A 112,275-nucleotide genomic window follows, 5' to 3' on the forward strand; every position below is an offset into this window, starting at 1 on the left:
CGCCGCCATGCCCGGCCACCCACGCAGGCCGCCGCCATGCCCGACCTCCCACGCAGGCCGCCGCCATGCCCGGCCACCCACGCAGGCCGCCGCCATGCCCGGCCACCCACGCAGGCCGCCGCCATGCCCGGCCACCCACGCAGGCCGCCGCCATGCCCGACCTCCCACGCAGGCCGCCGCCATGCCCGGCCACCCACGCAGGCCGCCGCCAGGTGCCCAGCCGCACCCGCCCCCCGGACTCCGACGCCGACCGCGCGCACCCCCTGACCGATGAGTTCCCGCCCCGTATGAGGTCAAAGGGGTAGACGTACAGACGTCCAACGTGTTCTGGACTGGACATCCGGGGATCCCGAGCGGAAGTGGTGCGTGCGATGAAGGTGACGGTGCAGGAGTTTCTGTCGCTGGACGGTGTCTCCCAGGGCCCCGGGTCCCCGGATGAGGACACCAGCGACGGGTTCACGCGGGGTGGCTGGTTCGTGCCGTACGTGGACGAGGAGTTCGAGCGGCTGGTCGGCAGCTGGCTCGGGGAGGCGGACGGGTTCCTGTTCGGGCGGCGTACGTACGAGAACTTCGCCAGGGACTGGCCGAAGATGACCGACCACCCGAACGCCGGGCCGCTGAACGGTCTCCCGAAGTACGTGGCCACCCACACCCTGACCAGGGCCGACTGGAACCCGACCACGATCCTGTCCGGCGACGTGCACGCCCAGGTGGCCGAGTTGAAGCAACGGCCGGGCCGGGAACTGCAGATCCACGGCAGCGCGCGGCTCGCCCAGTCACTGCTGGCCGCCGGGCTGATCGACACGCTGCGGCTCGCGATCGCCCCGGTCGTGGTCGGTCAGGGCCGACGCCTGTTCCCGGACGGCGGCGCCCCCGCAGGACTGCGGCTCGTCAGCCACCGAACGACATCCGGCGGACTCTCCGTGCACGTCTTCGAGGCGGCGGGACTTCCGCAGTACGGGACCTATGGGGCCGCCCCCCAGCCGTGACCCTCAGGCTCCCTACACTCGGCGGCGTGAAGGCTGACGGCACTGCGCGATGGGACGGGATCACCCGTCGGTCCTCCCTGAAGGACAAGTGGGCGGCCGAGCGGGACCGCCTCGCCGACGCCGCCCGGGACGGGGACTGGCGGACCGTCTTCCACGTCCTCGACGAGGAGCCCGAATGGGCCAACTCCGGGCGTCTGGAAGGCCGTAGCGGCTACGCACCCCTACATCAGGCCGCCTGGCACGGCGCCGACGCCGGCACGGTCGAGCGGCTCCTGGAGTACGGCGCCTTCCGCACGCTGCGGGCGAGCGACGCCACCCGCCCCTTGGACATCGCCGTTTCGCGCGGCCACGCGCACCTCGGCGCGCTCCTGCGTCCGCAGATCCGGCACCCCCTGCCCCAGGACGTCATCGCCGGGCTGCGATGGCACCTGCACCGGCTCATCCGGTACCGGTCGGGCGGCGACGGCGACGGCGACGGCGACGACGGCGGTGGCGGTAGCGGCGGCGGTGGCTCGGACCTGGCCACACAACACGCCATGCGCCTGCCCGAGGTCGAGGCGCTGACCGAACTCGAGGTTCCCGACTGCTGGTTCCCCGTGCCGGGGATGTACGGCGGGTTCCACATCAGGCTGCGGGGCGCCGAGCTGACCGTGGACAGCTGGTGCCGCGTCGTCGGCGGCTCGGAGCGGACGGATCGTGTGACGGTGGGCGGGGTGTACCTCCAGGAGGGCGAACGGCTGTGACCTGCCCGGACCAATGGAACGGGTAATCGTAAGTCCCTCGATAACACCGCGTCACACATCTTCATACTTCGTCTGAATTTCGCCACCGGGGTCGGTCATTGGATATTCCAGATAATCACCGTTGACGCATATTCCCCCGAATGCCAGATGTCCTGCCCTGCGCGGTGCTCGTTAGGTGGGCGTGACTTGGCATGAAAAACATGCAGCTGAGGCTCGTCCGCTCCGCTCGCTTCAGGCAGCTGATCAGACCACTGCGGAAGGCATCACGCACTGCTCGGATCTGCTTGAGGACTTTCTGAGAACCATCAGCCGGATGGAGAGCGAATATCTCCGGGCCACGATGGAAGGGGAAAAGTTCTAGCAATGAGGGCCGACTATGACGCGGTAGACGAACAGCCTCTTTACACTCAGCAGCTCGACATGCAGAACCTCTGGCACGTCCCCGATCCGGGGATCGCGTCGTCGGGCGGCTGGGATCTGGACGAAGAGCTGGCCCAGATGCTGAACACGACGCAGGGCCTGGATCTTTCCGCCGCTCCTGTTCCCACCCCTGCTCCGGCCCCGCCGCCGGTGAACCGTGACAGGCCTCAGCCTCGGCCGGTCCATCGAAAGCGGCCTCAGCCCAGCAATCACATCCTTGCCGGAAACCCAAAGATCTTCACCGTCGGGGTCCTGGTCACACTCATCACCCTGTGTGCGGTCACGATGCTCACCTGGTCCATTTCGTATTCGTACGATCAGCTGCGCTCCATCGCGCTGCTGGTGGTGTCGCCGAATCTGGCCCATTGGTGGCCGTTGACGGTCTATGGGCCGTGGCTGCTGGCGGGTCTGTCCATTCTGCGGGCCTCCGTGCAGCGTCGGACGGCCCGGCGTTCCTGGGCCGTCATGCTGATCTCCTCCGGCACCGCGGTCGCGCTGTGCATCGGCCAGTCGGCGCATTCCCTGCTCGCGATGGTGGTCGTCGGAATTCCGCCGATCACCGCCCTGGTCTGTTTTCGTGAACTGGTCGGACAGTTCTCGTCACGGCCCGGCCCCCGGCATGCCGCCGACGCGGTGAACGGACCCAAGCCGCCGAAGCCGTAGGCCGCTCAGGACTGGTACGGCTGCTGCGGCTGCCCGTACGGCTGCTGCGGCTGCCCGTACGGCTGCTGGCCTCCGTGGGCGCCGGGCTGTCCGCCGCCGGCGGCCTGCGCCTGCAGCTGCTGCGCCTGTTCGTCGGTCACCTTCTGCTCCGCGCCGCAGAAGGTGCACTGCGTCGCGTACTTGGTGGAGACGGGGAACAGCGGCACGAAGAACAGCGTGAACTTCGTGACGCGCTTGCGCAGCGTGTGTGCGGCGGGGTTGCCGCACTGGCCGCACACGAGCGTCAGTACGGCCAGCTGGTAGAGGTAGCCCTTGGTACCGAAGATGATCATGAGGTGGTCCTTCCGGAGCGGGTTGCGCCGCACGAGTGAGCCGCACGGTGACGCGTCGGTATGTGCTGCAGCTGCCGAGCGTACGGCGACGCCCCCAGGCCCTGTGGGGCGTGGGGGCGTCGGGCTGCCGTAACGGTCACTACTTGACCGGCTGGGGCTCCGGCTCGCTCTCGGCCTCGGCGCTGCCCGCCGGGGGCTCGTCGTCCGGGACCGGGGTCTTGACGGACTCCAGCAGCAGCTGGGCCACGTCGACGACCTGGATGGACTCCTTGGCCGTGCCGTCGTTCTTCTTGCCGTTCACGGAGTCCGTGAGCATGACGAGGCAGAACGGGCAGGCCGTGGACACGATGTCCGGGTTGACGGAGAGAGCCTCGTCGACGCGCTCGTTGTTGATGCGCTTGCCGATCCGCTCCTCCATCCACATCCGCGCACCACCGGCGCCACAGCAGAAGCCGCGCTCCTTGTGGCGGTGCATCTCCTCGTTGCGGATGCCCGGGACGCTGGCGATGATCTCGCGCGGGGGCGTGTAGATCTTGTTGTGCCGGCCCAGGTAGCAGGGGTCGTGGTAGGTGATGATGCCCTCGACCGGGGTCACCGGGACCAGCTTGCCCTCGTCCACCAGGTGCTGCAGCAGCTGGGTGTGGTGGATGACCTCGTAGTCGCCGCCGATCTGCGGGTACTCGTTGCCGATCGTGTTGAGGCAGTGCGGGCAGGTGGCGACGATCTTCTTGGCCGACTTGGGCTTGCGGGACTCCTCGGTCACCTTGCCGTCGTCGTCCATCTCCTCGCCGAACGCCATGTTCAGTGCCATGACGTTCTCCATGCCGAGCTCCTGGAACAGGGGCTCGTTGCCGAGGCGGCGGGCGGAGTCACCGGTGCACTTCTCGTCGCCGCCCATGATCGCGAACTTGACGCCCGCCATGTGCAGCAGCTCCGCGAAGGCCTTCGTGGTCTTCTTGGCGCGGTCCTCCAGGGCACCGGCGCAGCCGACCCAGTACAGGTACTCGACCTCGGTGAGATCCTCGATGTCCCTGCCGACGACCGGCACCTCGAAGTCGACTTCCTTCAGCCACTCCAGGCGCTGCTTCTTCGCCAGGCCCCAGGGGTTGCCCTTCTTCTCCAGGTTCTTGAGCATCGTGCCCGCCTCGGACGGGAACGCGCTCTCGATCATCACCTGGTAGCGGCGCATGTCGACGATGTGGTCGATGTGCTCGATGTCGACCGGGCACTGCTCGACGCAGGCGCCGCAGGTGGTGCAGGACCACAGGACGTCCGGGTCGATGACGCCGTTCTCCTCGGCGGTGCCGATCAGCGGACGCTCGGCCTCCGCGAGGGCGGCCGCGGGGACGTCCTTCAGCTGCTCCTCGGAGGCCTTCTCCTCGCCCTCCATCGTCTTGCCGCCACCGGCCAGCAGGTACGGCGCCTTGGCGTGCGCGTGGTCGCGCAGCGACATGATCAGCAGCTTGGGGGAGAGGGGCTTGCCCGTGTTCCAGGCGGGGCACTGCGACTGGCAGCGGCCGCACTCGGTGCAGGTGGAGAAGTCCAGCAGGCCCTTCCAGGAGAACTGCTCGACCTGGGAGACACCGAAGACGTCGTCCTCACCGGGGTCGGTGAAGTCGATCGGCTTGCCGCCGGAGGTCATCGGCAGCAGCGCGCCCAGGGAGGTCTCACCGGCGGCGTTGCGCTTGAACCAGATGTTCGGGAACGCGAGGAAGCGGTGCCAGGCCACACCCATGTCGGTCTTCAGGGCGACCGTGATCATCCAGATGAAGGAGGTCGCGATCTTCAGGCCGGCGAAGAAGTAGGTGAGGTTCTGGAGCGTGGAGATGTCCATGCCCTCGAACCACGACACCACCGGGTACGAGATGAAGAACGAGGCCTCGTAGCCGTCCACGTGGTGCTGGGCGCCCTCCAGCGCGTGCAGCGTGAAGATGCAGACGCCGACGATGAGGATGACGCTCTCGACGAAGTACGCCTGGCCGGTGTTGGACCCGGCGAAGCGGGACTTGCGGCCCGCCTTGCCCGGCCGGCTCAGCTGGCGGATCACGATCAGCGTGAGGATGCCGAGAACCGTCATGGTGCCGAGGAACTCGACGAAGACGTTGTACGGCGCCCAGTCGCCGATGACCGGCAGGATCCAGTCGGCCTTGAACAGCTGGCCGATGGCGTTGACGATCGTCAGCAGCAGCGAGAAGAAGCCCACCGCCACGAACCAGTGCGCGACACCCACGATGCCCCAGCGGTTCATCCGGGTGTGGCCGAGGAACTCCCTGGCCACGGTGACGGTGCGCTGCACCGGCTCGTCCGTGCGGGTGCCCGCGGGCACGTTCTGGCCGAGCCGCATGAAGTTGTAGATCTGAAGGATGGCGCGCGCGAACAGGGCCACGCCGACCACGATCAGAACCAGCGACACGATGATCGCGGCGAGTTGCATTTCGGGGCTCCTCGGGCCTGCGAGGGGTGGTTCGAGGGGGTCCTCGACATTACTAAGCGGTAACTTATGCAGTCCGTCTGAGACTACCCCCATCTTCAACCGCACTGTAGCCAGGCGCGGAGTGATGTGAGTCGCTGAGGGTTGCCTTAAGAACCGATCGTGTTATTCATCCCGAAATGGTATATACGGCACTAACCTATCCCCGTGCTTTACGGGATCGCCGCCGCCACCACAGCCCTGCTGCTCGCCGCCCTCCTCGCGGCGCTGCTCCGGCTGCCCGCCCTGCGCTTCGGCATCGTCGACCGCCGCCGCCAGCGACCGATGCCCCTGCTCGGCGGCGTCGCCGTCGCGCTCGTGACCTGCCTGGTGGCCGCCGCCGGGGAGTGGACGCGGTTCGCCCCGCTGGGCTCGGAGATTATGCGGCTGGTGGTCGCCGCGGGCGCCGTCGCCGCGCTCGGGCTGGTCGCCGACGTGCGGCGGGTGAAAGCGCGGTTCCTGATCGGCGGTACGGCGGTGGCGGCGGCCTGCGTGGTGCCGTACGGCGACACCGGGATCCTGCTGGGACTGGTGGCCGTCGGCTGGATCGTTCTCGTGGCCATCGGGTTCAAGGCGCTCGACCATGCGGACGCCCTGGCCGGCACCGTCGGGGTGCTCACCGCCTTCGGGGTCGGCATCTGCGCGGCGGCCGAGGTGATGGACGAGCTCGCGGTGCTGCTGAGCGTGCTGGCTGCCGCCCTGACCGGGTTCCTCATGCACAACTGGCATCCCGCTCGGATCGGGCTCGGGGCGTGCGGGTCGCTGTTCGTCGGGTTCGTGCTGGCGGCGTCCGCCGTCATCACCCGGGCCGGGCACGATCCCGTGTCGAGCGCGGCCGTGCTCTACTCGCTCACCTCTCTCGCCACCGCCGACGTACTGCTCGTGGCGCTGTCCCGCCGGCTGGCCGGACGGCCGCTGCTGCGGGGCGGGCCCGATCATCTCGCCCATCGTTTGCGCCGGGTCGGTCTCACGCCGCAGGGTGGGACCGTCCTGCTGGGAGTCGCGGGCCTGTCCGGGGTGCTCGTCGGCGTCCTCGTGCACATGGGATGGATGGCACGGTCCGGGGCGTTCTGGGTGGGAGTGGGTGCCCTCGTCACCGTGTTCGCGATGCTGCACATCAAGCCGTACGGGCCTCGGCGTCAACCCTATTTCCCCGTAGGGGGTGCTGTTCGCCCGCCCGCGCAGGCCACATCGTCGCAGGTCGGAGCCCAGTTGCGTGTAAGGAACGGATAAGAGTTGAGTGAGGTCGACTCAGCTCTGTTGACCGGTTGCGGGCCGTCGTGCACACTTGAGTCTGTTCCACTCAAGTCAGCTGGAGGAATCAACCATGGCACGTGCGGTCGGCATCGACCTGGGCACGACTAACTCCGTCGTCAGCGTTCTCGAAGGCGGCGAGCCCACCGTCATCACCAACGCCGAGGGTGCCAGGACCACGCCGTCCGTCGTCGCCTTCGCGAAGAACGGCGAGGTGCTCGTCGGCGAGGTGGCCAAGCGTCAGGCGGTCACGAACGTGGACCGGACCATCCGGTCCGTGAAGCGCCACATGGGCACCGACTGGAAGATGGAGCTCGACGGGAAGCCCTTCAACCCGCAGCAGATCTCCGCCTTCATCCTCCAGAAGCTCAAGCGCGACGCCGAGTCCTACCTGGGCGAGAAGGTGACCGACGCGGTCATCACCGTCCCGGCGTACTTCAACGACTCCGAGCGCCAGGCGACGAAGGAGGCCGGCGAGATCGCCGGTCTGAACGTCCTTCGCATCGTCAACGAGCCCACCGCGGCCGCGCTCGCCTACGGCCTCGACAAGGACGACCAGACGATCCTCGTCTTCGACCTCGGTGGCGGCACCTTCGACGTGTCCCTCCTGGAGATCGGCGACGGCGTCGTCGAGGTGAAGGCCACCAACGGTGACAACCACCTCGGTGGTGACGACTGGGACCAGCGCGTCGTCGACTACCTGGTGCAGCAGTTCAAGTCCGGTCACGGCGTGGACCTCGCCAAGGACAAGATGGCCCTGCAGCGTCTGCGTGAGGCTGCCGAGAAGGCCAAGATCGAGCTGTCCTCGTCCACCGAGACCTCGATCAACCTGCCCTACATCACCGCCTCCGCCGAGGGCCCGCTGCACCTGGACGAGAAGCTCACCCGGGCTCAGTTCCAGCAGCTGACCGCGGACCTCCTGGAGCGCTGCAAGACCCCGTTCTTCAACGTCATGAAGGACGCCGGCGTCTCCATCAACGAGATCGACCACGTCGTCCTCGTCGGTGGCTCCACCCGTATGCCCGCCGTCGCCGAGCAGGTGCGCGAGCTGACCGGCGGCAAGGACGCCAACAAGGGCGTCAACCCGGACGAGGTCGTCGCCATCGGCGCCGCCCTGCAGGCCGGTGTCCTCAAGGGTGAGGTCAAGGACGTCCTGCTCCTCGACGTGACCCCGCTGTCCCTCGGTATCGAGACCAAGGGCGGCATCATGACCAAGCTCATCGAGCGCAACACCACGATCCCGACCAAGCGGTCCGAGATCTTCACGACGGCCGAGGACAACCAGCCGTCCGTGCAGATCCAGGTCTACCAGGGCGAGCGCGAGATCGCGGCGTACAACAAGAAGCTCGGAATGTTCGAGCTGACCGGTCTGCCGCCGGCCCCGCGCGGTGTCCCGCAGATCGAGGTCGCCTTCGACATCGACGCCAACGGCATCATGCACGTGACCGCGAAGGACCTCGGCACGGGCAAGGAGCAGAAGATGACCGTCACCGGTGGCTCCTCGCTGCCGAAGGACGAGGTCAACCGGATGCGCGAAGAGGCCGAGAAGTACGCGGAGGAGGACCACGCCCGCCGCGAGGCCGCCGAGTCCCGCAACCAGGGCGAGCAGCTCGTCTACCAGACGGAGAAGTTCCTCAAGGACAACGAGGACAAGGTCCCCGGCGAGGTCAAGACCGAGGTCGAGGCCGCCGTGGAGGAGCTGAAGACCGCGCTCAAGGGCGAGGACACCGCCGAGATCCGCACCGCCACCGAGAAGGTCGCCGCGGTCTCGCAGAAGGTCGGTCAGGCCATGTACGCCGACGCCCAGGCCGCGCAGGGCGCCGCCGGTGGCCCGGAGGGCGCTGCCTCGGACGGCAAGGCCGCTGACGACGACGTCGTCGACGCCGAGATCGTGGACGACGAGCGCAAGGACGGTGCCGCGTAATGACGGAGGAGACCCCGGGCTTCGAGGAGAAGCCCGACGTCCCCTCCGGCGCGACCCCTGACGACGCCGAGTCGAAGGCCGCCCCTCAGGAGGGGGCGGCCCCGGCCGGGGACGGAGCAGCAGACCCGGGCCTGGTGGCCCAGCTGGACCAGGTGCGTACGGCGCTCGGTGAGCGCACCGCGGACCTCCAGCGGCTCCAGGCCGAGTACCAGAACTACCGCCGCCGCGTGGAGCGGGACCGGATCACGGTCAAGGAGATCGCCATCGCGAACCTCCTGACCGAGCTCCTGCCCGTCATCGACGACATCGGCCGCGCGCGTGAACACGGCGAACTCGTCGGCGGATTCAAGTCCGTCGCGGAGTCGCTGGAGACCGTCGCGGCGAAGATGGGACTGCAGGCGTTCGGCAAGGAGGGCGAGCCCTTCGACCCGACGATCCACGAGGCCCTGATGCACTCCTACGCGCCGGACGTCACCGAAACGACCTGCGTGGCGATCCTGCAGCCCGGGTACCGCATCGGCGAGCGCACCATCCGCCCCGCGCGGGTGGCCGTCGCCGAACCGCAGCCGGGCGCGCAGACCGTCAAGGCCGACGAGGCGACCGAGGCGGCCGACGACAAGGAGAGCGGTGGCCCGGACGAGGGCTGACGTTGAACTGACGAGGGACTACGGGAAGGGGGTACGTCGAGGATGAGCACCAAGGACTTCATCGAGAAGGACTACTACAAGGTCCTCGGCGTCCCCAAGGACGCCACCGAGGCCGAGATCAAGAAGGCGTACCGGAAGCTCGCCCGCGAGAACCACCCGGACGCCAACAAGGGCAACGCCAAGGCGGAGGACCGCTTCAAGGAGATCTCCGAGGCGAACGACGTCCTCGGCGACCCCAAGAAGCGCAAGGAGTACGACGAGGCCCGCGCCCTGTTCGGCAACGGCGGCTTCCGCCCGGGGCCGGGCGGCGCGGGCGGCGGCAACTTCAACTTCGACCTGGGCGACCTCTTCGGAGGCGGCGCCCAGGGCGGCGGCCAAGGAGGAGCCGGCGGCTTCGGCGGCGGACTCGGCGACGTCTTCGGGGGCCTGTTCAACCGCGGCGGCACGGGTACGACCCGTACCCAGCCCCGGCGCGGCCAGGACATCGACACCGAGGTCAACCTCAGCTTCACCGAGGCGATCGAGGGTGCGACGGTCCCGCTGCGGATGTCCTCGCAGTCACCGTGCAAGGCCTGCGCGGGCACCGGCGACAAGAACGGCACGCCGCGGGTGTGCCCGACCTGTGTCGGCACCGGCCAGGTGGCGCGGGGCTCGGGCGGTGGCTTCTCCCTCACCGACCCGTGCCCGGACTGCAAGGGGCGCGGCCTGATCGCCGAGCACCCCTGCATGGACTGCAAGGGCAGCGGCAGGGCGAAGTCGTCGCGCACCATGCAGGTCCGCATCCCGGCCGGGGTGTCGGACGGCCAGCGCATCCGGCTGCGCGGCAAGGGCGCACCCGGTGAGCGCGGCGGCCCGTCCGGCGACCTGTACGTCACCGTGCACGTCGAGGCGCACCCGGTGTTCGGCCGCAAGGAGGACAACCTCACCGTGACCGTCCCCGTGACCTTCACGGAGGCGGCCCTCGGCGGCGAGGTCAGGGTCCCCACCCTGGGCGGACCGCCGGTCACCCTGAAACTGCCGCCCGGCACACCCAACGGCCGCACCATGCGGGCGCGGGGCAAGGGCGCGGTCCGCAAGGACGGCACCCGCGGCGACCTTCTGGTCACCGTCGAGGTGAGTGTTCCGACGGACCTGACGGGGAAGGCTCGTGACGCACTCGAGGCGTATCGCGAGGCGACCGCGGGTGAGGATCCGCGGGCGGAGCTGTTCCAGGCCGCGAAGGGAGCATGAGTCAGATGGACGGTCGTCGACGCAACCCGTATGAACTGACCGAGGAGACCCCGGTCTACGTCATCTCGGTGGCGGCCCAGCTGTCCGGCCTGCACCCCCAGACCCTGCGCCAGTACGACCGCCTGGGCCTGGTGTCCCCGGACCGCACCGCGGGCCGGGGGCGCCGTTACTCGGCCCGTGACATCGAACTGCTGCGCACCGTCCAGCAGTTGTCGCAGGACGAGGGCATCAACCTCGCGGGCATCAAGCGCATCATCGAACTGGAGAACCAGGTCGCGGCGCTCCAGTCCCGGGTGGCCGAGCTCCAGGCCGCAGTCGAAGGGGCCGCGGCGGCGATGCAGCAGCGCGAGGCGGCGGTACACGCGTCGTACCGCCGCGATCTGGTGCCGTACCAGGAGGTGCAGCAGACCAGCGCGTTGGTGGTGTGGCGGCCGAAGAAGGCCAAGGACTAGGCGGCACAGCCGTACGCGAAAGGGGCCCGGAGACTTCTCCGGGCCCCTTTCCCATGCCGTCAGCGGCCGACGAAGTACTCCGGTGAAGTGCTCCGCGCGCTCTGGCGGCCGTAGGCGTTTGCGGCGTACACCTCGGCGATGCAGGGCCGGTCGCCGTGGCCGGCGTCAGGCGGTCGACGGCGCTCTGCGTGGAGGACAGGGAGTCGGAGTCCCGGGCGTCGACAGCGGCCACGTAGTAGTACGCCCTGCCGCGCGGGGCGGAGGTGGCGTCGTACGACGTGCCGGACGTGGACGTGGCGGACGTGGACGTGCCGGACGTGGCACCGAGGGGGCTCCAGGCCCCCGTGTCGGCCGTACGGCGGTGGGCCCGGTACCCGGTGACCCCGGCGTCGTCGGCCGCGGTCCAGGCCACCTTCGTGGCCGCGTCGGCGGGCGGGCCCGTGAGACCCGTAGGGGCGGTTACGGCCGACGCCGCGTCAGGGAATCAGGTCCCCGATCGCATCCACGACCAGCATCCACATCGGCTGAGCGCCCGTGCCGAATCCGGCCGCGAGGCCGTAGCCGAGGCTCGCGTCCATGGCCTCCGGGGCCGCGCCCTCGCGCCAGTCGGCCGAGACCTCGCCGTTGCCCTGGGAGGTGAACTCGCCGAGGCGTCGGCCGTCGCGCAGGAGGCGGCTGTCCGGCACGGAGTCGGGTAGCAGCCGCCAGATGTGGCCGGCGTGCCGGACGTCGACCGCGTACGAACGCCGGGTTAGCCGTCCCTTCGCCGGGCGCACCTCCGCCTCCTCGCCGTCCACGGTGAGCGTGAGCAGGTCGCCGGCCCGGGTGCCGACGGGGATGTGCTCCTCGGCCTCGGTTCCGGCGGACCGGCTCAGCACGATCCGCGGTACCACCGCGCCCTCGACGACGACTTCGCCGCGCTCGGTGTCCAGACGGACGGTCAGCGTGCCGAACCGGCTGTCCTCGACGAGGGTTTCGGTGATGACGGTCATGCGGGTGATCTTCGCAGTTTCGGCCGTGTCGGTCAGGTGGCGGGTGCGGTCACCGTCCAGGACGTGGTGCCGCGCCGCGTGCCCCGGGTGAGGGCCGGCGAGGTTCAGGCCACTGCGGCGGACGCGGCAGACGCGGCGGTCGTGCGCCTGGCTGAGTTCATTCGATCATCTGGTCGGTTGAGGGACGGCAGGTCGGAGTCGTCCTGAACCGGACTCATGGTGAATGAGGTTGGTTGTACGGATCTTGGCAGCGTGCTCGATCAAGGTTCGGTGGAGGGGGTGTAACGGGCGTTGCGATATGTTTCGCCATGTCTTTACATGATCAGCGGAGCGTGGTGTTGCGCACTCGTTAAGTGATTCCGCTTGACGCTGGGGGCGGTCGACGCGTTGGCTTTTCAGTCATCTGGGCGCAATGGCGCGCCCGTGTCCCGAAGCACCAGAAGTGAGCTCCTCTATGCGTCCCTTGCGCCCCCTGCGCCGCACCGCCACCGCCGTGGCCGCCGCGTCCACGATGACCCTCTCGCTGGCAGCGTGCGGGGCACTGGGCGTCACCGGGGACAGCAGTGAGGCGAGCCCGACCAAGGGCGACGACGTCACCGTGGGGCTGCTGCTCCCGGAGACGGCGAACACGCGCTACGACAAGTTCGACTACCCGATCATCAAGAACAAGGTCGCGGAGCTCACCGACAAGCAGGGCCAGGTCGACTACCGAAACGCGGACGCCGACGCGGAGAAGCAGGCCAGCCAGCTCCAGCAGATGATCGACGACCAGGTCGACGTGATCCTGCTGGACGCCGTGGACGCCCACGCGATAGCCGGCGGCGTGCAGAAGGCCAAGGACGCCGGCATCCCGGTCATCGCCTACGACCGCCTCGCCGAGGGGCCGATCGACGCGTACGTCTCCTTCGACAACGAACTCGTCGGTGAGGTGCAGGGCCGCTCCCTCATGGACGCCATGGGCCCGAACGTCGACTCGTCCGACAAGATCGTCATGATGAACGGGTCGCCCACCGACCCGAACGCAAAGCAGTTCAAGGCGGGCGCCCTCTCCGAGCTCAACGGCTCGGTGGACATCGCCAAGTCCTACGACACCAAGGACTGGAAGCCCGAGAACGCCCAGGCCAACATGACCGAGGCGATCAAGGCCATCGGCGCTAACAACATCAAGGGCGTGTACTCCGCCAACGACGGCATGGCCGGCGGCATCATCAAGGCGCTGCAGGCCCAGGGCGTGACCGACCTGCCGCCCGTCACCGGCCAGGACGCCGAACTGGACGCCATCCAGCGGATCCTGAGCGGCGAGCAGTACATGAGCGTCTACAAGTCGTACCCGCAGGAGGCGGAGAGCGCCGCGGAGATGGCCGTGGCCAAGGTCCAGGGCAAGGACATCCAGTTCGACTCCCTCACCCAGGATCAGGTCGACAGCCCTACCGCCAAGGGCATCCCGGCCCTGCTGGTGCCGGTGGTCGCCCTGACGAAGAAGAACATCGAGGAGACCGTCCTCGCTGACGGGATCTATGAGGTGTCGGAGATCTGCACGGGCGAGTACAAGGCCGCGTGCGCGGCGGCCGGGCTCACCAAGTAGGGCCCAGGTGCGGTTCAGCGGACAGGGTCCGTCGGTCTTCCGACGGGCCCTGTCCCGCTGTCCGGTGTGCTTTGCCGTGGCCGACGGCGAAGGGTCTGCTTTGCGAGTGCGGAGGCAGTACCGGATCAGGTCGCGGACTTGGGTGTGGAGGAGCTTGCGGTCGGCGATTCCGCTCCCGACGGCGTTCGCGAGTGTGACGTGGCCCGCCGTGGCCGCGCTGCGGATGTCCGGGCAGCCGATCGCCGAGCCGGGGCGGCAAGAGCTCGATGCCGTCCTCGAAGGCACACGGCGCGCTCCTGTCGGGCATCGCCCGGGCCGTCCGTCCGGCCGACGTGCTTTGCAGCGCACAGCGCAAAGGCCGGGATGACACCCCCAGCTTGTTGCAACCCGGCGGACGGAGGCCGGTCAAAACCGGTACGTACTGGTGGTTTACGGCGCCCGTCCCGGCGGGAGCCGTGTTGCGGAGCACGGCCGGTCCGCGCATAGTTGCGCTGCGGAAGCGCGAGCGAACCGTAGGCCCGAAGGGCCGAGCACGGTGGGCCTGTCGACCAGAGCCACGCCCGGCCCGGGTGTCCCGGCAGAGGTCGTCACCGCGCTCCGGAGGTGAGCGAGCCGGCGAAACGCAAGAACCGGGGGTGGATGGGGCGATGGCCGGGCACGGGACGGAGGAGCATCCCCACGGTGCCGACCGACTGTGCGACGCAGGGGATCGCGTGTACTCCCGGGCCGTACGGCGTGGCCGGGTGCCGCGCCGGGACGCGGACCCGGTGCCCTGCCTGCTGGAGCTGGCGCTGCTGCATCCCGACCCCGACGACATGGACTGGCTGGTCCCGACCTCCCCGCAGGAGGTCATGACGCGGCTGCTGCGCGGGGTGTACGACGAGGTCAGCGCGAGCCAGCGGCGGGTGGGCTCGGCGGTGGCGGCGTTCGAGTGGTACGCCGGGCTCGGCCCCCAGCCGCCGCAGGTGTCCGGTGTCGAGGGCACGGCCATCCGGGTCCTGGACGGTGACTCGCGCATCCAGGGCGCGCTGGACGAGGCGACGCAGGCGTGCACCAGCCAGGTGCTGACCGTGCAGCCCGGCGGCATCCGTCCCGAGCACGAGCTCACGGAGGGGCTGCACCGGGCGATGGAGCTGCGGGGGCGGGGCGTGCGGATGCGCGACCTCTACACGCACGTGGCGAGGCACGGCCAGGGTCTGCTGAACTACCTGGAACTGATGGGCGATTCGGTGGAGGCCCGCACGCTGGACGAGGTGATCGACCGGCTGATCCTCTTCGACCGTACGGTGGCCTTTGTCCCGGCGAACGCCGACCGCACGATGGCGCTGGAACTGCGGCATCCGGCGCTGGTGAACTACCTGGTCACGGTCTTCGAGCGGCTGTGGCGCCTTGCGATCCCGCTGACCGCGCCCCTGCCCGACACCGGCATCGAGGGCATCTCCCACCGAGAACAGTCCATCGCGGCGCTGCTCGCCGAGGGCCACCAGGACGCGGTGATCGCGGAGCGGCTGGGGATAAGCGTACGGACGTGCCGTGCGCACATCGCGCGCCTGTCGGAGACGCTGGGCGCGGCGAGCCGTACCCAACTCGGCGTCCGCATCGCCCAGGTGGGCCTGGACCGCCAGCGGGCGTCGTCGTCGGGGGCCGCGGTGATCAGCGCGGCCGGGGTTCCCCGGGTGCCCGGGCTACCCGGTCAGGAATCCCCGACCGGCCGGTGAGACAGCCGGGTTGAGCTCGAACCGGCCGAGCCCGAACCGGTCACGGCACTCGCGTCGCTCAGTTCTCGTTGTCGAGGATTCCGGACTGTGCGATGAGGAAGCCGAGTTGAGCCCGGCTCCCGCTGCCCAGGGCGGTGGCCAGCTTGGCGATGTGGGCCCGGCAGGTGCGCACGTTCATGCCCAGCCGGCGGGCGATCGCCTCGTCGACGTGGCCCTCCACGAGCAGCTTCGCGATGGAGTGCTGGATCTCCGTGATGCCGTCGGGCGCGGTCTCGTAGGGCGCGTGCTCGGTCAGCGGAACCGCGCGGCTCCACATGAACTCGAAGACCTTGATCAGGTAGCGGATGAGTCCGGGCTGGCGCAGCTCCAGGGCCACCTGCTGGTCGTCGCGGGTGGGGATGAAGGCGACCGACTCGTCGCAGATGATGAGGCGCTCGACCAGCTCGTCGATGGTGCGGTACTCCACCTTGCCGTCCGAGAGCTGGGCGACATAGGCCAGCTTGCCCGGGTTGTAGCGCACCGTGTGCTGATAGAGGGTCCTTATGCGCACCCCGCGTTCGATCAGCGGACGGTCCCGCTCCAGGCCCTGCAACAAGCTGCTCTCCGAGATGCGGTTGCTCGGCTGGACCGTGAGCATCTCGGTCTGGCACTGGGCCGTGGCCAGATTGAGGGCGGCGTTGATCCGCTCCCCGCCCTCCAGCACGGTGATGGAGTGCGTGCCCCCCGTCACCTGAGCGCTGAGGTCCATGAATGGCTGGAGTGCGTCGGCCAGCTCGACGGAGAGCCGCCTGCGATCGGAGATCTCCCGCTCGATGGGATTGAGCCGCTGAGCCAGAGCGACCGACGCCGGAACGGGACGCAGCCAGTTCGGGTCGTCCGCATCCGGGTAGAGCAGAGCGAACTCCATCAGGCAGGGGACGGACTCCACATCTGTGCGGGCGATACGCCCCGTGCGCAGCGCGTTCGCATAGAGTCGGCCACCTTCCGCGCACATCTCGGTCATCGCATGGGGATGTATCGCTTTAGTCTGATTCGTCACCAAATCTCCACCCCCCAGGGTCCTGAACATGCAGGAACATGATGCACCGATCGTGTGGCCATGAAGTGCCCGAATGAGCCATCGTCTTACTCGACGGGGGAAGAGGGGACCTTCAAGTGAGGACGAAGCCGACTATGCGGAACAGAATGCTTCGCTCGATTCTTGTCGCCGCCTTCTCCACCGTTGTGGCCTTCGGAGTCCTGGGGGGCCTCTCGGAATCGAAGAGCGACTCGCGAGCGGACAGTAGCTGGCCCACCCAGTCACAGACTGTCACGATTGCCGGGGACAGCTCCTGGCCGGCCAACGCCAAGGCGAGCAGCGGTGAGCGGGAGTCGGCATGACCACCCCACCCGACGACCGCTCCTTCCGCCGAGAGATGGCCACCGCCTACCGCTCCGGCTGGCACTTCATCGACCTGGTCACCGCGATCCCCCACTCCGGTGACTCGTTGATGGTGACCGTCTTCGGAGAGCCGGTGGTCGTGACGCGGGACGAGGACGAGGACGTGCGGGCATACCGGTGTCTGCGACGGCCTCGGGGGGCGCCGCAACCCGTCAGGTGCGCCATCCGGTACGGAATGATCTTCGTCAATCTCGATCAGCGCGACCACCGCCTGGTGGAACCGGAGGCCCCGGCCCCAAGGACTATCTCAGCCACCCCCCGCAGTGCCTGACGCGATTCCCCCGTCGTAACAGATCGCTCAGGTGCTTCCCCCCGCAGCGGCGTCACCGTGACCTGAACACGGTGACGCCGCTGCAGTTTCCGGGTGACATTTCCCCGTTTCCCCCCGTTCCGCCGGTGGCCGAAACCGGTCATCCGGTATCCAGCCACTGGAACCAGGCCCCCGGGAGTCCCGTCCCAGGGCTCACCCGCGTTCACCCCTGTCCCATCGCCCGCGTCAGTTCGATCTCGATCACGACCCGGTCGGGATTGGGCCGCGGCGTGCGCCCGTACCGCTGCGCGTACCGGCGCACCGCCTCCGCTACCCGCTCGGGGTCGTTCCGGACGCGTGCCAGGCCCTCCAGCGTCGCCCACCGCCGTCCGTCCACCTGGCAGACCGCGACCCGGGCGCCGTCCGGGCCGGCGGCCCGGACATGGCCCACCTTCGCGCTGGACTTGTTCGCGATCACCCGAGCAAGCCGCGCCTCAGGGTCGTATGTCACTCCGACGGGTACGACATGGGGGGTGAGGTCCGGGCGCAGGGTCGTCAGGGTGCACAGGTGTCTTTCCTGCCAGAAGGCGAGGTACGGCGCGTCCGGCGCGCCAGGATCCTGGGGGTATGCGGCCATGGCCCGGAACCCTAGGCCCTTCCTGACGACAGGGCCTGGCCGCCCCCAGTCTCCCCGGGGCGACCTTGAGTGGAATAGACTCAACTTTGTGTACGCTGACTCAGTCAGTACTGGGAGACGCTGACGGCAGGAGGAGAACGCCAACGTGGACGCCGAGCTGACCAACAGGAGCCGGGACGCGATCAACGCGGCCAGTAACCGGGCCTTGACCGAGGGGCATGCGGACCTCACGCCTGCCCACCTGCTCCTTGCTCTGCTCCAGGGCCAGGAGAACGAGAACATCATCGATCTGCTGGCGGCCGTCGACGCCGACCAGGCCTCCGTGCGGGCCGGCGCCGAGAAGGCGCTCGCCGCGCTGCCCAGCGTGACCGGGTCCACGGTCGCGCCCCCGCAGCCCAACCGCGAGCTGCTCGCCGTGATCGCGGACGCCCAGGCGCGTGCCAGGGAGCTCGGGGACGAGTACCTCTCCACCGAGCACCTGCTGATCGGCACCGCCGCCAAGGGCGGCCAGGCGGGTGAGGTGCTCGCCCAGCAGGGGGCCACGGCGAAGAAGCTGCTGGAGGCCTTCCAGAAGGCCCGCGGGGGGCGCCGCGTCACCACCGCCGACCCCGAGGGGCAGTACAAGGCGCTGGAGAAGTTCGGGACCGACTTCACGGCCGCCGCCCGGGAGGGCAAGCTCGACCCCGTCATCGGGCGGGACCAGGAGATCCGGCGGGTCGTGCAGGTCCTCTCGCGGCGCACCAAGAACAACCCCGTCCTCATCGGTGAGCCCGGCGTCGGCAAGACCGCCGTCGTGGAGGGGCTCGCCCAGCGGATCGTCAAGGGGGACGTGCCGGAGTCGCTGAAGAACAAGCGGCTCGTCGCGCTCGACCTGGGCGCCATGGTCGCCGGGGCGAAGTACCGCGGTGAGTTCGAGGAGCGGCTGAAGACCGTGCTCGCGGAGATCAAGGGCTCCGACGGCCAGATCATCACCTTCATCGACGAGCTGCACACGGTCGTGGGCGCCGGTGCCGGCGGCGACTCCGCCATGGACGCCGGGAACATGCTCAAGCCCATGCTCGCGCGCGGTGAGCTGCGCATGGTCGGCGCCACCACCCTCGACGAGTACCGCGAGCGGATCGAGAAGGACCCCGCCCTGGAGCGGCGCTTCCAGCAGGTGCTGGTCGCCGAACCGACCGTCGAGGACACCATCGCGATCCTGCGCGGGCTCAAGGGGCGCTACGAGGCCCACCACAAGGTGCAGATCGCGGACAGCGCGCTGGTCGCCGCGGCCACCCTCTCCGACCGGTACATCACCTCCCGGTTCCTGCCCGACAAGGCCATCGACCTCGTCGACGAGGCCGCCTCCCGGCTCCGGATGGAGATCGACTCGTCCCCCGTCGAGATCGACGAGCTCCAGCGGTCCGTGGACCGGCTGAAGATGGAGGAGCTGGCCCTCAGCAAGGAGACCGACGCGGCCTCTCTCGAACGCCTGGAGCGGCTGCGCCGCGATCTCGCCGACAAGGAGGAGGAGCTGCGGGGCCTGACCGCCCGCTGGGAGAAGGAGAAGCAGTCCCTCAACCGCGTCGGCGAGCTGAAGGAACGGCTCGACGAGGCGCGCGGACAGGCCGAACGCGCCCAGCGCGACGGTGACTTCGACTCCGCCAGCAAGCTGCTCTACGGCGAGATCCCCGCCCTGGAGCGGGACCTGGAGGAGGCCTCGCAGGCCGAGGAGGAGGCCGCCAAGAGCACGATGGTCAAGGAGGAGGTCGGCTCCGACGACATCGCCGACACCGTCGCCGCCTGGACCGGCATCCCGGCCGGCCGCCTCCTGGAGGGCGAGACGCAGAAACTCCTGCGGATGGAGGAGGAGTTGGGCAAGCGGCTCATCGGACAGGGGGAGGCCGTGCGTGCCGTGTCGGACGCGGTACGCCGCACCCGCGCCGGCATCGCCGACCCGGACCGCCCGACCGGCTCCTTCCTCTTCCTCGGCCCGACCGGCGTCGGCAAGACCGAACTCGCCAAGGCCCTCGCCGACTTCCTCTTCGACGACGAACGGGCGATGGTCCGCATCGACATGTCGGAGTACGGCGAGAAGCACAGCGTGGCCCGGCTGGTGGGCGCGCCTCCCGGGTACGTCGGCTACGAGGAGGGCGGCCAGCTGACGGAGGCGGTGCGCAGGCGGCCGTACAGCGTCGTGCTGCTCGACGAGGTCGAGAAGGCGCACCCCGAGGTCTTCGACATCCTCCTTCAGGTGCTGGACGACGGGCGGTTGACGGACGGACAGGGCCGTACGGTCGATTTCCGCAACGCGATCCTGGTGCTGACGTCCAACCTGGGCAGCCAGTTCCTGGTCGACCCGATCACCAGTGAGGCGGAGAAGAAGGAGCAGGTCCTGGAGGTGGTCCGGGTTTCCTTCAAGCCGGAGTTCCTCAACCGCCTGGACGACCTGGTGGTCTTCTCGGCCCTGTCCAAGGACGAGCTGAGCCGGATCGCCCGGCTCCAGATCGACCGGCTCGCCAAGCGGCTGGCCGAGCGGCGGCTCACCCTCGAGGTCAGCGACGAGGCCCTGGCCTGGCTCGCCGACGAGGGCAACGACCCGGCCTACGGTGCCCGGCCGCTGCGCCGTCTCGTCCAGACCGCCATCGGCGACCGCCTCGCCAAGGAGATCCTCTCCGGCGAGGTCAAGGACGGCGACACGGTCCGGGTGGACTCCTTCGGGGACGGCCTGATCGTGGGGCCGGCCACGGGGAAGACGCTGTAGCCGCACGAAACGGTGGGACGGCCCGCCCCGCATCCCGGGGCGGGCCGTCGTCATGGGGTCACTTCGTCACGTGGCCGCGCGGTCACATGGTGAACGCGGCGAAGCGCACGAGTGCGGTGTCGGCGTCCTCGTACTCCACCCTCACCTGCACCGCGTGGGCGCCCGCGTCGGGATGGCCGCCCGGGGCGTCCAGATCGAGACACAGATCGACGTCCACGCCGCCGCAGAACTGCGTCCCGGGCGCGGGGGCGTCCGGATAGGTCTGCCTGAGCCAGTCCGGGACGTCGGCGCGCGGCATGCGGAAGGTCGCGCTGTAATGGATGTCCTGGAACCCTTGCGTCTTGCACGACCCGACGACCTCGGCGCCGTCCGGCAGCTCGGCCCCGCCGAAGTGCAGGGCGTCCGGGCAGGCGACCGTGTCGGGACCGGAGCGGGGCGGGTCGTCCGCCACCACCCACATCACCACCAAGGCCATGAGGCCCGCCAGGACCAGCCCCGGCAGTGCCACGATCGCGGCGAACATCGGCCATCTGGTGCGGCCGCGGCGCTCCTGTGCGTCCACGTGTGTTCCGGACATGACGCCCGCCTTCCGCAGCGGTCCGTTGCGACAGGCCAGATCATGTCAGCCGACGGCAGACAGGCCCTGTCCGGGCTTGCCACCCCCCTCCCCGCATGGGGGAGGATGGCGGAATCCGTACGAAGGGAAAATCACGGTGAGCATCGACCCGTCCTCGATCCCGAACTTCGGGGGCCAGCAGCCGGAGCCCGGGCCACCGCCCGGACCCGTTGTCCCGGATCAGGACCTCGTGAAGCAGCTCCTCGACCAGATGGAGCTGAAGTACGTCGTCGACGACGAGGGTGACCTCGCGGCGCCGTGGGAGCAGTTCCGTACGTACTTCATGTTCCGCGGCGAGGGTGACCAGCAGGTCTTCTCGGTGCGGACGTTCTACGACCGGCCCCACAAGATCGACGAGAAGCCCCTGCTTCTCGAGTCGATCGACGACTGGAACCGCCGGACCCTGTGGCCCAAGGTCTACAGCCACACGCACGACGACGGCACCGTCCGCCTGATCGGCGAGGCACAGATGCTGATCGGCACCGGCGTGAGCCTGGAGCACTTCGTCTCGTCGACGGTCAGCTGGGTGCGGGCCGCCATCGAGTTCGACAAGTGGCTCGTCGAGCAGCTCGGCCTGGAGCAGGAGATCAACGAGGCGGACAAGCCCGAGGACGACGAGGAGTAGTCCTCGACACCCGGATTCGGCAGAGCCCGGCCAGGGCACCGGCCATCACGGTCGCGTGCCGGGCCGGGTTCGTGCTGTCCGCGCCCGTCCACAGGCTGTGGACGGGCGCGAGCGCTCAGCCCGCCAGGGACTTGAGCCGCTTCACCGCCTCCTGAAGGACCTCCGTCCGCTTGCAGAACGCGAACCGGACGAACGGCGCCCCCGCCTCCCGGTGGTCGTAGAAGACCGCGTTGGGGATGGCGACCACCCCGGCCCGCTCCGGCAGCGCACGGCAGAAGGCGAAACCGTCCGTCTCGCCGAGGGGGCGGATGTCGGTCGTGACGAAGTACGTGCCCGCGGGCCTGAAGACCTCGAAGCCCGCCTCCGCCAGCCCCCCTGCCAGCAGGTCCCGCTTGACCAGCATGTCGTCACGGAAGGCCGCGAAGTAGCTGTCGGGCAGGGCGAGCGCCTCGGCGACCGCGTACTGGAACGGCCCCGACGCGACGTACGTCAGGTACTGCTTCGCCGAGCGCACCGCCGTGACCAGGGCGGGTGTGGAGGTCAGCCAGCCGACCTTCCATCCGGTGAAGGAGAAGGTCTTGCCCGCCGACCCGATGGACACCGTCCGCTCCCGCATGCCCGGGAACGTGGCGAGCGGCAGGTGCTCGGCGTCGTCGAAGACCAGGTGCTCGTACACCTCGTCGGTCACCACCAGCAGGTCCCGCTCCACGGCCAGCTCGGCGATCGCGGCCAGCTCCTCGCGGGTGAGGACCGTGCCGGTGGGGTTGTGCGGGGTGTTGATCAGCAGCAGCCGGGTGCGGTCGGTGACGGCGGTGCGCAGCTCGTCGAGGTCCAGGCGGAAGCTTCCCTCGTGGGGCCGCAGGGTGACCGGCACGCGCGTGCCGCCCGCCATGGCGATACAGGCCGCGTAGGAGTCGTAGTACGGCTCGAAGGCGATGACCTCGTCGCCGGGTTCGACGAGCGCGAGCAGGGCGGCGGCGATGGCCTCGGTGGCGCCCGCGGTGACCAGGACCTCGGCGTCGGGGTCGTACGACAGCCCGTAGCGCCGCTGCTGGTGCGCGGCGATCGCGGTACGCAGCTCGGGGACTCCGGGGCCCGGCGGGTACTGGTTGCCGCGTCCGTCGCGCAGGGCCCGCACGGCCGCCTCACGGACCTCCTCGGGGCCGTCCGTGTCGGGAAAACCCTGACCCAGGTTGATGGACCCGGTGTGCAGGGCCAGCGCGGACATCTCGGCGAAGATCGTCGTCCCGAACTCGGCGAGCCGGCGGTTGAGCAGGGGGCGGGAGCTGGAGGTCATGCCGGCCATCCTGCGCCCAAGCTCTGGAGTTCCTCAACTCTGCTTTGGGCCGTGAGGCGGCCGGGCATCTCCCTGCCACGCACCGAGCGGGAGGCGCCCACGGGGGGACGCCACCATCCGCTTCGGGGGAACGGAAGGAGGCTGACGCCATGATCACAGGTTTCGTTCTGGCGCTGGTCGCAGTGGTCTTCGTGTTGATCTTCGTGTCCGCCGTGCGCGGCGGCTCACGGTCGGTCAACCGCTCGCACGGTCGCAGGAGCCGCTCGCACGACAGTGGCAGCAGCAGCAGCAGCTGGTGGGCCGGTGGGGGAGACAGCGGTGGTTCGTCCTGCGGGGGCGGCTCGTCATGCGGAGGCGGGTCGTCCTGCGGAGGAGGGGGCGGGGGCGGATGCGGTGGCGGAGGCAGCTGACACGGGGCAGCTGAGCTCCCCGAGCAGGGGGAACCGCATCCGACTGGGAGCGGGGCCGGTACCTGGGACCGGCCCCGCTTTCGTGTTCACGAACGCGCAACGGCGCACGCCCCGTCTCCACGGGCGCACGCCGGAGTTGAACAGTTGAGCTGATAAGCCCTCTGAGGGATGGAAACCCTACGAACTTGGGTAAAAACGCTGTGGCGGCGCCACACTTCATGATTCCCTGAAAATCACCAACGCAGCCCCTCGGACGTCCCGCGGACACCCCTTCTGACCGGCCGACTGGGCTGACCGGGTCGACTCCCGGTGTCGGCCGGGGTGCGCCGCCGGAGACCGAAACCTCCCCTTTTTCTTTGCGTGCTTGCGGAGCCGACCCATGCTCACGACCCTGAACACTGCTTATACCGACACGCGCGCGGCCGACCTCGCCTGGGCCCTGGGGCGGGAACCGCTGCCTGCGCTGGCCGCCCTCGACCTCGAACTGAACCGGGCGAAACTCCAGTTGAGGCTGCTCGGCGCGTCCCACCAGGTACTCCTGGAGGAGGAGCGGGGCATCTGCTCGGAGACGGTGGCCTGCATGCCCGGCAGCAGCACGCCCCTTCCGCTCGGTGTGGCCAAGCGGGCGGGTGACTGGGAGTACGAGTTCGCGGCCCGGGTGGAGATCCTGTCACCGGGCCAGTTCGCAGGCCGTGCACAGGAGTTGCTGGCCCTGGTGTCCGACCACCCGCACGGCCTCGCCGGCGTCTTCCCCGGCAGCCCGCACGCCTTCACCGCGATGCTGGCCCAGCACCACGAGGGGCAGGTGCACTGGCGGACGTGGCACGCGTATCCGCAGGACGGGCAGTTGGTGGCGACGCGCACGAGGGTGGGGGTGAGGGCGGTGGCGGTCACGCTCAGACCCCGGTCCAGGCAGTCCAGCCCTTCCGGTGCTTGACCCCCGGCGGCGGTGGCGACGCAAACGTCCCCCATCCCAACAACACACGTGTGGGTGACGAGGCGCGCCGCAGGCGTAACGTACCGTCGGCAACGTGATCGAGCCGCACGCCCCCGCCCCGCCCGGCACACCACCGCCCTGGGGTGGCCCCGCACGGCTTCCGGTCCGGCCGGGCACGGGGCGGTTCCTGGTCCTCGCGGGCGTCTTCGTCTGTGCTGCCTGCGGACTCGTGTACGAACTCGAACTCGTCGCTCTCGCCTCGTACTTGATCGGCGACTCGGTCACCCAGGCGTCCGTCGTGCTGTCCGTCATGGTCTTCGCGATGGGTATCGGCTCCCTCGCCGCGAAACGCCTGCGTCCGTACGCCGCGGCCGGTTTCGGCGCCATCGAGGCCTTACTCGCCCTCGTCGGCGGTTGCAGCGCGTTCGCGCTCTACGCCGTCTTCGCCTGGACCGGCGACTGGGGCGGCCTGTGGGCCAACGGCCCCCGTTGTCTCCTCGTCGCCTTCTCCCTCACCATCGGCCTGCTGATCGGCGCCGAAGTGCCGCTGCTGATGGAGCTGATCCAGCGCATCCGGCGCCAGGACGCGGGTGGCGCGGTGGCCGACCTGTTCGCCGCGGACTACGTCGGCGCGCTCGTCGGCGGCCTCGCGTTCCCCTTCCTTCTGCTGCCCCTGCTGGGCCAGTTGACCTCCGCGCTGATCACCGGCGCCGTCAACGCCGTCGTGGGCGGCGCGCTGGTCCTCGGCCTGTTCCGCGGGGACCTCAGCCGCCGCGCCCGCTGGCTGCTGGTGATCGCGAACGTCGCCGTGCTCGGCGTGCTCGCCTCGGCCGCCGTACTCGTCGACGACTTCGAACGGGCGGCACGGCACGCGGTGTACGGGCGGGACGTACGCGTGGCACTCCACACCGACCTCCAGGAGGTCGTCATCACAGGCGGCACGCACGGCCGCCCCCTCGACCTCTTCCTCGACGGCCGCCTGCGCGTCAGCGGCCAGGACGAACGCCGCTACCACGAGGCGCTGGTCCACCCCGTGATGAGCGGCGAGCGCTCGCGCGTGCTGATCCTCGGCGGCGGGGACGGGCTGGCGGCGCGCGAGGTGCTGCGCCATCCCGGGGTGGACCGGGTCGACGTCGTCGAAGCCGACGCCGGGGTGGTGAGCCTGGCGCGCCGGGATCCTCCGCTGTCCGAGCTCAACGACCACTCCTACGACGACAACCGCGTCCACGTCATGACGAGCGACGCCTTCCGCTGGCTGCGGGCGGCGCCGCCCGCGACGTACGACGTCGTCATCTCGGACCTGCCCGACCCCGGCATCACCGCCAGCACGAAGCTGTACTCGCAGGAGTTCTACGGCCTCGCCCGGCGCGCCCTGACCCCGCACGGCCGCCTGGCCGTCCACGCCGGCCCGGTCTCGTCCCGGCCCCGCGTCTTCTGGACGGTCGACACGACACTGCGCGCCGCGGGCCTGCGGACCGCCCCTTACTGCGTCCGGGGCCGCGGTTCCGGCTTTACGGCGGGCCCCGACCGCTCGGCGGGCCCGACGCGGACGCCTCACGACTGGGGGTTCATCCTGGCGGGCCGGGGCGAGCGTCCGGCCCTGCGGTTCGGGGCGGGGGACGGGGTGCCGCGGCCCGGGACGCTGACGCGGGAGGGGCTGGCGTCGGCTGTGCGGGCGGCTGAGGGGACGCGGGTCCGGGGACTGGGGGCGTCGACGTTGGTGCATCCGCGGTACTGAGGCGTGTGGTGGGGGCCGGGCTCCTGTGCGGGCGGGGAGGGTACGCCCGGCGGGAGGGCTTGCGATGAGAATCCTCGGATGTGTGGGTGCGGTTCACGCCATGCTGGGTAGGCTCGGTCCCCATGGAGCATGAGGTGTTCGTTCCGGTTGCGGCCGAGCGGCTCAGGGCGGTGCTGGCCGATCCTGTGCGGGTTGCCCGGGCGGTCCCCGGGCTCCAGCAGGACGCCGGGGCCGAGCCCGTTGCCGGGCGGCTGAAGGTGCGCGTCGGCGGTCACACGATTACGTATCGGGGCGCCGTGCGGGTCTCTGCCCAGCAGGACGGTGACGATGCGTATGTCTACACCGTCGAGGGCGATGCCACCGAGGTGCGTGGCAGCGGCGTCGTGAAACTCGCGCTCACTGTGCGGGTTCTCGAGGCCGAGGGTGGGGCCACCGTGAGGTTCGCGGGGACCGGTTCGGCGGACGGGCGCGTGGCCGAGTTCTCGGCGGAGGCGGTTGGGTCCGCCGTGGGTCGGTTGCTGAACCGTTTTGGGGAGCAGCTGGGAGTTGTGGCGGGGGAGGCCGTGCCGCCGGGTGCGGAGCAGGAAGCGGGTGCCGCCGAGGACCTGGAGGGCTTGGCCCCTGGGGAGTTCCAGACTCGGGTGACCAGTGACTTCGAGACGACGCCGGATGCGGACGATGCCGCGGCGCCCGGGCCGGCTTCGGCCCCGGCTCCGGGGTCGGATTCCGGTGACGGTGGTGAGGAGACATCCGTTTTCGACGCCGAGGTTCCGCCGCCGGCCCTCGAACCGGAGGCGGAGGCGGATACCGAGGCCGAGGCCGGGGACGGTGAGGCTCCTGTGGCCGAGGCCGCTCATGCCCGGCGGACGATGATCGGTCGCAGCGCGGAGGAAGTGGATCACGCGCCGCCGCGGGGGCGGTACGCGCCGGTGCCGGCGCCGCAGACCGTCGTGCCGAGTTCCACGTTGCGGTGGGCTGCTCCGGCGGCCGCGCTGGTGGTGGCGTCGGCGATTGTGGTGGGGCGGGCGTTGCGGCGGCGCCGTTGAGGGCCTTTCCTCGCCCCCGCCGCCCCTACCCTTCCCGTCCTCCAGGGGCTGCCGCCCCTTCGACCCCGCCTCTGGGGGCTGCCGCCCCCAGACCCCCGCTTCGGCCTGAACGGCATCGTCCTCAAACGCCGGACGGGCTGAATTGACTGGACCGGCGTTCGTCAGGGTGCGCCGGACGGGCTGAATCGACTGGACCGGCGTTCGTCCGTGTGTGCCGGACCGGCTTCAGGCCTCTTGATCGTCCCAGTAGGGTCGTCCCCGTGAGTAACGAACACATCACGCTGACCGCGGGTGACGCGGAGGTGGACGTGCTGCCGGCGAACGGCGGGCGGGTCGGGGGGCTTCGGGTCGCAGGGACGGAGTTGTTGCGGCAGGGGGAGCGGTTCGGGTGCTTTCCGATGGTTCCCTGGTGTGGACGGATCCGGGACGGGCGGTTCCTGGACGGTGCCGTCGTGCGGCAGATGCCGCTGACCGCCCCGCCGCACGCCATCCACGGCACGGCACGCGACGGCGCCTGGAAGGTGGCCCGGGTCGCCGGTGACGAGGCCGTCATCACGTACGACCTGGTCGAGCCCTGGCCCTACGTCGGCCGCGTCACCCACGTCATCGCGCTCACCCCGGACAGCCTCAGCCTCACCATGTCCGTCGAGACGTACGAGACGTCCTTCCCGGCCCAGATCGGCTGGCATCCCTGGTTCAACCGGAACCTCGGCCGGGAGGACGTACAGCTCGACTTCGCTCCCGCCTGGCAGGAAGAGCGAGGTGACGACCACCTCCCCACCGGCAACCGGATCGATCCCGGGCCGGGGCCCTGGGACGACTGCTTCGGCATGCCCGGCGGCGTCGACGTCACGCTCACCTGGCCGGGGCAGCTGGAGCTGAAGGTCGGCAGCCGTGAGGAGTGGGTCGTCGTGTACGACGAGCAGGAGGCCGCCGTGTGTGTCGAGCCGCAGACCGGGCCGCCCAACGGGCTGAACAGCATGCCCCGCCTGGTCACGCCCCTGGAACCGCTGGAGGCCGCGACCGTCTGGAGCTGGCGGCGCCTCTAAGCTGGGCGGCATGACTGAGGTACGCGGTGAGCTGCTGGAACAGATCAAGAACAAGGCCGTGGTACACGGCAAGGTGACCCTGTCGTCGGGTCTGGAAGCCGACTACTACGTCGACCTGCGGCGCATCACCCTCGACGGCGAGGCCGCGCCGCTGGTCGGGCAGGTCCTGCTCGACCTGACGGCGGAGCTGGACTTCGACGCGGTGGGCGGGCTCACCATGGGCGCCGACCCCGTCGCCGCCGCGATGCTGCACGCCGCCGCCGCGCGCGGGAAGAAGCTGGACGCCTTCGTCGTACGCAAGGCCGCCAAGGCGCACGGGCTGCAGCGGCGGGTCGAGGGACCGGACATCGCGGGGCGGCGCGTGCTCGTCGTCGAGGACACCTCCACCACCGGCGGGTCGCCGCTCACCGCCGTCGAGGCCGTGCGCGAGGCCGGCGCCGAGGTCGTCGCCGTCGCGACCATCGTCGACCGGGCCACCGGAGCCGCCGAGAAGATCCAGGAGGGTGCGGGCGTGCCGTACCTGTTCGCCTTCGCCAAGGACGAGTTGGGGCTCGACTGACCTCCGTCCCGGCGGACGTCCGTCTCGGCTGCTGACAGGCGCTCGGAGCATCCCGGTTCGTCATGGAAAGATGGCCCCGGCGAAGCCGACGATGACGTCGCAATCGAGGTCTAGGTCAGGGCCGTAAAGAAGAACGCTGTACGCAGTACGTCAACCCGCACACTCCAAGGAGCGGACAGATGCCCATCGCAACCCCCGAGGTCTACAACGAGATGCTCGACCGGGCGAAGGCAGGCAAGTTCGCCTACCCGGCCATCAACGTGACCTCCTCCCAGACCCTGCACGCGGCCCTGCGCGGCTTCGCGGAGGCGGAGAGCGACGGCATCATCCAGATCTCCACGGGTGGTGCGGAGTTCCTCGGCGGCCAGCACAGCAAGGACATGGTCACCGGCGCCGTCGCCCTGGCCGAGTTCGCGCACATCGTCGCCAAGAAGTACGACATCACCGTCGCCCTGCACACCGACCACTGCCCGAAGGACAAGCTCGACGGGTACGTACGGCCGCTGATCGCCGTGTCGGAGGAGCGCGTCGCGCGCGGCGAGAACCCGCTGTTCCAGTCGCACATGTGGGACGGCTCGGCCGAGACGCTCGCCGACAACCTCTCCATCGCGCAGGAGCTGCTGGAGCGCGCCCGCGCCGCGAAGATCATCCTCGAGGTCGAGATCACCCCGACCGGTGGCGAGGAGGACGGCGTCTCGCACGAGATCAACGACTCGCTCTACACGACGGTCGACGACGCGATTCGTACGGTCGAGGCCCTCGGTCTCGGTGAGAAGGGGCGCTACCTGCTGGCCGCCTCGTTCGGCAACGTCCACGGCGTGTACAAGCCGGGCAACGTCGTGCTCCGTCCCGAGCTGCTGAAGGAGCTCAACGAGGGCGTCGCCGCCAAGTACGGCAAGGCGTCCCCGTTCGACTTCGTCTTCCACGGCGGCTCCGGCTCCTCCGCCGAGGAGATCGCCACCGCTCTGGACAACGGCGTCGTCAAGATGAACATCGACACCGACACGCAGTACGCCTTCACGCGTCCGGTGGCGGCCCACATGTTCCAGAACTACGACGGTGTCCTGAAGGTCGACGGCGAGGTCGGCAACAAGAAGACCTACGACCCGCGCACCTGGGGCAAGCTCGCCGAGGCCAGCATGGCCGCGCGCGTGACGGAGGCCTGCTCCAACCTGCGCTCCACCGGCACGAAGATCAAGTAGCCGTACGCATACAGCGAGCCCGGTGCTACGGCACCGGGCTCGCTGTATACCTGGGGTCATGCCCGACGTCCGGATGGCCTCGCCGCAAGGCAAGTGGATCCTGCTCACCACCGTCCTCGGCTCCAGCATGGCGATGCTGGACTCGACCGTCGTCAACGTCGCCCTCCCCCGGATCGGCGAGGACCTGGACGCGAACCTGTCCGCCCTCCAGTGGACGGTCAACGCGTACACGCTCGCCCTCGCCGGTCTGATCCTCCTCGGCGGTTCCCTGGGCGACCGCTACGGCCGCCGCAAGATCTTCGTCATCGGCGTCGTCTGGTTCGCCGTGGCCTCGCTGCTGTGCGGGCTCGCCCCGAACGCCGGTTTCCTGATCGCCGCGCGGACCTTTCAGGGCATCGGCGGCGCGCTGCTCACACCCGGCTCCCTCGCGCTGATCCAGGCCTCCTTTCACCCCGACGACCGGGCCCGGGCGGTGGGCCTGTGGTCCGGTTTCGGCGGTATCGGTGCGGCCGTCGGCCCGTTCCTGGGCGGTTGGCTGGTCGACGGCCCCGGCTGGCGCTGGGTCTTCCTGCTCAACGTCCCGCTGGCGCTGCTGTGCGTCCCCATCGCCCTGCGCCACGTCCCCGAGTCCGGCGACGGGTCCAAGCACGGCCGCTTCGACGTGCTCGGCGCGGCCCTCGGAGCGCTGTCCCTCGCGCTGGTGACGTACGCGCTGATCGAGGCCCGCGACGGGTCCCTGGTCATCGCCCTCACCGCGGTCGCGGGCGTCGCCGCCGGGATCGCCTTCGTGTACGTCGAGAAACGGCGGCCCGACCCGATGATGCCGCTCGACATCTTCGCATCCCGTCAGTTCACCGCGGTCAACCTGGTCACCGTGTGCGTGTACGCGGCCCTCGGCGGCTTCTTCTTCCTGGCCGCGCTCCAGCTCCAGGTCGTCTCCGGCTACTCGGCCCTGCAAGCCGGTACGGCGCTGCTGCCGACGACCGTGCTGATGCTGCTGTTCTCCGCCAGGTCCGGCGCCCTGGCCGACAAGATCGGCCCGCGCATCCCGCTCACCGTCGGGCCACTGGTGAGTGCGGCCGGCCTGCTGCTGATGCTGCGCGTCGGCCCGGACGCCTCGTACGTCGCCGACGTACTGCCCGCCGTTTTCGTCTTCGGCCTCGGCCTGGTCACCCTGGTCGCTCCGCTGACCGCCACCGTCCTCGCCTCCGTGAACGTCGCCCGCGCGGGCCTGGCCAGCGGCATCAACAACGCGGCGGCCCGAGCGGCGGGCCTGATCGCGGTGGCCGCACTGCCGCTGCTCGCCGGCATGAGCGAGGAGGCCTACCGGTCGCCGGACGCCTTCGACAGCGCGTTCGGACGGGCGATGTTGTGGTGTGCCGGGACCCTGGTCGTCGGCTCGGCGATCGCCTTCGCGACGGTACGCGCCCTGCCCCCGGACTGCCGCAAACCGGAATGCCTCCACCACGGCTCGATCACTTCGCCGCCGCTGGAGGGGGTGCGGAGCAAGCCCCGGTTGACGGGGGAGGGGCAGGGCTAGGCCCTGTCGTTTGGATCAGCTCGGCTGTGAGGATCGGTTCCTCTCAGCGGACGCGACGCCGGGATGATCCAAACGGCAGGGCCTAGGCGCCGGCCAGGCATTTCAGCCCGTCCGGCGTTCGAGGAGGAGTCCCGTTCAGGGCCGGCAGCGGGGGTCCGGGGGCCGCAGGCACCCAGGGGCGGGGCCGAAGGGGCGGCAGTCCCTGGAGGACGGGACGGGGTAGGGGCGACGGGGCGAAGGACACGGCACCCACCGCCCCCGGCTATGGCCCACACTTGAACCCATGGCCATTCACGAAAACCTTCTCGGGGGCCCGCCCCCGACCCACCTCCCCGACGACCCCGAGCCGCGCGAGCTGCTCGCCGGTGGCACCGCCCCCGCGGACGTCGCAGCGAAGTACCCCACCTCCTGCCTGGCCTGGGCCCAGCTGGCCGACGAGGCCTTCGAGCGTGGCAGCGTCGTGGAGTCGTATGCCTACGCCCGTACGGGCTACCACCGCGGCCTGGACGCCCTGCGCCGCAACGGCTGGAAGGGCCACGGCCCGGTCCCCTGGGAGCACGAGCCGAACCGCGGCTTCCTGCGCGCCCTGCACGCCCTCGCCCGCGCCGCGGGAGCGATCGGCGAGCAGGAGGAGTACGAGCGCTGCTCACAGTTCCTGAAGGACTCCTCGCCGACGGCCGCCCAGACCCTGGGCTAGCCACCGCGCCTCCCCTGTCGTGGGGCCCGCCGGTGTGACGAGGGCGGGCCTTGCGATGCGGGGGGACATCCCTGAGGATGCCGGGTGGGGACCGGGGCCCCTTTGTCGATAACGGCAGGGCGGACCGCTACCCGAAGCTACACAGGAGACAGCAATGTCCCAGCAGGCTCACCGGTCCGCGGAGACCTCCCCGGAGACTCAAGAGCCCGAGACCCCGAATCTCGACTTCGCGGGCACGACGCCGTACGAGGACTACGTCAAGGCGGACGTGCTCACCCACCTCCAGCACACCCTCTCCGACGACCCCGGAGAGATGGTCTTCCTGGTCACGACCCAGGTCATGGAGCTGTGGTTCACCGTCATCGTCCACGAGTGGGAGACCGCGGCCCGCGCCCTGCGCGAGGACCGCCCGGCCGTGGCGATCGACGCCCTGAAGCGTTCGGTGCGGGAACTGGACGCCCTGAACGCCTCCTGGAAGCCGCTCGGCCAGCTCACGCCGGCCCAGTTCAACTCGTACCGCAGCGCCCTCGGCGAGGGCTCCGGCTTCCAGTCTGCGATGTACCGCCGGATGGAGTTCCTGCTCGCCGAGAAGTCCGCCTCCATGCTGGTCCCGCACCGCGGCGCCCCCCGCGTCCACGCGGAGCTGGAGAAGGCGCTGCACGAGCCGAGCCTCTACGACGAGGTGCTGCGCTTCCTCGCCCGGCACGGCAGCGCGATCCCGCAGGACGTGCTGAAGCGGGACGTGTCGCAGAAGTACGAGCCGTCGCCGGCGGTCGAGGCGGCCTGGACCGCGATCTACTCCGGCGACCAGAACTCCGAACTCGCCCGCCTGGGCGAGGCGCTGACCGACGTGGCCGAACTGGTGTGGCGCTGGCGCAACGACCACCTGGTCGCCACCCGGCGCGCGATGGGCGCCAAGGCGGGCACGGGCGGCTCGGCCGGCGTGGCCTGGCTGGAGAAGCGGGCGCAGAAGAACGTCTTCCCGGAGCTGTGGACGGCGAGGTCCCATGTCTGAGTTCGCCGAACTGGCCGCCAGGGCCGAGAAGCTCGACACGGCCGACGAACTCGCGGGCACGCGCGCGCAGTTCGTGCTCGACGAGGTCGTCTACCTCGACGGCAACTCGCTGGGCGCCCTGCCGGCGAACGTGCCCGGACGCGTCGAGGACGTCGTACTGCGGCAGTGGGGCCGGATGCGCATCCGCTCCTGGGACGAGAGCGGCTGGTGGACCGCGCCGGAGCGGATCGGTGACCGGATCGCCCCGCTGGTCGGCGCGGAGGCGGGCCAGATCGTGGTCGGTGACTCGACAAGTGTCAATGTTTTCAAGGCACTTGTGGCCGCAGTGCGGATGGCGGAGTCCACCGGTTCCGCCGGTTCCGGCCGGGACGAGATCCTCGTCGACGCGACGACCTTCCCCACGGACGGCTACATCGCCGAGTCGGCGGCCCGGATGACCGGTCGTACGCTACGGCCGGTGACGCCCGCCGAGGTGCCGGCGGCCCTGTCCGGCCGTACCGCCGCCGTCCTCCTCAACCACGTCGACTACCGCACGGGCCGGCTGCACGACCTGCCGGCCCTCACCGCCGCCGTGCACGCGGCGGGCGCGATCGCCGTGTGGGACCTGTGCCACAGCGCGGGCGCGCTGCCCGTCGGACTCGACGAGCACGGGGTCGACCTGGCGGTGGGCTGTACGTACAAGTACCTGAACGGCGGCCCGGGTTCCCCGGCGTACCTGTACGTACGCCGCGACCTCCAGGACCGTTTCGACTCCCCGCTCCCCGGCTGGAACTCGCACGCCGAGCCCTTCGGCATGCGGCCCGCCTACGAGCCGGCCGCCGGCGCCCTGCGCGGCCGTGTCGGCACGCCGGACATCCTCTCCATGCTCGCCCTGGAGGCGGCGCTGGAGGTCTGGGACGGTGTGTCGGTCGAGGCGGTGCGGGCCAAGTCGCTCGCGCTGACGGACTTCTTCCTGGAGTGCGTGGGGGCCTATGTGGGGGCGGGGCTCGTCGAGTCGCTGACCCCGGTGGCCCATGACGAGCGCGGCAGCCAGGTGGCGCTGCGGTGCGAGAACGCCGGGGACGTCATGCGGCGGCTCATCGACCGCGGGGTCGTCGGCGACTTCCGGCATCCCGATGTGCTGCGGTTCGGCTTCACGCCGCTGTACGTGGGGTTCGCAGAGGTGGAACGGGCGGCGCGGGTGCTGGGGGCGCTGCTGCCGGGGTAGCGGTTCGGCGAGGGGGCGGTGGTTTCGGCTATGTGGAGGACGCGGGGGTTTCGGAGGAGGGCGGCAGGGGGTCGACCACGAACGTCCCCAGCCCGACTTCGCCCCGCGTCCAGCCCTCTTCGCGCACATGTCGCATGGCCTTTGCCGCCGTAGCGTTCACCACGCCGAACTCCTGGGCGATCTCCAAAGTGGACGGCACGCGGCTGCCTGGCGGATAGGTGCCGTCCTTGATGCGCCGGATGATCTCCGCTGCGATCTGCCGCCAGAGCGGACGTGTGCGATCGAGGTCCATGTACTGAGCGTGGATGGCCATGGCTTTCTACGCGTTTCGGTTACGTGGAGGACGCGGGGGTATCGGGGGACGGCGGCAGGGGGTCGGTAACGAACCACCCCCGCTGCGGTACGGCGTACACCCAGCCCTCCTCCGCGAGCAGGCCAAGTCCTCGCCGGACGGTCGTCCGCGCGATCCCGTACCGCTGTACCAGCTGGGCTTCACTGGGCAGTCCCCGCCCGGGCTGCCAGTCGCCGCGCCGAATCTGGGCGCGCAGGATCTCGGCCAGTTGCCGGTACGGGGTGAGCGGTGCGCCGTGATCGATCTCAGCGTCAGGGTTCATGAAGACGACGCTAGGCAAGGGCAGTGCTACACGCTCTTCGGGATACGTATCGCTACGTAGCGATACAAGGCGATACCATGAGCCCAACAAAGCGCCCCGGCGGGAAGGGTGAGAGCTTCCGTGCCGGGGCTGAGCCGACTGAACAGGAGTCGACCTGTGCGGAGCCTACTGGCCGCCATCGTGAGCCTCTTCCTGCCCGCCCGCGGAGCCCACCGCGCCGTCACCCCGCCACCGCCCCTCCCTTCCTGCCCGCCCGCTCCCGTGCACAGCCCCGCACCTGCGCGCCCGCCCCGGCCGCCACACCAGGGCGTCATCAATGCCGACGGTCTGCCCCTGGTCCGGTCGTACGTCGTCGTATGGGAACGCGAGCGCAGCGACCTCGAGCGGCGACGCCTTCGGCGGGCGCGTAGCCGGACGGCGGCCCGGGCCGCCCTCGGCGCGGACTGCTTCCCGTGGGAGGCCGCCGTATGAGCACCTCGCGTCTCCGCAGCCTCGGCGTCGACCCGATCACCGGCAAGGAGGCCTTGGCGAGCACGCGGTCCGACGGTCTCCTCGAAGCGTTGGCCGACGCGCAGGCCCTCAAGGCCGCCACGGTCCTGCTGACGGTCGTGGGTGCCGTACTGGAGGCGGGTAAGGCGTCGGACACCGAACTCGCCGCTTTCGTACCTTCGTTGTGCGCCGCACTGGAGGAATGCGTCGGCATCATGGCGGCGGACTGAGGGCTGACGTAGCGGCCGGCGGTCGGCCCGCCCCCGGCGGCGTGGCCGCCGCGGCCGCTACCGGAAGCGCCGATCCCGGAGGGAGCCTGAGTCAGGAGTCCCCCTCTTCAGGGAGGAAAGGATGTCAACCTCCCCCGGCGTACACCCCCGCCACGGCAGCCGCATGCGCGGCCCGCGCCGCGCGTTCCGCGGCGGGGGCGTCGGGGATCGCCCCGGTCGTCAGCAACTCGTAGTAAAGGGGCGCCGACACCGCCCGTACGACCGCCTCCGCGTCCGTCCCCTCGGGCAACTCCCCCCTCGTGACACCCTGTTGCACGCACGGCGCCCACTCCGCCACCCGCACCTCGTAGAACCGGCGGAGCGCCTGCGCCGTACGCTCGTCGCAGGTCGCCGCTGCGATGACGGCACGGAACAGGGCGCCCTGCCGGGGATCCGCCAGGGTGCGCTGCACCAGGGCCGCGTTGGCGAGCAGGTCGCCCAGCGCGGTCCCGGTCTCCTCGCGCGGCAGCGACTGGTCGGCCATGTCGGCGAGCAGGTCGGCCACCAGCCCGGTCACCGAGCCCCAACGCCGGTACACGGTGGTCTTGCCGACCTCGGCCCGGCGGGCGACGTCGGCGAGGTCGAGGCCGTCGAAACCCTGCTCCGCCAGGACGTCCCCGGCCGCCCGCAGCACGGCCTCGCGGACACGTGCGGTGCGCCCTCCGGGACGTACGGTGCCGGGTTCGGCGGACATATCGGCCTCCTTGGTGCACGTACGATCTGCGACCCCAGCGTAACGGAACAGTGGAACCGTTTACCCCTCACCCTGCGTGACATCCCCGTGTTCACGCACGTCACCCGCCTGATACCGTCCCCGCCAACGGCCGAATTCCCACGTGGTCCGCCACTCCGCTTTCGTCCAAATCCGTTTCATCGCTGAGAGGTTGGAGCATGCCGGACGACGTCGCAGCAGCCCGGGCCGCCGCCGAAGAGGAGTCCGCCTTCTCGCACCCGCCCGTCGACCCCGACGCCATCGCCTCGTACGGCGATCACCCCGACCAGGTGATCGACTTCTACGCGCCGCGCGGCGAGGCCGTTCCGGGCGTCCTGGCTCCGCTGGTCGTCGTCCTGCACGGTGGCGCGTGGCGGGCGCCGTACGACCGGCGGCATGTCACGCCGTTCGCCGGCTTCCTGGCGCGGCGCGGGTTCGCCGTGGCCAACGTGGAGTACCGGCGGGGGGCGGCGGACTCCGGTACGGGTGCCCCGGTCGCCGGACGCTGGCCGGACACCTTCGACGACGTCACCGCCGCGCTGGACGCGCTGCCCGCTCTCGTACGGGAGACGCTTCCGCAGGCCGATCCGCGCCGCACCGTGGTCACCGGCCACTCGGCCGGCGGTCACCTCGCCCTGTGGGTGGCGGCCCGGCATGTCCTGCCCGCGGACGCCCCCTGGCGCACCGACCGCCCCGCGCCCCTGCGGGGGGTGGTCGCGCTGGCCCCGATCGCCGACTTCACGGTCGCCGACAAACTGGACGTCTGTGGCGGTGCGGCGCGGCAACTGCTGGGCGGGGAAGTGGAGTTCGCCGAGCGTCAGCCGTACGCCGACCCCGCGCTCCTCCTCCCGACGGGCATCGCGACGACGCTCGTCCAGGGCCGGACGGACGTCGTCGTCCCGCAGGCGGTCGCCGAGTCGTACGCGGACGCGGCGGCGAAGGCGGGGGAAGTGATCGGTCTGACCCTGCTGGAGGACGTCGGCCACTTCCCGCTGATCGATCCCGCGGCGGATGCGTGCGCGGTGGTGGCGGAGGAGATCGCGCAGCTGGCGTGGTGAGCTCGCAGGTGCCCCCTCACCTGCACGTATCCCGTCGCACGCGGCCGTCCTGTCACGTGGGCGCCGGGCCCGGAGCAGCCCGTAGATGGAGGGCCCCTTCATACCCGTAGTACCTGAGAGCTACATCGCAGGTGAGCTCCGTGGCATGACGCGGACGACAAGTCCGCATCCGTAACTTCCCTTCCAGGCAGGCCCGATGGCCGGGCGGACTGGAAGGGATGACGACCATGGGGCGTACGACGGGGGCTGCGGGGGCGAGTTCGCCGGGCAGGGTGAGTGAGCCGAGCGAGCCGAGTGAGCCGAGCGCACGGGCCGATCCGACTGAGCCGAGGAAGGCCCGCCGTACGCACAAACTGCGCCGAGCGCTGCTGGCCACCCTGATCACCGGTGCCGTGGTCGTCCCGCTGTCCGGTGCGGCACGGCCCGGGATACCCGCCCCGGAGCCGGCCGCCCTCGCGCCGGTCACGGCGGCGACGCTGGACGAGGCGTATGCGGCCAACCGCGCCAACGCGGCCGAGGCCGCCCGCATGGCCGCGGCCAACGGCAACCGCGAACGCGCCGCCGCGGACCGTGCGATGTCCGACCCGTCCCGCCACTTCCTCACCTTCGACGGCCGCGGCCCCGGCCTCGCGACGGAGGTCTTCGGCGACCTGGCGCACGCCGACCGCATCGCCGTCCTGGTCCCCGGCTCCGACACGTCCATCGACACCTACGGTCGTTTCCGCAATGCCGCCCACGCGCTGCACGAACGGCTCACCCGGGAGGCCCCGCAGGGCACGCGCACCGCGGTAGTGGCCTGGCTGGGCTACGAGACGCCGGGCACGGTCAGCGCCACGGTCGCCACAGCGGGGCGCGCCGAGGAGGCGGCTCCGAAACTGCGGGAGTTCGTACGGCAGCTGCGCGGCATCCCGGATCGCGGGCCCGGCGCGGCCGGCACGGCGAGCAGGAGCGGCACGTCGAAAGGGCCGGCCGAAGAGCAGCCGCACATCTCCCTCCTCTGCCACTCCTACGGCTCGGTGGTCTGCGGCCGTGCGGCCTCCGACCTCGACGTGGACGACATCGTCCTGATAGGCAGCCCCGGCACCGGCGTCGACACCGCCCGCGCCCTGCGCACCCCGGCCCGTGTCTGGGCGGCCCGTGGCGGTGACGACTGGGTGGCCGAGGTTCCGCACATCAGGTTCGACCTGCTCGGCACGACCGTCGGCTTCGGCACCGACCCGATGTCCCCGTCCTTCGGCGCCCGGGTCTTCGCGGCGGGCGACGGCGGCCACAGCGACTACTTCAAGCCCGGGTCGACGTCCCTGACGAACCTGACCCGCATCGTCCTGGGCGAGACCTCGGAGATGACCCATGGCTGAGTCCACGATCGCGGGGCGTCCGCGCGGTGCATGGCGAGGCATACCGGAGGGCATCCGGCGGGGCGCAGGCCGAGTCGACGCCGTCACCCCCGTCGAACGGGACCGGGCGGTCGACGTCCTGCGCGCCATCGCCATCCTCGGCGTCGTTCTGGGCCACTGGCTGGTGACGGCCCTGGTGGCGGACGGCGGGACCGGTCTGCGCACCGCGAGCCCGCTCCAGCACATGTCCTGGCTGGCACCGATCTCCTGGGCCTTCCAGACCCTCGCCGTGTTCTTCCTGGTCGGCGGACATGTGGCGACCCGCGGCTACACCTCGGCTCGGGCGCGCGGCACGACGTACGGACAGTGGCTGAGGTCCCGTCTGTCCCGCCTGTTCAAACCGGTGGCCGCCGTCCTCACCCTGTGGATGGTGGCGTCCGCTCTGCTGCTCCTGTCGGGCACGGACATCGACACCGTCCACACCCTGCTCAAACTGGCCCTGTCCCCCCTGTGGTTCCTCCTGGTCTTCGCGGCGCTGACCGCGGTGACGCCACTCCTCCTGCGCCTCAACCCCCTGTGGACCCTGGCCGTCGTCCTCCATGTGGACCTCCTGCGCTTCGGCCTGGGCGGCCCCGCGTGGCTCGGCTGGGTGAACGTGGCGGCCGGGTGGCTGGTGCCGTTCAGCTTGGGCGCGGCGTGGACCCGCGGTGAGCTGGAGCGCCGCCGCGCGGGCTGGATCCTGCTGACGGGCGGCGCGGCGGCGACTGCGGCGCTGGTCGCCTGGGCGGGCTACCCGGCGTCCATGGTCGGCGTCCCCGGCGCCGGCATCTCCAACCTCAACCCGCCGACCCTGGCCGCCGTCATCTTCGGCCTGGCCCAGTGCGGCCTGGCCCTGCTCCTGCGTGAGCCGCTGCGGCGTTCGATGCGCCGCCCCCTGGCCTGGGCTGCGGTGGCCCTGCTCAACCTCTCCGCGATGACGGTCTTCCTCTGGCACCAGACGGCCCTGATGGCCACCACGGCCACGGGCCTCCTGGCAGGCCACCTCCCCGGCCTGCACACACTTCCCGACGACCTCACATGGGTGGCGGCCCGTCTGGCATGGCTCCCGGTGTTCACCCTGGCCCTGGCGGCCTGCTGGGCGGCATTCCGCCTGTACGAACAGGGCCCCCGCCGCGCCAAGGGCCGTACCTCCAGGGTGATCCGCTCCAACTCCACGCCACAGAGCGAAAAAACGAAGGCCCGGCACCATGCCTAGTGTTGGCCCCGTGAATGGCGAGGAAAAGGGGCTGGCGGCCGCGGAGGGCGAGCGGGGCTCGCGGGGGCCGGCTGCGGGGGCTGAGCGCGAGGGCGGGGGTGGCTCGCATGTGTCACCCGCACCCGACGACGATGCCCGCACGAGCGGTGCGGGTGGTAAGACGCACACACCCGCACTCAAGAAGCGCACCCGCGCCACGAACCTGCGCAAACCCTTCGGGAGAACGTGGCTGCGCTGGCTGACCATCTTCCTCACCGGCTGGATCGCCCTCGGTGTCTCCCTGGCCGGCGGCAACGAAATCAGCGACGGCTACGACCTGAGCACGGCAAACGGCCTGATCGCCGGCTTCGCGCAGGGACTCGCCCTGTGCGTGGCCCTGTGGCGCCCCGGCCGGGCATGGGCCCTCAGTCTGGCGGCCACATTCATCACCGCCTTGATCGCCCGTCCCCATCTCGCGGAGCTCCCCCACCCCGCCCCCAACTGGCCCTGGATCGCCCCCGAAATCATCGCCCACGCCGGCGTCCTGCTGCTCCTGGCCCTGCATGTCCCCACCCGCAAGGCCGTCGGGGCCCTCGCGGTGTCAGGCCTGGCCACCTTCGCCCTCCAGGGCCAGTTCGGCGGCACGAAATACTCCGGCACCGGCGCTGCGGCGGTCGCCATCTTCGCCATCGCCGTCGTCGTCGGCACCGCCCTGCGCGGCCGCAAGGAGGCCCGCACCCAACTCGTCGTGCAGGAAACGCTCACTGCGGAGGAACGAGCCCAGCGCACCCTGCTGGAGGAGCGCAGCCGCATCGCCCGCGAGCTGCACGACGTGGTCGCCCACCACATGTCGGTCATCTCCATCCAGGCCCAGGTGGCCCCTCACCTCGTCGAGAACCCGTCCGACGAGCTGAAGGAGAACCTCGACGGCATCCGGCAGAACGCCCTGGAGGCCCTCACCGAACTCCGCCGCGTCCTCGGAGTCCTGCGCTCGGAACACCCCGACGCCCCGGACAACCCGGCAGCGGCCGGCACCGGCACGGGCACCGCCCCGCACGCTCCGCAACCCACTCTCGACCGGCTCGACGCGCTCGTGGACAACACCCGGGCCGCCGGACTGACCGTGACCCTGGCCGTCACCGGAGAGCGCCGCCCGCTGCAGCCCGGCCTGGAGCTGTCGGCGTACCGGATCGTGCAGGAGGCGCTGAGCAACGTCCTGCGCCACGCCCCCGGCGCGACCGCCCGCGTCGAGGTCGTGCACGAGCGCAGCGGCCTGACCGTGTGGGTCGCCAACTCGCGGCCGGAGCGTCCCGCGCCGCCGTCACCCGGCGCGGGGCACGGCCTGCTCGGTATGCGGGAGCGGGCCGCGATGCTCGGCGGCGCCCTGTCGGCGCACCCGTCGCCGGACGGCGGCTACCTGGTGAGCGCGTATCTTCCCGCATACCCGCGCCTCGAGGGCCTCGGCTACGTTCCCCAGGATCCCCATCACGCCCACGCCCCTGCCCCGGACAAGGACGGCACCGCATGACGAGCAGCCCCATCCGCGTACTCATCGCCGACGACCAGCAGATGGTCCGGCAGGGTTTCACCGTGCTGCTCAACACCAAGCCCGACATCGACGTGATCGGCCAGGCGGTCGACGGCCTGGACGCGGTCACGAAGGTCGCCGACCTGCTCCCCGACGTGGTGCTGATGGACATCCGCATGCCCGAACTCGGCGGCATCGAGGCCACCCGCCGCATCACCGCCGCGACACCGCAGATCAAGGTGCTGGTGCTGACCACCTTCGATCTCGACGAGTACGTGTACGAGGCGCTGCACGCGGGCGCCTCGGGCTTCCTCCTCAAGGACGCCTCCGCCGACCAGCTGGCCGAGGCGGTCCGGGTCGTGGCGGCCGGCGACGCCCTGCTCGCGCCCGGCATCACCCGGCGGCTGATCGTCGAGTTCTCCCGCCTGGTCAAGCGGCCCCGCGCCCCGCTCAAGGAACGCGTCGGCGACCTGACCGAACGGGAGACGGAGGTCCTCGCGCTGATCGCGCAGGGCCTGTCGAACGCGGAGATCGCCGAGCGCCTCGTCGTGGCCGAGCAGACCGTGAAGACCCACGTGGGCCGCATCCTGGTGAAGCTGGGCCTGCGGGACCGTACACAGGCGGCGGTGTTCGCGTACGAGTCGGGGCTGGTGCGGCCCTCCGGATACTGAGCGGCGCCGCCACCCACCGGCCACCCGCACCCGGCCTCGACCAGCAGCGATACCCGTAGTACCTGAGATGGACCTGCGGGAACCCCTCTCACTGGGGACGACCGCGACACGGCCCTGCGCCTACCGTTCTGTACGTGACCGAGACGACTCAGATGCCGACCCCGCCACCCGGGGACGGGGCCAAGACACGCAGCCCCGAATTCCGGCTGGCTGCGAACGCCCTGCAGGGGCTGCGCCAGGATCTGTTCCACGACGCCTTCGCCTACCGCCCGCTGGCCCGGATGAAGGTCGACGGCCCCGTGACCCGGCGGCTGCCCGGCCGCCTGCGCGAGCACGCGGCCTGGACACCGCACGCCGTGATCGCCGCGATCGGCCTGCTCACGCTCCTCATGTCCGCCGCCGACAATGACAAGGGGGCGCTGCTGCTCGGCCCGCTCGCCCTGATCCCGATCCTCCTGACCATGGTCCGGCCGGTCGGAGCGTTCTGGCTGTCGATGGCTGCCACCCCGGTCAGCCAGGTCTTCGGCAGCTCGTGGGACGGCTGGCCGTGGCTGCCCGCGACCTTCGTCTGCCATCTGACCGTGCTGACGGTCGTCGCCATACGCACCAGGCCCCGCACGGCCGCCTACATGTGGATCGTCACCGCGGCGTACGCCTTCGCGGCTGACGTGCTGTTCGGGTCGCCGGGCTACTACGGCACGAACTCCGGCCCCATGCTGATCCTCTCCGCACTGATGCTGCTCGTCGTCGCCGTCTGGCACACCCGCAAGGAGGCACGGCAGGAGGTCACCGCCCAGCAGACCGTGACCGCTCAGGAGCGCTCCAGGCGCACCCTGCTGGAGGAGCGCACGAACATCGCCCGGGAGCTGCACGACGTGGTGGCCCACCACATGTCGGTCGTCGCCATCCAGGCGGAGGCCGCCCCCTACCGGGTGGAGAACCCGCCGCCGGAGCTGGAGCGGGCCTTCGCCACCATCCGGGAGAACGCGGTGGCGGCCCTCACAGAACTGCGTCGCGTCCTAGGCGTCGTCCGCGCCGAGGACTACGAGGCCCCGGACGCCCCGCAGCCCACCCTCGCCGATCTGGACGCGCTGCTGGCGAATGTGCGGGACGCGGGCCTGAGCGTGGACAAGACGGTGATCGGCGCGGTCCGCGAGCTGCCGCCCGGCGTGGAGCTGTCGGCGTACCGGATCGTGCAGGAGGCGCTGAGCAACAGCCTGCGGCACGCGCCCGGCGCGAGTGCCCGGGTGGAGGTCGGGTACGTTCTCGGTGGTCTCGGCCTGCGCATAGTCAACGGGCCGCCGCCCGCGCCGGCCCTCGTGAAACCCTCGCCGGGTGCCGGGCACGGCATCACCGGGATGCGGGAGCGCGTCACCATGCTGAACGGTGAGATGACGGCGGACCGGACGGAGGACGGCGGCTACGAGGTGGCCGTGTTCCTGCCGGTCGCCATGACGGCAGAGGACGGCTCATGACCATCCGTGTGCTGATCGCGGACGACCAGATGATGGTGCGCGAGGGCTTCTCGGTCCTGCTGAACGCGATGCCGGACATCGAGGTCGTGGGCGAGGCGGTCAACGGGCGGGAAGCGGTGGACCGGGTCCGCGAACTCACCCCGGACGTCGTGCTGATGGACATCCGCATGCCGGAGCTGAACGGCATCGAGGCCACCCGGGAGATAGTCGCGGCCGACGGCGCGGCGAAGGTGCTGGTGCTGACCACCTTCGACCTCGACGAGTACGTGTACCAGGCGCTGCGCGCAGGAGCCTCGGGCTTCCTGCTGAAGGACGCCTCCGCACGCCAACTCGCCGACGGGGTACGGGTGGTGGCGGCCGGCGAGGCCCTGCTGGCCCCGTCCATCACCCGGCGGCTGATCACGGAGTTCTCCAAGCTGTCCGACTCCCCGCGCCTGATGACGTCCGCGCACGCCGCGTACGGGGATCTGACCGAGCGGGAGACGGAGGTGCTGGTGCTGATCGCGCAGGGCCTGTCGAACTCGGAGATAGCCGAGCGGCTGGTGGTCGCCGAGTCGACGATCAAGACCCATGTGAGCCGGATCCTGGTGAAGCTGGGCCTGCGGGACCGTACGCAGGCGGCGGTGTTCGCGTACGAGGCGCGGCTGGTCACGCCGGGCTGAGCGGACACCCCTGGTCAGGGAGGGGGAGGTGGGGCTAACGTCCGGGCATGGCAGCTCCTTCCGCCCTCGCGTTCGACCCGTGGGACCCGGCGTTCCTCGCCGACCCGTACCCCGCCTACGCAGAGCTGCGGGCCCGGGGCCGGGTGCACTGGTTCGAGCCCACGAACCAGTGGCTGGTCCCGCACCACGCGGACGTCTCGGCGTTGCTGCGGGACCGTCGCCTCGGCCGGACGTACCAGCACCGTTTCACGCACGAGGACTTCGGGCGGACGGCGCCACCGCCGGAGCACGAGCCGTTCCACGTCCTGAACGACCACGGGATGCTCGATCTGGAGCCGCCGGACCACACCCGGATCCGCCGGCTGGTGTCGAAGGCGTTCACACCGCGCACGGTGGAGCAGCTGAAGCCGTATGTGCAGGGGCTGGCGGGCGAGCTGGTGTCGGCGCTGGTCGAGGCGGGCGGCGGTGACCTGCTGACGGACGTCGCGGAGCCCCTGCCGGTCGCGGTGATCGCCGAGATGCTGGGGATTCCCGAGTCGGACCGGGCGCAGCTGCGGCCCTGGTCGGCGGACATCTGCGGGATGTACGAGCTGAACCCGTCCGAGGAGACGGCGACCAAGGCGGTCCGGGCGTCGGTCGAGTTCTCGGAGTACCTCCTGGAGCTGATCGCGGCCCGCCGAAAGGAGCCGGGCGACGACCTGATCTCGGGTCTGATCGCGGCGTACGACGAGGGCGACCGCCTCACCGAGCAGGAGATGATCTCGACGGCGGTCCTCCTGCTGAACGCCGGCCACGAGGCCACGGTGAACTCCACGGTCAACGGCTGGTGGGCGCTGTTCCGCAACCCCGACCAGCTGGCGGCCCTGCGCGCCGACCACTCCCTGATCCCCTCGGCGATCGAGGAGCTGATGCGCTACGACACCCCGCTGCAGCTCTTCGAGCGCTGGGTCCTGGACGAGATCGAGATCGACGGCACGACGATCCCGCGCGGCGCGGAGATCGCCATGCTGTTCGGATCCGCGAACCACGACGCGACGGTCTTCGAGCACCCGGCCGGGCTGGACCTCACCCGCAAGGAGAACCCGCACATCTCCTTCAGCGCCGGCATCCACTACTGCATCGGAGCCCCGCTGGCCCGCATCGAACTGGCGGCGTCGATGACGGCACTGCTGGAGCAGGCGCCGACCCTGCGTCTGGCGGCAGAGCCGGAGCGGAAGCCGAACTTTGTGATCCGGGGGCTGGAGGGGTTGCGCGTCGAGGTGGGGTGATCACTCGTTCGGCTGATCACTGAGCGAATCCCGATCGAGGGTCGCCGACGGCTCGTCAAGCTGGTGCCTGCCTACGAAGGGAGGCACCATGACGGTTATGGCAGAGCGTGCGTCGTCTCAGTTGTCGGTGGACATGTTCGAGCGGATCGCAGAATTCGCCGCTCGCGAGGACGAGACCGTCAGCTTCGAGTTCATCGGCGGACGGATCGGGGTCAGGAAAGTGACGAACGGCAGCCACGGCGAGATCGCGATGTGGTTGGTCTTCAAGTGCAAGCAAGCACGACCCGACCTCACCCTCTATACGACGAACCAGGGGCTGAAGGTCGAGGCGTACCGCAGGGGCCGGGCCCGGCCCGACGCTCTGCTCGCGCCGGTGGGTTACTTCAACGGCCAGGGCGACTGGGCCAGACCCGACGGCGTGTTGATGGCGGTCGAGATCACGTCGTACGACTCGGACACACACAACCGCGACCGTGTCGAGAAGCCCCGGGCATACGCAGAGGCAGGCATCCCCGTCTACCTGCTGATCGACCGGGACAATCTCTCAGTCCTCGTGCACACCGCGCCCGATCTGGAGGACGGTTACCGCGAGATCCACACGGTGCGGCTGGGAGGCAAGGTCACTCTCCCCGCCCCCGTGGGCATCGAACTCGACACCGAGGAACTCAAGCAGTACGTCGACTGATCCGACTCGTCACGTCGTCATGTCCCGCCGCCGCAACCCCGCCAGCCCCCCGGCCACCAGCACCACCGCGAGACCGGTGAGCGTCAGCACCGGCCCCCACTCCATCCCCCCGCCCGGCAGCTTCGGCAGATGCCCGAACGGGGACAGGTCGAGTACCGCCTGCGGGACGTCCAGCGCGGGGCCCACCCAGCCGATCAGCAGGATCGCGCCGGCCACTCCCCACGCCGCCATCGCCGCGCGCGGGAGCAGGCCGTACAGGAGGACCGCCAGGCCGCCGACGACCCAGACCGCGGGGAGTTGGACCAGGCAGGCGCCCAGGATCGGGCCGAGCTGTTTGCCGTAGCCGACCGCGAAGCCGAGGCCGGCCAGGAGCATGATCAGGGCCGATCCGGCGAAGGCGATCACGAGGTGGCCGGCAGCCCAGCGCAGGCGGCCCACCGCGTTCGCCAGGATCGGTTCCGCCCGCATCGACGTCTCCTCGCCGTGCAGCCGCAGGACGGACGCCACCACGTACAGGGCGGCGATCAGGCCGAGCATGCCGACCATCGAGGCGAGGAAGGCGTCGGTGATGCCGGACTGGCCTCCCATCCGCTGGAAGATCTCGCGGGCGTTGTCGTTGTCGCCGACCAGGTCGGCCACCCCGTCGGTGAGCCCGCCATAGATGACCCCGGCGAGGAAGAAGCCGATGCTCCAGCCGAGCACACTGCCGCGCTGGAGCCGCCAGGCGAGCGCGCCCGCCGTGCCGAGGCGGCCGTCGGCCGGTCCGGGCCGGGCGGGCAGGAAGCTCATGCCGACGTCCCGGCGCCCGGCGAGTTCGTACGCCACCACGCCCTGGACGACGGCCGCCCCCGCGAACAGCAGCAGGACCCACCAGCGCTCGTCCGCGAACGGCCGCAGGTTCTCCAGCCAGCCCAGCGGTGACACCCACGTCAGCGCCGACGAACCGTCGTCCGACGCCGAGTCGCCCGCCGCGCGCAGCACGAACGCGGCGCCCACCAGCCCCGCCGTCAGCCCCCGCGCCAGCCGGGCGCTCTCCGTGAACTGGGCGACGATCGCCGCGAGCGTGGCGAAGACCATGCCGACCCCGGCGAGACCGAGACCGAACGCCAGCGCGCCGGACGCCCCCTGGCCCGCGAGGCCGGCGGTCACCAGCACCGCCAGTACGGCATTCGCGACGGCCGCCGTGAGCAGCGCCGCCGTCAGGGAGGCCCGCCGGCCCACCATCCCGGACGCCACCAACTCCTGACGGCCGCTCTCCTCCTCGTCACGGGTGTGCCGTACGACGAGGAGCATGCTCAGCACGGCCGCGAGGGCGCCCGCGTACACGCCGACCCGCCAGGCCGTCAGGGCGCCGATCGAGTCGCCGAAGACCGGGCCGATCAGGGCGCGGAAGGAGGCGTTGGTGGCGGTGTCCTGCACCAGGTCGGCCCGGTCGGCCGGGGTGGCGTACAGGTTCTCCAGGGTGTTCGGCATGGAGAGGATCATCAGCGCGTTCACCGCCACCCAGACCGGGATCATCACCCGGTCGCGGCGCAGGGCGAAGCGCAACAGCGTGCCCGTACCGGCGAGTTGGCGGGTGCGGCCGCCGGTTCGTACGGCGAAGTCCGCGGTCGTCGTGGTCGCCGTCGTCATCGGGCCACCTCGCTCATGTCGGCCTGGTAGTGCCGCAGGAACAGCTCCTCGAGCGTCGGCGGCGTCGAGGTCAGCGACCGCACGCCGGACTCGCTGAGCGACCGCAGGACGGCGTCGAGTTTGTCGGTGTCGACCTGGAGGCGGACGCGGTGGCCCTGACCCCCCTCAATTGACTGCATGGCGAGGTCGTGGACTCCGGGCAGGTGCGCCAACCCGTTCGGCGGACCGGCCAGTTCGGCCGTGACGCTGGTCCGCGTCAGATGGCGCAGGTCGGCGAGGGAGCCGCTCTCGACCGTACGGCCCTTGCGGATGATGCTGACCCGGTCGCAGAGTTCCTCGACCTCGCTGAGGATGTGCGAGGAGAGCAGGATCGTACGGCCGCGCTCGCGCTCCTCCTCGACGCAGCGCTGGAAGACCTCCTCCATCAACGGGTCCAGACCGGACGTCGGCTCGTCGAGGATCAGCAGGTCGACGTCGGAGGCGAACGCGGCGACGAGGGCGACCTTCTGGCGGTTGCCCTTGGAGTACGTGCGGCCCTTCTTCGTCGGGTCCAGCTCGAACCGCTCGATCAGCTCGGCCCGGCGCTGCTTGTCGAGGCCGCCGCGCAGTCTGCCGTACAGGTCGATGACCTCACCACCGGACAGGTTCCGCCACAGCGTCACATCACCCGGCACGTACGCGATCCGGCGGTGCACCTCCACCGCGTCCGCCCAGGGGTCGCGGCCGAGCACCTGCGCACCGCCCGAATCGGCGCGCAGCAGGCCGAGCAGGACGCGGATGGTGGTGGACTTGCCGGCGCCGTTGGGGCCGAGGAAGCCGTGGACCTCGCCGGTCTCGACGTCCAGGTCGAGGCCGTCGAGCGCATGCGTCTTGCCGAACGACTTGTGCAGTCCGGAGACGGTGATTGCCTTCGTCATGCTTCAGAACGTACGCTTCTTTCAGAAATTTGTGAAGTTAAAGAAGCATGGAAACCGTCGATAGGATGGCTGCATGACGGAATCAGTCGGCGCAGGAGCAGGCCGGGACGCGGAGTCCGTGTCGAAGTTCGTGGAGTCCTTCGCGGCGCAGCTCGTCGAGGCGGGGATGCAGCGCATGGCCGCCCGCGTCTTCGCCGCGCTGCTCTCCTCCGACAAGGGCGTGCTGACCTCCGCCGAACTGAGCGAACAGCTCCGCATCAGCCCCGCGGCCGTCTCCGGGGCGGTGCGCTACCTGTCCCAGACGCACATGGTGACGCGCGAGCGGGAACCCGGCTCGCGCCGGGAGCGCTACCGGGTGCACGGCGACCAGTGGTACGAGGCCCTGACCAACCGCGAGGCCGTGCTCAAGCGGTGGGAGGTCGCCCTGCGCGAGGGCGTCACCAGCCTCGGCGCCGACACCCCGGCCGGCCGCCGGCTCGCCGAGACGCTCGCCTTCTTCGAGTTCGTGGAGACCGAGGTCGCGGCGATGATGGACCGCTGGCGAGCCCACCGCGAGAAGACCTTCGGCCAGGGCTGACCCACCGACTCGACGGCTGGGCGGCGTGAACGGGGCAGCTCTGCCCCGCCCCGGATTCAGCCCTGTGCCGCCCCGGATCCACGGCTCACCGCCCCGGCAGCATCAGCCGCAGCCCGCCCTCTCCCACGGTCCATGTGCGTCTGCGTACGGGTCCGGAGACCGCCGTGTCGGCCCGGTAGCGGAAGTGGGCGCCCGAGACGGTCACCGTGCGGCCCTCGGCCCGTAGCGGTGTGGCCTCCGCACCGACCGAAGCGGGGCGCACCTCCACCTCGGCCACTCCGGCGAGCCCCGGCGCCACCGACACCGCCTCGACCGGCTGGTCGAGGTCCACCAGCGTCGTCCCGTCGACCTCGACCCGCAGCCGTGACGGCCCGGACGCGGCAGGGGTGCTGCCGCGGGCCGGCACCAGGGTCCGTACCAGCGACTGACACGTCCGCAGCCAGGGCCGCCCCGCAATCGACCCCACCGCGGTGGCCCCGGCCGGCGCGGCGGGGTCCCGTATCGGCGGGATCCGCAGCGCGCCCAGCACCACCCCGTCGCTGTCGTCCACGAGCAGGTCCAGCCGCCGCTCCGCCCCGTCCAGCGCCGCCCGGGCCGCCGCCACCGCCCCTATGGGCACCCCGAGGGATCCGGCCAGGGTCAGCGTGCCGCCGACCGGCACCACCGACAGCACACATTCGGCCAGCTCCCGCTGCCGGTGCAGCACCGTCACCGCACGCATCAGCGCCCGGTCGTCGCCCACGACCACGGGCCGCCGCGAACCCCGTCGGGTCAGCGCCCTGGCGAATTCGTCGGGATCGTCCGGCAGGCAGACCTTCGTCGCCGCACCCGCGCTGAGCACGTCTTTCGCGATCCTGACGGACTCCCCGTCCGTCCTCCGAGCAACCGGATCGATCACCACCAGCAGCTGATCGGACGTCGCGAAAGTCGCCACCTCGGCCATGCCTCGCTTCCTCGGGTAGCATCTTTGTGCAAGAGCCCCTTGCGCTATTGCGCCAGGGGCTTCGTCTATTCCGGGGCTGTCCGGTCCGACGGTTCGCGGCCAACGACGGTCGCGTCCGGTCGAGGTGTACACGGTGGAAGACCTCCGCGTACACCCCTGACCTTGGACATGCCCCGCCCGGAAGGGGTGTACGCGCGTGCCCGCACTTGTGCTGCTCGGTGCTCAGTGGGGTGACGAAGGCAAGGGAAAGGCGACGGACCTGCTAGGCGGCTCCGTCGACTATGTGGTGCGCTACCAGGGCGGCAACAACGCCGGCCACACGGTAGTCGTGGGTGATCAGAAGTACGCCCTTCACCTGCTCCCTTCCGGAATCCTGTCCCCGGGGTGCACCCCGGTCATCGGAAACGGCGTCGTCGTCGACCCGTCGGTCCTGCTCTCCGAGCTGAGCGGTCTGAACGAGCGCGGCGTCGACACGTCGAAGCTCCTCATCAGCGGAAACGCGCACATCATCACGCCGTACAACGTGACGGTGGACAAGGTGACGGAACGCTTCCTCGGCAAGCGGAAGATCGGCACGACCGGGCGCGGTATCGGCCCGACCTACGCCGACAAGATCAACCGCGTCGGCATCCGCGTCCAGGACCTCTACGACGAGTCGATCCTCACCCAGAAGGTCGAGGCGGCCCTCGACGTCAAGAACCAGGTCCTCACCAAGCTCTACAACCGCCGCGCGATCGCCGTCGAGCAGGTCGTCGAGGAGCTGCTGGGCTACGCGGAGAAGATCAAGCCGTTCGTCGCCGACACGGTCCTGATCCTCAACCAGGCGCTGGAGGACGACAAGGTCGTCCTCTTCGAGGGCGGCCAGGGCACCCTCCTGGACATCGACCACGGCACGTACCCCTTCGTCACCTCCTCGAACCCGACGGCCGGCGGTGCCTGCACGGGCGCCGGCGTCGGCCCGACGAAGATCAGCCGCGTGATCGGCATCCTCAAGGCGTACACGACCCGCGTCGGCGCCGGCCCGTTCCCGACCGAGCTCTTCGACGAGGACGGCGAGGCACTGCGCCGCATCGGTGGCGAGCGGGGTGTGACGACCGGCCGTGACCGCCGCTGCGGCTGGTTCGACGCGGTGATCGCCCGGTACGCGACCCGCGTGAACGGTCTGACGGACTTCTTCCTCACCAAGCTGGACGTCCTGACCGGCTGGGAGCAGATCCCGGTCTGCGTGGCGTACGAGATCGACGGCAAGCGCGTCGAGGAACTCCCGTACTCCCAGACCGACTTCCACCACGCCAAGCCGGTCTACGAGATGCTGCCCGGCTGGTCCGAGGACATCTCGAAGGCCAAGTCGTTCTCCGACCTCCCGAAGAACGCCCAGGCCTACGTCAAGGCACTGGAGGAGATGTCCGGCGCCCCGATCTCCGCGATCGGCGTGGGTCCGGGCCGGGACGAGACGATCGAGATCAACTCGTTCCTGTAGGACCGAAGTGCGAGCGCCCGGCCGGATCTCCCGCCGGGCGCTCGCGCGTTCCCCCGCCGTACGAGGGGCGGTGGCGCGCCCGCTCACTCCGTGCGCAGCGCCCTGGCCGGGTCCGTCCTGGCCGCCCAGCCCGCCGGGAGCAGGGCACCCGCCACCGCGATCGTCAGGCCGCCCAGCAGGAGCAGGGCCAGGACCGGCGTGGCGTAGACGGCGATGTACGAGCCGGGCAGGTTCATATCCACCGCGTCTCCCATCAGCGGGGTCACATAGTGGTGCAGAGCGACTCCGAGCGGGATCCCGGCGACCGAGGCGAGCAGGCCGATGCCGGTGATCGACGTGAGCACCATGCCGACGGTCTGGCGGGGTGTCATGCCCAGGGACTTGTAGACGCCGAGCTCGTGGACGCGGTCGCGGGTGTCCAGGACGACCGTGTTGAGCACTCCCAGGCCCGCGACCGTGACGAGCAGCAGGGTGAGCATGCCGATCAGCGCGTCCATGGCCGCGATCACGCTGGAGGAGCCGTCACCGCCCGGGTGGGCGTACGCGCCCATGGCGTCCAGGGTCTTGTTCAGCGAGGTCAGGTAGGCCGCCTCGGAGGTTCCCGGGTCCGCCTGGACGTAGAAGCGGGTCGGTTCGGCGGCCAGGCCCAGGGCGGCGAGGGTGGTGGCCGGGGTCAGCACGGTCATGCCGTCGTTCTCGGTGAAGAACGCCTCGCCGACGATGCGGACGGTGGTACGACGGCCGTCCTCCGTCAGGGTCAGGGTGTCGCCGACCGCGATTCCGGCGGCGTGCAGAAGGCGCTCCGTGACCACCGCCTGGCCGGGGCCGGTCAACCAACTGCCCGAGACCAGTTCGGGCACCGCCCATGACGTGTCGCCCTCGTACCCGGTCACCGTGGTCCGGCCGGTGATGCCCGACGCGGCGACCTCGGCCTGGGCGGTGCCGTAGAAGCGGCGGGTCCCCTCCTGCGCGCGCAGAGCGGCGGCGACCTCGGCCGGGTCGGCCGTCTCCCGCTCCGGCTGACCGGGGGCGCGCACGACCTGGGCGCCGGGCGGCCCCTGCCCGCCACCGGTGCCCACGACGACCGGAGCGGCGGAGTCGAGCATCCGGTTCGACTGCACCGCACCGAGGGTCAGTGCCAGCCCGACCGCGAAGGTGACCGTGACGGCGGCGAAGGCCACCGCGGCGGCCGCCGTCAACGAACGGGCGGGGCGGGCGAAGAGATGCGCGAGACCGAGACCGACCGGGCGCGGCAAGGGCAGCCGCCCGGTCAGCCGCCGGGCCACGCGCCCCCGTGCGGTGCCCGCCCTGCGCCCGACGGCGATCGCCTCCACGCTGCGCAGCCGGCCGGCGCGCAGCGCCGGCACCAAGGCGGCCACGGCGACCAGCGCGAGAGCGACGGCGGGTGCCGCCACGTCGACCCACCAGGGCACCGAGGCGGGCGCGCCGCTGTAGACGTCGTCGACGTCACTGAGGACCGGGCCCGCCAGGACGTTGCCGAGGGCCACGCCCAGGCCGCAGCCGAGCGCGGCCGGGACCAGCGCCTGGACGACGTACGCCCGCACCACCTGGGCCGGAGTGAGGCCGAGGGACTTGAGGATGCCGATGCGCCGGGTGGCGGCGCCCACCGCGCCGCTGACGACGATGCCGATGATCAGCACCGACATGGCCAGACCGAGCACACCGAAGGCGGCCACGAAGGGCACGAATGCCAGCGCGTTGGCGAGCTGCTCCTGCTGGACGACGAGGTGGGACCGCGTCGCGGTCAGCGCGCCGCCGGGCATGGCGGCGGCGATCGAGGCGCGGGCGGCGGACAGCTGCGCGTCGGTGCCGGCCTGCCGGAAGCGGTAGAGCATCTCGTACGTGGGAGTGCCGGGCTTCTTGGTCAGCGCCTCGGCCTGGGCGGGAGTCACCCACGCGTCCGCGGTGCCGGTCACCGAGCGGGCCAGGCCTGCCACGGTCAGCGTCGGGCTGCCCGGCAGGTCGGGGAAGGACAGGCGGGCGCCCGGGCGCAGCGGTGAGTCGGCCTCCGCCAGCACGATCTGGCCGGGCCGGGTGGCCCAGGAGCCCGCGACGAGCCGCAGCCGGTCGACCGGCCCCTGATGGTCCGCGCGTCCGGCCACGGTCAGCGTGGGCAGCGTGACACCGGCCGGAATCCCGTCGGACGCCGAGACCGTGCGCGGGCGCAGTTCGAGGGTCCGGAAGGGGCCGGCCGCGGCCGTCACGCCCGACGCGCTTGCGCTGGCGGCGAGTTGTGTCCCCGTGACCTTGCCGCCGTCGAACTGCGCGGCCAGATGGGCCCCGCGCTGCTCGGCCATCGCGTGCTCGAAGGGTGCCCGGGACGCCGTGAGCACCCCGGCCGCCACGACGGACGCGGTGACCGCGACGAGCGTGGTCAGGATCATCACCAGGGTCTGCAGCCGTCGGCGCCCCACGCCCGCGCGCACCACGCTGCCCAGGGCGCTCACCCGGCCACCGCCGGTGTGCCCCGGACGTCCTGGGAGTCCCGGACGATCCGCCCGTCGACCAGCTCGACCGTGCGGGTCGCGCAGGACTCGGCGAGCCGAAGATCGTGGGTGACCAGCACGATCGTCTGCCCGTCCGCGTTGAGCGCGGCCAGCAGCTCCCGTACGTCCTCGCCGGAGGCGGTGTCCAGCGCGCCGGTGGGCTCGTCGGCCAGCAGCAGCGCCGGACGGTTCATCAGGGCGCGGGCGACCGCGACCCGTTGCCGTTCCCCGCCGGACAGCGTGCCGGGGTGGGCGTCCGCGTGCCGCTCGATGCGGAGGTGTGCCAGCAGACCGGCGGCGCGGCGGCGGGCCTCGGCGCGGGGTGCGCCGGCGAGCTGGGCGGGCAGCAGCACGTTGTCGGCGACCGTGAGGTCCTCCAGCAGGTTGAAGAACTGGAAGACCATGCCGATCCGCGACCTGCGGTACCTCGCCGACGCGGCCTCGCCGAGCCGGTCCACCCGCAGCCCGTCCACGGTGACACTCCCCCTGCTCGGCCGGTCCAGCCCCGCGATCAGGTTGAGCAGCGTCGACTTGCCGCTGCCCGAGGGCCCGAGTACGGCCACCGCCTCCCCGGCCCGCACGCTCAGGCTCACCCCGGCCAGCGCCGGCGGCCCTTCCCCGAACGTCCTGCTCACGTCTCGGATGTCGATCACAGGCGGCGCGCTCGTGGTCATGGGCCCCTCCCCGGCTGGTGGTTGACGGTTCGGCGCGACGCTAGGGGCGGGGCCGGGCCCGGGGCGTCGCCCGCGGTGGCGAGAGCGACTGCCGTGCAGGGGTGACGTGGCGGGAACGTCATCCCCGAGATGTACGAGGAAGATGTACGGCCGCTCGGTGGCGGTCCGCGGCGGGAGGGATGTGGCCGCGCGGGGCCCTTGCCAGACTGAGCCCATGAGCGGGGTGGCCGGGACACTCGGGGTGGATGGGCGGACAGGCGCGCGGCGGTGGAGGGCCGTTGTCGCGGCGTTGCCGCGGCCGTCGCGGTGGATGTGGACGGCCGACGCGATCCTCGCCCTCGTCCTGGCCGTGTGCACGGTGAGCGCCTCGCTGGACCGGGACGCGGTGATGAGGGTTCCGTCGTTCGGCGTGGGCGGGCCGGCCGTTCCGCCGCCGCCCGGGCCGCCGGCCGCAGTCGTGGGCCCCACGGCCGACCCCGGGGAGCTGGTCCTCGCCGCGTTGACCGCGTTGCCCCTGATCGTGCGCCGCCGCTATCCGCTGGCCGCGTTCTGGGCCGTGCTCGGTGTGACCCTGGTGTTCGGCCAGCGCTCCGGCGCGAGCGGCGCGACCGTGTACACGTTCCTGTCGTGCGTGGTCGCCGCCTACAGCGCCGCCGTGCACAGCCCGCGGCGCATCCAGGCGCTGGTCAGTGTGCTGGTCGGCGCGGTGCTGATGGCGGTGTTCCACGACGAGTACTTCCCGTACTTCACGCCGGGCTTCGTGCCGTTCCTGGTGCTGCTCGGAGTCGGACTCGGGGCGAACGCGATCCACACCTGGCAGCAGCGCGTCCGTGACCTCCAGAAACAGCAGGAGACCGCCACCCGCCTCGCGGTCGAACGTGAACGCGCCCGGATCGCCCGGGAGTTGCACGACGTCGTCACCCACAATGTGAGCGTGATGGTGATCCAGGCGGGCGCGGCCCGCAAGGTGATGGACGCCGCGCCCGACCGGGCCCGCGAGGCACTGCTGGCGGTCGAGGCGGGCGGGCGCACCGCGATGGCCGAACTGCGCCATGTGATGGGCCTGTTGACCATGGACGGGGACTCCGGCGCGGACCCGGCCGCCGACGCCGGTCTGGCCCCGCAGCCGGGCCTCTCCCAGGTGACCGCGCTCGTGGACCGGGTCCGCGCGACCGGCGTCCCCGTCGAGCTGACCGTCACGGGCGCCGCGGCACCGCTTGTCGCCGGCGCCGACCTGGCCGCGTACCGGGTGGTGCAGGAGGCGCTGACGAACGTCGTCAAGCACGCCGCCGGGGCGACGGTGCGGGTGACCGTCGGCCACACGCCCGACGCCGTGCACGTGGAGGTTTCCGACACAGGCGGCACGGCCGCGACCCCGGCCGGTCCCGAGGGCGGCCGGGGACTGCTCGGCCTGCGCGAACGGCTCGCCGTCTACGGCGGCACCCTGGATGCGGGCGTACGGCCCACGGGAGGTTTCCGGGTACGCGCGGTCATACCCGTGGAGAAGCCGGTGGACCAAGCGCCCGAGGGGGTCTCATGAGCGACGCGCCCCGCGTGGTGATCGCCGACGACCAGGCCCTGGTCCGCACCGGCTTCAGCATGATCCTGACCGCCGACGGCATCGACGTCGTCGCCGAGGCGGCGGACGGCGAGCAGGCGGTGGCGGCCGTCGAACGCACCCGCCCCGACCTCGTCCTCATGGACATCCGGATGCCGGGCCTCGACGGCCTTGAGGCCACCCGTCGCATCCTCTCCGGCGCGACCCCCGACCCGCCCCGGGTCCTGATCCTCACGACCTACGACCTCGACCGCTACGTCTACGCCGCCCTCACCGCGGGCGCCAGCGGCTTCCTCCTCAAGGACGTCACACCGGAACACCTCGTCGCCGCCGTCCGGCTGGCCCGCTCCGGCGACGCGCTGCTCGCCCCGGCCATCACCCGCCGCCTGGTCGAACGCTTCGTCACCCAGGACACGGCGACCGCCGCCCTGCACCGGGACCTGGCGGTGCTGACACCCCGCGAACGGCAGGTCCTCCAGTGCCTGGGCACCGGCCTCAGCAACGCCGAGCTCGCCTCCCGGTTCGCGCTGAGCGAGGCCACCGTGAAGACACACGTCGCCCGCATCCTGTCCAAGCTCCGCCTGCGGGACCGCGCGCAGGCGGTGGTGGTGGCCTACGAGACGGGACTGATCACGCCTGGGGGAGACGCGAGGTGAAGGCGGCCCAGGCCCCGCCGGAGACGGTGAGGTTGGGGCCGTCGGGGTTTTTGGAGTCGCGGATGTGGATGGTGGGGGTGTGGGGGCAGGGGGCGACTTCCAGGCATTCGCCACCGCTGGCGCTGCTGTAGCTGGACTTGTACCACTGCAGGGTGCTTGTCACTGGAGTTCTCCTGCCAACTGCTCGATGAGGCCCAGTGATTCCCGTGGACCCAGGGCCTGTGACCGGATCTTCGCATAGCGATGTGCGTATGTCGTCACTCTGGTCGAGGCGCTCACGAGGATGCTCTCGTCCTGTGCTTCCAGGTATACGAGGTGCTCGTGCTCCGGGCTCTGTACCAAGGTCATCTCGCCGTGGGCGCCGAAGTGCTCACCGCCCAGCCCGCAGTCCATGGGTAGCACCTGGACCGTCACATTGCGGCGCTTGGCGCACTGCGCGAGGTGCTGGAGCTGCCCATGCATGACCTCCCGGTTGCCGATCGTGCGCCGCAGCGCGGACTCCTCGACGACCAGCTCGATCAGTGCAGTCGGGTCCCGGTCGAGGAGCGCCCGTCGCGCCAACCGGGCCTCGACCAGCTCCTCCACGCGCTCGTCCTTGAGGGGTGGATAGCCGCCCCCGATCAGTGCGCGGGTGTACTGCTCCGTCTGGAAGAGGCCGTGCACCACGAAGGTGACGTACGTGGAGAGCGTCAGCGCCTGCTGCTCCAGCAGCACGTAGTTCTTGAACTGCGCCGGATACTTCTCCAGCAGCATCCATTTGCGCGCCTCCTCGAAGACGCCCAGCCCACCCCCGAGCTCCGCCTCCAACCCCACCAGCATCTGATCGCTCGCGGGCTGCGCGCACGTCTCCATCGCGCTGATCGCCGCGGCCGTGTACCCGAGCTTCTCGCCCAACTGTGGCTGAGTCAGCCCGTGTTGCTCCCGCAACGCCTTCGCCAGGGCGGCGACCAAATGGGCCGTACCGCCTGCCTCCGACTTGTTCTCCGCCCGCGCCATTGCGGTCACCTCCGAACTCAACCGAACTCAACCGGTCACAACTCACGAGCGCCGCTCATCAACCGTGTTCAACCAGCGACGCAGAGTCATGGATCAAGCTAGCTCCGCACCCGCAAACTGACCCCGTGAATACGCAAAGTGACCTGACCTGGGTCCCGCCGACCGGCGTTCAACTTCGCAAGGCAGGCGTCCAGTTCGACGCGATCAGAGTCGACGGCGAGGAGGGCCGGGAGGTCGCCGACCGGCTCGCCCGCATGACCGGCGGTGATCCGGGGCCGATCGTCGAGTCGGCGACGGGGCGGCGCGGGGTCTACTTCCTCGTGCCCGTCGGCAGTACGTCCCATCGCGCCTGGCCCGACGGAGTCACCCGTTTCACTGCCGGCCCGGACCATGTCGCGTACATCCCGGTGCCCGCCCTCAACGGCCTGACCTGGCCCTTGAGTTGGCGCTACCGCCCGACGACCCCCGACCGATTCGTGCACACGCGTCTGCTGTGCACCGCCCTTCACTCGCAGGAGTGAAGAACGCGAACTTCCGCCTGGGAAAAGGTGGTTTCGACTTGCAATCGTCGCTCTGCGTGGCCTTAGAGTCACGGCAGCAACGAAATGCCCCCGCGGTGCGCCAACACCCGGGGGCTCGACACCCAGGAGCAACACCTCCGGATGCGTTCTCATCGTACGACGCCTGCGCGCGTCTTTTCAGGCCTGTCTGCCGCTCTTCTCCGCGACCGGAGCATTTCCTGGTGCGCGGTGAGCGTACTGACGTACTTGCTGGCCCTCCCGAACCACACCCGCGTCACCCTTCGCGCGCTCGCCGTCCCGCGCTGCGAGGGGCGGGGGCGGATCGCTGCCGCCCTGCGTGAGCTGGAGGAACGGCGGTATCTGCGGCGGATGGTGCGAGAGGAGTTCGGGGGTGGCACATCGGCCCAACTCTCCGTCGTTTACGAGGTGTTCGACGCTCCGTACGAAGCCGCGCCACGAACGGGTGAAACCGAAAAAGTTCCGCGTCGCCGGGCTGCAGCCGCGCGCCTGCTCCTCTCGTTCGGGGACTACGACCGGCGCCTCACTCTGGACCGCGCCGAGGCCCTGCGGCTGGCGCCGCTGGTGGAGGAATGGTGGCGGAGGGGTGCCAGCAGTGACCAGGTGCGGGCGGCGGTGACCTGGAACGGGCCCCGGTTGGTGGGTTCGGCGTACGAGCACATCGGGGGTCGGCTGCGTCGGCCTGAGGCGCCAACGGCCCGGCATGTAACGGCCGTTGAGATTGATTTCCGCGGGCGGGGAAGGTCCGCCTGGCGATTCCTTCGAGAGAAATGGAGCGTGCTCGATGACCGCCGTATTGGAACGGCCTGACGTGGTATACCGGGGGTATACTGCGGTCATGGCTGACACCACCGTCAAGGTCGACCCCGCTGTCCGTGACCGCCTCATGGTTCTCGCCCGCGAGCGCGGGATGACCATGCGTGACCTGATCGCCGAGCTGGCGGGGGCCACGCCGACCAAGGAGGAACTGCAGAAGCGGTACGAGGCGACCAAGGCGTACTGCGAGACGCACTTCGGCGCGACGCTCACGGACGAGGACCACGACAGGGTGGAGAAGGTCTGGCAGGACCTTGAGGCCGGCCGGCCGGTGGACAGCCTGTGAGCGCGACGAGGGCCGGATCGACCGGCGTCGTCTTCGATGAGTCGGCCCTGCTGGCGCTCGGTTCGGGGAACTCGCTGGCTTCTCAGTTCGTCGCTAACACCGAGCACGGGCCCACTCGGCACGTGTACGTACCCGCACTGTGCCTGGCCGCCGCCGACGGCATGCGTAAGGGGCTCGCCGAGCACGTCGGAGCGCTGCCCGCTATGGAGATCGTCGAGTTGGACTTCTCCGGGGCGTCGACCGTGGGCGCGCTGTTGCGTGACGGGGTGGAGTGGCGGCTCGGTCACGCGATCCATCTGTCCCGGCCGACGCCGGACTGGCCGGACGGGCGTCAGGTGCTGACCGTCGAACCCGACCTGTACAAGGACATGCCCCTCGTACGGACCATCAGGTTGCCGCACCAGCGATGACTACAGGGGAGGGCGCCCGCCAGGTGCCCTCCCCTCCTCGTACTCCAATGGCGCAGCGAGCGGGCGAAGCGTGCATACCGCCCATAACGTGAGGCCGTACGACGCCGATCAGGAGAAGGTGAGTGTCATGCGCGTACTGCTTCAGGCCCACGTGGACACGGAGAAGGCGAACGAAGTCATCCGCAGCGGCAAGATGTCCCAGGTCATGCAGGAGATCATGGCGGCGTTCAAGCCGGAGGCAGCCTACTTCGGCCCCGACGGCGGGGTCCGCTCGATGTTCATCGTCTTCGACATGCAGGACAGCTCCCAGCTGCCGTCGCTCACCGAGCCGCTCTTCGAGAAGTTCGGCGCCAAGGTGGACTACACGCCTGTGATGAACCTCGATGACCTGCAGAAGGGGCTCTCCCAGCTGAAGTAGGCCGTCAGCGGTCAGCTGAAGACGATCATCGACCCCTGCGCCAGACTCCGCGTGGCCGCCGCGTGCAGTCCCAGCCACACGTGCCGTTCGCGGGCGAAGGGGCTCGGGTCGTAGGGGGCGGCGACCGCCGGCTCCTCCAAGGAGGTCGGGGAGAGCGGGGGTTGGGGTGCCGCCGGGGGGTTGGCGGGGTCGATGCCGATGACCTGGGCCACCAACTCCAGCTCGCGCAGGAGCGCCTGGGCGGAGCCCAGGGGGCCGCCGCCCGCCAGGAGCTCGTCGTTGGCGAGCGGGTTCGGGAAGTCCACGGGGACGTAGGCGCCCGCGTGGTCGTAGTGCCAGACCAGGTGCGACTGCTGGGCCGTCGTCTCGAACATCTCCAGGAGCTGTTCGTAGTCGCCGCCCAGGTCGTCGACCGGGGTCACCGGCAGGCCGCAGACCTGGAGCAGATACGCGCGGCGCAGGAAGTGCAGGGCGTCGTAGTCGAAGCCGGCGACCGGGGCGACGTCGCCGGACAGGCCCGGCATGTACTGGTACACCGGCACCGGCGGCAGCGCCGCCTCGGCCAGCACCTTGTTGTATTGCGCGAGTTCTTCGGCGAACGGGTTGTCGGGGGTGTGGCACAACACGTCGACGAGCGGTACCAGCCACAGGTCACAGGCCAAAAGAGGGCTCCTCACACAGCGGTCACACGGCGTGGCAAAGGCGTAGCACAGTGGGTAGCACGGTGGTCAGGGAAGGGTAATCGGTGCGGGTCCGGGGCGGACCCCCTCATGCCGGTCTTCGTGGGGCTCTTCAGCGGCTCTTCGTCGGCTCTTTCGGGGGTTCCTCATGCAAGTCCCCGCTCGTGCAGGTCCCATACCCACACTCCGTCCACCCACCTCCCCGGACCGCCCACCAGCTTCTCCACGGTCCCACGCAGCGCACCGTCGTTCGGCCGCGGGGCCGGCACCAGTACGCCCGCCCACCAGGTCATCCGGCCGCCAGTCGCTCGATCAGGGCGAGGGCGTTCGCGTCGTGGTCGGCGACGATCGAGCGTGCCGTGGGCAGGTCGCGGCGCATCAGGGCGTCGACCAGTTCGGTGTGCCGGGACCACAGGTGGCCGCGCAGGTCGTCGAGGCGGCGCAGATGCTGGACCGCGCAGACCCAGGACTGCAGGCGCAGCCGGTGCAGGAAGTCGGAGAGGTAGGGGTTCCCGAAGAGGGCGCCGAGTTCGCGCCAGAAGCGCAGGTCGTAGCCGATGAGCACGGTGAGGTCGCCGGCGGTGGCGGCGCGCTGCGCCTCCTCGGCGCGGCGGCGTACTCCGACGGCGGCGGCGATGACGCGCGGGTCGTCGGGGTCACGGTGGCCTGCCCGTTCGGTGGCCAGGACCTGGAACATGCCGTCGGTGACCAGGCCGCGGGCCTCGATGATGCCGCGGTAGTCCTCGACGGAGTACTCGTGCACGCGGAAGCCGCGGTGCTGGTCGGCCTCCAGGAGGCCCTGCGCCGAGAGGTCGACGAGTGCCTCACGGACCGGGGTCGCGGAGACGCCGTACTGTTCGGCGATCTCCTTGACGGTGAACTCCCGGCCTGCCTGCAGCCGCCCGGACAGTACCTCGTCGCGCAGCGCGTCCGCGATCTGCTGTCGCAGGGTGCTCCGCGTCACGGAGCCGTTGCCGCCGGTGCCGGTGCCGGGCATGGTGAGGGCGTCTCCCGTCGTCGCGATGAGGTGGCGTGCGCATGTATGTCTACGAGCACGCCACCTTACGCGTTCGGCTTCCGGGTGAGATTCCCGTGACGGCCGGACTTTTTCGCCCCCGCCGCCCTTGCCCGTCCCGTCCCTGGGGGCTGCCGCCCCCAGACCCCCGCTGTCGGCCCTGAACGGGCCTCGTCCTCAAACGCCGGACGGGCTGAAATGCCTGGACCGGCGCCGAAAGGTGAGGGTGGGGGACTGAGGGCGGAGCCCCCAGGGGTTTTTCGAGTCCAGCCTCCTGGCCGACCGAGACGGGTGGGCGGGTGGGCGAACCCCCTGGACGCCTACTCCACGTACCCGTCCGCCACAGCCAGCGCAGCGTCCAGCGCTGCGAGGCCCTCCTTCAGTTCCGCCTCGGTCACGTTGCACGGCGGCACAACGTGGGTGCGGTTCATGTTCACGAACGGCCAGATGCCCCCGGCCTTCGCGGCGGAGCCGAACGCTGCCATGGGGGCGTTGGCCTCGCCCGCCGCGTTGTAGGGCACGAGAGGCTCGCGGGTCTCCCGGTTCTTGACCAGTTCGAGCGCCCAGAACATGCCGACGCCGCGGACCTCGCCGACGGAAGGGTGACGTCCGGCCAGCTCACGCAGTGCGGGTCCGACGACTTCGGAGCCGAGCCGGGCGGCGTTCTCGACGACTCCCTCCTCGGCCATGACGTTGATCGTCGCGACGGCGGCCGCGCAGGCCAGCGGGTGCCCGGAGTACGTCAGACCGCCCGGGTAGGGCCGCTTCGCGAAGGTCTCCGCGATGGCCCCGGAGATGGCGACGCCGCCCAGCGGCACGTACCCGGAGTTCACGCCCTTGGCGAAGGTCATCAGGTCGGGGATGACGTCGAACAGGTCCGCCGCGAACCACTCACCGGTCCGCCCGAACCCCGCCATGACCTCGTCCAGGATGAAGACGATCCCGTACTTGTCGCAGATCTCGCGGACGCCCGCCAGGTAGCCGGCCGGCGGAATCATGATCCCCGCCGTACCGGGAACCGTCTCCAGGATGATCGCGGCGATGGTCGACGGGCCCTCGAAGGCGATCGTCGCCTCCAGGTGCTCCAGCGCCCGCGCGCACTCCTGCTCCTCGGTCTCGGCGTAGAAGCGGGAGCGGTAGAGGAAGGGCGCCCAGAAGCGCACGACCCCGGCCGTGGCGCTGTCGGAGGCCCAGCGGCGCGGGTCGCCGGTGATGTTCACGGCCTGCTGCGTACCGCCGTGGTACGACCGGTACGCCGACATCACCTTCGGCCGCCCGGTGTGCAGCCGGGCCATCCGCACGGCGTGCTCCACGGCGTCCGCGCCGCCGTTGGTGAAGAAGATCTTGTCCAGGTCGCCCGGCGTCCGCTCGGCGATCAGCCGCGCCGCCTCGGACCGGGACTCGACGGCGAAGGCGGGCGCGAAGGTGGTCAGGTGTGCGGCCTGCTCCTGTATCGCGGCGACGACCTTCGGGTGCTGGTAGCCGATGTTCGTGTAGACGAGCCCGCTGGTGAAGTCGAGGTAGCGCTTGCCGTCGTAGTCCCAGAAGTACGACCCCTCCGCACCGGCGACGGCGAGCGGGTCGATGAGTTCCTGAGCGGACCAGGAGTGAAAGACATGCGCACGGTCCGCGGCCTTCACGGCGGCGCCGACCTCGGGATTTGGCTGAGGGGTCATGCGGCCGAGCGTACGGGTGGGCCCTTCGGGCGCGGTATCGGCGTCCTGTCTGCGGTCGGTGGGTTTCCGCGACAGGTTGTCGACGCCCACGCCGCCGAGCATCACCCCGCGTGGGCAGAGAGCATGACAGCCAGCATTGACAGTAAGCTGTCTAAATGACAGGATGTTGTCAACTTCGAGGTCTCCAGGAGGAGCCATGAGCAAGCCCGTGTACCTCGCCGTCTACAACACCCTGGCCGACTGGGAGCCGGGCCACGCCACCGCGCAGCTCGCCCGCGCCGGCTACGAGATCCGTACGGTCGGCCCGACCCGCGAGCCCGTCACGACGGTCGGCGGCCTGCGCATCCAGCCCGACCTGGCCCTGGCCGACGTACGGCCGTCCGGCGCGGCCCTGCTGATCCTGCCGGGCGCCGACCTCTGGGACACGGGCGACGAGCTCGCCCCGTTCGCCCGCAGGGCCCGGGAGTTCCTTGACGCCGGTGTGCCCGTCGCGGCGATCTGCGGCGCGACGGCCGGCATGGCGCGTGAGGGGCTGCTCGACGACCGGGACCACACCAGCGCGATCTCCTTCTACCTGGCCGCGACCGGCTACGGCGGCGGCGAGCGGTACGTCGAGGCCGACGCCGTCACCGACGGCGGGCTCGTCACCGCCGGCCCGACCGAGCCCGTCGCCTTCGCCCGGGAGATCCTGCGGCTGCTGAAGGTGTACGACGACGAGGCCGTCGACGCCTGGTACCGCCTGTTCCACGACTCCGACGCGGAGGCGTACGCCGTACTCGAGAAGGCCGGAGTTCTGTGAGCCGGGAACGCCAGGATCTGCTGAGCCGCAGCGCGCTCGGTGTCTTCAAGCTCAACGGCCAGTTCCTCGCGGTCGCCGAGGAACTGGCCCGGCCGGCCGGGCTGACGGCGGCCTGGTGGCAGGTGCTGGGCGCGGTGCTCGGCGAACCCCTGCCCGTCGCCGGCGTCGCCCGCGCCATGGGCATCACCCGGCAGAGCGTGCAGCGCATCGCCGATCTGCTGGTGGACAAGGGGCTCGCCGAGTACCGGCCGAACCCCGCGCACCGCCGGGCGAAGCTCCTCGCGCCGACCGACGAGGGGCGCGCGGCGATCTCCGGGATCAACCCCGGGCACGCGGCCCTCGCGGACCGGCTGGCCGACGCCTTCGGGGACGCGGAGCTCGCCGAGGCCGTACGGGTTCTGGAACGGTTGTCGAAGGTCCTCGACGGGATCGAGGCTGCTGTTACCGAACCGTAGACGCCGCCCCGCTCACCTCCCGGTATGCCGCACTATCGTGGGGCCGTCGCGTAGGCGGGGGCTTGCGTGGGTGGGGTTGGGGGCGAGCGATGGAGAAGCTGGGGTCGGGTGATCCGCAGCGGATCGGGGCTTATCGGCTGCTGGCGCGGCTGGGGGCGGGCGGCATGGGGGACGTGTATCTGGCCCGCTCCGACCGCGGCCGTACCGTCGCCGTGAAACTCGTCCGGCGGGAGCTGGCCGCCCAGGAGGAGTTCCGGGCCCGGTTCCGCCAGGAGGTGCAGGCCGCGCGGCAGGTCGGCGGGTTCTGGACCGCGCCGGTGCTGGACGCGGACACCGAGGCCGAGGTGCCCTGGGTCGCCACCGGGTATGTCGCCGGGCCCAGCCTGCAGCGCGTCGTCGGGCGCGACCACGGGGCCCTGCCCGAGCGTTCGGTGCGGATCCTGACGGCCGGGCTGGCGCATGCGCTCAAGGACATCCACGCCGCGGGGATAGTGCACCGGGATCTGAAACCGTCCAATGTGCTGGTCACCATCGACGGGCCCCGCGTCATCGACTTCGGCATCGCGCGGGCACTGGAGACGGTGGGCGGCGAGAGCGGGCTCACCCGCACCGGCGCGCTCGTCGGGTCGCCGGGGTTCATGGCGCCCGAGCAGGTGCGCGGGGACCGGATCACGCCGGCGTGCGACGTGTTCTGCCTGGGCTCGGTGCTCTCGTACGCCGCGACCGGCAGGCTGCCCTTCGGCTCCGTCGACAGCGGCGCGCACGCCCTGATGTTCCGCATCGCCCAGGAGGAACCCGACCTGGAGGGGGTGCCCGAGGGGATCGCCGAGCTGGTGCGGGACTGCCTGCGCAAGGACCCCGGCGCCCGGCCGACGCTGGACCGGATCCTGGAGCGCACGGGGGCCGAGGACACCGTCTCCGGGGGGCGGTCCCGGGACCCGTGGCTGCCGAGTGCGCTGGTGGCGCAGCTGGGGCGGCATGCGGTGCGGCTGCTGGACACGGAGGATCCGGTGGGGCCGGGGCCGGGGGCGGTGGAGGGAGCTGCGCGGCCCGAAGACCCGGAAGGCCCTGCGCGTCCGGGTCCGGCGGGGGTGGGCTCCGGGGAGCCGACCCCCGCGGCCTCGCCCGAGCACGCCCCTGCCACCGGCGCGACGCCGCCGGACCAGCTCCCGACCGCGGCCGCGACCCGGGTCGGCCCGCCGCCGGAGCCGGGCGCCCCGCCCGGCTCCGCCTTCGGAGACGCCGCCGCCCCTGGCGGTACCCCTGCCCACCCGGCCTACGGCTCTCCGCAGCAACACCCGCAGCAGCCGGCGTACGGCTACCCGGAGCCCGGCCCGCACTCGCCCTACGGCTCGGCCCCCTCGTACGGCGCCACACCCTCGTACGGCCCGAACCCGCCGCACGGTCACGGCCCGTCGTACGGGCCCACCCCGCCGTACGACGTTCCCCTGCCGTACATCCCCGGCGCTCCACCCGAGGAGCCCCGCCGCAGCGGTCGTTCCACAGTGGCCCTCGTCCTCATCGCCCTGGTCGTCGCGCTCGCCGCCGGCGGTTCGGTGTACGGCCTGATGAGCGGCGGCGGGGACGGGGCCGGCGGTGATCCGACCGTTTCCCCGACCGTCACGACCGACACGACCGGCTCCGGGGGCGGCGACCCGACCGACGCCCCCACCCCGTCCCCGAGCCCGACCACCTCGGCGCCGGGTGACGGCGTGATCCCGGCCGGGTACCTGGGCACCTGGACGGCCTCGATCGACAACGCGGGCGGCGCGAACACCCGCCGGCTGACCATCCGGCAGGGCGAGGTGGGCGACACGGTTCTCTCCCTCGTCGCCGACGGCCCCGCCGGAACCGGCACCTACCACTGCGAGTTCGAGGCTGACCTGACGCAAGCGCCGGTCGGGAACGGCCCGTTGGCGATGGGCCCGTCCACCGTGACGGCCGGCGAGCCCGCCACCTCCTGTTCGCCGGGCGGCGCCACCCGGATCACGCTGCTGCCGGACGGCGGACTGGAGCGGGTGAACACGAGCAGCGGGGAGAAACTGACGTACCGGAAGCAGTAGCGGGAGCAGCGGCGCGAGGAGTGCCGGGATTCCGGTGAACGCCCTTTTCCTGTGGGGTGGTTGAACAAACCGCGAACTTCCTCAGGAGTCGGTCGTACGTTCCCCTGTGCGCGCGTACGGTGACCCCACCATCCGGCTCCGGGGAGTAGCGGGGGCACCCACATGGAGTGGCTGAACGCCGAGAACGTCGTGGCCATCGGGACGGCGGCCATCGGCGTCGTCGCGTCCGGTGTCATGGTCTGGTACGAGCGCCGGGTGCCGGGCCGCAAGCGGATCGGCTATCGCGTCCAGATGGACAACGCGATCGGCGACGACGTGCGCTCGGGCCGGGAGAACCGGCGTCTGGGCCTGTTCGACGAGGCGCCGGGCATGGTCGACGCCACGCTGGTCCTGCTGCGCATCGAGAACGACGGCTCGCAGAGCATCGACCGCGACGACTACACGAGCCCCGAACGGCACGGGCTGACCGCGGTGTTCACCGACCGCACCATTCGCGGTGTCTCGGTCACACAGCCGACCGACATCGACCACATCATGGACCACTTCAGCGCCGACCGCGGCTTCGGGTACGAGGGGAACCGGCTGCGCATCCCGCGGGTGCCGCTCAACCGCGGCGACTACTTCAAGCTGCTGGTGCTGCTCTCCGGCGGCGACGTGGGGCGCGAGATACGGCTGTACGGCGGGATCCGGGAAGGCGAGGTGCACCCCAACCGCAGTGCCACCCCGGACGAGAAGGAGAACGTCTTCAGCCTTCCGGCGCGGGTGTTCACCGCCCTGCTCACGGTGTCGGTGCTGGTGCTCGCCGGCATCGTCGTCTTCCGGGACGGCAATCCGATCGAGTGCGAGCGGGGTGGGCTGACGGTGACGGGCTCCACCGCGTTCGCGCCGGTGATCGAGACGCTCGCGAAGGACTACGAGGGTAAGTGCCAGGGCGCCGACATCACGGTCGAGGCGCGCGGCAGCGAGCTCGGTGTCGTCGAACTCGACGCGCTGGCGGGTCGGTCGAAGGACAGCGCGCGTTCGGTGATCGCCTTCTCGGACGGGCCGTCGGGGGAGCGGCTGGGGCTGCGGGGGAAGAAGATCGCGCTGTCGGCCTACACGCTGGTCGCCAACCAAGGGAACGCGTTCGCGGCGGCGGGGTTGTCGGTGCGGCAGGTGCGGGAACTGTACGCGGGGACGTACACACGCTGGGGACAGCTGATGTCCGAGGCGGAGCGGGAGACGAAGTACCGCGCCCTCGCCGACCTGCCCATCGTCCTCGTCAGCCGGGGGGACAACTCCGGGACCCGGCAGATCTTCCAGGAGCGGGTGCTGGACGGGCAGTGGGAGAGTGCGCCGAGTACCTCTCTGGACTGCCGGGAGAACGCGTCTGTCGTCGTGCGCTGTGAACTCGCCTCCACCGGCGATGTGCTGAAGAAGGTGGCGGCAGCACGCGGCGCCATCGGCTACAGCGAGCTCACCCTCGCCAAGTCCGCCGAGAAGGACGGCGTGGCCAGGGTGCCGCTGGACGGCGAGCAGGCCGACATCGACGAGATCGAGACCAACGGCAGCACCTATCCGTATCGCGACGTGGAGTACGCCTACACCTACGGCACCCCACGCAACGGAACCCTCGCCGCCAGCTTCCTCGCCTACCTCGACGAGGAGACGAGCCGGCAGGCGATCCGGGACAAGGGGCATGTGCCGTGCCGGCAGGCGATGAGCCTTTGCGAGTGACCTCCGGCGGACGGGCGGATTGCCTGCGGCGCCGCGGTGCTGCTCGGCGCGGGAACCGTCACCGGATCTCCGGGGGGCGTTGGCGGGGCATGTTGGGGCGGGTGCCGTTCGCCGGGGAGGCGGGGAAGCGGCCCAGGGCCGTGCCCGGGTCGTGGCGCGTGCCCCCGCCCAGCGCGGACTGGATGCCCAGGGGCGCGGATCCCGTGCGGAACTCCACCATCCAGTCGGCCGTCTCCGCACGGACCAGCTCCGTCAGGTCCTCGCAGAACCGCCGCAGCACCCCCAGGCACCGCTCGGCGGCCTCACTCGCCGTCCCCTCGGCCGGCCCCAGAACCTCCCGCACACTCTCCGTCGCCCAGTCGAACTGCAGGGCCTGAAGCCGCCGCTGCACCGCCTGGGCCGTGGCGACGTCCCTTATCCACCCGGACGTCAACCCGAAGAACCGGTCGGCCGCGAGGCACGCCACCGCCAGCAGCAGCGCCAGATACCCCCAGGGAGCCGTCCCGCTCGCCGCCCCCGTCAGATCCAGCAACGGCAACGCGGCCCCCACGACCGCCCCGAACGCCGCCCCGCCCCGCAACGCACGAGCCCCCCGCCGCTTCCACACCCGATCCGCGAGATACCACGCGGCCGTGTTCAGCGCCCCCCGCTCCACCCACCGGTACAGCTCGTCCAGCCGTACCGCCGGCTCTCCCCAGTCCCCGAGCGGAAAGGCCCGACCCGTCAGATCGCCCGGCCGCAGTCCGGCCGCCCCTTCGCCGCCCCGCCCGTCCTGTGGCGACCTGTCGGGCTGCATCTCCGGCTGAACCACCCGGCACTCCCTACTGATCACGGTGCGTGACCTCACGTACGACCCGGGACGACCACCGCGGCGCACGGAACGTCACAACACCTGAGGCTGACGCGCCGGACCCTTCCTACCGCCCAATGGGTGGCGAAGAGATGCCTTTCGCCTCTTTTCCGCCTGGAAGGGGGTCTTGATCAGGTATAGGACTCCAGTTCCTCTCACTCGAAAGAGTGCCGGGGCGACGGCTGCCCGGAGCACGTAGGCTCGTGCTGAACGGGAAAGCCGCACGGGAGCCCGTACACGCGAACCCGTACGGACGCCCGCGCAGACACGCGTACGGACGCAAGGAGCTGATCGTGATCCCCGGTGGTGGCCAGCCCAACATGCAGCAGCTGCTCCAGCAGGCCCAGAAGATGCAGCAGGACCTGGCGAGGGCGCAGGAGGAACTGGCTCAGACGGAGGTCGAGGGCCAGGCGGGCGGCGGCCTGGTGAAGGCCACCGTGACGGGCTCCGGCGAACTCAGGGCGCTCCGGATCGACCCGAAGGCGGTGGACCCGGAGGACACCGAGACCCTCGCCGACCTGGTCATCGCGGCCGTACAGGCGGCCAACGAGAACGCGCAGGCGCTCCAGCAGCAGAAGCTGGGCCCGCTGGCCCAGGGCCTGGGCGGCGGCAGCGGCATCCCCGGCCTGCCCTTCTGACGCCGCGGGTGTTCCCGGGCTTGTCTTTCTAAGACGGCCCGGGGCCAACTACCGTACGTATCGTAAGGAACCGCAGGACCCAGGAAGGGACGGCAGTCCGTTGTACGAAGGCGTGGTCCAGGACCTCATCGACGAGCTGGGGCGATTGCCCGGCGTCGGTCCCAAGAGCGCGCAGCGGATCGCCTTCCACATCCTGCAGGCGGAACCGACGGACGTACGGCGCCTCGCGCAGGCCCTTATGGAGGTCAAGGCGAAGGTCCGCTTCTGTGCGACGTGCGGGAACATCGCGCAGGAAGAACTGTGCAACATCTGCCGGGACACGCGCCGCGACCCGGCGGTGATCTGCGTGGTCGAGGAGCCGAAGGACGTCGTGGCGATCGAGCGGACCCGCGAGTTCCGCGGCCGCTACCACGTCCTCGGCGGCGCGATCAGTCCGATCGAGGGTGTCGGCCCGGACGACCTGCGTATACGAGAACTTCTCGCGAGGTTGGCCGACGGGACGGTCACGGAGCTGATCCTGGCCACGGACCCCAATCTGGAAGGCGAGGCCACGGCCACGTACCTCGCCCGCATGATCAAGCCCATGGGCCTGAAGGTCACCCGCCTGGCCAGCGGCCTCCCGGTGGGTGGCGACCTGGAATACGCGGACGAGGTCACCCTCGGCCGCGCCTTCGAGGGGAGACGACTCCTAGATGTCTGACGCCACGCTGCACGCGACCGAGCAGAACCCGGACGACTTCGCGGTCCAGATCTCGGACCAGATCGAGAGCTTCCTGGTCGCCGTCACGGAGGTCGCGAAGGGCGACGAGCCGGGCTCGACCGTGCCCTTCCTCCTCCTGGAGGTCTCCCAACTCCTCCTGGCCGGCGGCCGTCTGGGCGCCCACGAGGACATCCTCCCCGAGGAGCGCTACGAGCCCGACCTGGGACCGGAGCCGGACGTCGACGAACTCCGCGAGAACCTGGCCCGCCTGCTGGATCCGGTGGACGTCTACTCGGAGGTCTTCGACCCCTACGAGCCCCGCAGTGCCCCGGTTCCGGCCCGGATCTCCGACGACCTGGCCGACGTCATCACCGACCTGCGGCACGGCATGGCCCACTACCGCGCCGGCCGCACCACCGAGGCCCTGTGGTGGTGGCAGTTCTCCTACTTCTCCAACTGGGGCTCGACGGCGTCGGCGACCCTGCGCGCCCTGCACTCGGTCCTCGCCCACGTCCGCCTGGACCAGCCGCTGGCGGAGCTGGACGGCCTGGACACCGACCAGGGCATGGGCGACGAGACCCTGGAGTTCGAGGCCGGCAAGGTGATGGAGCAGGAGATCGTGGAGCCGCTGGGGCTGCGCCCGGCGAAGTAGGCGCCAGGCGAGCGTGACGCTCTTCGGGGCGTGAGCGGGTTCAAGGACGAGTGTAGCCCGCTACACCTTCCCTTCGGGAGCGCACTGCCTCGTGGCTGACCTCGGGGTCGCCGCGGCCGCCCCCTTCGTCGTGGACGGCACGCAGGGCTTCCTGACCGCCGTCGGCATGGGCGTCGTATCGCTCGGCGCCGGGGCCGAGTTGGCCCGCGGGCGCGGTCGTAGGAAGGCTGCCGCTGTGTGATCGGGCAAGCGCGCGGCGTGAATTGGAGACGTGTTGTCCCGGGCCTGTACGTCCGCTGCACGGGCCCTAACCGGCGCCAGGTGAATGTGGAGTCACTTCCACCAGATCCTGGAGATGCGATGACTCGTCGTTCCCTCAGCAAGCGCGTAGCCATTGTCACCACCACCGCGGTTCTCGCCGTCGGCACCGTAGCCGCCGGTGCCGCGGTCGCCGGACCCGGATGGGGTGCAGGCAAGCCCAGCAAGAATCAGGTGGCCGGCCTGTTCGACCAGTGGAACAGGACGCTGCAGACCGGCGACCCGGAGAAGGTCGCGGACCTGTATGCAAGCGACGCGGTCCTGCTGCCCACCGTGTCCAACCAGGTCCGCGCCGACCATGCCGCGATAGTCGACTACTTCGAGCACTTCCTCGCCAACAAGCCCGTAGGCAAGAAGATCGAGACGCACATCAACGTCCTCGACAACAACTCCGTGATCGACGCCGGCACCTACCAGTTCACGCTCACCGACCCCGAGACCGGCGAGAAGAGCGTCGTCAAGGCCCGCTACACATACGCGTACGAGAAGCGCGGCGGTGAGTGGCTCATCGTCAACCACCACTCCTCGAAGATGCCCGAAGGCTGATCCGCACGGACAGCCCGCCTCCGGGAGCGTCGTCCAGGGCCACCGTCCCGCCGTCGTCGGTCACCAGCTGCTTGACGACGGCGAGGCCGAGCCCCGAGCCGGCGCGCCCGGTCAGGCCCTTGCCGCGCCAGAAGCGGTCGGAGGCGCGGGACTTGTCGGTGTCCGACATGCCGGGGCCCTCGTCGTCCACCGACAGCACCACCTCGTCGCCCCGCGGCTCCAGGCGGACCGTGATCGTGCCGCCGTCCGGTGACACCTCCAAGGCGTTCGAGAGCACGTTGTCCAGCACCTGTTCCATGTGGCCGGGGCTGGTCAGCACGAGCAGCCGGCCGTCGGCACTCCCCCTGAGCGCGATGGTGACTCCGCGCTCGTCGGCGGCCGGCCTCCACACCGCCAGCCTCTCCCGCACGATGTCCCGCAGGGCAAGCGGCTCCGCCGCGGTGACCTTCGCCTCCGCCCGCGCCAGGACCAGCAGGCCGTTCACCAGGCGGCTCATCCGGACGACCTCCGCGGTCGCCTGCTCCACGTCCTCCTTGACGAACTCGTCGTCCACACCGTCCGCGATGTTGTCCAGCGACAGCCGCAACGCCGTGAGAGGGGTCCTGAGTTGATGCGAGGCGTCCGCGACGAAGATGCGCTGCGAGGCGATCAGGGTGTCGAGGCGTTCCGCGCCCTGGTTGAGGGTGCGGGCCAGCGTCTGTGTCTCCTGCGGGCCGGTGACGGGCGAGCGGGCCGTGAGATCGCCGTCGCTGAACTTGCTTGCCATGTCGTTGAGTTGGCGCAGGGGGCGGGTGAGGCGGCGGGCCACCACGACGCCGATCACGGCGGCCACGCCCAGCACGAGCACGGCGAGGATCGCGCGAAAGCCCCAGATCTGCCACAGGCGGCTGGTCATCTCGCCGGTCGAGTACTGAATGCGTACGGCGCCGACGACCGGGCCCTTGTCGTTGCCGCCGGCCGTGGCGCCCTCGTGCGCGGGGACGGTGACGACCAGGTGGTCACCCCAGATGAAGTCGGAGCCCCAGTCGACCGAGGACTCGCCCGATCGCAGAGCTTTCGTCAGCGCCTCGTCCGCCGCGGGCCGCGGCAGGTCGGCAGCGCAGCTGGGCGTGGCGGTCGCCTGGATCTCGTCCTCGTAGGCGTTGGCCATCTCCTCCAGCGCCTCGCATGCGGCGCTCTCGTCGTTGCCCAGCAGCAGGGCCATCGCGTTGGCCTCGCGCAGGACGGACGCCCTGGTGTCGTCGCGGAGCTGGTCGGTGAGCGTGAACGCCACCGGCACGGTGAACAGCGCGATGGCGACCGCGACGAGCAGGACGTAACTGCGGACGAGCTGACGGATCATGACGTGCCGTCGCCCCCGCCGCTCCCGGCCCCGTCACCCTTGACGATCTCCAGCCGGAACCCGACCCCCCGTACCGCCTCGATCGTGATCGCCCCCGTCAGCTTCCGCCGCAGCGCCGCCACATGCACGTCCAGCGTCTTCGTCGGGCCGAACCAGTTCGCGTCCCAGACCGCCTCCATGATCTGCTCGCGCGACATCAGCGCCCCGGGCTCCTCGGTGAGGAAGGCCAGCAGGTCGTACTCCTTGGGCGCCAGGGCCACCTCCGAGCCGTCCAGGCGGACCCGGCCGGCCTTGCGGTCGACGGTCAGGCGGGGCCCGTAGTGGTCGGGACCGGCCTCGGCGGCGGTACGGGGCTGCGCGCGGCGCATCACCGCCCTTATCCGCGCGATGACCTCACGGACCCCGAACGGCTTGGACACGTAGTCGTCCGCGCCGAGCTCCAGCCCGACCACCCGGTCCGTCTCGTCGCTGCGCGCGCTGATCACGATGATCGGGACGTCGCCGCGCTCACGCAGGGCCTTGCAGACGTCGAGTCCGTCGGTGTCGGGCAGGCCGAGATCGAGGAGTACGACGTCGTAGGGGGAGTCGTGCCTCAGGGCCGCGCTGCCCGTGGTGACCCAGGCCACCTCGAAGCCGTACCGCAAAAGTCCTCGCCGGAGCGACTCGGCGACCGGCTCGTCGTCTTCCACCAGAAGTACGCGCACAGGGCGAACCATAGTGGTTGAACTTTAAAGACGTCCGGCCGCCGGGCCCCTGAACAGGCGATATGCGGGCAAAACCGCTGCTACCACATGATCGGCAGCCGCTCCGGAATCCGCTTCATGAAGCCGGTCCGCCACACCAGCTGCTCGACGGGCACCGCGAGGCGCAGGTCCGGCATCCGCTCCAGCAGGGTCTCCAGGGCGATCTCGGCGTGCCTGCGGCCGAGTGCCGTGGCGGGGCAGTAGTGGCGGCCGCCGCCGAACGAGAGGTGGGCGGTGCTGTTCTCGCGGGTGAGGTCGACGGTGTACGGGTCGGGGAACGCGGCCGGGTCGAAGTTCGCGCCCTCGACGAGGACGAGGACCAGCTCGCCCGCCTTCACCTCCACATCTCCCAGCTGTACGTCCTCGGTCGCGAGCCTCGGCAGACCGTCACCGATGGACAGGTTGATGCGCAGGAGCTCGTCCACGGCCGCGGGGATCCTGTCGGGGTGCGCGATCAGCTCGGCCTGGAGGTCAGGGTGCTGGATCAGCGACACCAGCGCCATGGTCAGGAAGCCCGCCGTGGAGATGACGCCGGCGCCGAACATCGTCACTCCGACCGTCGCGAGCATCTCGTCGGTGAGGTGGCCGTACTCGGGGTCCGCGCGCAGGGCGGCGAGCTCGGCCATCAGACCCGTCGTGGCCGGGTCGTCGAGCCGCTCGGTCATGTACGCGATGTCCCGGTCCCAGTTGAGCCGGGCACCCGCGACCGGGCAGGCCGAGTTCATGAACGCGATGTCCAGACTGCGCATCAGGCGGGGCGCGTCCTGCTGCGGGATGCCGAGGATGCGGCAGTGCATGCCCGCGGAGTACGGGTCGGCGAAGCCGCCGCGCAGGTCCGCCGGGGCGCCCTCGCGCACCAGCCCGTCGACGAGCTCGGCGGCGTAGGACCGCAACCACTCGGCGAGGCCGGGGCTCTTCGGGTTGAGCGCCTTCAGTACGGCCTTGCGCAGCCCGGCCCCGGTGATGTTCCCCATGTTGTTGACGACGTCGGGCGGGATCGTCAGCGCGTACTGGCGGGGCACGCCGGGCGCGGAGGTGTCCTTCAGGCTGAACCGCGGGTCCTCGAGGACCTGCCTGCACAGGTCGTACGACGACACGAGCCAGGCCTCGTCGCCGGCGATGGTGCGGACCCGCCGCACGGGCGTGCCGGTGCGCAACTCCTCTACCTCGGCGGGGAGTTGGTCGCCTCGCCAGGAGAACGGGAAGTCGATCGCGGTGAGTGTTTCAGCGGACATCGGTGCCGGTCTCCTCCGGGTCGGTTCCCTCGGCGGGCGTCACGATGGCGTGCCCCTGGTTGCGGGAGGCGCGCAGGCCGGCGCCGCGGGAGTAGAGCAGCTCGGCCATCGGCAGGAGCTGGTGGTAGCAGTTGAGGGAGGAGGGGACGCCGAGGATGGCCGGGGTGTCCAGGAAGAGGGGGGCCTCGGCGCAGACGTAGGCCAGGCAGACCTCGCGCTGTGCGTCGCTCGCGCGTCCCGCCTTGCCGGCCAGGAAGGTGTCGATGAGCTTCTCGCAGGTCGTGCGGAACTCGTCGTCGGTGGCGAGGCGGGCCTGGAGCCGGTCGTGGATCTCCCGGTACGCCGCGTTGCCGCGGAAGTCGGACATGGCGTGGGCATACAGGCGGGTGCCGCCGGGGTCGACGGCCTGGACGGCGCCCAGGACCTTGGCCCGCACCCCGCGCAGGTTCTTCACGGCCTTGCGGCGGGCGTCCTCGGGTGGATAGCCGGACGCGACGTACATCTCGGCCACGTACAGGTCGGTGTAGACGAAGTCCACCCGCTCGAAGAGCGCGAGGCCCCAGCGGGCCAGGTCGTGGACGCGGGCGGCGGAGAAGTAGCTGTTGCCGGGCGAGACGCCGATGACGGCGTGGTCACCGGCGGTGCGGATGACTTCGCAGTGGGGTGTGAAGGGTTCGATCTTGAAAAGGCCGGTCGGGGAATCCGTGTCCGGGTGGTCCGGTGCGGGCGCCGATGCGGCTCGAGTGACGTGCTGGATCTCTGAAGCGGTCGCAGTCGTCAAAGGAGGAGGGTCCTTCGCGTCGCAAGTCCCGATGGAGCCGTGTGCTCCTGGTGTGGCGACGACGACGCGAAGTTAGCGTTTGACTACTCAGAGCGTCAATGCCCTCTTGACGCCGGTACCCCCGCCGGTAGTGACCTGCCCCACTTTCCGGAGTGCCCTGCCCGCGGCCGGGCAGACACCATCCCGGAGCGTCCGAATCTCACCATCTGGGAACCCCAAGGTCGTTTTCGGACGCTCGGTAAACTGAGCCGACACACACGGACTGAGCGAGGAGCGCACGTGGGCCTTGTCGTGCAGAAGTACGGAGGCTCCTCCGTAGCCGATGCCGAGGGCATCAAGCGCGTCGCCAAGCGGATCGTGGAAGCCAAGAAGAACGGCCACCAGGTGGTCGCCGTGGTTTCCGCGATGGGCGACACGACGGACGAGCTGATCGATCTCGCCGAGCAGGTATCCCCGATCCCTGCCGGGCGCGAGCTCGACATGCTGCTGACCGCGGGAGAGCGGATCTCCATGGCCCTGCTGGCCATGGCGATCAAAAACCTGGGCCACTCGGCCCAGTCGTTCACCGGCAGCCAGGCAGGTGTCATCACCGACTCGGTCCACAACAAAGCCCGGATCATCGATGTGACGCCGGGCCGGATCCGCACCTCGGTGGACGAGGGCAACATCGCCATCGTCGCCGGTTTCCAGGGCGTGAGCCAGGACAAGAAGGACATCACCACGCTGGGGCGTGGCGGGTCGGACACGACCGCGGTCGCGCTGGCCGCCGCGCTCGACGCCGAGGTGTGTGAGATCTACACCGACGTCGACGGCGTGTTCACCGCCGACCCGCGCGTGGTCAAGAAGGCGAAGAAGATCGACTGGATCTCCTTCGAGGACATGCTGGAGCTGGCTGCGTCCGGCTCGAAGGTGCTGCTCCACCGTTGCGTGGAGTACGCCCGCCGGTACAACATCCCGATCCACGTCCGGTCCAGCTTCAGTGGACTTCAGGGCACATGGGTCAGCAGCGAGCCGATCGAGCAAGGGGACAAGCAGGTGGAGCAGGCCATCATCTCCGGTGTCGCGCACGACACCTCCGAGGCCAAGGTCACGGTCGTCGGTGTGCCGGACAAGCCGGGCGAGGCCGCCGCGATCTTCCGGACGATCTCCGACGCCGAGATCAACATCGACATGATCGTGCAGAACGTGTCCGCCGCGTCCACGGGACTGACGGACATCTCCTTCACGCTCCCCAAGGCCGAGGGCCGCAAGGCCATCGACGCCCTGGAGAAGAACAAGCACGGCATCGGCTTCGACTCGCTGCGCTACGACGACCAGATCGGCAAGATCTCCCTCGTCGGCGCCGGTATGAAGACCAACCCCGGTGTCACGGCCGACTTCTTCAAGGCGCTGTCCGACGCCGGTGTGAACATCGAGCTGATCTCCACCTCCGAGATCCGCATCTCGGTGGTCACCCGCGCCGACGACGTCAACGAGGCCGTGCGCGCCGTGCACTCCGCCTTCGGGCTCGACTCCGACAGCGACGAGGCTGTCGTGTACGGAGGCACCGGGCGATGACCCGACGACCGACGCTCGCGGTCGTGGGAGCGACCGGGGCCGTGGGCTCGGTCATGCTCCAGATCCTGTCCCAGCGTGCGGACATCTGGGGTGAGATCCGTCTGATCGCCTCGCCGCGCTCGGCCGGCCGCAAGCTGGCCGTGCGCGGCGAGGAGGTCGAGGTGGTGGCGCTCACCGAGGAGGCCTTCGCCGGGGTCGACGTCGCGATGTTCGACGTCCCCGACGAGGTGGCCGCCCGATGGGCGCCGGTCGCCGCCGCCAAGGGCGCGGTGGTGGTGGACAACTCGGGCGCCTTCCGCATGGACCGGGAGGTGCCCCTCGTCGTCCCCGAGGTCAATCCGCACGCGGTCCGGATGCGGCCGCGCGGGATCGTCGCCAACCCCAACTGCACGACCCTCTCCATGATCGTGGCGCTGGGCGCGCTGCATGCCGAGTTCGGGCTGCGCTCCTTGGTGGTGTCCTCGTACCAGGCGGTGAGCGGGGCCGGGCGCGCCGGTGTGGAGACGCTCCGGCAGCAGCTGTCCCTGGTCGCGGGTACGGAGCTGGGGACCGCCCCGGGCGACGTACGGCGGGCGGTCGGCGACAACACCGGGCCGTTCCCGGAGCCGGTCGCGCTGAACGTCGTGCCATGGGCCGGGTCGCTGCGCGAGGGCGGCTGGTCGTCGGAGGAGATGAAGGTGCGGGACGAGTCCCGCAAGATCCTCGGGCTGCCGCAGCTGCCGGTCGCGGTGACCTGTGTGCGGGTGCCGGTGCTGACCGGGCACTCGCTGACCCTGCACGCCCGCTTCGAGGGCGAGGTCACGGTCGCCAAGGCGCGCGAGATCCTGGCGACGGCACCGGGGGTCGTGCTGTACGACGACCCGGACGCCGGCGAGTTCCCGACGCCCGCCGATGTGGTCGGCACGGATCCGACCTGGGTCGGCCGGGTGCGGCGCGCGCTCGACGATCCGACGGCGCTCGAACTCTTCGTGTGCGGAGACAATCTGCGCAAGGGCGCGGCCCTCAACACCGCGCAGATCGCGGAGCTCGTGGCGGCGGAGTTTTCGTGAGGTGCCGGGTGCCACCGGAAAACTCCTGGGCCTGGGCCGATTCGTTTGTAGGATCTGTGTGAAAAGTGTGAGCTGATCGATGGTCCGGACCACTTGAACCGGGCCCCGGCGGCAGCTGAAGATTTTCCTCCCCGCTCTTGCAACCGCTTGCAGGGCGGGGAGCGTCTTTGCGGTCGCCCTTATGGGGCGTGGAGGCGCGTTTTTTCTGGCGTGGGGACGCCAAATGAGCAGGCGTGGGGACGCCCGCTCAAATATAGACATAAGGGAAGAGCGGGTAGGCATGTGGGCGTTTGACGCACGGTCAGTTGTGCTGCCTGGCACGAGACGGTCGGCTGCGGTGTCCGGAGGCTCGGCTGCCGTGGGCGGAGGGCCCCGCGAGGGGACTGACGCAAAAGTGACGTCCGGCACGTACAACCCTCGCGGGGGGACGCGTGTCCAACTGGCGTGGCAGAGGTTCTCGATTTCAGCACGGCGACCCGCGGTACGGCCCTACGGCCGCCCCGCCGTCCCGTCCGACCCCGCATGCCCGGCACGCCCGGCGGCATGCCGGTGATCGCGCCCATGCCCGCAGCGCGGCCCACCCGCATCCCCAGTCAGCGCGACGGCGCCGATCTCGCCGAGAACAGCGCGGCGGCCGGTACGACCGTCGACCACCTCACCGAGACCTACCGGGCGCACTACCGCTCGCTGCTGGGGCTCGCGGCGCTCCTCCTCGACGACACCGCCTCCTGCGAGGACGTCGTCCAGGAGGCGTTCATCCGCGTCCACTCCGCGCGCAAGCGGGTGCGGGACCCGGAGAAGACGCTGGCGTATCTGCGCCAGACCGTCGTGAACCTCTCACGCTCCGCCCTGCGCCGCCGCATACTCGGCCTGAAGCTGCTGTCCAAGCCGATGCCCGACATGGCGAGCGCGGAGGAGGGGGCGTACGACCAGCTCGAACGCGACTCCCTCATCAAGGCGATGAAGGGTCTGCAGCGCCGCCAGCGCGAGGTGCTGGTCCTGCGCTACTTCGCGGACATGACCGAGGCCCAGGTCGCCGAGACACTCGGCATCTCGCTGGGCTCGGTGAAGGCGTACGGCTCGCGCGGCATCGCGGCGCTGCGGGTCGCGATGGAGGCGCCGGCATGAGCGAGGACCATGACGGCCGGCTCGACCCGGCAGGGTGGCCGGACAAGCAACAGCCGAAGCAATCGCACGCTGGGAACGGAACTGTGAACCACGGCCCCGACGATCAGAGCCACGAGGGGCTCGACTCGGACGAGCTGGCACTGCGCCGCATGCTGCACACCGCGGTCGACGAGATCGAGCCGCGCGACGGCACGCTGGACCATCTGCGGCGGGCGGTGCCCGCACGGCGGGCGCGCAAGCGGCAGGCGCTCGTCGGCGCGGCGGCCGCGGTGCTCTTCATCGGCACCGCCGTCCCGGCCCTGGTGCACGTCTCCAACTCCACCGGCTCCGACGTCAACCCGTCCGTCGCCGGCCACGGTGAGCAGGCGCAGGGCGGAGCCGGGGAGGGCAAGCAGACGGAGGGCGGCGCCGGCACCTCCGGCGGCACCTCGGGCCGCACCGAGGACACGGGCAAGGGCAGCGACAAGGAAGAGGACAAGGACACCGGCACCGGTCCCGGCACGGGCTCCGGACGGCCCGACGACCCGCTGGCGACCAGCACGGCCGGCATAGCCGTGTGCACCTCGGACCAGCTCGGCCTGTCCGGTGCGTCCGCCGATCTGCCCGACTCGTCCGGCACGGTGTACGGCACCTTCCGCTTCAGCAACGTCTCCACCACCGAGTGCACGGTGAGCGGCCCCGGCACGGTCGGTGTGGTCCCGCAGGGAGCCGCGGACCCGACGAAGGTCGGCTCGGCCCGGCATGTCGCCGGTGACCCCGCGGTCGGCCTGCCCGACCCGTCGACGGAGTACGCCTCCCTCGTCCTCAAGCCGGGCACCTCCTACGAGGTCAAGTTCGCCTGGCTCCCCTCGGCGACCTGCCCCACGACGGGTGACAACAACGGCGGCGGCACGGGCGGCCCCGACCCCTCACCGGACCCGACCCCCACCGAGGGCACCCCGGGCACGAGCGAGGGCACGTCCACGGGCGGCGACACCGGCACCTCCACCCAGCTGCTGACGGAGGACACCACGGCCGACGGCAGCGTCACGGTCACCAACACCCCGGAGGCCGGAGCCCCGAGTGCCACGGTCACGGTGTCCAACGCCTGCGCGGGCACGGTGTACTGGACAGGCCTGCTGCCGGGCGCGTAGGGCACGGGCGGCAGCGGCGCTGTCGCGGCCCGACCGGGTGTTGTCGCGGCCCGACCGGGCGTTGTCGCCCGGCGTGCCCCTAGGCGTTCGCCTTCTCCTGGGTCGGGCCCTCGCCGGTGCCCCCGGCAGCGGCGCGGTTCCCTTCGTCGCTGCCGGTCTCCCCGTCCGGGAGCAGACCCAGTTCCGCGTCCCGCGCGAACTCCGCCTCGCGGCGCAGCAGGCGGAACCACATGAAGACCACGAAGCCCGCGAAGACGAACCACTCGCCGGTGTAGCCGAGGTTCTGGAACGCCTTCAGGTCGAGGCCGGTGTCGTTGGGGGCGGCGACCGGGACCGGCTTCATCCCGGAGTCGGCCTTGTTGAGGGTGACCCAGGCGTCGTAGACGTCGTCCGGCACCAGGTTCACCAGCGACGCCGCGCTGATCGCCCCCGTCTGGCCGGACGGCAGGCCACCCTGCGCGGGCACGCCGTTCTCGCCGGGCACCTCGGACGCCTGGAGCGCCCCGGTGACCGTGACCTCGCCGGACGGTGCGGCAGGGATCGCGGCGCGGTCGGCGTCGCCCGGCCGCCAGCCCCGGACCACCGGCAGGGTCTTGCCGTCGTCGGTGTGCAGCAGCGTCATGACGTAGTAGCCCTGCTTGCCGTCCAGCTCGCGGTAGGGCACGAGCAGCTGCTTGCCGTACCGGCCGCTCGCGGTGACCTGCTTGCCCACCGTCGCCTTGTCCACGGGCAGCAGCTCGGCGAGCGGACGGGCCGCCTCCTGCTTGTTCTCCGCGGCCTGCTCACCGGCGCTGCGGTGGTCCTCCACCCGCGCCTCGAACCGGCTCAGCTGCCACGACCCCATGAACACGCAGAAGGGGATGGCGAGCAGCACGAAGACGTTGATCCCCCACCAACGGGGTGTCAGCAGAAACCGGTACACGCCCTCAAAGGTACGGGGCTCCGGCTCGGGGCCGGGCCGCGGGGTCAGTACCGCTCGACGAGATGCTCGCGGCCCGCCGGCGGCTCGTACGGCTCCGGCCAGAAGTCCGTGACCGTGGATATGCGGCCGGTCCCGTCCCCCGTGAAGAACGAGATGCCGTACATCTCCTCCAGCCCCACCGTGCAGTGGATCCAGGTCACGACCTGTGCCGGGTTGGCGACGACGCGCTCGACGCGCAGCCGCCAGTCCCCGGGATACTCCCGGTTGAACTGCACATACCGCTCCCGCCCGCTGATGCGCTCCCGCGTCTGCGGCAGCGTGTACACGACGTCCTCGGCGAGCGTCTCGGCGAACGCGTCCCACTCCCGGGCCGCGGCGGTGGCCCAGAACCTCTCGACTGTCCTGCGCAGATCGGTCATGGAAAGGAGTCTGCACCCCGCCGCTGACAATCGCCCTGACCTGCGCGAACGCTCGTGATCAAGCGGGGTCCGTCGGTCGGGCATTCGGTCGGTCAGGCCGTCGCCTCAGTCCTTGCGGGCCCGCAGCGAGTACATCAGCGGAACCCGCGGCCGCCCCGTGGGGAACCGGAAGCAGCCGTCGCGCTCCTCGAAGGACTCGAACCGGCGGAACAGCGAGATGTCGTGCTCGTGCAGGAACTCGATGCGCAGCCCGGCCGCCACGAGCGCGGTCACGACCTCGCCGAGGGGGTGCTGCCACTCGACGCTGCGGTTGTTGACGGTGTCGGTGCTGTCCGAGCCGTAGGTGCCGGGGATGTCGTACACCTGGGCGTCGCGGTCGAAGTAGTCGCGGACGACCCGGGAGCCCGTCTCGTCGTCGAGGGCCTCGGTGATGGGGTGGAACTCGGCGAGGTAGAGGAACCCGCCCGGCGCCACGAGGGAGGCCGCCGTCTCGGCCCAGCGGCGGATGTCGGGCAGCCAGCACAGGGCGCCCACGCCGGTGTAGACGATGTCGTACGAGGGGTCCGGCACCGCCTGCGCCGCGTCGTACACGTCGGCCGCGACGAAGGCGGCCCGGTCGGGCCCGAGACCCAGGTCGGCGGCGAGCGAGCGGGCCGTCTCCACCGCCGGTTCGGAGAAGTCCAGGCCCACGACGCGGGCGGCGCCGTGGCGCGCCCAGGACAGGGTGTCCAGGCCCATGTGGCACTGCAGATGCAGCAGCGTGCGGCCCGTCACGTCCCCGACCTCCGCCCGCTCGAAGTCGCGCAGGGTGTCGGCTCCGGCGCGGAAGCCGGCGAGGTCGTAGAACTCCCCGGCGGCGTGCAGCGGGACGCGTTCGTCCCACATGGCACGGTTGGCCTCGTTCCAGTCCGGAGGGATTGTGGAGTGCATGGTGGCGAAGTTATCCACAGGCTGGGGGCCTCGCCAGCGAATTGTCGGCCGGGCCAGGCACTATGGGGCCATGACTGAGAGCCACGGGTCCGATTCGCGGGATCACCACATGCAGGACAAGGACGTGCCGGGCAAGGGCATGCCGGACTGGGAGAAGCGCTTCCGGGCGCCCCGGGTGTCGCTCCCCGACTGGGCGGAGGACGCCCCGGACCGCTCCTTGTTCGTGTCGAACGCCACAGGGACGTACGAGCTGTACGCCTGGGACCGCGCGACGGGCGAGCAGCGCCAGGTGACCGACCGGCCGAACGGCACGACGGACGGCGTGCTCACCCCGGACGGCGCGTGGATCTGGTGGTTCGACGACAAGGACGGTGACGAGTTCGGCGTCTGGCGCCGCCAGCCGTTCACCGGCGGCGAGGACGAGCTCGCGGCGCCCGGCCTGGACCCGTCCTACCCGGCCGGCCTCGCTCTCGGCCGGGACGGCCGTACGGCGATCGTGGGCCGCTCGACGGACGAGGACGGCACGACCGTCTATCTCGCCCGCACCGGCGAGCCCCCGGCGGAGATCTACCGCCACCGTGAGTCCGCCGGCGTCGGCGACCTCTCGCACGACGGCACGCTGATCGCCGTCGAGCACACCGAGCACGGCGACGCGATGCACTCCGCGCTGCGTGTCCTGCGCCCCGACGGCTCGGCGGTCGCCGAGCTCGACGACACCAAGGGCGGCACGCAGGAGCTCGGCCTGGAGGTCCTCGGCTTCGCCCCGGTGGACGGCGACGCCCGCCTGCTCATCGGTCACCAGAGGCGCGGCCGCTGGGAGCCGCTGGTGTGGGACGTGGCGACGGGGGAGGAGACGGACCTCGCGCTGGAGCTGCCCGGTGACGTCAGCGCGGAGTGGTACCCCGACGGGACCGGTCTGCTGATCGCGCACAGCTTCGAGGCCCGCAGCGAGCTGTTCCGGTACGACCTGGCCAGCCGTGAGCTGGAGCGCATCCCGACGCCGTCAGGCTCGGTGTCCGGGGCGACGGCCCGTCCGGACGGCAGCGTGGAGTACCTGTGGTCGTCGGCGGCGGAGCCGTCGGCGGTGCGGTCGACGACGGGACGGGTGGTGCTGGATCCGCCCGGTATGAAGTCCCCCGGCTCGGTCCCGGTGGAGGACGTGTGGGTGGAAGGGCCGGGCGGCCGTATCCACGCACTGGTCCAGCGGCCCGTGGACGCCGAGGGTCCCCTTCCCACGGTCTTCGACATCCACGGCGGCCCGACCTGGCACGACAGCGACGCGTTCGCGGCGGGCCCGGCGGCCTGGGTGGACCACGGGTACGCGGTGGTGCGGGTCAACTACCGCGGCTCCACGGGCTACGGGCGTGCCTGGACGGACGCGCTCAAGCACCGGGTGGGCCTCATCGAGCTGGAGGACATCGCGGCGGTCCGCGAATGGGCGGTGACCTCCGGCCTGGCCGACCCCACCCGCCTCATCCTGACCGGCGGCTCCTGGGGCGGCTACCTTACCCTCCTCGGCCTCGGCACCCAGCCGGACGCATGGACGCTGGGCATCGCGGCCGTCCCGGTCGCCGACTACGTCACGGCGTACCACGACGAGATGGAAGCCCTGAAGGCCATGGACCGCACCCTCCTGGGCGGCACCCCGGAGGAGGTCCCGGAGCGCTTCGAGGCCTCGTCACCCCTGACCTACGTCGACCAGGTGAAGACCCCGGTCTACATCTCGGCCGGCGTGAACGACCCCCGCTGCCCGATCCGGCAGATCGACAACTACGTCAAGCGCCTGGATGCCCGGGGGGCGGTACACGAGGTGTACCGCTACGACGCGGGCCACGGTTCCCTGGTGGTGGAGGAGCGGATCAAGCAGGTACGCCTGGAACTGGACTTCGCGGAGAGGCATTTGAAGGGGAGGGCTTCAGCTGCCTGAGGCCGGCACTTCTCAACGCCGGTCCAGGCATCCCAGCCCGTCCGGCGTTGAGGACGAGGCCGTTCAGGCCGAAGCGGGGGTCTGGGGCGGCAGCCCCCGGGACGGGGTCGAAGGGGCGGCAACCCTTGGAAGACGGGAAGGGCAGGGGCGGCGGGGCGAAAAAGCCAACCGCTACGCCCCCGCCCGCTCCCGCGACCGCCTCCCCAACAGCTCCGCCAACCCCCGCCGAGTGGCGGCCAGCACCACCCGGTCGTCCTTCTGCAGGACATACGCGTCGGGCAGATCCCACACCCACCCCGAAACGCCACCCACCCCGCCGCCGTCCTCGTAGGCCTCCTCCACCGCGGGCTCCTCCCGACGCTCGTCGCGTCGCTCGTCCCGCGGCGTCCGATCCAGCGCCAACACCCGCCACGCGCCGGCGCGAAAGGCATCGCCAACAGTCTTGTCCTCAAGCTGTGGATGACCACCCACATCCACCGCAGCGAACAGCAGCACCCGCCGCTCGACAGGAATCGCCCCCAGGATCTGCCGGCCCATCATCGCCCCGGCGAACGCGGGCGCGGCCAGATGCGTCACACTGCGGCTGCGTGTGGACGCATGGGGATGCGCGGCCCGCAGGGTCCGGTACACGGCGGTGGCGAAGTCGTCGTCGTACAGGCGCAGGACCACACGGAGGTCCGGCCGCACGGAGCGGGCGTACAGCGCGGCCTCGAGATTCGTCGTGTCCGCGCTGGTCACCGCCAGCAGCGCATGCGCCCGATGGATCTTCGCGGCCTCCAGGACGCCTTCCTGCGTGACGTCTCCGAGCACCACGGGCACCCGCAGCCGCCGTGCCGTCGCCATCCCGCGCGCGTCGGGGTCGGCCTCCACGCACACCACGGGGATCTGCAGTTCCCGCAGCCGGGTCAGCACCCGGGTGCCGATCTTGCCCAGGCCGAGCAGCACCACATGCCCGCTCAGCCCGCGCGGTGGTTTGCGCAGGGCGGACGCGGAGCGGAAGGTGCCGAGAGCCTCCAGCACGGCCGCCAGCAGCACCGGAAGCAGCAGCAGACCCATCAGCCCGGACAGCAGTTGGAGGATCTGCCGGGCCAGGGACTGGTGGAGGGCGGGTTCGTTGATGGCGAAGAGGTCGAGGAGGGTCATGTACGTGGCGTGCAGCGGGTGTTCCCCGGTCACCACCGTCAGCGCGACGGCCAACGCGGCCACACAGCCCACCAGTACGGCCAGCGACCACCTGAGCCGCCGTGAGAACAGCGAGGCGAACGACGGCACGACGCCTCGCCCCGAGGGCAGGGACGGACCCGCGTACGACACCTGCTCGAGGACGACCGTCCCGCGACCCCTGGCCTCCTGCACGGCCGCCGCGTCCGGCAGCAGCAGAGGTCCCTGTTCGTCGCCGTTCTCCGAACCGTCCGTGCCGGCCGGGTCGTTGTTGGTCGTGGACAGCAGCGCCAGCGTGGCCAGCCCGGACGGGGCCGCCTGCCCCGGGCGCAGGGGCGCTCGCTCCACCGCGCGCAGCAGCAGGCCGTCGGTCTGCACGACCTTGGTGGTGCCGGCGACGGCCGTGGCGGCCAGCGCGGGGGCGGCGGTGTCGGCGTCGGACAGGACGGTCGTGGAGGCGTCGAGACCGGCGTCCCCGTCGCCCGTCGCCAACGCGGCCGCCTGGTCGAGGAGTTCCTCGATGTGCTGGCCCAACCGGCGGTTGTACAGCCGCAGGACGAGCCGGAGGCGGGGGTTCAGACGGCGGGCGGTGAGGGCGGCGCGGATGTTGGTCTCGTCGTCGTCATAGACGAGGGCGAGCGCGTCGGCCCGTTCCGCACCCGCGTCTGCGAGTGCGGCCTCCGTGGCCTCGGGGGCCTCCACCACCCGGATGCTGCCGGCCGGTTCACTGCCGCCGGCCGCCCCACCGCCCGCACGGTTGACGGCCGCGGTGACCGCCCCGAGCAACGCCGCCGAAGCGGCCCGGGCACGGCCCACGACCGGTGGTCGTACCGTGCGCTCGGAGGGTGGCACGAGGAGCGTCACCTGCTCGCCGTACACCCCACGCAACTCGGCGGCCAGCCGGTGCGCGAGACCGTCGTCGCCGCACACCACCATGTGTGCGGCCGTGTCACTCCCTGAGCCCTGATTCGGAACGCTCGCCACGAGGGGAAAGACTGCCTCAATGTGACGGGTGGTTCCAGGAGCGGCCTCCGCGCATCTGAACGCCCGCTACCGCGCGGCCGTACTGGAGGGGAGGGAAGTCAGCGCCCTACCGCACCACCGGAGGTACCTCGCCCGTGGCGATCACCAGAGCGGTCCCGCAGCAGACGGACGGCGGGACCGACGACCGCGATGGCCGCCGCACACCGAGGCAGCGGGCCGGGGCGGCAGAGGGCCGGCACCTCAACTCCTCGCTCCTGCTCACCATGCTCATGGTCGGGTTGGTGCTCCTCCAGAGCCCGATCCGCCGCGCGCTGGCCGCACCGGTCATGCAGAGCTGGACGACGGTGTTCGTCGCGGTCATGGTCCAGGCACTGCCCTTCCTTGTGCTCGGCGTGCTGCTGTCGGCGGCGATCGCGGTGTTCGTGCCGCCGTCCTTCTTCGCCCGTGCCCTGCCCCGCCGTCCCGCCCTCGCCGTCCCGGTCGCCTCAGCGGCGGGCGCGGTGCTGCCGGGCTGCGAGTGCGCGTCCGTGCCGGTGGCCGGGGCACTGGTCCGGCGCGGCGTCACCCCGGCCGCGGCGCTGGCGTTCCTGCTGTCCGCGCCCGCGGTCAACCCGATCGTGCTGACGGCGACGGCGGTCGCGTTCCCCGGCAACCCGGAGATGGTCCTCGCCCGCCTGGTCGCGAGCCTGCTGGTGGCCTGCGCGATGGGCTGGCTGTGGCTGCGCCTCGGCCGCACGGACTGGTTGAAACCGCCGTCCCGCCAGGCCTACGACGGCCAGAGCAAGGGCGAGGCCTTCTGGGGCTCCGTCCGCCACGACGTCATGCACGCCGGCGGCTTCCTGGTGGTCGGCGCGATGGCGGCGGCGACCCTCAAGGCGGTGGTCCCGGAGACGTGGCTGAGCACGGCGGCCGACAACCCGGTGCTGTCGGTCCTGGCCCTGGCGGTCCTCGCCGTGGTGCTGTCGATCTGCTCGGAGGCGGACGCGTTCGTGGCGGCGTCGCTGTCGCAGTTCTCGCTCACGGCCCGGCTCACCTTCCTCGTCGTCGGCCCGATGATCGACCTGAAGCTGTTCGCGATGCAGGCGGGCACCTTCGGGCGCGCTTTCGCCCTGCGTTTCGCACCGGCCACCTTCGTGCTGGCCGTGGTCGTGTCCGTGCTGGTCGGGGCGGTGATCCTGTGAACCGTCAGGCCCAGTCAGCCGTCCTGTTCCTGCTCGGCGCGTCCCTGCTGCACGCGGCCACCACCGACCTCTATCTGCGGTACGTCAAGCAGGGGCTGCGCCCGCTGGTGCTGGTGGCCGGCGCGGTACTGATCGCGACGGCGGTGGCGACGGTCTGGTACGAACGGCAGCGGGCGCGACGGCAGAAGCAGCACGCTGCGGACCAGGGGGACGGCCCCGAGAGCTCCGAGAACCAGGACAGTCACGGCAGCCCCGAGAGTCCCGAGAACCAGGACAGTCACGAGAGCCCTGGGAGCACAGAGAACCAGGACGGTCACGGCAGCCCCGAGGCCAACGGGAACCACGAAAGCCACGAGCCCCACGAGGGCCACAGTCACCGCGAACCCCGTATCTCCTGGCTCCTCGTCCTCCCCCTCCTCGCCCTGATCCTGGTGGCCCCGCCCGCCCTCGGCTCCTACAGCGCGACCCGCACCGGTACGGCCCTCCAGGAGCCCCTGGCCTACCCCGCCCTCCCCGCCGCCGACCCCCTGAGCCTCAGCCTCGTCGACTACGCGGGCCGCGCCGTCTACGACCACGGCCGCACCCTGCGCCACCGCCAGGTCCAGCTCACCGGCTTCCTGGCCCTGGACCGCGACGGCACCCCCTACCTCGTGCGCATGGCCCTCAACTGCTGCGCCGCCGACGCCCAGCCGGTCAAGGTCGCCCTGACCGGCGAGGTCCCACCGGTCCTCCAGCCGGACACCTGGCTCCGGGTCACCGGCACCTACGTCCCGCGCCGCGCCGAGGACCCGGTCAACGGCGGCCCGATCCCGTTCATCGAGGTCACGGCGGCGAAGCCGGTGGCGGCGCCGACGGACCCGTACGACGAGAGCTGGAACGGCTGACGGGTGCGCTCTCTTGCCGGTCCCCAGGACGCCCCCTACGCTGAATCTGATGGGTCGTCAGATTCGGGAGGCAAGGCGTGGCCAGTACCGAGAGCGGCACCAAAGACCTGCCCAAAGTCATCAGCGTGGACGATCACGTGATCGAGCCCGCGCACCTCTTCGAGACCTGGCTCCCGGCGAAGTACCGGGACCGGGGTCCGAAGCCCCTCACCGCCGGGATCGGTGAACTCCAGTACATCGGCGGGAAGTACCGGTTCACGACGGACCCGGAGGGACAGATCACCGACTGGTGGGAGTACGAGGGCGGACTGTTCCCGTACAAGCGCATCATCGCGGCCGTCGGCTTCTCCCGGGACGAGATGACGCTCGACGGGATCACGCGTGAGCAGATGCGGCGCGGCTGCTGGGACCCGAAGGCCCGGCTCGCGGACATGGACATCAACCATGTCGAGGCCTCGCTCTGCTTCCCCACCTTCCCGCGCTTCTGTGGCCAGACCTTCGCCGAGGCCAAGGACAAGGAGGTCGGGCTGGCCTGCGTGCGCGCCTACAACGACTGGATGGTCGAGGAGTGGTGCGGCGACAGCGGCGGCCGGCTGATCCCGCTGTGCCTGATCCCGCTGTGGGACATCGACCTCGCGGTCGCGGAGATCCATCGCAACGCGGCGCGTGGGGTGCGCGCGGTGACGTTCAGCGAGATCCCGACGTATCTCGGGCTGCCGTCCATCCACTCCGGCTACTGGGACCCGTTCTTCGCGGCGTGCGAGGAGACCGGCACGGTGGTCAACATGCACATCGGGTCCTCGTCGCAGATGCCGGCCGCGTCCCCCGACGCCCCGCCCGCCGTCCAGGCCTCGCTGAGCTTCAACAACGCCATGGCGTCGATGATGGACTTCCTCTTCTCCGGGGTCCTGGTGAAGTTCCCGCGGCTGAAACTCGCCTACAGCGAGGGCCAGATGGGCTGGATCCCGTACGCCCTGGAGCGTGCGGACGACGTCTGGGAGGAGCACCGGGCCTGGGGCGGCGTGAAGGATCTGATCCCGGAGCCGCCGTCGACGTACTACTACCGCCAGATGTTCTGCTGCTTCTTCCGTGACAAGCACGGCATCGAGGCGATCGAGACGGTGGGCGTCGACAATGCGACCTTCGAGACGGACTACCCGCACGTCGACTCGACCTGGCCGGAGACGAAGCGGGTGGCCGCGGAGCACGTCGGCGGGCTCTCCGACGAGGTGGCGTACAAGCTGCTGCGCGGAAACGCGATCCGGATGCTCGAGCTCCCCTTTGATCAGTGAGGGATCAAGTGAGGGATCAGGGGACGGTCAGGGCTGGATCGGAGCTGGATCAGGGCTCGGTCAGGGCTGGATCAGGGCTCGGTCAGGGCTCGGTCAGGGCTCGGTCAGTGATTAAAGGGGCGTGGCTGCTGGGCAGTTCAGTCGTGTAGGCGACGACGGTCCGCGACGGGAGCACGGATGAAGGTCTCGATCGACACCAACCTCTGTTACGGCTCCGCCGAGTGCGTGCACAGGGCTCCGTCGGTCTTCGAGTTCGTGGACGAGTACGGCGTGGTGAGACCGGGGCGGGAGGACAGCGGCGACGACCCGCAGGTGCGGGAGGCCGCCGAGAAGTGCCCGTCCCAGGCCATCTCCCTCACCGGGTGACGGCGCTCACCGACCCGTCGGGTACTGCCACCCGAACGAACCCAGCGCCCGTGCCCTGGCCTCCACCACCGCCATCCGGGCCTGCCGCTCGGCCGGGTCGACGTGGGCCGGCTGACCGGTCACTTGGCCCTCCCACTTCCGGTAGAGCAGCCCCGCCTGCGCCGAGAACCAGCCCCGGCTCACGGAGTTGAGCGCGAGCAGCAGGCCTGTGTCCTCGGAGGCCGGGAGGGCCATCCAGCCGCCGAGGGCGAGCAGGAGGTCCCGGCGTACGCACAGGGTCGCGGGGTGGACCTGGGCGCGGAAGTCGTTCGTACGCCAGAAGTCGAGCACGGCGCCCTGCTCGATCGGCCCGTCGTCGGGGTCGCCGGGGAAACCGGCCGTCGAGCCGTCCGGCAGCAGGTCCAGGACCCGTGAGGTCGTCCAGCCGACGGCAGGGTCGGCCTCGAGTACGGCCAGGTCGCGGGCGAGCGTCCCCGGGGTGAGCTGGTCGTCGGCGTCCAGGATCTTGGCGTACTCGCCCTCGGTGTGCGCGAGCGCGACCGTGCGGGCCACACCGGGGCCTCCGGGGCGGCCCTGACGGAAGGTCACCCGTGGGTCGTCGGGGACGTACGGGCGGACCTCGTCCGTCCGGCCGTCCTCCTGGATCACCCAGTGCCACTCCCAGCCGGGCGGCAACTCCTGTGCGCACAGCGACCGGTGGGCCTGCGGCAGGAACGCCGCCGACGGGCCGTGGACTGCGGTGACGACGATGACGCGCCGGTTCACGGCGGCCCTCACCACCTTTCGGACATGCGAAGGCCCGATCGCTGGCGACGGGGGATGCACCAGCGATCGGGCTGGGGCCAACAGTAACAAGGCTGCCTGCCTCGTGGGAGTCGCCTCCTCCGCTGTGATGACGCGTTGTGATCGGGATCACGGAAACCGCTGTCCGCCGCACCCCCGTCATGACGCTTGCGTTCCCGCACCGTCACTGAGCGCATGCAGCGAGGCGGAGCAGGGGGCCGCGGGCCGGGTGCCCGCACGGGCGGGCCTAGTTCGCGCACGGCGGCTCGTACGACAGCCGAGGCAGGTACTCGTGCCACTTCTCCCGCGTCAGCACGCCCTGCGTGGTCGCGCAGACGCGGCTGATCGCCTGGTCGACGTCCAGGTTCCAGAGCCGGACGGTGTCGGTGCCGCTGGATACGCCGAGCATGTGGCTGGTGGGGCTGAACGACAGGAAGTTGCCCGTCGTGGCGTTCGGGCTCATCGCCTGACCGATGGCCGAGGCGTCGGACGGGCTCGCGACGTTCCACAGCCGGACCGTGTTGTCGTTGCCGCCGCTGGCCAGATAGCGCCCGCCCTTGCTGAACGTCAGGGAGACCACGGCTTCGGCGTGGCCGGTCAGGGGGTCCCCGTGCGGGGTCGCCCGGCGCGGGTCGGTGACGTCCCAGAGCCGGACCGTGTCGTCGTCGCCGCCGCTGGCCAGCGTTTGGCCGTCCGGACTGTAGGCGAGCGCGTTGACGGGCCCGGTGTGCCCGGTGAGAGGCGCGCCGCGCAGGGTGGGCCGGCGCGGGTCGGTCACGTTCCACAGCCGGATCGTGCTGTCCGCGCTGCCGCTGGCGAGCGTACGACCGTCAGCGCTGAAGACGAGGGAGTTGATGTAGCCGTTGTGGCCCTTGATCGGGGCGCCGAGCGGAACGACGTGCTCGGGGTCGGTGACGTTCCACAGCCGGATGGTGCGGTCGTCGTACGCGGTGGCCAGCGTGCGCCCGTCCGGGCTGTACGCCAGCGCGTCGGGGCCCATGAACCGGGTTCGCAGGGTGAGGGGCGCCCCGAGCGAGACCGGCCGGGCCGGGTCGCTCACGTCCCACAGATGCACCGCGCGGTTCCCGGTCAGCACCGCGAGGGTGTGGCCGTTGGGGGAGAACAGCAGGGAGCGCTGGCCACCGTCGCCCGGCATGAAGGGGTCGTTCAGCAGTACGGGCCGGGCCGGTTTCGCCACGCTCCACAGCCGGACACTGCCGTCGCGTGCGGCCGTGGCCAGCACCCGCCCGTCCGGCCGGAACGCCCCGCCGCGGCCGATCATGTCCGACGTCGGAATCGACCACAACCGGACCTTGCTGTCGCCGCTTCCGGTGGCGAGCGTACGGCCGTCGGGGCTGAACCCGAGCGCGTACATCTCCCCGCTGGCGCCCGCGAGAGGCTCGCCGACCTGCGAGGGATACGCCCGGTCGCTGACGTTCCACAGGGTCGCGGTGCTGTCCGCGCTGGCGGCGGCGAGCATGTCGCCCTCGGGGTTGAAGGCCACCGACCAGATGGGGCCGGTGTGCCCGGTGAGCGGTGAGCCGAGCTGCCGGCCATGGCGGCGGTCGGTGACGTCCCACAGCCGGATCGTGTCGTCCGCGCTGCCGCTGGCGAGGGTGCGGCCGTCCGGGCTGAAGGCGACGGAGTGCACCAGGTCGGTGTGTCCGGTCAGTGTGGAGAGCGCCTTCGGCCGGTCCGGTCCGGCCACGTCCCACAGCCGGATGGTGTCGTCGTCGCCCCCGGCTGCCAGCGTCCTGCCGTCCGGGCTGAACGCCACCGACCGCACGGCGGCGCCGGCCCCGGTCAGCGGCTCGCCCAGCGGCTCGGCCCGCTCCGGATCGGTGACGTCCCACAGCCGTACCGTCCGGTCCTCGCTGACGGAGGCGAGCGTACGGCCGTCAGGGCTGAAGGCGACCAGGTAGATCGTGCCCTCGTGCCCGGTCAGGGGTGCACCGAGTGGACGCGGCCGGTTCGGCTGCCGCACGTCCCACAGCCGGACCGTGCCGTCGTCCGAGGCACTGGCGAGGGTGCTGCCGTCCGGGCTGAAGACGGCGCTGCTCACCCAACTGGTGTGCCCGGCCAGGGGTTCACCCAGGGGCTTGGGCCGCTCCTGGTCGGAGACGTCCCAGAGCCGTACGGTCCGGTCGTAGCTGGCGGTGGCCAGGAGCCGTCCGTTCGGACTGAAGGTGGTCAGGTAGACGGCGCCGGTGTGGCCGCGCAGGGGCGTGGCCAGCGGGGCGTTCACGATCGATATCAGCCGGCTCTTGGTGTCCTCGTCGTCCGGGCGCAGCCGGTGGGCCACCAGGTCGAGCTGGGCGGACAGCGACGGGTCGGTGAACTGGAAGCGGTCGGCCTCGGCGAGCACCTGCGCGTACACGGCGTCGTCGCGTTGCTGCCAGGCGACCACCGCCGCACCGACGGCCACCATCACCAGCGCGACCAGCGCCGCGACCGCGCTGCGCATGATCCAGACCGTACGCCTGCGCAGCCTGACGGAGGCGGCCAGGAACTCCACGGCGCCCCGGGTCAGGAACGTGTCCCCGGCGGACCGCGCCCACCTGTGGGCCTGCTCCAGCCGGGAGCCCCGGTACAGCAGCGACGAGTCCCGGGCGGACTCCTCCCAGGCCCGGCCGTCCTCCTCCAGCCGCTGGCGCAGCAGATTGCCCTGCCGGTCCTCGTCGATCCAGTCCCGCAGCCGCGGCCAGGCGTGGAGCAGTGCCTCGTGCGTGATCTCCACGGTCTCCGCGTCCAGCGTGACCAACCGGGCCCGCACCAGCGCCTCGAGCGACTCCTCCGTCTTGTTCGGGTCCGTCGACTCCTTCGCCAGCTGCCGCCGCGTTCCCCGCCTCCGGGTCGTCTGCGTGTCCTCGCCGAGCCGGACCAGCCTGAGCAGCAGCAGCCGCGCGGCGGTACGCGCCGCCGGATCGAGGCCGGACCAGGCCCGCTCGGCGGTGGCCGCCACGGCACCCTGAATCCCGCCGGCCGCCCGATACCCGGCCAGCGTCAGCCGCCCGGCCTTGCGCCGCTGCCAGGTGGCGAGCAGCGCGTGCGACAGCAGCGGCAACGCCCCCGCGTCATGCGTCCCCCGCGGGCCGTCCGCACTCACCTCCCGCACGATCAACTCCGCCAGCCCCGGCTCCAGCTCCAGCCCCACAGCCTTGGCCGGCCCGGTCACGGCCTCCCGCAACTCCGAGGCCGTGAGCGGCCCGAGCACCATGTGCCGGTGCTGCAACGCGTCGGCCAGCTCCGGGTGCCCGAGGCACTGCTCGTAGAAGTCGGCGCGGATACCGAGGACCACGAGGACGGGCGGCGGGTCGCCGGGTTCGGCCGGGGTGCAGGCGGCGTGGAGGAGTCGAACGAAGGTACGGCGGTCTTCGTCGTCGGGGCAGAGGGTGAAGGTCTCCTCGAACTGGTCGACGATGAGGACGGGTGGGGTGGAGGGGGCAACTGGGCTGAGAGAACGGGTGGCAGTGGTGCCGGCAGCGCGTTCGGCGTCGGCGCCGGCGTCGGCTCCTGTGCCGGCTCCGGAGGCCTCGCGCCGGGCCCAGGCGAGGACGGCGGCGCGTGTGCGGCTCCCGAAGTCGGCACGGAGCTCGTCGGTGCGGTTCTCGTCCGGGTCCTGCGCCCGGTACCCCGAGCCCGCCACCTTTGCCGACCGGACGACATCCGCGAGCTCCGGTATACGGCGGGTCAGTTCGGCCAGCGGATCGGCGCCCGGCACAAGCTGCACCACAGCGCCCGCCGGACCGCTGCTACCCGCCCCGCCCAGCGCCCCGTCGCGCAGGGCCGTCACCAGACCGGCGTTCAGCAGGGAGGACTTCCCGGCCCCCGAGGCACCGACGAGCATGACGAGACCGCCGGTCTTCTCCACGGCGCGGAGCTGAGCGACCAGCGCGTCGGTACTCCGCTCCCGCCCGAAGAACCAACGGGCGTCCTGCTGCCGGTACGAGGCCAGCCCCCGATAGGGACAGACCCCACCGGACACCGCGGGCGCCTCGACGGGAGTCTGGGAATCCTCCTCTTCCCCGGAGGTCGCCCGCTCCCACAGCCGCTGCCACTGACCCAGGTCGTACAGCCCGGCGGACACGGGCGTGGGCCGCGCGCGGCGCGCCTGGGGAACCAGGACATGCAGTACGGCTGACAGCGCGGCGAACTGGGCGGGCACGTTCTTGGCCCGACGCCAGTCACTGATCCGCTGAGCGGACACCCGCACGGGACGGCCCCGCTCATCCACCCGCTGAAGCCGTACGACAGCGTCGGCCACACTCTTGAGCGGCGGGTTGCCGGCCTCCTTGTAGAGCAGCGCGAGCCGTTCCGCGAACGCTGTGCGCGCCGCCGAGTCGGAACTCAAGGCGTCCACTCCCTCACTCCGCCGCTGCTCGGCCCCACCTGGTCTTCCGGACCGGAAAACTCACTTTATATGGCTGACCTGCGGCGAAGACGGCGTCCGGAGACCGGACGCTCCTCTCCGGCACCCTCGACTGGCAGGATCACGACGCACTTGCGCATCCCTCGAGCGACGCCCAGGCAGGCCACCAGCCCAGAGCCCGGAGAGACCACTCATGGCGCCGCATGTTCTCGGACACCTTCGACACGATTCGCTTTCGCAGGAACTACGAGCCCCCGACGCCGCCCCAGTCCAGCTCGACCCGAACCGACCCGCCGACACGGCGCGTCCCTCACGGGTCGACACCTCCTCGCCGTTCGGCACCGGTCCCCACGAGGGGAGGGACCGGTGCCGGACGACGCGGCTGCGTGGCCGGCCGAGGTTCGGCCGGCCCTGTCGGTGAGATCGGTGCCGCCGACCGTCCTGCGACGGCAAAGAGATGATCCACGCTTCCCCCTCGTCTGCCCGGCAGCCCCCCGCCGGGCGTCCAGGGCCTAGGGGCACGGCGTCCTGCCGGACAGCCCGTCGCGCGGGGCAGGCTTCTCGGTGGCGAATGGTCCATCGACGGTGCGCTGCCTTCAACGCCATGTGCCCGATGACCACAGACATGGCTGAAGTCTTTCGATGGGGATGAACTTGGTCAGTCGTGCGCCCTGCCCTGTCCATTGCTGATCGTCTTACGATCACTACTCTGCGTACGAGGGAGCGTGGCATGGCGGCAGGTGGATCGGCATCGCGGCGGGCGCAGGAGGCGCGGCGACAGGAGCGGCTGCTCAGGGAGCAGTGGCAGGCGGCACGGCAGCAAGCACGCCGTTGGGAAGCGGCCAGCGAGGGCGAACTCAGGGTCGCCGCCCAGCTGTTGGTCCTGACGGCGCGCGGGTGGCGGTTACTGGTTGACCGCAGGTGGCCGGGCACCCGGGCTGCCAACGTGGACATGCTGCTGGTCGGTCCCGGCGGTGTGTTCGTCGTCGACGTCAAGAACTGGCGCTCCGCGCCAGAGGCTTCAGACGGAAAGCTCCGCGTCGGCGGAGAGCCGCGCGATGAGCACGCGGCCAAGCTTCTGGCCGTCACGAAGGCGGCCGAGTCGGCGGTGGCCTCCTTGGGAATGTCCCCGGTCGCGGTCCAACCCCTCATGGTTTTCGCGGGGCACCGCGTCGACGCCGAGCTGGGCAGGATCCGGTTACTGGGGGAGCAAGAGGTCGGGCCGGCTCTGCTGTCGGAGCGCAGTCGACTTCGCGCCGAATCCGTACGTGCCATCGCCGACCACCTGGAGCGGATCTTCCCCGAGCACGAGGGATCGTCCGTGACGCAGCCGGCACCGTCCCCGCCTCAGGCGCAGCCGCAAGAAGAGCTGTCCGACGGCTTGTTCGACCTCGACGGACTGCGCGAAGCGGCTCTGGAACAAGCGCTGCAGGCACCGATCGAACAGTGGATGACCTTCCTCCACCCCGATCAGGTTGCTCTGGTACGCCGCAACTGGGCCGGCCCCGCACGGATCAGCGGCCCCGCAGGTACTGGCAAAACCGTCGTCGGCCTGCATCGCGCGGCACACCTCGCCCAGCGCACCACCGGTCGCCTCCTGTATGTCACCTTCGCCAACAACCTCCCGCGGGTGCAGGCGACTTTCCTCAAGACCATGTCCCCCGCCGTGGCCGACCGGGTCGACTTCCGAAGCCTGCACTCCTGGGCCCAGGAGTTCCTGCACGACAGCGGTGTCCCCGTCCGATTACACGGAGGCAAGGCCCAGACCGCTTTCAGCCTCGCCTGGAAGCACGTCGGTCGCGACAGCTGCCTGACCGAGATCGACCCGGGCCCGGTCTACTGGAAGGAGGAGATCGACCACGTCATCAAGGGGCGCGGCATCACGTCCTTCGAGGAGTACGCCACTGTGCCCCGCCGACGGCGTCGCGCGAGTTTGCGGCGTCCGCATCGGCAGGCCGTCTGGGCTCTGTACGAGGCGTACGAAGCGCTCCGCTCCGAGCGAGGCGTGCACGACTTCAACGACGTCCTCTCCCTCGCACTGGCAGAAGCGCGGCGCAACAAAGCACAACACCGCTACGCGGCAGTGATCGTCGATGAGGTTCAGGACCTGACCTTGATCGGAGTACGGCTCCTACACGCTCTCGTCGGCGATATGCCGAATGGACTGCTGCTGGTCGGCGACGGCCAACAGGCCGTCTACCCCGGTGGTTTCCGCCTGTCCGACGCCGGCATCGACATCCGCGGCGACCGCGGGCAAGTGCTGCGCACCAACTACCGCAACAGCAAGCAGATCCTCGATACCGCGCTCGCGGTCGTCGCCGAGGACTCCTTCGAGGACATCGACGGGCTCCGAACGCCAGGCCGCCGCGACGTCGATCTCACGTATCACGACGGCAACGTGATCCGCGTTTCGAAGCCGACACCGGCCGACCACGACGAAGCTCTCCTGGAGGCCCTGCGAGACCTGCCGCCCGGAGCCCGGCCGGACACCGCGGTGCTGTGCCCGTCCATGCGCGCGATCGGCCACTACCAACGGCTCCTCGAACGGGCGGGCATCTCCGTATGCCTGCTGGAGCACTACGACGGCCGCCCCGTCGACGCCGTCAAACTCGGCAGCTACCGCCGAGCCAAGGGCTTGGAGTTCAAGCGCGTCTACCTCCCGGAGCACGACGCGACCTTGGCGAACGGCACCCACACACCAGCCGACGCGAATGCCTCGGAAACCGAACGCGAGCGCAACGAGCTGGCCCGCAGCCAACTCTTCGTGGCCATGACCCGAGCGCGTGACGTCCTGTGGCTGGGGAGTGTGAACCGGCCCTCAGAGGGGCGATGACGGACAGGGCTTGGGGGCCAGTTCGCCAAGGACTCATGTCGCCGATCGGACATACACGGAGCTGTGGATGCCGCAGGGCCTCCGCTATGAGCCGATACGCAGCGCCTCCGGGAGGGTTCGGGGTGCATCGCGCCAGTGCCGCCATCAACCAGGGAGTATCAGGTCTCCAGGATGAACGTCCTGGACAAGCGGTTCGGATATCGCCGTGTTCCGGCCCTCTCATCCCCGTACGGGACTCACGGAGGGGTGTCCCCCCGGTGCCCGCGACTGTGACGCCCCGGAGAACCTGTCACCAACAGGCGGCGGTGCTTCTGTCCGGCAACGACACAGACGCGGTCGTCGAGACGAGCGATTATCCGAGGAAGCGTGGGATGTCCTCGCATGGTGGTTACGGGTGACCCTAGGGCCCGGCGTCTCCGGCGGAGACGGAACAGACCCGCACGCTTTCCAACTGTGGTCCCGGGGTCTCGGACCGGGGCCGTTCACCTGCGTTCATGGGCGGCCGGTCGTCTGAGCGGCTGCCGCCTTCGGTCCTCTGAACGGCCGTGAACGGCGCCGAACGAGACGGATGGGCACGCAGGGCTTGAGAGCCGGACGCTGATCTACAGCAGTCCTCTCTACTCGTCCTCGCCGAAGCCGTAACGGATGTTCTCCTGCCTGCAGGACGGGCAGACGATGTAGGCCTATGAGTTGCTGCCATCTTCATAGGGCAGGTAGCTCGTTCCACCCGAGAGCGTGGACTGACACCACTGACAGGTGCCACTGCCACGGTTCTTGGCGCGGGTCGGCGGGTCACGCCACGCGCTTCGCAGCGGTTGATCAGGCGCCGCATCCACCGAGGATCGGTGGTCTCGGCGATGAAGGGCGCGGAGAGTACGGTACTGATCGCGCAGTCGATGTTCGCGTACGCGGTCTCCAGCAGGCACTGGTACTCCAGCGGGCGGACCTTCTCCCGGTAGAGGTCCGTGTGCCGGTCGTAGGGTTCGCTGCCCATTTCAACAAGGAGGCGCTCGACGAGCGGGCGCGTGATCGGGTCCTTGTCGAGGACGGGCCATCCGGTGAGCTGCGATACGAAGCGGGCGAACTCCGACTTCCCGCTGCCCGCGTAGCCGCCGACCATCATCAGCGTCGGCCGGTTCGGATCACCGCCGGTGTCGCAGCGGTTGGTTCCTGACGGCCTGTGGGAACTGGCTGCCCCGTTGCTGCCGTCGTTCAATTCCCGTCCGCAGGGTGGCGGGACCGCTCCCTGTGATGAGTGGGCTGTGCTCACAGCGGTGGTGTATGTGCTGACCGGCGGTGGTCGCGCCTGGCGGCATCTACCCGAGACGTTTGGCTTCTCTCCCGCGACCAACCCGGAGCGCAGTCGCCCCCCTGCGGAAGATTCACTTCTGGGCTAAGGAGAAGGGCCATGAGTGCCCTGATTGGGGCCGGATGCCGGAGAGCGTGTTTGTTGCGTACCGCATTGCCATCCCTGGCGTTGGCTCCATTCGCAGAGCCTGGTCGATTAGTAGAACCGGATAGTTGGCCTCGCTGCCAGGAGGCGAGGATGCCCAGAAGGAGTGTTCGTACCTATCGAGGGCAATCGAGAATCTGGCTCATCGCGCCGGGCTGTCGGCTGGCAGATGCTGCGTTACAAAGCCTCAAAGGTTGAAGGCTTCAGTAAAAGAAAATTTGCTATACCCAAGTGGCGTGCCACTGCGTCGGAGGTGACGATAAGAACGAGTGCTAGGCAGTCCGAAAGGGGATGAGGGAGATGGCAGTTCTTGATGTGGCCTGGGTCACCATAGCCCCCAACGGTTCTCACAGCTGGTTCCATCACGGCTTCACAGCCAAGCAATCGGTCCACTTCAGCATTGTAGTCTTTGGAGTCGGGGGTTTCCCTACTCCATTGGGGAAGGCAACGCTCACACAGGGCGAGGCGTACGAGCATGTCGACGGCACAAAAGCCTACAAGGTGTACATACAGAACAATTCACCCTTCAATCCGGTTAATGTCCACATCCTCGCTCAGGTTGAGTCTCTCTGAGGGCTCACAACTGAAAGGTTCGAAGCGACATGGCAACCATGAGAGTTTCAATCGTTCACGATGAAGTAGGGAACGTCGTGTCGGTTACGCGCCCCGCAGAGGGCGCGAACATAGTTCCGCTAGGTGGGGACGGGCAATCTGTGCTCGAAACAGAGATCGACGAAAATGCCATCGAGGACCTGGCGTCCGGGAAGCAGCGGGTGGATACCGTGAACAAGAAGATCGTCGATAATAATCCGTGACGCAGAAATTCCCCCGGGTCGCATCATTTTGATGGCCCGGGGTACCCTCTAAGTCTCGCGCACAGATAATCCATCTCTGCCGGTGATGCACCGTACGAAGGTGTGCTTCCCACCTTCGGAAGCCGATGCGGGACTGGGTCCTGAGCCAATTCAGCCCTGACTACGACGACGTTGCGGACAGGATCTGCCTGCGTATGCGGTACGAGGTGCCGGCCAACATGTACGCGCATAACTTCCTCGCCTCGATGAATGAGTGGGACCTCCTCGATGTCATAGACACGATGCCTCTGATGGCTCTGACGTCGGTTCTGCGGCGGACCACCTGGCGAACGCATGGCAAGCAGCGTATGGGCTGCACCCAAATCCGGTGCGGGCGTACAGCGAGGCCATCAAGGCGGCTGAGGCTGCCGCGCACTCTGTGATCGAGCCGAGTAACTCGAAGGCCACCCTCGGAAGCATGATCCGCGTGATCCGCAACTCGCCGTCACGGTTCACAACAAGTCTGTTCACGCCCCCAGGGAAGGAGCCCGTTGCCGCGGTGGAAGGGATGATGCGAGCCCTATGGGAGGGGCAGACGTCTCGACACGGAGCCCGGACCGTCACCGTCCCGGAGACGCTGGAGGCAGCGCGTGCCGCAGTCCACCTTGCTGCAACGCTCGTGCAGTGGTTCACCGTAGGAGCGGTGGCGCGAATGCCGTGAGAGCTCCGCGTGCGACAGGCCCTCGCAGGCGCGCTTAGTCACTCAGTTAGTCACGCAGCACGCGTCAGGGGCCCCTCCTTAAGTAAGGAGGGGCCCCTGACCTGGTACTTCACTGTCGGGGTGGCGGGATTTGAACCCACGACCTCTTCGTCCCGAACGAAGCGCGCTGCCAAGCTGCGCTACACCCCGATGTCGCTGCTGTCGCGGCGACGTCGTTTACTTTAGCCCACCGGTGGCTGGAGACGAAATCCGGTTTTCGTGCGGTGATGGGCGCGGTGGCGGATGGGGTTGGGGCGGACGTGGTCGAGGGCCACAAGGGCTATGGCCAGGGCGTAGATGGCGAGGCCGATGAGGAGGGCGTTGCCGAGGACGCTCTTGTAACCGTGCCGGGCCACGTCGAGGAAGGGGTAGAGGTAGCGGGCCGGCGTGCCGGGGACGAGTAGTTCGCCTCGGGTGAGGGCGATCGCCAGGTAGGCGAGGGGGTAGAGCAGCCAGGTCGCCGCCGGGCGCAGGTGCAGCTGGCGCGGGGCCGTCAGGAGCAGCCAGTCCAGCAGAGCCGCGATGGGCGTCGCCGTGTGCAGGACCTGGGTGGTGATCGCGTGCCAGCCCGTGGGGTCCGTGGCCTCGCCCGTGAGGACGCCGGGGAGCGCGTAGGGGCTCGACTCGTTGGCCAGCAGCAGGTGGTAGACGAGGCCCGTGACCAGGGCGTAGAGCAGCGTGGCGCCTGTCAGTTTGGAGGGCAGGGGGCGACGGGCGGTCCAGGCGCGGCGGGCCGAGAGGATGAACACAAGGGCCAGCAGGATGTTGGCCTGGATCGCGAAGTGGCTCAGGGTGCGCAGGGGACTGCCGAGGGTGAGTTCGACGGCGACGGCCGCGGCCGCGACCAGGGCGACCAGCAGGCGGTACACGGCTGCCAGGGGGCGGCGGGAGGGGGCCACCACCGCCGTGGCGGGGACGTGGGACGGCAGCAGCGCGGGGATGCCCGGTATCGCGGGGAGGTCCGGGATGTCCCTGGGTATCGGGGCTGTCATGCCCTCACGCTAAGCAGGGTGGGCAAAACGGGCGATACGGGTGGTCCGTGCGGGTTACGCCGAGCGGCCCTATGCCAGCGCCCGGGCCAAGCGAGCCGAGCCGGGCCGATCAAAGTGAGGCCGAGCCGGGCCAACCAAGGTGAGGCCGAACCAAGCCGGGCGCGCCCATACGGCCGGCACGCCCCCGTATCCCCCGAGGCCTCCCTACCCCAGCCCCACCAGCACCAACAGCACCTACTCCCGCCCCACCAACGTCAACAACGTCGCCTCCGGCGGGCAAGCGAACCGGAACGGGGTGTAGCGGTTCGCGCCGCAGCCTGCCGAGACGTGCAGGTAGGACGTACGGCCCTCCGCCGTGTGCGTCGACAGGCCCTTCACACGATCGGTGTCCAGGTCGCAGTTGGTGACAAGGGCGCCGTAGAAGGGGATGCAGAGCTGGCCGCCGTGGGTGTGGCCGGCCAGGATCAGGGGGTAGTCGTCGGCCGTAAAGGAGTCCAGGACGCGCAGGTACGGCGCGTGCACCACGCCCATCGCGAGGTCGGCGGCGCCCGACGGACCCCCGGCCACCCGCTCGTAGCGGTCCCTCTTGATGTGAGGGTCGTCGAGGCCGGTGAGCTCCACCGACACGCCCTCGACCTTCAGCGTCCCGCGCGTGTTCGTGAGGTTGAGCCAGCCCGCGGCGTCGAAGCCGTCGCGCAGGTCCTCCCAGGGGTTGTGGATCGCGCCGACGGCGGGCGCGTTGCCGTTCAGGCCGTGGCGGCCCTGGGCCTTCTCCAGCAGGTAGCGGGCGGGGTTGCGCAGCTTCGGGCCGTAGTAGTCGTTCGAGCCGAAGACGTACGCCCCCGGGAACTGCATCAGCGGACCCAGCGCGTCCAGCACCTCCGGCACGCCCTCCGGGTCGGAGAGGTTGTCGCCGGTGTTGATCACGAAGTCGGGGCGCAGGCCGGCCAGCGAGCGCAGCCAGCGCTGTTTCTTGCGCTGGCCGCCGACCATGTGGATATCGGAGACCTGGAGCACGCGCAGCGGACGCATGCCCGCGGGCAGGACGGGGACCGTCACCCGTCGCAGGCGGAAGGAACGGGCCTCGAAACCCGCCGAATACAACAGACCGGCGGCGCCAACCGCCGTGATGCCCAGGGGTACTCCGTATCGCGCACGCATACGACCATCGTGTCAGACCGGCGAAGTCCCCGTGTCCGGCCGCCTCCGGTACGGCACCACCGGGCACGCCCCTTGAAATCAAGGGGCGTTCCCTGCCCCACACCTGCGACAATCGACGCCATGACCACGCTCAAGTCGAAGCTGCAGGAAGACCTCAACGCCGCGATCAAGGAGCGCGACGAGCTCCGCTCCTCGACGCTCCGGCTGACGCTCGCCGCGATCACCAAGGAGGAGGTCGCGGGCAAGGAGAAGCGCGAGCTCTCCGACGACGAGGTGCAGAAGGTGATCACCCGCGAGGCGAAGAAGCGCCGTGAGGCGGCCGAGGCCTTCGCGCAGGGTGGTCGTGCCGAGTCCGCCGAGCGGGAGAAGGCGGAGGGCGAGGTACTCGCCACGTACCTGCCGAAGCAGCTCAGCGACGACGAGCTGAACCAGATCGTCGCCCAGGCCGTCGAAGAGGCCAAGGCCGCCGGCGCCGAGGGGCCGCGGGCCATGGGCGCCGTCATGAAGATCGTGAACCCGAAGGTGGCGGGCCTGGCGGAGGGCGGCCGCGTGGCCGCGGCGGTCAAGAAGCTGCTCGCCGGCTGACACCCACGGCAGGGCAGCCGGCGGACACGCGCGACGAACCGGCCCGCCCGCCCCGGACGACAGACGGCCCCTGTCCCTTCGTACGACATCAAGTCCTCGTACGAAGGGACAGGGGCCGTCCCCGTCTCAGGTGGCGGCCGAGTGCCGTCAGGGCCTCGGGCGCCGCGCGTCAGCCGCGGCCGCCGGTGCCGTTCCCGTTCGACTGCCCCTGCCACCAGCCCTCGGGGATCGAGAAGGAGGGCGTCGGGTACGTGCCGCCGTCCGTGCCGCCGTTGTTGCCGCCGCCGTTGTTGCCGCCGCCGATCAGGCCGCCGATGTTCCCGTCGCCGTTGTTCCCGTCGCCGTTGCCGTTGCCGTTCTCGCCGCCGTCGTCGTCCTCGTCACCGCGGCCACGGTCCGGCTTGTCCTCCGGGATGTCGACGGTGTTGAAGTTCTCGTCGGGCTTGCCGTCGAGGGCGCCGTTCATGGCGTCGCGCCAGATCGGACCCGGCACCCGGCCGCCGTAGACGAGGTCGTGGTACTGGCCGCCGATGTAGATGTTCCGCATCTTGACCTTCTGGGTGGCGCTGCCGACCCAGACGGCGCCCGAGAGGTTCGGCGTGTAACCGACGAACCAGGCGTTGCGGCGCTCGTCCGTCGTACCCGTCTTACCGGCGCTCTGGCGGTTGGTCAGACCGGCTTCCTTACCCGTGCCGGAGTCGACCACACCCTGCAGCAGGGTGTTGATGGTGTCCGCGGTCTGCTCGGACATCGCCCGCGAGCACGTCGACTTGGGCACCTCGAGCGACTTCTGCTCCCCGCCGACCTTCTGCGAGATCGACTCGATGGCGATCGGCGTGCAGTACATGCCGCGAGAGGCGAAGGCGGCGTACGCGCTCGCCATCGTCAGCGGGGAGAGGCCGATCGAGCCGAGGGTTACGGAGGGGGTCTCCGGGAGCTTGTCGCCGTTGCCCTGCCGGACCTGAAGCTTGTCGGTGATGTTGACCACCGGGCACAGACCGATGTCGGCGACCATCTGCACGAAGTAGGTGTTGACCGACAGCTCCATCGCCTTCCGCAGGCGGTAGGGGCCGCGCTCCGACTCGGCTTCGTTCTCCAGCTTCTCGCCGTTCAGGTTGGTCCACGGCTTGCTGTCGCACGTCTGGACCGGGCTCGGGTACTCCATCTCGTACGGCGACGGGTACTCCTGCGTCGGCGGGCGCCCTTCCTCCAGCGCGGCCGCCGCGACGAACGGCTTGAAGGTCGAACCGGTCGGGAAACCGAAGTTGGAGCCGCCGTAGGCCGCGTCGACCGAGTAGTTGTACTCGGTCTCGTTCTTGCCGTAGCCGTACGGCTTCGACTGGCCCATGCCGAGGATCTTGCCGGTGCCGGGCTCGACGAGGGTGGTCGCGGCGGCGACCTTGTCGTCCTGGTTGACGTGGTCCTTGAGCGAGGCCTGGACCGACTCCTGGGCCTGCGGGTCGAGGGTCGTCGTGATGGTCAGGCCGCCGCGGTTCCAGATCTTGGCGCGGGCCTCGCGGTTCTTGCCGAAGACCGGGTCGCTGAGGAAGACCTTCTCGACGTACTGGCAGAAGAAGCCGGCGCCCTTGACCGCGGTGATGCAGCCGTTGTTGGGCTTTCTCACCTTCAGGCCGAGCGGCGCCTCCTTGGCCTCGTCGGCCTCCGCCTGGGAGACGTCGCCGACGTCGGCCATGCGCTGCAGGACGATGTTGCGCCGCTTGGTGGCCTCGGCCTCGTCGTTGACCGGGTCGTAACGACTCGGCGACTGGACGATGCCCGCGAGCAGGGCCGCTTCCTGGAGCTTGAGGTCCTTGGCGGACTTCGAGAAGTAGCGCTGGGAGGCGGCCTCGACGCCGTATGCCTGCTGGCCGAAGAACGTGATGTTCAGGTAGTTCTCGAGGATCTTCTTCTTGCCGAGCTCCTCCTCGACCTGGATCGCGTACTTCAGCTCCTTGATCTTGCGGCCGAGGGTCTGCTGGGTGGCCTGCGCGACCTTCGTCGCGTCGTCGCCGGCCTCCTCGACGAAGACGTTCTTCACGTACTGCTGGGTGAGCGTGGACGCGCCCTCGGTGACGCCGCCGCTCTGCGCGTTGCGGTTGAGGGCGCGCAGGACGCCCTTCAGGTCGACTGCGCCATGCTGGTAGAAGCGGGCATCCTCGATCGCGACGATCGCCTTCTGCATGTGCGGCGAGATGTCCTTGAGGTCGACCACCGTACGGTCGCGTGAGTAGACCGAGGCGATCTGGTCACCCTTGGCGTCCAGGATCGTGGTGCGCTGGCTCAGCGGTGGCGTCTTGAGACTGACCGGGAGCTCGTCGAAACTCTCGACCGAACCCTTGGCCGCGAGCCCCAGCGCGCCGACGGCGGGCAACGCGATACCGGCCAGCACGGCTCCCGCGAGCACACTGACACCGAGGAACTTGGCGGCCTGTTGCGTTGGCGACAGACCACCGCCCGAGCGCTTCTTTGGCATGGGGGCAGCCTAAACCGTAGAGATGAGCGAACCGAGGGCCGACCGTGCGCGGGCAGAGCTCGCTCATGGATGCAGCCCATTCGCCGGACAGGCGTGCAGGCCTTGGCCTAAGCTGCTCTCAACTGTCACAGCAGCGCGGCCACGTATCAATACGTCCGGCGACCCCGAATCGTTCCGGAGGTTCCCCACTTTTTTGGTGGAGGCGTGTCCGAATCCGCCTTGTGTGTCATCCGGCGTCCGTTGTGACTCAACAGAACTGTCCCGGTTTGCCGGGAAAGTCACGCATGTCGCCAGCTCACTCCCCCGGGTGATCTGCCGCTTACGCATAGTCCGTTCGGGCCATTCAAGATTGGGCCCGAAGGGGGTGTTGCGCTGTGCCCACCTTCCGTAACGTCCTCAACTGGCGGCGGTGAATATGCCGCTGCCGCCGTGGGGGAGCCTCGATTCGGGAGAGGACGGCGCCGGTATGGGCTGGGTAGTCGACTGGAGTGCGCAGGCGGCCTGCCGCACTACCGATCCGGATGAACTGTTCGTTCAGGGAGCAGCGCAGAACAGGGCCAAGGCGGTGTGCACCGGATGCCCGGTGCGCACGGAGTGCCTGGCGGACGCGCTGGACAACCGCGTCGAGTTCGGCGTGTGGGGAGGAATGACCGAGCGGGAGCGCCGGGCACTGCTGCGCAGGCGGCCCACCGTGACCTCCTGGCGCCGGCTGCTGGAGACCGCGCGCACGGAGTACGAGCGCGGGGCCGGCATCCTGCCGCTCGACGACGACCAGGTGTACGAGGACTTCGCAGCGGTGAGCTGAGGGCGCCAAGGCTGAGGGCGCCAAGGCTGAGAGGGCCAAGGCTGAGGGGGCCAGAGGGGGCCAGGAGGGCCTCCTCGCGGAACTCCCTCAGGTGCCGGCCGTGGGCTCGGGCAGCTCCGGCCTGTGTGCCGCGAGTCGGTTTCCGATGTCCCGCAGCCCCGCCAGGTCATGCACATCGCCGGGCAGCGCGGCCACTTCGGCCACCGCCACCTCGGGGTGCAGTGAGGTGAAGCGGTCACGCGTGCGCTGCTCACGTGAGAGCAGTTGCATTCGCTCGTTGTGCAGCCTCAGCAGGCCTGCGGTGAGTTGGTCGACGGACCGCTCCACGTGCGCAGTGGCGGAAGTGACGGGCTGCGGCTCGTCCGTGGCTGCGGTGCGCTCCATGTCCGGGGCGGGGGAGCCTGCCTCAGGAGCGGCGGGGGAGCCTTCTTCTTCGGGAGCCGGTTGTTCGGAAGCCCGTTCTTGGGGAGCCGATTCTTCGGGAGCGGGCGATGCGGATGCGGCCAATGCTGAACTGTCGTACGTGTCGGGGGAGTTACGAAGTCCAGCTTTCCCGCCCTCCTGATCCACAATGCCGGGCTCTTCAAGATTTTCCGCAGCGGCGAGCGCCCGCTCGGCCGACAGCCGGTCGGCGCCGCTGCCGTGAACCCGGTTGAGCACCAGACCGGCGAGCGGCATGTCCTCGGCGGCCAGCCGCTCCACGAAGTACGCGGCCTCGCGCAGCGCGTCCCGCTCGGGAGCGGCCACCACCAGGAACGCCGTCCCGGGCGCTTGGAGCAGCTTGTACGTCGCGTCCGCGCGGGTGCGGAACCCACCGAACATGGAGTCCATCGCGGCCACGAAGGTCTGCACGTCCTTCAGCAGCTGGCCGCCGAGCAGCTTGCCCAGGGCGCCGGTCATCATCGACATGCCGACGTTCAGGAACTTCATCCCCGCACGGCCGCCCACCTTCGCCGGGGCCAGCAGAACGCGGATCAACTTTCCGTCCAGGAACGAGCCGAGCCGCTTGGGCGCGTCCAGGAAGTCCAGCGCCGAACGGGACGGCGGTGTGTCGACGACGATGAGGTCCCACTCGTCCCGGGCGCGCAGCTGGCCCAGCTTCTCCATCGCCATGTACTCCTGCGTGCCCGCGAAGCCCGCCGAGAGCGACTGGTAGAAGGGGTTGCCCAGGATCGCGGCCGCCCGGTCCGGGTCCGCGTGCGCCTCGACGATCTCGTCGAAGGTGCGCTTCATGTCGAGCATCATCGCGTGCAGCTCGCCCGCGCCCTCGACGCCCTTCACCCGGCGCGGGGTGTTGTCCAGGGAGTCGATGCCCATCGACTGGGCGAGCCGGCGGGCCGGGTCGATCGTGAGCACGACCACCTTTCGCCCGCGCTCGGCGGCCCGCAGTCCCAGCGCCGCCGCGGTCGTGGTCTTGCCGACACCGCCCGAGCCGCAGCACACCACGATGCGGGTCTTCGGGTCGTCGAGCAGAGGGTCGAGGTCGAGCACACGCACGGGGGACAGGTGGGGGGGCCGCGCGGCGTCGGGCGCCTGGGCGGATTCCGGACGACTCATGACATCCCCTGCTTCCGACGCTGACGGTCCTGACGTAGGACGTGCCGGTCCTGACGTACGGCGTGCCGGTCCTGACGTACGGCGTGCCGGTCCTGACGTACGGCGTGCCGGTCCCGCCTGCTGAACGGGCTCGTGTCCTGCCTGGTGAACGGACTCACGACAGGCCCTGTTCCCGAAGGTCGCCCGCGAGTGCGTACAGACCCGCCAGGTCCATGCCCTCGGCGAGCAGCGGCAGTTCGTGCACCGGCAGCCCCAACTCGTCCAGGACCGCCCGCTGCTCCTGCTCCAGCGCGTACCGCTCGGCGTACTCGTCGGCCTGGGTCAGCAGTGGGTCCACCAGCCGCTCGGCGTTCCCGCCGCGCCGTGCCCCGCCGAGCCCGGCGGAGGACAGCGACTTGGCGACGGCAGCACGCGGCACACTGCGTACGAGTTCCAGGTCGGTGGCGTCCAACACCTCGGGTCGCACCATGTTCACGATGATCCGGCCCACCGGCAGCCGTGCCGCCCGCAGCTCGGCGATCCCGTCCGCGGTCTCCTGGACGGGCATCTCCTCCAGCAGCGTCACCAGGTGCACGGCCGTCTCCGCCGACTTCAGCACCCGCATCACGGCCTGCGCCTGATTGTGTATCGGCCCTATCCGGGCGAGCCCGGCCACCTCGTCGTTGACGTTGAGGAAGCGGGTGATACGTCCGGTGGGAGGCGCGTCCATGACGACACAGTCGTAGACGAACCGCCCGGCCTTGTCCTTGCGCCGCACGGCCTCACACGCCTTGCCGGTCAGGAGTACGTCTCTCAGCCCCGGCGCGACGGTGGTGGCGAAGTCGATCGCGCCGAGCTTCTTCAGGGCCCGGCCCGCACCGCCCATTTTGTAGAACATCTGGAGGTAGTCCAGAAGGGCCAGTTCGGGGTCTATGGCGAGGGCATACACCTCCCCGCCCCCAGGAGCGACGGCGATCTTCCGCTCCTCATAAGGCAGCGCCTCTGTTTCGAAGAGCTGCGCGATGCCCTGCCTGCCCTCGACCTCGACGAGAAGCGTCCGCTTCCCCTCCGTGGCGAGGGCGAGCGCGAGCGCGGCGGCGACCGTGGTCTTTCCGGTCCCGCCCTTGCCGCTGACGACCTGGAGCCTGCTCACGTCTTCGAGCCTAACCAGTCGGTGCGCAAGCTACGCGACAGCCTGTGGACAATGTGACCGCAGTCGGCCGCATGGCCGTCGCCGGTCAGCGGATAAAGTCGGCCACATGACCAAGTGGGAATACGCAACTGTGCCGCTGCTCGTCCACGCCACGAAGCAGATTCTGGACACCTGGGGCGAGGACGGCTGGGAGCTCGTCCAGGTCGTGCCCGGGCCGAACAACCCCGAGCAGCTCGTGGCCTACCTGAAGCGGGAGAAGCAGGCGTGAGCGCGGTCGAGGAGAAGCTTGCCGAGCTGGGCCTGACGCTGCCGGAGGTCGTGCCTCCGCTGGCCGCGTACCAGCCGGCCGTCCAGTCCGGCGTGTACGTCTACACCGCCGGCCAGCTGCCCATGGTGGAGGGCAAGCTCCCGGTCACCGGCAAGGTGGGCGCGGAGGTCACCGCCGAGGAGGCCAAGGACCTCGCCCGCACCTGCGCCCTGAACGCCCTCGCGGCCGTGAAGTCGGTGGCGGGCGACCTGGACCGTGTCGCGCGCGTGGTGAAGGTGGTGGGCTTCGTGGCCTCGGCCCCGGACTTCACTGGCCAGCCCGGCGTCCTC

General features: G+C 70.4%; 105 protein-coding genes, 1 tRNA gene and 2 pseudogenes (1 of these 108 only partly in view). 69 read left to right on the plus strand and 39 right to left on the minus strand.

All coding sequences use genetic code 11. From position 1 onward, the window contains the following. Positions 1–371: 371 nt before the first annotated feature. From ACFY5C_RS07680 to ACFY5C_RS07690, 3 genes are all read left to right on the plus strand, one after another. On the plus strand, positions 372–989 hold the full coding sequence (locus ACFY5C_RS07680; protein ID WP_389441678.1) for a dihydrofolate reductase family protein: 618 nt from the start codon (positions 372–374) through the stop codon (positions 987–989). Positions 990–1,015: 26 nt separating this feature from the next. Next, positions 1,016–1,732 carry an ankyrin repeat domain-containing protein gene (locus ACFY5C_RS07685; RefSeq protein ID WP_389441680.1) on the plus strand — a complete coding sequence of 239 codons (717 nt, stop codon included), beginning with the start codon at positions 1,016–1,018 and terminating at the stop codon, positions 1,730–1,732. A gap of 363 nt (positions 1,733–2,095) precedes the next feature. Further along, positions 2,096–2,815: a DUF2637 domain-containing protein gene (locus tag ACFY5C_RS07690; RefSeq protein WP_389441682.1), complete on the plus strand. Its 720-nt coding sequence runs from the start codon at positions 2,096–2,098 to the stop codon at positions 2,813–2,815. A 5-nt stretch (positions 2,816–2,820) separates the two neighbouring features. On the opposite strand, the gene ACFY5C_RS07695 is transcribed toward ACFY5C_RS07690, so the two are convergent. Together ACFY5C_RS07695 and ACFY5C_RS07700 are read right to left on the minus strand one after the other, a co-directional pair. After that, positions 2,821–3,147, minus strand: coding sequence for a zinc-ribbon domain-containing protein (locus ACFY5C_RS07695; protein WP_389441685.1), 327 nt, complete (start codon positions 3,145–3,147; stop codon positions 2,821–2,823). A 139-nt stretch (positions 3,148–3,286) separates the two neighbouring features. Continuing rightward, positions 3,287–5,581 carry a (Fe-S)-binding protein gene (locus ACFY5C_RS07700; protein ID WP_389441687.1) on the minus strand — a complete coding sequence of 765 codons (2,295 nt, stop codon included), beginning with the start codon at positions 5,579–5,581 and terminating at the stop codon, positions 3,287–3,289. A 204-nt stretch (positions 5,582–5,785) separates the two neighbouring features. Between ACFY5C_RS07700 and ACFY5C_RS07705 the strand changes: the two genes are divergently transcribed. The 5 genes from ACFY5C_RS07705 (at position 5,786) to ACFY5C_RS07725 (ending at position 11,124) form a co-directional block, all read left to right on the plus strand. Next, positions 5,786–6,850: an MraY family glycosyltransferase gene (locus tag ACFY5C_RS07705; protein ID WP_389441690.1), complete on the plus strand. Its 1,065-nt coding sequence runs from the start codon at positions 5,786–5,788 to the stop codon at positions 6,848–6,850. 94 nt (positions 6,851–6,944) lie between these two features. Then, complete coding sequence (dnaK, locus tag ACFY5C_RS07710; protein WP_389441693.1) at positions 6,945–8,795, plus strand: molecular chaperone DnaK; 1,851 nt, start codon at positions 6,945–6,947, stop codon at positions 8,793–8,795. After that, positions 8,795–9,442: a nucleotide exchange factor GrpE gene (gene grpE, locus ACFY5C_RS07715; protein ID WP_389441695.1), complete on the plus strand. Its 648-nt coding sequence runs from the start codon at positions 8,795–8,797 to the stop codon at positions 9,440–9,442. Before dnaK ends, grpE begins: the two co-directional genes overlap by 1 nt. Before the next feature lie 42 nt (positions 9,443–9,484). Next, on the plus strand, positions 9,485–10,672 hold the full coding sequence (gene dnaJ / locus ACFY5C_RS07720) for a molecular chaperone DnaJ (protein ID WP_389441698.1): 1,188 nt from the start codon (positions 9,485–9,487) through the stop codon (positions 10,670–10,672). Positions 10,673–10,677: 5 nt separating this feature from the next. Beyond that, complete coding sequence (locus ACFY5C_RS07725) at positions 10,678–11,124, plus strand: heat shock protein transcriptional repressor HspR (protein ID WP_037706704.1); 447 nt, start codon at positions 10,678–10,680, stop codon at positions 11,122–11,124. Between the two features lie 476 nt (positions 11,125–11,600). On the opposite strand, the gene ACFY5C_RS07730 is transcribed toward ACFY5C_RS07725, so the two are convergent. After that, positions 11,601–12,116, minus strand: a complete 516-nt coding sequence (locus ACFY5C_RS07730; protein WP_389441700.1) for a hypothetical protein — start codon at positions 12,114–12,116, stop codon at positions 11,601–11,603. Between the two features lie 454 nt (positions 12,117–12,570). Between ACFY5C_RS07730 and ACFY5C_RS07735 the strand changes: the two genes are divergently transcribed. Beyond that, complete coding sequence (locus ACFY5C_RS07735) at positions 12,571–13,701, plus strand: sugar ABC transporter substrate-binding protein (RefSeq protein ID WP_389441702.1); 1,131 nt, start codon at positions 12,571–12,573, stop codon at positions 13,699–13,701. 162 nt (positions 13,702–13,863) lie between these two features. Here ACFY5C_RS07735 and ACFY5C_RS07740 read toward each other — a convergent pair. Continuing rightward, a pseudogene (locus ACFY5C_RS07740) lies at positions 13,864–14,049 on the minus strand (hypothetical protein); the annotation flags it as partial. A 299-nt stretch (positions 14,050–14,348) separates the two neighbouring features. Between ACFY5C_RS07740 and ACFY5C_RS07745 the strand changes: the two are divergent. Next, on the plus strand, positions 14,349–15,419 hold the full coding sequence (locus ACFY5C_RS07745) for a LuxR C-terminal-related transcriptional regulator (protein WP_389441705.1): 1,071 nt from the start codon (positions 14,349–14,351) through the stop codon (positions 15,417–15,419). Positions 15,420–15,477: 58 nt separating this feature from the next. Here the strand turns inward: ACFY5C_RS07745 and ACFY5C_RS07750 are convergent, their stop codons facing one another. Continuing rightward, on the minus strand, positions 15,478–16,422 hold the full coding sequence (locus tag ACFY5C_RS07750) for a helix-turn-helix transcriptional regulator (protein ID WP_369272451.1): 945 nt from the start codon (positions 16,420–16,422) through the stop codon (positions 15,478–15,480). A 373-nt stretch (positions 16,423–16,795) separates the two neighbouring features. Between ACFY5C_RS07750 and ACFY5C_RS07755 the strand changes: the two genes are divergently transcribed. Then, entirely contained in the window at positions 16,796–17,131 is a 336-nt protein-coding gene (locus ACFY5C_RS07755; RefSeq protein WP_369272452.1) for a hypothetical protein, read from the plus strand. Positions 17,132–17,333: 202 nt separating this feature from the next. Here ACFY5C_RS07755 and ACFY5C_RS07760 read toward each other — a convergent pair whose 3' ends face one another. Beyond that, a complete protein-coding gene (locus tag ACFY5C_RS07760; RefSeq protein ID WP_389441708.1) occupies positions 17,334–17,747 on the minus strand; it encodes a pyridoxamine 5'-phosphate oxidase family protein in 414 nt (137 codons plus the stop codon). A 145-nt stretch (positions 17,748–17,892) separates the two neighbouring features. Between ACFY5C_RS07760 and clpB the strand changes: the two genes are divergently transcribed. Beyond that, positions 17,893–20,490 (plus strand): ATP-dependent chaperone ClpB, encoded by a 2,598-nt coding sequence (gene clpB, locus ACFY5C_RS07765; RefSeq protein WP_389441711.1) that lies wholly within the window; start codon positions 17,893–17,895, stop codon positions 20,488–20,490. Positions 20,491–20,572: 82 nt separating this feature from the next. Here the strand turns inward: clpB and ACFY5C_RS07770 are convergent, their stop codons facing one another. Next, positions 20,573–21,067 (minus strand): hypothetical protein, encoded by a 495-nt coding sequence (locus ACFY5C_RS07770; RefSeq protein WP_389441713.1) that lies wholly within the window; start codon positions 21,065–21,067, stop codon positions 20,573–20,575. A 136-nt stretch (positions 21,068–21,203) separates the two neighbouring features. Here ACFY5C_RS07770 and ACFY5C_RS07775 point away from each other — a divergent pair, with 136 nt between their 5' ends. Next, positions 21,204–21,731: a YbjN domain-containing protein gene (locus tag ACFY5C_RS07775; RefSeq protein WP_328425384.1), complete on the plus strand. Its 528-nt coding sequence runs from the start codon at positions 21,204–21,206 to the stop codon at positions 21,729–21,731. A 115-nt stretch (positions 21,732–21,846) separates the two neighbouring features. On the opposite strand, the gene ACFY5C_RS07780 is transcribed toward ACFY5C_RS07775, so the two are convergent. Further along, the gene (locus tag ACFY5C_RS07780) at positions 21,847–23,037 is read right to left on the minus strand and encodes a pyridoxal phosphate-dependent aminotransferase (RefSeq protein ID WP_389441715.1); all 1,191 of its coding nucleotides are present in this window, start codon (positions 23,035–23,037) and stop codon (positions 21,847–21,849) included. Positions 23,038–23,817: 780 nt separating this feature from the next. On the opposite strand from ACFY5C_RS07780, the gene ACFY5C_RS07785 reads away from it, so the two are divergent. The 10 genes from ACFY5C_RS07785 (at position 23,818) to kynU (ending at position 34,428) form a co-directional block, all read left to right on the plus strand. Then, positions 23,818–24,375, plus strand: coding sequence for a DUF2617 family protein (locus ACFY5C_RS07785; protein ID WP_389441718.1), 558 nt, complete (start codon positions 23,818–23,820; stop codon positions 24,373–24,375). 94 nt (positions 24,376–24,469) lie between these two features. Beyond that, positions 24,470–26,113 carry a polyamine aminopropyltransferase gene (locus ACFY5C_RS07790; protein WP_389441721.1) on the plus strand — a complete coding sequence of 548 codons (1,644 nt, stop codon included), beginning with the start codon at positions 24,470–24,472 and terminating at the stop codon, positions 26,111–26,113. 122 nt (positions 26,114–26,235) lie between these two features. Then, a complete protein-coding gene (locus ACFY5C_RS07795) occupies positions 26,236–27,159 on the plus strand; it encodes an SRPBCC domain-containing protein (RefSeq protein ID WP_389441723.1) in 924 nt (307 codons plus the stop codon). A gap of 260 nt (positions 27,160–27,419) precedes the next feature. Further along, entirely contained in the window at positions 27,420–28,208 is a 789-nt protein-coding gene (locus tag ACFY5C_RS07800; protein ID WP_389441726.1) for an aldose 1-epimerase, read from the plus strand. A 10-nt stretch (positions 28,209–28,218) separates the two neighbouring features. Further along, positions 28,219–28,767 (plus strand): orotate phosphoribosyltransferase, encoded by a 549-nt coding sequence (gene pyrE / locus ACFY5C_RS07805; protein WP_389441728.1) that lies wholly within the window; start codon positions 28,219–28,221, stop codon positions 28,765–28,767. A gap of 179 nt (positions 28,768–28,946) precedes the next feature. After that, positions 28,947–29,969 carry a class II fructose-bisphosphate aldolase gene (fbaA, locus tag ACFY5C_RS07810; RefSeq protein WP_389441731.1) on the plus strand — a complete coding sequence of 341 codons (1,023 nt, stop codon included), beginning with the start codon at positions 28,947–28,949 and terminating at the stop codon, positions 29,967–29,969. Positions 29,970–30,027: 58 nt separating this feature from the next. Beyond that, positions 30,028–31,509: an MFS transporter gene (locus ACFY5C_RS07815; RefSeq protein WP_389441733.1), complete on the plus strand. Its 1,482-nt coding sequence runs from the start codon at positions 30,028–30,030 to the stop codon at positions 31,507–31,509. Positions 31,510–31,792: 283 nt separating this feature from the next. After that, positions 31,793–32,206, plus strand: a complete 414-nt coding sequence (locus ACFY5C_RS07820; protein WP_389441735.1) for a DUF3151 domain-containing protein — start codon at positions 31,793–31,795, stop codon at positions 32,204–32,206. A gap of 154 nt (positions 32,207–32,360) precedes the next feature. After that, positions 32,361–33,221, plus strand: a complete 861-nt coding sequence (locus tag ACFY5C_RS07825; protein ID WP_389441738.1) for a tryptophan 2,3-dioxygenase family protein — start codon at positions 32,361–32,363, stop codon at positions 33,219–33,221. Beyond that, the gene (gene kynU, locus ACFY5C_RS07830; protein ID WP_389441741.1) at positions 33,214–34,428 is read left to right on the plus strand and encodes a kynureninase; all 1,215 of its coding nucleotides are present in this window, start codon (positions 33,214–33,216) and stop codon (positions 34,426–34,428) included. Before ACFY5C_RS07825 ends, kynU begins: the two co-directional genes overlap by 8 nt. Before the next feature lie 28 nt (positions 34,429–34,456). On the opposite strand, the gene ACFY5C_RS07835 is transcribed toward kynU, so the two are convergent. Together ACFY5C_RS07835 and ACFY5C_RS07840 are read right to left on the minus strand one after the other, a co-directional pair. Further along, a complete protein-coding gene (locus ACFY5C_RS07835) occupies positions 34,457–34,720 on the minus strand; it encodes a GntR family transcriptional regulator (RefSeq protein WP_389441744.1) in 264 nt (87 codons plus the stop codon). Positions 34,721–34,760: 40 nt separating this feature from the next. Further along, positions 34,761–35,042 carry a GntR family transcriptional regulator gene (locus tag ACFY5C_RS07840; protein ID WP_389441746.1) on the minus strand — a complete coding sequence of 94 codons (282 nt, stop codon included), beginning with the start codon at positions 35,040–35,042 and terminating at the stop codon, positions 34,761–34,763. A gap of 156 nt (positions 35,043–35,198) precedes the next feature. On the opposite strand from ACFY5C_RS07840, the gene ACFY5C_RS07845 reads away from it, so the two are divergent. After that, positions 35,199–35,513 (plus strand): hypothetical protein, encoded by a 315-nt coding sequence (locus tag ACFY5C_RS07845; RefSeq protein ID WP_389441749.1) that lies wholly within the window; start codon positions 35,199–35,201, stop codon positions 35,511–35,513. Then, the gene (locus ACFY5C_RS07850) at positions 35,510–35,761 is read left to right on the plus strand and encodes a hypothetical protein (RefSeq protein ID WP_389441753.1); all 252 of its coding nucleotides are present in this window, start codon (positions 35,510–35,512) and stop codon (positions 35,759–35,761) included. Before ACFY5C_RS07845 ends, ACFY5C_RS07850 begins: the two co-directional genes overlap by 4 nt. A gap of 124 nt (positions 35,762–35,885) precedes the next feature. Here the strand turns inward: ACFY5C_RS07850 and ACFY5C_RS07855 are convergent, their stop codons facing one another. Next, complete coding sequence (locus tag ACFY5C_RS07855) at positions 35,886–36,494, minus strand: TetR/AcrR family transcriptional regulator (RefSeq protein WP_389441755.1); 609 nt, start codon at positions 36,492–36,494, stop codon at positions 35,886–35,888. 197 nt (positions 36,495–36,691) lie between these two features. On the opposite strand from ACFY5C_RS07855, the gene ACFY5C_RS07860 reads away from it, so the two are divergent. From ACFY5C_RS07860 to ACFY5C_RS07900, 9 genes are all read left to right on the plus strand, one after another. Continuing rightward, the gene (locus ACFY5C_RS07860) at positions 36,692–37,570 is read left to right on the plus strand and encodes an alpha/beta hydrolase (protein ID WP_389441758.1); all 879 of its coding nucleotides are present in this window, start codon (positions 36,692–36,694) and stop codon (positions 37,568–37,570) included. 227 nt (positions 37,571–37,797) lie between these two features. Then, positions 37,798–38,928 carry an alpha/beta hydrolase gene (locus ACFY5C_RS07865; RefSeq protein ID WP_389441761.1) on the plus strand — a complete coding sequence of 377 codons (1,131 nt, stop codon included), beginning with the start codon at positions 37,798–37,800 and terminating at the stop codon, positions 38,926–38,928. Then, the gene (locus tag ACFY5C_RS07870; protein WP_389441763.1) at positions 38,921–40,162 is read left to right on the plus strand and encodes an acyltransferase; all 1,242 of its coding nucleotides are present in this window, start codon (positions 38,921–38,923) and stop codon (positions 40,160–40,162) included. The genes ACFY5C_RS07865 and ACFY5C_RS07870 overlap by 8 nt, the downstream gene beginning before the upstream one ends. 202 nt (positions 40,163–40,364) lie before the next feature. After that, positions 40,365–41,669: a sensor histidine kinase gene (locus ACFY5C_RS07875; RefSeq protein ID WP_389442205.1), complete on the plus strand. Its 1,305-nt coding sequence runs from the start codon at positions 40,365–40,367 to the stop codon at positions 41,667–41,669. Further along, on the plus strand, positions 41,666–42,340 hold the full coding sequence (locus ACFY5C_RS07880) for a response regulator (protein ID WP_369272470.1): 675 nt from the start codon (positions 41,666–41,668) through the stop codon (positions 42,338–42,340). The genes ACFY5C_RS07875 and ACFY5C_RS07880 overlap by 4 nt, the downstream gene beginning before the upstream one ends. A gap of 134 nt (positions 42,341–42,474) precedes the next feature. Beyond that, positions 42,475–43,815, plus strand: a complete 1,341-nt coding sequence (locus ACFY5C_RS07885; protein WP_389441766.1) for a sensor histidine kinase — start codon at positions 42,475–42,477, stop codon at positions 43,813–43,815. Continuing rightward, complete coding sequence (locus ACFY5C_RS07890; protein ID WP_389441769.1) at positions 43,812–44,477, plus strand: response regulator; 666 nt, start codon at positions 43,812–43,814, stop codon at positions 44,475–44,477. Before ACFY5C_RS07885 ends, ACFY5C_RS07890 begins: the two co-directional genes overlap by 4 nt. Positions 44,478–44,524: 47 nt before the next feature. Continuing rightward, positions 44,525–45,745, plus strand: coding sequence for a cytochrome P450 (locus tag ACFY5C_RS07895; protein ID WP_389441772.1), 1,221 nt, complete (start codon positions 44,525–44,527; stop codon positions 45,743–45,745). Between the two features lie 88 nt (positions 45,746–45,833). Then, complete coding sequence (locus ACFY5C_RS07900; protein WP_389441774.1) at positions 45,834–46,430, plus strand: Uma2 family endonuclease; 597 nt, start codon at positions 45,834–45,836, stop codon at positions 46,428–46,430. A 9-nt stretch (positions 46,431–46,439) separates the two neighbouring features. Here ACFY5C_RS07900 and ACFY5C_RS07905 read toward each other — a convergent pair whose 3' ends face one another. Together ACFY5C_RS07905 and ACFY5C_RS07910 are read right to left on the minus strand one after the other, a co-directional pair. Further along, on the minus strand, positions 46,440–48,062 hold the full coding sequence (locus ACFY5C_RS07905; RefSeq protein ID WP_389441777.1) for an ABC transporter permease: 1,623 nt from the start codon (positions 48,060–48,062) through the stop codon (positions 46,440–46,442). Then, entirely contained in the window at positions 48,059–48,979 is a 921-nt protein-coding gene (locus ACFY5C_RS07910) for an ATP-binding cassette domain-containing protein (protein WP_389441780.1), read from the minus strand. Before ACFY5C_RS07910 ends, ACFY5C_RS07905 begins: the two co-directional genes overlap by 4 nt. Positions 48,980–49,052: 73 nt before the next feature. Here ACFY5C_RS07910 and ACFY5C_RS07915 point away from each other — a divergent pair, with 73 nt between their 5' ends. Further along, on the plus strand, positions 49,053–49,556 hold the full coding sequence (locus ACFY5C_RS07915; RefSeq protein WP_389441783.1) for a GbsR/MarR family transcriptional regulator: 504 nt from the start codon (positions 49,053–49,055) through the stop codon (positions 49,554–49,556). Positions 49,557–49,641: 85 nt separating this feature from the next. On the opposite strand, the gene ACFY5C_RS07920 is transcribed toward ACFY5C_RS07915, so the two are convergent. Beyond that, the gene (locus ACFY5C_RS07920) at positions 49,642–50,499 is read right to left on the minus strand and encodes a diacylglycerol kinase (RefSeq protein ID WP_389441785.1); all 858 of its coding nucleotides are present in this window, start codon (positions 50,497–50,499) and stop codon (positions 49,642–49,644) included. A 196-nt stretch (positions 50,500–50,695) separates the two neighbouring features. On the opposite strand from ACFY5C_RS07920, the gene ACFY5C_RS07925 reads away from it, so the two are divergent. Beyond that, entirely contained in the window at positions 50,696–51,979 is a 1,284-nt protein-coding gene (locus tag ACFY5C_RS07925) for an adenylosuccinate synthase (protein ID WP_389441787.1), read from the plus strand. Between the two features lie 83 nt (positions 51,980–52,062). On the opposite strand, the gene ACFY5C_RS07930 is transcribed toward ACFY5C_RS07925, so the two are convergent. Beyond that, positions 52,063–54,447 (minus strand): FtsX-like permease family protein, encoded by a 2,385-nt coding sequence (locus tag ACFY5C_RS07930; protein WP_389441789.1) that lies wholly within the window; start codon positions 54,445–54,447, stop codon positions 52,063–52,065. Continuing rightward, positions 54,444–55,160 (minus strand): ABC transporter ATP-binding protein, encoded by a 717-nt coding sequence (locus ACFY5C_RS07935; protein WP_389441791.1) that lies wholly within the window; start codon positions 55,158–55,160, stop codon positions 54,444–54,446. The genes ACFY5C_RS07930 and ACFY5C_RS07935 overlap by 4 nt, the downstream gene beginning before the upstream one ends. A 310-nt stretch (positions 55,161–55,470) precedes the next feature. Between ACFY5C_RS07935 and ACFY5C_RS07940 the strand changes: the two genes are divergently transcribed. Then, positions 55,471–56,700, plus strand: coding sequence for a sensor histidine kinase (locus tag ACFY5C_RS07940; RefSeq protein ID WP_389441792.1), 1,230 nt, complete (start codon positions 55,471–55,473; stop codon positions 56,698–56,700). Further along, positions 56,697–57,374: a response regulator gene (locus ACFY5C_RS07945; protein ID WP_389441793.1), complete on the plus strand. Its 678-nt coding sequence runs from the start codon at positions 56,697–56,699 to the stop codon at positions 57,372–57,374. The genes ACFY5C_RS07940 and ACFY5C_RS07945 overlap by 4 nt, the downstream gene beginning before the upstream one ends. Here ACFY5C_RS07945 and ACFY5C_RS07950 read toward each other — a convergent pair. Continuing rightward, the gene (locus tag ACFY5C_RS07950; RefSeq protein ID WP_389441795.1) at positions 57,349–57,537 is read right to left on the minus strand and encodes a DUF397 domain-containing protein; all 189 of its coding nucleotides are present in this window, start codon (positions 57,535–57,537) and stop codon (positions 57,349–57,351) included. The genes ACFY5C_RS07945 and ACFY5C_RS07950 overlap by 26 nt on opposite strands. Then, entirely contained in the window at positions 57,534–58,370 is an 837-nt protein-coding gene (locus tag ACFY5C_RS07955; RefSeq protein WP_389441797.1) for a Scr1 family TA system antitoxin-like transcriptional regulator, read from the minus strand. Before ACFY5C_RS07955 ends, ACFY5C_RS07950 begins: the two co-directional genes overlap by 4 nt. 125 nt (positions 58,371–58,495) lie before the next feature. On the opposite strand from ACFY5C_RS07955, the gene ACFY5C_RS07960 reads away from it, so the two are divergent. From ACFY5C_RS07960 to ACFY5C_RS07980, 5 genes are all read left to right on the plus strand, one after another. After that, on the plus strand, positions 58,496–58,891 hold the full coding sequence (locus tag ACFY5C_RS07960) for a hypothetical protein (RefSeq protein WP_389441800.1): 396 nt from the start codon (positions 58,496–58,498) through the stop codon (positions 58,889–58,891). Between the two features lie 228 nt (positions 58,892–59,119). Next, entirely contained in the window at positions 59,120–59,719 is a 600-nt protein-coding gene (locus ACFY5C_RS07965) for a hypothetical protein (RefSeq protein WP_389441803.1), read from the plus strand. 28 nt (positions 59,720–59,747) lie between these two features. Further along, positions 59,748–60,011 carry a hypothetical protein gene (locus ACFY5C_RS07970; protein ID WP_389441805.1) on the plus strand — a complete coding sequence of 88 codons (264 nt, stop codon included), beginning with the start codon at positions 59,748–59,750 and terminating at the stop codon, positions 60,009–60,011. Continuing rightward, complete coding sequence (locus ACFY5C_RS07975) at positions 60,008–60,421, plus strand: hypothetical protein (protein WP_389441808.1); 414 nt, start codon at positions 60,008–60,010, stop codon at positions 60,419–60,421. Before ACFY5C_RS07970 ends, ACFY5C_RS07975 begins: the two co-directional genes overlap by 4 nt. Positions 60,422–60,548: 127 nt before the next feature. Continuing rightward, positions 60,549–60,839, plus strand: coding sequence for a DUF3303 family protein (locus ACFY5C_RS07980; RefSeq protein ID WP_389441810.1), 291 nt, complete (start codon positions 60,549–60,551; stop codon positions 60,837–60,839). An 11-nt stretch (positions 60,840–60,850) separates the two neighbouring features. Here ACFY5C_RS07980 and ACFY5C_RS07985 read toward each other — a convergent pair whose 3' ends face one another. From ACFY5C_RS07985 to ACFY5C_RS07995, 3 genes are all read right to left on the minus strand, one after another. Next, complete coding sequence (locus ACFY5C_RS07985) at positions 60,851–61,501, minus strand: hypothetical protein (protein ID WP_389441813.1); 651 nt, start codon at positions 61,499–61,501, stop codon at positions 60,851–60,853. Positions 61,502–61,808: 307 nt separating this feature from the next. Next, on the minus strand, positions 61,809–62,516 hold the full coding sequence (locus ACFY5C_RS07990) for a GntR family transcriptional regulator (protein ID WP_389441816.1): 708 nt from the start codon (positions 62,514–62,516) through the stop codon (positions 61,809–61,811). Between the two features lie 338 nt (positions 62,517–62,854). Then, positions 62,855–64,210: an aspartate aminotransferase family protein gene (locus tag ACFY5C_RS07995; protein ID WP_389441819.1), complete on the minus strand. Its 1,356-nt coding sequence runs from the start codon at positions 64,208–64,210 to the stop codon at positions 62,855–62,857. 196 nt (positions 64,211–64,406) lie between these two features. Between ACFY5C_RS07995 and ACFY5C_RS08000 the strand changes: the two genes are divergently transcribed. From ACFY5C_RS08000 to ACFY5C_RS08015, 4 genes are all read left to right on the plus strand, one after another. After that, positions 64,407–65,009: a type 1 glutamine amidotransferase family protein gene (locus tag ACFY5C_RS08000; RefSeq protein WP_389441821.1), complete on the plus strand. Its 603-nt coding sequence runs from the start codon at positions 64,407–64,409 to the stop codon at positions 65,007–65,009. Next, positions 65,006–65,464: a MarR family winged helix-turn-helix transcriptional regulator gene (locus ACFY5C_RS08005; protein WP_389441823.1), complete on the plus strand. Its 459-nt coding sequence runs from the start codon at positions 65,006–65,008 to the stop codon at positions 65,462–65,464. The genes ACFY5C_RS08000 and ACFY5C_RS08005 overlap by 4 nt, the downstream gene beginning before the upstream one ends. 89 nt (positions 65,465–65,553) lie before the next feature. Continuing rightward, positions 65,554–67,527 (plus strand): protein kinase, encoded by a 1,974-nt coding sequence (locus ACFY5C_RS08010; RefSeq protein WP_389441825.1) that lies wholly within the window; start codon positions 65,554–65,556, stop codon positions 67,525–67,527. A gap of 162 nt (positions 67,528–67,689) precedes the next feature. Beyond that, on the plus strand, positions 67,690–69,243 hold the full coding sequence (locus ACFY5C_RS08015) for a PstS family phosphate ABC transporter substrate-binding protein (protein WP_389441827.1): 1,554 nt from the start codon (positions 67,690–67,692) through the stop codon (positions 69,241–69,243). A 58-nt stretch (positions 69,244–69,301) separates the two neighbouring features. On the opposite strand, the gene ACFY5C_RS08020 is transcribed toward ACFY5C_RS08015, so the two are convergent. Beyond that, positions 69,302–70,054: an SLATT domain-containing protein gene (locus ACFY5C_RS08020; protein ID WP_389441829.1), complete on the minus strand. Its 753-nt coding sequence runs from the start codon at positions 70,052–70,054 to the stop codon at positions 69,302–69,304. Positions 70,055–70,386: 332 nt separating this feature from the next. Here ACFY5C_RS08020 and ACFY5C_RS08025 point away from each other — a divergent pair, with 332 nt between their 5' ends. The 5 genes from ACFY5C_RS08025 to ACFY5C_RS08045 all read left to right on the plus strand — a co-directional run bounded on the left by ACFY5C_RS08025 (position 70,387) and on the right by ACFY5C_RS08045 (position 72,947). Next, complete coding sequence (locus tag ACFY5C_RS08025; protein WP_389441831.1) at positions 70,387–70,731, plus strand: YbaB/EbfC family nucleoid-associated protein; 345 nt, start codon at positions 70,387–70,389, stop codon at positions 70,729–70,731. Positions 70,732–70,831: 100 nt separating this feature from the next. After that, positions 70,832–71,431 (plus strand): recombination mediator RecR, encoded by a 600-nt coding sequence (recR, locus tag ACFY5C_RS08030; RefSeq protein ID WP_274241543.1) that lies wholly within the window; start codon positions 70,832–70,834, stop codon positions 71,429–71,431. Further along, the gene (locus ACFY5C_RS08035) at positions 71,424–72,083 is read left to right on the plus strand and encodes a DUF5063 domain-containing protein (protein WP_383234209.1); all 660 of its coding nucleotides are present in this window, start codon (positions 71,424–71,426) and stop codon (positions 72,081–72,083) included. Before recR ends, ACFY5C_RS08035 begins: the two co-directional genes overlap by 8 nt. A gap of 91 nt (positions 72,084–72,174) precedes the next feature. Continuing rightward, a complete protein-coding gene (locus ACFY5C_RS08040) occupies positions 72,175–72,324 on the plus strand; it encodes a hypothetical protein (protein ID WP_389441834.1) in 150 nt (49 codons plus the stop codon). 119 nt (positions 72,325–72,443) lie between these two features. Continuing rightward, positions 72,444–72,947 (plus strand): SgcJ/EcaC family oxidoreductase, encoded by a 504-nt coding sequence (locus ACFY5C_RS08045; RefSeq protein ID WP_389441837.1) that lies wholly within the window; start codon positions 72,444–72,446, stop codon positions 72,945–72,947. On the opposite strand, the gene ACFY5C_RS08050 is transcribed toward ACFY5C_RS08045, so the two are convergent. The 4 genes from ACFY5C_RS08050 to ACFY5C_RS08065 all read right to left on the minus strand — a co-directional run bounded on the left by ACFY5C_RS08050 (position 72,913) and on the right by ACFY5C_RS08065 (position 77,048). Then, positions 72,913–74,289 carry a sensor histidine kinase gene (locus tag ACFY5C_RS08050; RefSeq protein ID WP_389441838.1) on the minus strand — a complete coding sequence of 459 codons (1,377 nt, stop codon included), beginning with the start codon at positions 74,287–74,289 and terminating at the stop codon, positions 72,913–72,915. The two genes, ACFY5C_RS08045 and ACFY5C_RS08050, sit on opposite strands and share 35 nt — an antisense overlap. Continuing rightward, positions 74,286–74,993, minus strand: a complete 708-nt coding sequence (locus ACFY5C_RS08055) for a response regulator transcription factor (protein WP_389441840.1) — start codon at positions 74,991–74,993, stop codon at positions 74,286–74,288. The genes ACFY5C_RS08050 and ACFY5C_RS08055 overlap by 4 nt, the downstream gene beginning before the upstream one ends. Positions 74,994–75,073: 80 nt before the next feature. Next, a complete protein-coding gene (locus ACFY5C_RS08060; protein WP_389441842.1) occupies positions 75,074–76,267 on the minus strand; it encodes a cytochrome P450 in 1,194 nt (397 codons plus the stop codon). Continuing rightward, positions 76,257–77,048, minus strand: a complete 792-nt coding sequence (locus ACFY5C_RS08065; RefSeq protein WP_389441844.1) for a tRNA-dependent cyclodipeptide synthase — start codon at positions 77,046–77,048, stop codon at positions 76,257–76,259. Before ACFY5C_RS08065 ends, ACFY5C_RS08060 begins: the two co-directional genes overlap by 11 nt. Positions 77,049–77,327: 279 nt before the next feature. Between ACFY5C_RS08065 and ACFY5C_RS08070 the strand changes: the two genes are divergently transcribed. The 4 genes from ACFY5C_RS08070 to ACFY5C_RS08085 all read left to right on the plus strand — a co-directional run bounded on the left by ACFY5C_RS08070 (position 77,328) and on the right by ACFY5C_RS08085 (position 81,915). Next, positions 77,328–78,605, plus strand: coding sequence for an aspartate kinase (locus tag ACFY5C_RS08070; protein WP_328880259.1), 1,278 nt, complete (start codon positions 77,328–77,330; stop codon positions 78,603–78,605). Further along, positions 78,602–79,654, plus strand: a complete 1,053-nt coding sequence (locus ACFY5C_RS08075; RefSeq protein ID WP_389441846.1) for an aspartate-semialdehyde dehydrogenase — start codon at positions 78,602–78,604, stop codon at positions 79,652–79,654. The genes ACFY5C_RS08070 and ACFY5C_RS08075 overlap by 4 nt, the downstream gene beginning before the upstream one ends. Positions 79,655–80,176: 522 nt before the next feature. Continuing rightward, positions 80,177–80,782 carry a SigE family RNA polymerase sigma factor gene (locus tag ACFY5C_RS08080; RefSeq protein WP_389441849.1) on the plus strand — a complete coding sequence of 202 codons (606 nt, stop codon included), beginning with the start codon at positions 80,177–80,179 and terminating at the stop codon, positions 80,780–80,782. Positions 80,783–80,865: 83 nt separating this feature from the next. Then, positions 80,866–81,915 carry a hypothetical protein gene (locus ACFY5C_RS08085; RefSeq protein WP_389442208.1) on the plus strand — a complete coding sequence of 350 codons (1,050 nt, stop codon included), beginning with the start codon at positions 80,866–80,868 and terminating at the stop codon, positions 81,913–81,915. A 79-nt stretch (positions 81,916–81,994) separates the two neighbouring features. Here ACFY5C_RS08085 and ACFY5C_RS08090 read toward each other — a convergent pair whose 3' ends face one another. The 3 genes from ACFY5C_RS08090 to ACFY5C_RS08100 form a co-directional block, all read right to left on the minus strand. Beyond that, positions 81,995–82,837 carry an SURF1 family protein gene (locus ACFY5C_RS08090; RefSeq protein ID WP_389441852.1) on the minus strand — a complete coding sequence of 281 codons (843 nt, stop codon included), beginning with the start codon at positions 82,835–82,837 and terminating at the stop codon, positions 81,995–81,997. Positions 82,838–82,881: 44 nt separating this feature from the next. Then, positions 82,882–83,256, minus strand: a complete 375-nt coding sequence (locus tag ACFY5C_RS08095; protein WP_389441855.1) for a nuclear transport factor 2 family protein — start codon at positions 83,254–83,256, stop codon at positions 82,882–82,884. 105 nt (positions 83,257–83,361) lie between these two features. Beyond that, positions 83,362–84,186, minus strand: a complete 825-nt coding sequence (locus ACFY5C_RS08100) for a class I SAM-dependent methyltransferase (RefSeq protein ID WP_389441858.1) — start codon at positions 84,184–84,186, stop codon at positions 83,362–83,364. Between the two features lie 70 nt (positions 84,187–84,256). Here ACFY5C_RS08100 and ACFY5C_RS08105 point away from each other — a divergent pair, with 70 nt between their 5' ends. Continuing rightward, a complete protein-coding gene (locus tag ACFY5C_RS08105) occupies positions 84,257–86,113 on the plus strand; it encodes a prolyl oligopeptidase family serine peptidase (RefSeq protein ID WP_389441861.1) in 1,857 nt (618 codons plus the stop codon). Between the two features lie 171 nt (positions 86,114–86,284). Here the strand turns inward: ACFY5C_RS08105 and ACFY5C_RS08110 are convergent, their stop codons facing one another. Further along, positions 86,285–88,210 carry an NAD-binding protein gene (locus ACFY5C_RS08110; RefSeq protein WP_389442211.1) on the minus strand — a complete coding sequence of 642 codons (1,926 nt, stop codon included), beginning with the start codon at positions 88,208–88,210 and terminating at the stop codon, positions 86,285–86,287. 182 nt (positions 88,211–88,392) lie between these two features. Here ACFY5C_RS08110 and ACFY5C_RS08115 point away from each other — a divergent pair, with 182 nt between their 5' ends. The 4 genes from ACFY5C_RS08115 to ACFY5C_RS08130 all read left to right on the plus strand — a co-directional run bounded on the left by ACFY5C_RS08115 (position 88,393) and on the right by ACFY5C_RS08130 (position 91,981). Next, on the plus strand, positions 88,393–89,439 hold the full coding sequence (locus ACFY5C_RS08115; protein WP_389441863.1) for a permease: 1,047 nt from the start codon (positions 88,393–88,395) through the stop codon (positions 89,437–89,439). Beyond that, the gene (locus ACFY5C_RS08120) at positions 89,436–90,323 is read left to right on the plus strand and encodes a TIGR03943 family putative permease subunit (protein ID WP_389441865.1); all 888 of its coding nucleotides are present in this window, start codon (positions 89,436–89,438) and stop codon (positions 90,321–90,323) included. The genes ACFY5C_RS08115 and ACFY5C_RS08120 overlap by 4 nt, the downstream gene beginning before the upstream one ends. 77 nt (positions 90,324–90,400) lie before the next feature. Next, on the plus strand, positions 90,401–91,615 hold the full coding sequence (locus ACFY5C_RS08125; protein ID WP_389441868.1) for an amidohydrolase family protein: 1,215 nt from the start codon (positions 90,401–90,403) through the stop codon (positions 91,613–91,615). A 177-nt stretch (positions 91,616–91,792) separates the two neighbouring features. Then, positions 91,793–91,981 carry a ferredoxin gene (locus ACFY5C_RS08130; RefSeq protein WP_328425268.1) on the plus strand — a complete coding sequence of 63 codons (189 nt, stop codon included), beginning with the start codon at positions 91,793–91,795 and terminating at the stop codon, positions 91,979–91,981. A gap of 6 nt (positions 91,982–91,987) precedes the next feature. Here the strand turns inward: ACFY5C_RS08130 and ACFY5C_RS08135 are convergent, their stop codons facing one another. Together ACFY5C_RS08135 and ACFY5C_RS08140 are read right to left on the minus strand one after the other, a co-directional pair. After that, positions 91,988–92,746, minus strand: a complete 759-nt coding sequence (locus ACFY5C_RS08135; protein ID WP_389441870.1) for a glycosyltransferase family 2 protein — start codon at positions 92,744–92,746, stop codon at positions 91,988–91,990. 265 nt (positions 92,747–93,011) lie between these two features. Next, positions 93,012–97,124: an AAA family ATPase gene (locus ACFY5C_RS08140; protein ID WP_389441873.1), complete on the minus strand. Its 4,113-nt coding sequence runs from the start codon at positions 97,122–97,124 to the stop codon at positions 93,012–93,014. A 739-nt stretch (positions 97,125–97,863) separates the two neighbouring features. On the opposite strand from ACFY5C_RS08140, the gene ACFY5C_RS08145 reads away from it, so the two are divergent. After that, positions 97,864–99,966: a UvrD-helicase domain-containing protein gene (locus ACFY5C_RS08145; RefSeq protein ID WP_389441874.1), complete on the plus strand. Its 2,103-nt coding sequence runs from the start codon at positions 97,864–97,866 to the stop codon at positions 99,964–99,966. A gap of 790 nt (positions 99,967–100,756) precedes the next feature. Here ACFY5C_RS08145 and ACFY5C_RS08150 read toward each other — a convergent pair. Further along, positions 100,757–101,128: pseudogene (locus tag ACFY5C_RS08150) on the minus strand (AAA family ATPase); the annotation flags it as partial. Between ACFY5C_RS08150 and ACFY5C_RS08155 the strand changes: the two are divergent. The 3 genes from ACFY5C_RS08155 to ACFY5C_RS08165 all read left to right on the plus strand — a co-directional run bounded on the left by ACFY5C_RS08155 (position 101,118) and on the right by ACFY5C_RS08165 (position 102,234). After that, a complete protein-coding gene (locus ACFY5C_RS08155) occupies positions 101,118–101,363 on the plus strand; it encodes a transposase (RefSeq protein ID WP_389441876.1) in 246 nt (81 codons plus the stop codon). The pseudogene ACFY5C_RS08150 and the gene ACFY5C_RS08155 sit on opposite strands and share 11 nt — an antisense overlap. Positions 101,364–101,719: 356 nt before the next feature. After that, complete coding sequence (locus ACFY5C_RS08160) at positions 101,720–101,992, plus strand: hypothetical protein (RefSeq protein ID WP_389441878.1); 273 nt, start codon at positions 101,720–101,722, stop codon at positions 101,990–101,992. Positions 101,993–102,021: 29 nt separating this feature from the next. After that, complete coding sequence (locus ACFY5C_RS08165) at positions 102,022–102,234, plus strand: hypothetical protein (protein ID WP_389441880.1); 213 nt, start codon at positions 102,022–102,024, stop codon at positions 102,232–102,234. Between the two features lie 815 nt (positions 102,235–103,049). On the opposite strand, the gene ACFY5C_RS08170 is transcribed toward ACFY5C_RS08165, so the two are convergent. The 3 genes from ACFY5C_RS08170 to ACFY5C_RS08180 all read right to left on the minus strand — a co-directional run bounded on the left by ACFY5C_RS08170 (position 103,050) and on the right by ACFY5C_RS08180 (position 105,126). Next, positions 103,050–103,123 (minus strand) — tRNA-Pro (locus ACFY5C_RS08170). A gap of 32 nt (positions 103,124–103,155) precedes the next feature. Continuing rightward, positions 103,156–103,965 carry a Pr6Pr family membrane protein gene (locus tag ACFY5C_RS08175; protein ID WP_389441883.1) on the minus strand — a complete coding sequence of 270 codons (810 nt, stop codon included), beginning with the start codon at positions 103,963–103,965 and terminating at the stop codon, positions 103,156–103,158. Between the two features lie 234 nt (positions 103,966–104,199). Beyond that, positions 104,200–105,126 (minus strand): metallophosphoesterase, encoded by a 927-nt coding sequence (locus tag ACFY5C_RS08180; protein ID WP_389441886.1) that lies wholly within the window; start codon positions 105,124–105,126, stop codon positions 104,200–104,202. 120 nt (positions 105,127–105,246) lie between these two features. Between ACFY5C_RS08180 and ACFY5C_RS08185 the strand changes: the two genes are divergently transcribed. Beyond that, positions 105,247–105,711, plus strand: a complete 465-nt coding sequence (locus ACFY5C_RS08185) for a GatB/YqeY domain-containing protein (protein ID WP_389441888.1) — start codon at positions 105,247–105,249, stop codon at positions 105,709–105,711. Positions 105,712–105,880: 169 nt separating this feature from the next. On the opposite strand, the gene ACFY5C_RS08190 is transcribed toward ACFY5C_RS08185, so the two are convergent. After that, positions 105,881–108,184 (minus strand): transglycosylase domain-containing protein, encoded by a 2,304-nt coding sequence (locus ACFY5C_RS08190; protein ID WP_389441890.1) that lies wholly within the window; start codon positions 108,182–108,184, stop codon positions 105,881–105,883. A 466-nt stretch (positions 108,185–108,650) separates the two neighbouring features. On the opposite strand from ACFY5C_RS08190, the gene wblA reads away from it, so the two are divergent. Next, the gene (wblA, locus tag ACFY5C_RS08195; protein WP_328880237.1) at positions 108,651–108,989 is read left to right on the plus strand and encodes a transcriptional regulator WblA; all 339 of its coding nucleotides are present in this window, start codon (positions 108,651–108,653) and stop codon (positions 108,987–108,989) included. An 87-nt stretch (positions 108,990–109,076) separates the two neighbouring features. Here the strand turns inward: wblA and ACFY5C_RS08200 are convergent, their stop codons facing one another. Together ACFY5C_RS08200 and ACFY5C_RS08205 are read right to left on the minus strand one after the other, a co-directional pair. Beyond that, positions 109,077–110,546, minus strand: a complete 1,470-nt coding sequence (locus tag ACFY5C_RS08200) for an ArsA family ATPase (protein WP_389441892.1) — start codon at positions 110,544–110,546, stop codon at positions 109,077–109,079. A 154-nt stretch (positions 110,547–110,700) separates the two neighbouring features. Next, positions 110,701–111,678, minus strand: a complete 978-nt coding sequence (locus ACFY5C_RS08205; protein ID WP_389441895.1) for an ArsA family ATPase — start codon at positions 111,676–111,678, stop codon at positions 110,701–110,703. A 106-nt stretch (positions 111,679–111,784) separates the two neighbouring features. Between ACFY5C_RS08205 and ACFY5C_RS08210 the strand changes: the two genes are divergently transcribed. Further along, entirely contained in the window at positions 111,785–111,946 is a 162-nt protein-coding gene (locus ACFY5C_RS08210) for a DUF4177 domain-containing protein (protein ID WP_003975360.1), read from the plus strand. Further along, on the plus strand, positions 111,943–112,275 hold the 5' portion of the coding sequence (locus tag ACFY5C_RS08215) for a RidA family protein (RefSeq protein ID WP_389441898.1). The gene runs 135 nt beyond the window's last position; the window shows 333 of its 468 coding nt (coding positions 1–333); its start codon is at positions 111,943–111,945; its stop codon lies beyond the right edge, outside the window. The genes ACFY5C_RS08210 and ACFY5C_RS08215 overlap by 4 nt, the downstream gene beginning before the upstream one ends.

The sequence above is a fragment of the Streptomyces sp. NPDC012935 genome (genome assembly GCF_042900345.1).
Taxonomy (GTDB): Bacteria; Actinomycetota; Actinomycetes; order Streptomycetales; family Streptomycetaceae; genus Streptomyces.

Bases quoted from the DNA above. Each gene is read 5' to 3' on its own strand.
- ACFY5C_RS07755 (WP_369272452.1), top strand. From the start codon at position 16,796: ATGACCACCCCACCCGACGACCGCTCCTTCCGCCGAGAGATGGCCACC.
- ACFY5C_RS07995 (WP_389441819.1), bottom strand. From the start codon at position 64,210: ATGACCCCTCAGCCAAATCCCGAGGTCGGCGCCGCCGTGAAGGCCGCG.
- ACFY5C_RS07915 (WP_389441783.1), top strand. From the start codon at position 49,053: ATGACGGAATCAGTCGGCGCAGGAGCAGGCCGGGACGCGGAGTCCGTG.
- ACFY5C_RS08130 (WP_328425268.1), top strand. From the start codon at position 91,793: ATGAAGGTCTCGATCGACACCAACCTCTGTTACGGCTCCGCCGAGTGC.
- ACFY5C_RS07760 (WP_389441708.1), bottom strand. From the start codon at position 17,747: ATGGCCGCATACCCCCAGGATCCTGGCGCGCCGGACGCGCCGTACCTC.
- ACFY5C_RS07825 (WP_389441738.1), top strand. From the start codon at position 32,361: ATGTCCCAGCAGGCTCACCGGTCCGCGGAGACCTCCCCGGAGACTCAA.
- ACFY5C_RS07815 (WP_389441733.1), top strand. From the start codon at position 30,028: ATGCCCGACGTCCGGATGGCCTCGCCGCAAGGCAAGTGGATCCTGCTC.
- ACFY5C_RS07940 (WP_389441792.1), top strand. From the start codon at position 55,471: ATGTGGACGGCCGACGCGATCCTCGCCCTCGTCCTGGCCGTGTGCACG.
- ACFY5C_RS07955 (WP_389441797.1), bottom strand. From the start codon at position 58,370: ATGGCGCGGGCGGAGAACAAGTCGGAGGCAGGCGGTACGGCCCATTTG.
- ACFY5C_RS08015 (WP_389441827.1), top strand. From the start codon at position 67,690: ATGGAGTGGCTGAACGCCGAGAACGTCGTGGCCATCGGGACGGCGGCC.
- ACFY5C_RS08000 (WP_389441821.1), top strand. From the start codon at position 64,407: ATGAGCAAGCCCGTGTACCTCGCCGTCTACAACACCCTGGCCGACTGG.
- kynU (WP_389441741.1), top strand. From the start codon at position 33,214: ATGTCTGAGTTCGCCGAACTGGCCGCCAGGGCCGAGAAGCTCGACACG.
- ACFY5C_RS07895 (WP_389441772.1), top strand. From the start codon at position 44,525: ATGGCAGCTCCTTCCGCCCTCGCGTTCGACCCGTGGGACCCGGCGTTC.
- ACFY5C_RS08105 (WP_389441861.1), top strand. From the start codon at position 84,257: ATGACTGAGAGCCACGGGTCCGATTCGCGGGATCACCACATGCAGGAC.
- ACFY5C_RS07695 (WP_389441685.1), bottom strand. From the start codon at position 3,147: ATGATCATCTTCGGTACCAAGGGCTACCTCTACCAGCTGGCCGTACTG.
- dnaJ (WP_389441698.1), top strand. From the start codon at position 9,485: ATGAGCACCAAGGACTTCATCGAGAAGGACTACTACAAGGTCCTCGGC.
- ACFY5C_RS07945 (WP_389441793.1), top strand. From the start codon at position 56,697: ATGAGCGACGCGCCCCGCGTGGTGATCGCCGACGACCAGGCCCTGGTC.
- ACFY5C_RS07735 (WP_389441702.1), top strand. From the start codon at position 12,571: ATGCGTCCCTTGCGCCCCCTGCGCCGCACCGCCACCGCCGTGGCCGCC.
- ACFY5C_RS07795 (WP_389441723.1), top strand. From the start codon at position 26,236: ATGGAGCATGAGGTGTTCGTTCCGGTTGCGGCCGAGCGGCTCAGGGCG.
- ACFY5C_RS08010 (WP_389441825.1), top strand. From the start codon at position 65,554: ATGGAGAAGCTGGGGTCGGGTGATCCGCAGCGGATCGGGGCTTATCGG.
- ACFY5C_RS07725 (WP_037706704.1), top strand. From the start codon at position 10,678: ATGGACGGTCGTCGACGCAACCCGTATGAACTGACCGAGGAGACCCCG.
- ACFY5C_RS08100 (WP_389441858.1), bottom strand. From the start codon at position 84,186: ATGCACTCCACAATCCCTCCGGACTGGAACGAGGCCAACCGTGCCATG.
- ACFY5C_RS07690 (WP_389441682.1), top strand. From the start codon at position 2,096: ATGAGGGCCGACTATGACGCGGTAGACGAACAGCCTCTTTACACTCAG.
- ACFY5C_RS08165 (WP_389441880.1), top strand. From the start codon at position 102,022: ATGGCAACCATGAGAGTTTCAATCGTTCACGATGAAGTAGGGAACGTC.
- ACFY5C_RS07700 (WP_389441687.1), bottom strand. From the start codon at position 5,581: ATGCAACTCGCCGCGATCATCGTGTCGCTGGTTCTGATCGTGGTCGGC.
- ACFY5C_RS07745 (WP_389441705.1), top strand. From the start codon at position 14,349: ATGGCCGGGCACGGGACGGAGGAGCATCCCCACGGTGCCGACCGACTG.
- ACFY5C_RS07750 (WP_369272451.1), bottom strand. From the start codon at position 16,422: ATGACCGAGATGTGCGCGGAAGGTGGCCGACTCTATGCGAACGCGCTG.
- ACFY5C_RS08190 (WP_389441890.1), bottom strand. From the start codon at position 108,184: ATGCCAAAGAAGCGCTCGGGCGGTGGTCTGTCGCCAACGCAACAGGCC.
- ACFY5C_RS08185 (WP_389441888.1), top strand. From the start codon at position 105,247: ATGACCACGCTCAAGTCGAAGCTGCAGGAAGACCTCAACGCCGCGATC.
- ACFY5C_RS08035 (WP_383234209.1), top strand. From the start codon at position 71,424: ATGTCTGACGCCACGCTGCACGCGACCGAGCAGAACCCGGACGACTTC.
- ACFY5C_RS08110 (WP_389442211.1), bottom strand. From the start codon at position 88,210: ATGGTGGTGTGCGGCGACGACGGTCTCGCGCACCGGCTGGCCGCCGAG.
- grpE (WP_389441695.1), top strand. From the start codon at position 8,795: ATGACGGAGGAGACCCCGGGCTTCGAGGAGAAGCCCGACGTCCCCTCC.
- ACFY5C_RS08060 (WP_389441842.1), bottom strand. From the start codon at position 76,267: ATGTCCGCTGAAACACTCACCGCGATCGACTTCCCGTTCTCCTGGCGA.
- ACFY5C_RS07820 (WP_389441735.1), top strand. From the start codon at position 31,793: ATGGCCATTCACGAAAACCTTCTCGGGGGCCCGCCCCCGACCCACCTC.
- ACFY5C_RS07855 (WP_389441755.1), bottom strand. From the start codon at position 36,494: ATGTCCGCCGAACCCGGCACCGTACGTCCCGGAGGGCGCACCGCACGT.
- fbaA (WP_389441731.1), top strand. From the start codon at position 28,947: ATGCCCATCGCAACCCCCGAGGTCTACAACGAGATGCTCGACCGGGCG.
- ACFY5C_RS07860 (WP_389441758.1), top strand. From the start codon at position 36,692: ATGCCGGACGACGTCGCAGCAGCCCGGGCCGCCGCCGAAGAGGAGTCC.
- ACFY5C_RS08080 (WP_389441849.1), top strand. From the start codon at position 80,177: ATGCCCGGCACGCCCGGCGGCATGCCGGTGATCGCGCCCATGCCCGCA.
- ACFY5C_RS07900 (WP_389441774.1), top strand. From the start codon at position 45,834: ATGACGGTTATGGCAGAGCGTGCGTCGTCTCAGTTGTCGGTGGACATG.
- ACFY5C_RS07835 (WP_389441744.1), bottom strand. From the start codon at position 34,720: ATGGACCTCGATCGCACACGTCCGCTCTGGCGGCAGATCGCAGCGGAG.
- ACFY5C_RS07880 (WP_369272470.1), top strand. From the start codon at position 41,666: ATGACGAGCAGCCCCATCCGCGTACTCATCGCCGACGACCAGCAGATG.
- ACFY5C_RS08045 (WP_389441837.1), top strand. From the start codon at position 72,444: ATGACTCGTCGTTCCCTCAGCAAGCGCGTAGCCATTGTCACCACCACC.
- ACFY5C_RS08200 (WP_389441892.1), bottom strand. From the start codon at position 110,546: ATGAGTCGTCCGGAATCCGCCCAGGCGCCCGACGCCGCGCGGCCCCCC.
- ACFY5C_RS07920 (WP_389441785.1), bottom strand. From the start codon at position 50,499: ATGGCCGAGGTGGCGACTTTCGCGACGTCCGATCAGCTGCTGGTGGTG.
- ACFY5C_RS08145 (WP_389441874.1), top strand. From the start codon at position 97,864: ATGGCGGCAGGTGGATCGGCATCGCGGCGGGCGCAGGAGGCGCGGCGA.
- ACFY5C_RS07990 (WP_389441816.1), bottom strand. From the start codon at position 62,516: ATGCCCGGCACCGGCACCGGCGGCAACGGCTCCGTGACGCGGAGCACC.
- ACFY5C_RS07910 (WP_389441780.1), bottom strand. From the start codon at position 48,979: ATGACGAAGGCAATCACCGTCTCCGGACTGCACAAGTCGTTCGGCAAG.
- ACFY5C_RS07865 (WP_389441761.1), top strand. From the start codon at position 37,798: ATGGGGCGTACGACGGGGGCTGCGGGGGCGAGTTCGCCGGGCAGGGTG.
- ACFY5C_RS07770 (WP_389441713.1), bottom strand. From the start codon at position 21,067: ATGTCCGGAACACACGTGGACGCACAGGAGCGCCGCGGCCGCACCAGA.
- ACFY5C_RS07850 (WP_389441753.1), top strand. From the start codon at position 35,510: ATGAGCACCTCGCGTCTCCGCAGCCTCGGCGTCGACCCGATCACCGGC.
- ACFY5C_RS07970 (WP_389441805.1), top strand. From the start codon at position 59,748: ATGGCTGACACCACCGTCAAGGTCGACCCCGCTGTCCGTGACCGCCTC.
- ACFY5C_RS07935 (WP_389441791.1), bottom strand. From the start codon at position 55,160: ATGACCACGAGCGCGCCGCCTGTGATCGACATCCGAGACGTGAGCAGG.
- ACFY5C_RS08175 (WP_389441883.1), bottom strand. From the start codon at position 103,965: ATGACAGCCCCGATACCCAGGGACATCCCGGACCTCCCCGCGATACCG.
- ACFY5C_RS07785 (WP_389441718.1), top strand. From the start codon at position 23,818: ATGCTCACGACCCTGAACACTGCTTATACCGACACGCGCGCGGCCGAC.
- ACFY5C_RS08160 (WP_389441878.1), top strand. From the start codon at position 101,720: ATGGCAGTTCTTGATGTGGCCTGGGTCACCATAGCCCCCAACGGTTCT.
- pyrE (WP_389441728.1), top strand. From the start codon at position 28,219: ATGACTGAGGTACGCGGTGAGCTGCTGGAACAGATCAAGAACAAGGCC.
- ACFY5C_RS07905 (WP_389441777.1), bottom strand. From the start codon at position 48,062: ATGACGACGGCGACCACGACGACCGCGGACTTCGCCGTACGAACCGGC.
- ACFY5C_RS07890 (WP_389441769.1), top strand. From the start codon at position 43,812: ATGACCATCCGTGTGCTGATCGCGGACGACCAGATGATGGTGCGCGAG.
- ACFY5C_RS07980 (WP_389441810.1), top strand. From the start codon at position 60,549: ATGCGCGTACTGCTTCAGGCCCACGTGGACACGGAGAAGGCGAACGAA.
- ACFY5C_RS07840 (WP_389441746.1), bottom strand. From the start codon at position 35,042: ATGAACCCTGACGCTGAGATCGATCACGGCGCACCGCTCACCCCGTAC.
- ACFY5C_RS08075 (WP_389441846.1), top strand. From the start codon at position 78,602: ATGACCCGACGACCGACGCTCGCGGTCGTGGGAGCGACCGGGGCCGTG.
- ACFY5C_RS07780 (WP_389441715.1), bottom strand. From the start codon at position 23,037: ATGGCCGGCATGACCTCCAGCTCCCGCCCCCTGCTCAACCGCCGGCTC.
- ACFY5C_RS07870 (WP_389441763.1), top strand. From the start codon at position 38,921: ATGGCTGAGTCCACGATCGCGGGGCGTCCGCGCGGTGCATGGCGAGGC.
- ACFY5C_RS07730 (WP_389441700.1), bottom strand. From the start codon at position 12,116: ATGACCGTCATCACCGAAACCCTCGTCGAGGACAGCCGGTTCGGCACG.
- ACFY5C_RS08210 (WP_003975360.1), top strand. From the start codon at position 111,785: ATGACCAAGTGGGAATACGCAACTGTGCCGCTGCTCGTCCACGCCACG.
- ACFY5C_RS07680 (WP_389441678.1), top strand. From the start codon at position 372: ATGAAGGTGACGGTGCAGGAGTTTCTGTCGCTGGACGGTGTCTCCCAG.
- ACFY5C_RS08050 (WP_389441838.1), bottom strand. From the start codon at position 74,289: ATGATCCGTCAGCTCGTCCGCAGTTACGTCCTGCTCGTCGCGGTCGCC.
- ACFY5C_RS08095 (WP_389441855.1), bottom strand. From the start codon at position 83,256: ATGACCGATCTGCGCAGGACAGTCGAGAGGTTCTGGGCCACCGCCGCG.
- dnaK (WP_389441693.1), top strand. From the start codon at position 6,945: ATGGCACGTGCGGTCGGCATCGACCTGGGCACGACTAACTCCGTCGTC.
- ACFY5C_RS08180 (WP_389441886.1), bottom strand. From the start codon at position 105,126: ATGCGTGCGCGATACGGAGTACCCCTGGGCATCACGGCGGTTGGCGCC.
- wblA (WP_328880237.1), top strand. From the start codon at position 108,651: ATGGGCTGGGTAGTCGACTGGAGTGCGCAGGCGGCCTGCCGCACTACC.